Source organism: Micromonospora sp. A200 (assembly GCF_029893845.1).
Taxonomy (GTDB): Bacteria; Actinomycetota; Actinomycetes; order Mycobacteriales; family Micromonosporaceae; genus Micromonospora; species Micromonospora purpureochromogenes.
Genome location: NZ_JARXXY010000023.1, coordinates 1 through 113,590, shown reverse-complemented (window position 1 = coordinate 113,590; position 113,590 = coordinate 1). Strand labels below are relative to the sequence as shown.

The window sequence follows — 113,590 nt, the reverse complement described above, 5'->3', positions numbered from 1 at the left end:
GGGGCCGCAGACGCCGGGGCGCCCCCCGGGCCCCCCGGGGCGGGGGGGGGGGCGGGGGGGGGGCGCGGCCCCGCCCCCCCCCCCCCCACGCCGCAACCGGGGTGGATCATCCGGGGCGGCGGTCGCGGTCACTCGAAGAGGCGGCGGATGACCGCGCGGGCGGTCTGCTCGGGGTCCCGGCCGACCTCGGGCGGCAGGGCGCCGGCCAGCCAGAGGGTGGCGAACCCGTGCACGATCGACCAGGCGGCCAGGGCGTCCCGGTCGGGCTCGGCGGCGGGCAGGGCGGCCAGTCCGCCGCGCAGCACCGCGCGGGCCCGGTCCCGGGCGGCCCGCACCTCGGCGTCGTCGCCCCGGTAGAGGTCCGGCTGGAACATCACCTCGAAGTGGGCCCGATGCTCGACGGCGAACCGGACGTACGCCACGCCGACCTCCAGCAGGTCGTCGCCGGCCCCGCGCAGCTCGTCGGCGAGGCGGTCGTACCCCTCGACGGCGAGCGCGGTGAGCAGACCGGCCTTGTCGCCGAAGTGGTGGGCCGGGGCGGCGTGCGACACGCCGGCGCGGCGGGCCAGGTCACGCAGGCTCAGCGCGGCCGGCCCGGACTCCTCGATCGCCTGGACCGCCACGTCGAGCAGGGCCCGCCGCAGGTCGCCGTGGTGGTAGCCGCGCGTAGTCACGTCGGGCAGCATAACTTGCCAACGACAAGATGCACTGTCGGATATTAGTTTGGCCCCTGACGATCCGGGGGCTAACGTCAGCGCCGTGCACATGGAACCCCTGGCCCGATTCCCGGACGCGCTGCGGAGCGTGCCGATGGGGCGGCTGGTCTCGGTCGCCGGCCACCTGGTCAACCAGCGCTGGGGTCGCTACCTGTCCGAACACCACGGCCTCACGACCGCCGGGATGCGGGTGTTGTTCACCCTGTCCCACACCGGCGAGACCACCCACCGGGACGTCGCCGAGCGCTGCTTCGTCCGGCCCGCCACCCTCACCGGGATCGTCGACACCCTGGAGCGCGACGGCTTCGTCGAGCGGCACCGGGCGGTTGCCGACCGCCGTACGGTGCAGCTCGCCCTGACCGACAAGGGACGCGAGCACGTGCAGGCCCTCTTCGACCTGATCCACAGCGACACCCCGCTGACCTCCGTCGACGCCGACCCGGCGAAGAAGGCGGTGATTCGCGAGTTCCTGACGGAGTTGATTGTGACCATGTCCGACGGGGAGGACACCAGGTTGAACCCGGCAGACCAGGAACCCGACGAGGCGAGACCGGGAGGCCGCCCGTGCTGATCCGCCTACTGCGCGATCACCTTCGCCCGTACCGCCGGCCGCTGGCCGGGGTGGTGCTGCTCCAGTTCGTCGGCACGATGGCCTCGCTCTACCTACCGAGCCTCAACGCCGACATCATCGACCGGGGCGTGGCCCGGGGCGACACCGACTACATCATGCGTACCGGCGGCTGGATGCTGCTGGTCAGCCTGGTCCAGATCGCCTGCTCGGTGGTCGCCGTCTACCTCGGCGCGCGGACCGCGATGGCCTTCGGCCGGGACGCCCGGGCCGCCGTCTTCACGCAGGTCAACCGATTCTCCGCCCGGGAGGTCGCCCGGTTCGGCGCACCCTCGCTGATCACCCGCAACACCAACGACGTGCAGCAGGTGCAGATGCTCGTGCTGATGAGCTGCACCATGCTGGTCGCCGCGCCGATCATGTGCGTCGGCGGGGTGGTGATGGCGCTGCGGGAGGACCTCGCGCTCTCCCGGCTGATGCTGGTCTGCGTGCCGGTGCTGGCGATCGCGCTGGGCCTGGTCGTCCGGCGGATGGTGCCGGGATTCCGGGAGATGCAGACCCGGATCGACACGGTCAACCGGGTGCTGCGCGAGCAGATCACCGGCATCCGGGTGATCCGGGCGTTCGTCCGCGAGCCGTACGAGACGGACCGGTTCGGCGTCGCCAACGCCGACCTCACCGCGACGTCGCTGCGGGTCGGCCGGCTGATGGCCCTGATCTTCCCGGTGATCATGCTGGTGCTCAACGTCTCCAGCGTCGCGGTGCTCTGGTTCGGCGCGCAGCGGGTCGACGCCGACCAGATGCAGATCGGCGCGCTGACCGCGTTCCTGCAGTACCTGATGCAGATCCTGATGGCCGTCATGATGGCCACCTTCATGCTGATGATGGTGCCGCGCGCGGCGGTCTGCGCCGAGCGGATCGTCGAGGTGCTGGACACCGAGTCGTCGGTGGTGCCGCCGGCCGATCCGCTGATCGCGATGACCAGGCCCGCCGAGCTGGAGCTTCGCCGCGTCGCCTTCCAGTACCCCGGGGCGAGTGCTCCGGTGCTGCACGACATCTCGTTCCGGTCCGGGCCGGGCCGGACCACCGCCATCATCGGATCCACCGGCGCCGGCAAGACCACCCTGCTCACACTGATCCCCCGGCTGGTCGACCCGACCGCCGGCGCGGTGCTGGTCGACGGGGTGGACGTGCGGCTGCTGGACCCGAACGAGGTGTGGCGCCGGATCGGGCTGGTGCCGCAGCGGCCGTACCTGTTCAGCGGAACGGTCGCCAGCAACCTCCGGTACGGCAACCCGGACGCCACCGACGAGGAGCTGTGGCGGGCGCTGGAGATCGCCCAGGCGCGGGACTTCGTGGCCGAGATGCCGGGCGGGCTGGACGCCCCGATCGCCCAGGGCGGCACGAACGTCTCCGGCGGTCAGCGGCAGCGGCTGGCGATCGCCCGGGCGCTGGTCCGTCAGCCGGAGATCTACCTCTTCGACGACTCGTTCTCGGCGCTGGACCTCGGCACCGACGCCCGGCTGCGGGCGGCGCTGCGGCCGGTCACCGCGGACTCGGCCGTGGTGATCGTGGCCCAGCGGGTCTCCACGATCGTCGACGCCGACCAGATCATCGTGCTCGAGGACGGTGGCGTCGTCGGCAGGGGACGACACGAGGAACTGCTGGAGAGCTGCCCGACGTACGCCGAGATCGTCGCGTCCCAGCAGACGGCGGAGGTGCCGGCGTGAGCAGGCCCGACGAGCGGACCCCGCGGGCCGGTGACGGACGGGCGCCCGTACCCGAGCAGAAGGTCCCGGAGGCACGGACGCCGAAGCGGCTGCCCCCCGGCGGCCAGCGCGGCGGCCCGCCCTGGATGGGCGCCGCGATGCCGGCCGAGAAGTCGATGAACTTCGGTCCGTCGGCCCGGCGCCTGCTCGGCCGGCTGCGGCCGCACCGGCTCCAGCTGGCCGCGGTGATCACGCTCGCCGTGGCGAGCATCGGGCTCAGCGTCATCGGGCCGAAGCTCCTCGGCCACGCCACCGACCTGATCTTCAGCGGGGTGATCGGTCGGCAACTGCCCGCCGGGACCACCACGGAGCAGGCCGCGGCGGCGGCCCGGGCCGCCGGCAACGACAACTTCGCCGACATGCTCGCCCGGATGGACGTGGTGCCGGGCGCCGGGATCGACTTCACCGCCCTCGGCCGGGTGCTCGTCCTGGCCCTGGCGCTCTACCTGGCGGCCAGTGTGCTGATCTGGTGGCAGGGATGGCTGCTCAACGGGGTGGTGCAGCGGACCGTGCTGCGGCTGCGCGCCGAGGTGGAGGAGAAGCTCCACCGGCTGCCCCTGCCCTACTTCGATCGGCAACCCCGGGGCGAACTGCTCAGCCGGGTCACCAACGACATCGACAACATCTCGCAGACCCTGTCACAGACGCTCAGCCAGGTGCTCACCTCGCTGCTGACCGTGATCGGCGTGCTGGCGATGATGGTCTGGATCTCGCCGCTGCTCGCGCTGGTCGCCCTGGTCGCGGTGCCGGTGTCGGTGATCGTCACCCAGCGGATCGCCAAGCGGTCGCAGCGCAGGTTCATCGCCCAGTGGAGACACACCGGTGAGCTGAACGGCCAGATCGAGGAGGCGTACACCGGTCACGAGCTGGTCAAGGTCTTCGGTCGGCAGCGCGAGGTGGAAGCCGCCTTCCACGCGAAGAACGAGGAGCTGTTCCGAGCCAGCTTCGGGGCTCAGTTCATCTCCGGGATCATCATGCCGGCGATGATGTTCGTCGGGAACCTCAGCTACGTCGCGATCGCCGTGGTCGGCGGGCTGCGGGTGGCCTCCGGGACGATGAGCCTCGGCGACGTGCAGGCGTTCATCCAGTACTCGCGGCAGTTCACCCAGCCGCTCACCCAGATCGCCTCGATGGCGAACCTGCTCCAGTCCGGGGTGGCCTCCGCCGAGCGGGTCTTCGCGGTGCTCGACGCCCAGGAGCAGAGCCAGGACAGGGTTGCACCGTCCCGGGTCACCGGCCGGGTCGAGTTCGCACACGTCTCCTTCCGGTACGACCCGGAAAAGCCGCTGATCGACGACCTGTCGCTGGTCGCCGAGCCGGGTCACACCGTGGCGATCGTCGGCCCGACCGGCGCCGGCAAGACCACCCTGGTCAATCTGATCATGCGCTTCTACGAGCTGGACGCGGGCTGGATCACCCTCGACCGGGTGGACATCACCAGCATGCCGCGGGACGAGCTGCGCAGCCGGATCGGCATGGTGCTCCAGGACACCTGGCTCTTCGGCGGCACCATCCGGGACAACATCGCCTACGGCCGGCCGGACGCGACCGAGGAGGAGATCCTGGCCGCCGCCCGGGCGACCTTCGTGGACCGCTTCGTGCACAGCCTCCCGGACGGGTACGACACCGTCATCGACGAGGAGGGCAGCAACGTCAGCGCCGGCGAGAAGCAGCTCATCACGATCGCCCGGGCGTTCCTGGCCGAGCCGTCGCTGCTGATCCTCGACGAGGCCACCAGTTCGGTGGACACCCGCACGGAGGTGCTGCTCCAGCGGGCGATGGCGGCGCTGCGCTCGGACCGGACCAGCTTCGTCATCGCGCACCGGCTCTCCACCGTCCGCGACGCCGACCTGATCCTGATGATGGAGCACGGCCGGATCGTCGAGCAGGGCACCCACGAGCAGTTGCTCGCCGCGAAGGGGGCGTACCACCGGCTGTACCGGTCGCAGTTCGCCGGCGCGCTGGTGGACGACGAGGACGACGGGGTGGGCCCCCGGACCCCGTCGGTCCAGGGGGCGCTCTCCTCATGACCGGCTCAGGCGGCGGCCGGCAGCAGATCGGTCGAGCGGGCGGCGACCACCGCCCCGACCAGCCCCAGCGCGTCCGCGACGGGCATCGGGGCCAACCCCCGGCCGTCGCGCAGGCGCAGCGAGACCGACCCGTCGGCCGCCTCCCGGGCGCCCACCACCCCGACGTACGGCACCCGGCGGTGGGCGGCGTCGCGGATCCGGGCGCCCAGCGAACCGCCGGCGTCGACCTCGGCCCGCAGCCCGGCGGCGACCGCCCGGCGGGCGAGTTCGGCCGCCGCCCCCGCCTGCCCGGCGTCGACCGGCAGCAGCACCAGCTGCACCGGGGCGTACCAGGGCGGGAAGGCGCCCTGGTGCACCTCGATCAGGTAGGCGAAGAGCCGTTCCATGCTGCCGACCAGGCTGCGGTGCACCATCACCGGCCGCCGCCGGGCACCGGACGCGTCGGCGTACGACAGGTCGAACCGCTCCGGCTTGTCGAAGTCGAGCTGGACGGTGGAGAGGGTGGACTCCCGGCCGGCGGCGTCGACGATCTGAATGTCGATCTTCGGGCCGTAGAAGGCGGCCTCGCCCGGGGCCTCGGTGAAGTCGACCCCGTCGAGCGCCGCGCGCAGCAGTTCCTCGGCCCGCGCCCACTGGGCGTCGTCGCCGACGTACTTCTCCCCCGGCCCGCGCAGCGACAGCCGGAACCCGGCCGGGCGGACGCCGAGCGCGGCGTGCGCCTCGCGGATCAGCCGCAGGATCTCCCGCACCTCCTCGCCGACCTGGTCCAGGGCGCAGAAGTTGTGCGCGTCGTTGAGCGAGATGGCGCGGACCCGGGACAGGCCGCCCAGCACGCCCGACCGCTCCGCCCGGTACATCCCGCCCAGCTCGGCGATGCGCAGCGGCAACTCCCGGTAGGAGCGGCCGCGCGCCCGGTAGACCAGCGCGTGGTGCGGGCAGAGCGCCGGCCGCAGCACGAACTCGTCGTCGGCGCTGAGCCGCAGCGGCGGGAACATGTCGTCGGCGAAGTAGCCGAGGTGCCCGGAGCGCGCGAAGAGCTCCCGTTTGCCCAGCGGCGGCGAGTAGACGTGCTGGTAGCCGGCCCGTCGTTCCAGGTCGCGGACGTACTCCTCGACCGCGTGCCGGGCGGCGGCGCCGGCCGGCAGCCAGATCGGCAGTCCGGCGCCGGCGAGCGGGTCGGAGACGAACAGGTCCAGCTCCCGGCCGAGCCTGCGGTGGTCGATCATGTCGCTCTCCCTGCGGGTCATGACCCGGGAGCGACCTCGCCACGGACGCCGCGAAGCCCCGGGGCGGATCGCCCCGGGGCCTCGTCGACGTCGAACGTCAGTGCGGCGCGCCGGGGTTTCCCGGCGTCGTGGTCACCACCGCGCTGCGCATGCCCCGACGGTACGGTCCCGGCGCGCGGCGGTGCCAGCGAATTTCCGGCGCGCGCCGCCGGCCGCCCGGATGGGCGTCGGGGTGAACTGAGAAAAGGGGCGGGCCGCCGGCACGGGACCTGCCGGCGACCCGCGGCGGCCGGCTCGTCAGGAACGGGGGGCCCGACGCGCGTGCGGCCGCGCGCCGACAACGGTACGCCGAGGAGCGTGGATCCGCCGTCCGCATCCCGCCCGGATTCGACCCGTTCCGCCCGTCACCCCCGACCGAACTGCGTCGTTGCACCCAAGTGGCCCTGTCGTGTCCACCGTCACCACCGGCCGGGCCTGTCCCCGGTGACGGCGGACACGCCGTCAGGCTCGGGGGATCTGATCGGCCTTGACCGGCGAGGTGGCAGTCGTGCTCGAACTTCTCACTGACGTCGCCTCGCCGACGTGGGCGTACGTCGCACTGCTCGGCCTGCTGATCGCCGACGCGTTCGTGCCGGTCATCCCGACCCAGGTCGTGATGATCACCAGCGGCGCGCTGACCGTCTACGGCGGGCTCAGCCTGCCGGTGACCATCGGCGTCGGGGCGCTCGGCGTCTTCGCCGGCGACCTGGCCTGCTACCTGCTGGGCCGCAGCGCCCCCGACCGGCACGCGCCCCGGCACGCCGAGCCGAGCCGGGCCCGCCGGATGGCCGGCCGGGTGACCCGCGGGCTGCGCCAGCCGGGTCCGCTGGTCATCCTGCTCTGCCGGTTCGTGCCCGGCGGCCGGATGGCGGCCTGCTTCTCCGCCGGCCGCAGCAGGTACCCCTACCGGCTCTTCCTCTTCTACGAGGGTGCCGCGGCGACCGGTTGGGCGGCCTACGGCGGGCTGGTCGGCCACCTCGGCGGCACGGCGCTGACCGAGTCGGCCTGGCGGCTGGCGCTGATCGCTGCCGCGGCGGCGGCCGGGTTCGCGGCGGCGGGTTGGGCGATGACGCTGGTCGGTTCCCGCACCCACGGCGAGGTACCCGTCGACTGACGCCCGCCCCGCTCCGCCCCGACCCGGGGATCGCGCGGCGTGAGTCGTTGGTGTCATCAGGTCTGCAGCGTCCAGCGGCAGGGTGGCCCTCCCCACCGGCGGACCGTCGCCCACCGGCACTAAGGGTGGACCCCGGCCGCGATCTCGGTGGGCGTCCCCGATCCGCTTCGGGTCGTTCCGGCGACAGGCTGGCGGCATGCCCACGACCCGGAACCATGGCCTGGTGGCCCTCGGCGCGATCGCCCTGGCGGCGTTGCTCACCGTGATCGGCCACCTGGAGGTGAACGACGACCTGAACCCCTGGTCGCTGACCGTCAGCGACTTCGCCGTGTCCGACCGGGGCGGCGTCATCGACGTGGCGATGGTCGCGCTCGCGGTCGCCGCCGCCGTGCTGGTCCCCGCCCTGCGCCGCGTCCGCCGGTCCCGGACCGTGGGCGAGCTGCCGCTCGTCGCCGCGGCCGGCGGGTTGCTGCTGGCCGCGGTGGTGCCCACGAACGAGCCCGGCCTGCCCATGGACGCCGCCGCGTACCTGCACCGGTACGCGTCCGTGGTGACGTTCGTGGCGCTGCCGGTGGGTGGCTGGCTGCTCGCCCGGCGGGACGCGCTGCCCGGGACCGCGCCCTGGCTACGCGCCCTGGCGCTGGTCAGCCTCGCGCTCGCCGGGGCCATGATCTGGTCGGCCTACCCGGGCGACCGGCTGCTGATCGGGCTCGCCGAGCGGCTGCTGATCCTGGTCGAGGTGGGGCTGCTCGCGGTCGTCGCCACCGCACTGGTCCGCCCGGGTGGCCGGGGACGGGGCAGCGCCGGGCCGGCGGGCCGGCCCGGCGCCGCGGGGCTCACTCCAGCTCGTGGAGCATGAGCTGGCGGGCGGCCTCGGTGATCGACCCGGACAGCGACGGGTAGATCGTGATGGTCTGGGCCAGCTCGTTGACGGTGAGGTTGTTCTCCACCGCCATGGTGATCGGCAGGATCAGCTCGCTCGCCTTGGGCGCCACCACCACGCCGCCGACCACCTGGCCGCTGGCCGGGCGGCAGAACAGCTTCACGAAGCCGTCGGCCAGGTCGTCCATCTTCGCCCGGGCGTTGCCCGACAGCGGCAGCATCACCTGGCGGGCAGGCACCTTGCCGGCGTCCACCTCGTCCTGGGAGACGCCGACCGTGGCCAGCTCCGGGTCGGTGAAGACGTTCGCCGCCACGGTACGCAGCCGCAGCGGCCGGACCGCCTCGCCGAGCGCGTGCCACATCGCGATCCGGCCCTGCATCGCGGCGACGCTGGCCAGCGGCAGCACGCCGGTGCAGTCGCCGGCCGCGTAGATGCCGGGGACGTTGGTCCGCGAGACCCGGTCGACGGTGACGTAACCGCCCCGGGCCAGCTCGACGCCGTACTCCGCCAGCCCCAGGTCGGCGGTGTTGGGGATCGAGCCGACGGCGATCAGCGCGTGCGAGCCGGACACGAGCCGGCCGTCGGAGAGCTGGACCTCGACGCCGTCGTCGGTGCGGCGGACCGCGTCCGCCCGGGAGTTGTTGAGGATGGTCATGCCCCGGTTGCGGAACACCCGCTCGATGGCCATCGCCGCGTCGGCATCCTCGTGCGGCATGACCCGGTCCCGGCTGGAGACGAGGGTGACCTGGACGCCCATCGCGAGGTAGGCGCTGGCGAACTCGGCGCCGGTGACGCCGGAGCCGACCACGATCAGGTGCTCGGGCAGCTCGGGCAGGTCGTACACCTGCCGCCAGGTCAGGATCCGCTCGCCGTCGGGCACGGCGGTGGGCAGCTGGCGCGGGGTGGCGCCGGTGGCGACCAGGACGGTCGACGCGGCGATCGACTGCTCGGCGCCACCGTCGGCCGGGGTGACGATCACCCGGTGGGTGTGACCGAGCGTGTCCTCGCCCAGCCGGGCGGTCCCGGCCACGAAGGTCACCCCGGCCTTGACCAGCTTGGTGTGGATGTCGTCGGACTGGGCCAGGGCGAGCCGCTTCACCCGCTCGTGGACCGCGCGGGCGTCGACGGTGACCGCCTCCAGCCCGTCGGAGTGCACCCCGAACTCCTCGGTGTCCCGGTAGCCGGTGACCACCTGCGAGCTGGCGATGAACGTCTTCGACGGCACACAGTCGGAGAGCACGCAGGCGCCGCCGGCCCCCTCGGCCTCCACCACGGTGACGTCGGCGTCCAGCTGCGCGGCGACCAGCGCCGCCTCGTAGCCGGCCGGTCCCCCGCCGATGATCACGATCCGGCTCACAGCGCACGCCCCTCGTCGATGTTCACAGTGACTTTCTTCTCCCGAACGTGTCCGACACGCACCGTCGTATTCTCCCCCACCCGCCCGCCGGGCTATCGTCATCGCCGTGCGTCACTACGCCGCCTACGGCTCAAACCTCGACCCCGCCCGGATGCGCGCCTACTGTCCGCATTCGCCGATGGTGGGCACCGGCTGGCTGGAGGGCTGGCGGCTGACCTTCGCGGGCGAGGACGTGATCGGCTGGGAGGGCTCCGTCAGCACCGTCGTCGAGTCCCCGGGCGACCGGGTCTTCGTGGCGCTGTACGACATCCACCCGTACGACGCCGCGCAGCTCGACGAGATCGAGGGCGTGACCGCCGGCACGTACCGCAAGCTGCACGTCCGCGTCTCGACCCTGGACGGCGACGTCACCGCGTGGGTCTACGTCTTCGACGGGTACGAGGGCGGCCTGCCGACCTCCTGGTACCTGTCGGAGATCGCGAACGCGGCCGAGAAGGCGGGCGCGCCGGACGACTACGTCACCGAGCTGCGGTCCCGCCCCACCGGCACCGCGTCGGCGTAGCGCGTATCGCACGCCTCCAGTCTGCTCCCGACGCCACGGACCGTCACCGCCGGCCCCGGGCGGCGTCGCCCATCACACACCGGCGGCGGGGACGATCCGCTCGTACATGTCGGTCCAGCGCACCTCGTCCAGCCCCACCGAGCGGTAGAGAGTCACCGGGGCGGTCGGGTTGGTCAGATCCACGCCGAGCCCGGCGGCGGCGCGGCCCTTGGTGGCGTACACGGTGAAGGCCCGCCACAGCAGTGCCGCGCCCACCCCGCGCCGCCGGTCCGCGGGCAGCACCGACAGCGTGCGGACCCAGCCCATGTCCTGATCCAGCGCCTGGTCGGAGGATTGCAGCCCGCCGGCCGGCTCGCCGTCGACCTCGGCCACGAACCACTCGTCCCAGACCTTGCCGGACGCCGGGATCTGCTCCCGCCAGCGGTCGAAGCCGACCGGCTCGTAGTCCGGGGTGTCCCGGAAGGCCGTGTCGAAGATTCGGTGGAACAGGCGCAGGTCCGCCTCGTCGTCGGCGCGCAGCGGGCGGACGGTCACCCCCGGCGGGGGCGGCGGCTCGGCGGGGAGGCCGGCCAGCGAGCGGGTCATCCGCACGTACCGCTTGATCCGGGTGAACCCGGCGTCGGCCAGCTCCGCCGCCCAGCGGGTCTCCGCCGGAAAGACGGTGGACCGGACGGTCAGCGCGGGCAGGTCCCGCTCGGCGGCCCGCTCGGCGACCCGGTCGAGCATCCGGGCCAGCAGCGGGGCGCGCAGGTCCACGCCGCGCTCCGGGTCGACGTAGACCTCGACGAAGTCGCGGCCCACCCCGGTCGGGTTGTCCACCGCCGTCCAGGCGACGGCCGTCCCGTCGGGGTCGGTGACCAGCCAGGAGTCGCGGGCGGGGTCGAAGAAGGGGGCGGTCAGCGCGGCCCGGACGTCCTCGGCGTCGAAGTCCGGGTAACCGACGGCGAAGGTGTCGGCGGCGTGCACCACGGCGAGGATGGCGGGAACGTCGTCGAGGGTGGGGCGGCGGGCGGTCCGACCGGCGGGAAGCGTCACGGCGCGATCCTGGCAGGGCGGGCGGGTCCCGCGCCGCCGGTTTTTCCGCCGCGGGGTCGACCGCCCGCCTGAGGCCCGGACACCGGCGGCGGTCAGCGGGCGGAGGCCCCGGCCAGCAGGGCCCGGGTGGCGGTGAGCAGCTCCACCAGCTCCGCGCCCTCCCCGGGGCGCAAGGTGCGGAAGGCGGTGGAGGTCAACCGGTCGGTCATCGCCTCGGCCCAGAGCCGCCGCCGCACCAGCGGGCCGACCGGCGGGTACGGCGGCGACCAGCCGCAGGCCGACGCGCCGGCCTCCCCCTCCGGCCCGGCGAGCACCGCCTCCAGCGGGGTCATCCCGGCCGCCCGGACCGCCAGCAGGTACGCCCCGGTGAAGTGCTCGCGGAGCAGCAGCAGCGCCACGGCGGCGCGGGCACCGGCGGCGTGCTGCGGCACCGGCATCGCCCGCCAGGCGGCGAAGAGCGGCATCCCGGTGGCGTCCGCCGCGGCGACCACCCGCTCCAGCAGCACGGCCAGCCGGGGCATCCCGGGCAGGTCGTCCAGGTGCTGGGCACCCCAGCGGCAGCACTCGGCGAGGTTGGCGCTGGCCACCTCCAGCGGACGGACCACCCGGGCGGCGGCGTCCCAGCCGTCGGCGACCGCGTCCGGGGCGATGAAGCCGACCGCGGCGGCGACGGTCTCCGCGCGGACGTCGCCGAGCGCGCCGGCCCGCCCGGTGATGTAGAAGGCCCAGCCGGAGATGCCCAACAGCCGTGCCCGGCGCAGCGTCCCCGGGCAGCGGCTGAACAACTCGCCCAGTTCGAGCACGGCGGGCTTGCTGGCGGCTGCCACCTGTTCCGGCGTCATCCCGACCGCCCGCTGCACGCATCCATCGCGCTCAGTGTGCCTCGCCGTCGCCGGTGGCGACATCCTCCTCTTCGGCGTCCAGCGCCTCGATCGCCGCCTCCACCTCGCCGGTGCGGCGGCGCGCGGCGGTGAGCGACCGTTCGGCGGCCCGGCGGGCCAGTTTGGACCGGCTCAGCTCCTGCTCGGCGGCGGCCCGGCGACGCTCCAGTTCGGCCAGTTCGGCCTCGATCTCCTCGAGCGCGGCACCGCCGTCCCGCTCGGCCGCCGCCGCGCCGTCGAGGTCCTTCTCCGCCCGCCCCTGCTCGGTACGCGCCGCCGCCAGCTCCCGTTCCAGCGCCCGGCGCCGTTTCGCGCGCTCGGCCCGGGCGGCCCGCTCCGCCGCCCGCTCGTCGCGCGCCCGGCGCTCCCCGGCCCGCTCCGCCGCCCGGTCCGGTGCCCGGGGCGGCTCCTCCGCCCCGCCAGTGACCAGCCGCAGCTGCGGCCGGGGCACCTCGCCGAAGCCGGCGTAGTGGACGGCCCGCAGCAGGGTGCCGGCGCGGACCTGCTCGGCCACCTCGGCGTCGGCGAGCGCCGCGTTGAGGGTGGCCTCCACCTCGCCCAGCGGCAACTTCCCGGCGGACGGGGCATCCGGGTTCCGGGCCGCGATCCGGCGTACCTCGGCGACCAGGGCGGCGACGACCGCGCGCCGCTGGGCGGAGAGCTCGCGCAGCTTCGGCCCCTTCAGGTCGCGCTGGGCGGTGCGCAGCGCGTCGGCGAGCTGGGCCAGGTCGGCGACCAGTTCGGGGCGTTCGAGGGCGAGCAGGTTGACCAGCCAGGCCGCCACGGTGGGGCGCTTGAGCCGGGCGATCTGGCGGGCGCCGGCGGCGTCACCGGCCCGCCGGGCCTCGGCGACGGCGGCGTCCCGGGCGGCGACGAACCGGTCCGGGGGCGTGCGGTACAGCCGCTGGACCAGGTCGGAGGGGGGCGCGGGCACGGCTTCAGGCGTCGATCCGGCTGCCCGGTTCCAGCCGCTGGTAGTCCGTCCCGGACAGGGCCGTGTACTGCCGGTCGACCACGGCGAGCCCGTTGTCGTTGAGGTAACCGTCGTGCAGGGCGTACGCGCGGCGCGGCGCGACCGCCCGGATGAAGTCGAGCACCTCGGAGAACTTCGACCAGGGCGCGTGGATCGGCGCGAAGAGGGTGTCGACCTGGACGTCGTCCGGCACGAACAGCGCGTCTCCCGGGTGGTAGACGACGTCGTTGAACAGGTATCCGATGTTCTCCACGACCGGGATGTCGGGGTGGATGACGGCGTGCCGGCCACCGTGGGCGCGGACCGGCACGCCGGCGGCGGTGAAGGACTCCCCGGGGGTGACCACGGTCAGCACCTCAGCGGCGTCACCCAGGACGCCGGCGAGCGAGGCCGGGCCGTGGACGGTGAACGGGCGGCGGTCCAGCGCCCGGGTCAGCGCCTCCACGTTCACGTGGTCCGGGTGCTCGTGGGTGATCAGCACCGCGTCCACCCCGTCCAACGCCGCCGGCTCGCTGACCACGCCGGGGTCGACGACGAGCACCCCGCCGTCGTGCTGCAGCCGTAGGCAGGAGTGGGAGTACTTGGTGAGCTGCATATGTGACTCCTCGATTATCGAATCGTGACGTCCTCAGCGCAGTCTGCCGGAACCGGCGCGGTGTCGCGTCGCGTCCGAGCTATCGCCCCGGGACCGGGGTAGTCAGAGGACGGAGCGGGGATGGACAGACAGACGACACGACGCCGGGGCAGGGCCCTGGCGGCGCTGGGGCTGGCGGCGTTGCTGCTGGCCGGTTGCGGAGCGGCGGACCGCTCGACCTCGACGGGCGACTCGGCGGCCGAGGCCCCGGCCGGCGGCGCGCCGGCGGGTGGGGCGGCCGAGCCGGGCAAGGCCGGCGCGGGCGCGCCGGACCTGCGGGTGGACCAGCGATCGATCATCTACACCGGAACGATGCGGGTGCAGGTGGACGACGTCGAGGGCGCCGCCCGTCGGGCGGTCGCCGCGGTGGTCGCGGCCGGCGGGTTCGTCGGCGGCGACAACCGGCGCAGTGTGGCCGCCGACGCCGAGGCGGAGCTGGAGCTGCGGGTGCCGGCGGCGAAGTTCACCGCCCTCATCGACGAGCTGGCGACGTACGGCAGGCAGCAGCGTCGGGAGGTGAAGACGCAGGACGTCACCGAGGAGACGGTCGACCTGGACGCCCGGATCGCGACCCAGCGGGCCCGGGTGGACAGTGCCCGCAAGCTGCTGTCCCGGGCCACCTCGATCCCGGAGCTGGTGTCGCTGGAGGACGAGGTGTCCCGGCGGGAGGCCGACCTCGCCTCGCTGGAGGCGAAGAAGCGTCGGCTGGCCGACCTGACCGCGCTCTCCACGATCACGGTGACGTTCGTCGGGATGGACGCCTCGACGGCCGAGGAGGAGACCGAGACGGGCTTCATGGTCGGGCTGCGCGGCGGCTGGAAGGTCTTCGTGGCTTCGATGACCATCCTGCTGACCGTGCTCGGGGCGGTGCTGCCCTGGCTGCTGGCGTTCGGCGTACCCCTGGTGGTGTTCCTGGCGGTGCTGCGCCGGCGGCGTCGGGGGCGGCCCGCGCCACCGGCACCGCCCACCACGCCGGTCGGCGCACCGCGTCCGCCGATGCCTACCGCACCGCCGCCAGTGCCCGCAGCGCGGTCTGGACCATGAGGCGCACCCCGGCGGGGATGGCCCGCTCGTCGACGTCGAACGACGCCCGGTGCAGGTCCACGTTGGGCCCGGACCGGCCGACGCCGAGGCGGGCCAGCGCGCCGGGGACGTACTCCAGGTACCAGGAGAAGTCCTCGCCGCCCATGCTCTGCGGCGTCTCGGCGATCCCCTCGGGGCCGAGCGCCGCGGCGGTGGCGGCGGTGAGGACCCCGATGGCGCGGGCGTCGTTGCTCACCGGCGGACGGCCGCGCAGGTATTCCAGGTCGACCGTGGCGCCGGTGGGCGCGATGACGTCCCGGACCACCTGAGCGACGATCTTGGGAGCCAGCTCCCAGGTGTCGCGGTCCATCACCCGCAGGGTGCCCGAGGCGCACGCCTCGGACGGGATGACGTTGTACCGGGTGCCGGCCGAGGCGTGGCCGAACACCAGCAGCAGCCCGCTGTTGGCCGGCACCCGCCGACTGACCAGCGCCGGCACCTCGGTGACCAGCCGGCCGAGCGCGTCGACCAGGTCGACCGTCAGGTGCGGCCGGGCGGTGTGCCCGCCCGGGCCGGTGAGCCGGACGGTGACGTTGTCGGCGGCGGCGGTGATCGGGCCGACCCGCAGGCCGACCTTGCCCACCGGCAGGTTGGGGTCACAGTGCACGGCGAAGATCTGGACCACGTCCTCCAGGCCGCCGGCCTCGATGACCTCCAGCGAACCGCAGGGCAGGATCTCCTCGGCCGGCTGGAAGATCAGCCGCACCCGGCCGTCGAGCTGGCCGGCGTCGGCGAGCTGGGCCAGCAGCATGCCGACGCCGAGCATCACCGTGGTGTGCACGTCGTGTCCGCAGGCGTGGCAGACGCCCTCCACCGTGGACCTGTACGACACGTCCTTGACGTCGGTCAGCGGCAGCGCGTCGATGTCGGCGCGCAGCGCGATGACCGGCCCGTCCGGGCGGCCGTCGATGTCGCAGATGACCCCGTTGCCCTTGGGCAGCAGCCGCGGGTGCAGGCCGGCCAGGGAGAGCTCCCGCGCGATCAGCGCCGCCGTCTCGAACTCCTCGCCGGAGAGCTCCGGGTGGGAGTGGATGTGGCGACGGGTGGCGATGAGGCCGGGTACCCGCAGGGCGAGCAGATGGTCGAGCTCGTAGGGCAGGGGCTGGGACCCGGATGGCGCCTCCGGCCAGGACGACGCCAGCTGGCTGCCGTTCGGCAGTGTCAACGCACTCGTCACGTCGAATTCTCGATCACTAGGAATGGACGGATCGTCGGGGAGGACAGCAGACAGCCTAGACCTCCGACGGTGACGCTGGGCAACCTCGTTACGGTAGTGATCGGACCGCACAGCGTCACGTAAGCCCTGGTGAGAGGGCTCGAATATCTGCGGGACAGCAGGTAGATCGCGTTCGAACGCCGTCATCTGCCCCACACCTCCTACAACGCGTAACCGATTGGGCGGTCGCGAAATCGGCGTCGATCCGGGGCCGTCGTTCCGAATTGTCGCATTAGTCGCCGCAATTAACTGCCGCTCGGACAATTAACCGACGACAGCCGGCGACCAGGCGACTCCCGACGGTGACACGGTCGTCCCGCGCGCGGCCGGACACGCTGTCCGTCCCGTTCACCCGTCCGGGTTACCCAGGAACCCACGCGGCACACGCCCCGCCCGGAAGGCCACGCTGCCCGGGCGCCCACGGGAGCCCTCGAGGAGCTCCGTGCCGCACCGGGTACCTGCACCGACGGTAGCTCCGGCGAGGCACCCCTGACGACCCCTGTCGACCCCGACCGCAGACGACGGCGGCCCCCGCCGGCACCCGGGGGCACCGGCGGAGGCCGCCGTTCACGCGCTGGTCAGAAGCGGTCGCTGGGCTGGTATCTCCCCCAGACCTGGCGCAGCGTCCCGCAGACCTCGCCGACCGTGGCCCGGGCCCGCAGCGCGTCCTTCATCGGGTAGAGCACGTTCTCGGTGCCCTCGGCCGCGGCGCGCAGCTCCGCCAGGGCCCGCTCCACCGCGCCGTTGTCCCGCTCGGCGCGCAGCTTCGCCAGCCGAGACGCCTGGGCCGCCTCGATCGCCGGGTCCACCCGCAGCGGCTCGTACGGCTCCTCCTCGTCGACGGTGAACCGGTTGAGGCCGACGACCACCCGCTCGCCCGAGTCGATCTCCTGGGCGATCCGGTACGCGGACTGCTCGATCTCGCGCTTCTGGAAACCCGCCTCGATGGCGTCCACCGCCGAGCCGTGGTCGGCCACCCGGTCCATCAGCTCCACCGCCGCCGCCTCGATCTCGGCGGTCATCGCCTCCACCACGTACGACCCGGCGAACGGGTCCACGGTGGCGGTCAGGTCCGTCTCGTACGCCAGCACCTGCTGGGTCCGCAGCGCCAGCCGGGCCGCCTTCTCGGTGGGCAGCGCGATCGCCTCGTCGAAGCTGTTGGTGTGCAGCGACTGGGTGCCGCCGAGCACCGCGCCCAGCCCCTGCACCGCGACCCGGACCAGGTTGACCTCCGGCTGCTGGGCGGTGAGCTGCACGCCGGCGGTCTGGGTGTGGAAGCGCAGCATCATCGACTTCGGGTCCTTGGCGCCGAAGTCGTCGCGCATCAGCCGGGCCCAGATCCGCCGGGCGGCGCGGAACTTCGCCACCTCCTCCAGCAGCGTCGTGCGGGCGACGAAGAAGAACGACAGCCGGGGCGCGAAGTCGTCCACGGCCAGCCCGGCCGCCAGCGCGGCGCGGACGTACTCGACGCCGTTGGCCAGGGTGAATGCGATCTCCTGCGCGGGCGTCGCGCCGGCCTCGGCCATGTGGTAGCCGGAGATGGAGATGGTGTTCCACTTCGGCACCTCCTTGCGGCAGTAGCCGAACGTGTCGGCCACCAGCCGCAGCGAGGGCTTCGGCGGGAAGATGTACGTCCCCCGGGCGATGTACTCCTTGAGGATGTCGTTCTGGATGGTGCCGTTGAGCGCGGAGCCGGCGACCCCGGCCTCCTCGGCGACAAGCTGGTAGAGCAGCAGCAGCACCGAGCCCGGCGCGTTGATGGTCATCGAGGTGGAGACCTTGTCCAGCGGGATGCCGTCGAAGAGCATCCGCATGTCCTCGATCGAGTCGATGGCCACCCCGACCTTGCCCACCTCGCCGTGCGCGATCGGGTCGTCGGAGTCGTAGCCCATCTGGGTCGGCAGGTCGAAGGCGACCGACAGCCCCATCGTGCCGGCCCGCAGCAGCTGGTGGTAGCGGGCGTTGGACTCGGTGGCGGTGCCGAAGCCGGCGTACTGCCGCATGGTCCACGGGCGGGACGTGTACATGGTGGGGTAGACCCCACGGGTGTACGGATACTCCCCCGGGCCGCCCAGCCGGGTCTCCAGCTCCTCGGGGAGGTCGGCCGCCGTGTAGACGCCCTTGATCGGGAAACCGGACTCGCTGGACCGCCGTTCGCTCATCACCGGATGGTAGGACGCGCGAGCGTGTCGATGGGTGAGGGATAGCGCACACCCCGGTCGACGGCAGGTGAGCGCGCGGGCACATACGGTCCGGTAGGCAAAGGAGCGCCGCGTCGGGTTTCGCATCGGGCGTCGGAACCAGCAAGATAGGGGGGTTGTGTCCCAGCCCCCTCGATATCCCCCGGTGGCTTTTCTGTGACTCAGATCCCGACGTGGAGCGGCGGACCGGTCAGTCCTCCCAACGGACGCGCGGCACCCGGCACGATCATCGGTGGCCGCTACTCGCTGCGGTCCGCGGTGGGCAACGGCGGCATGGGCACGGTCTGGCGTGCCACCGACACGCTGCTGCGGCGCGACGTGGCGGTCAAGGAGGTCGTCCTGCCCCCGGGGCTGGCCCCCAGCGACCGTGACTCGATGTACGAGCGCACCCTGCGCGAGGCCCGCGCCGCCGCGGCCATCCAGCACCCGGCCGTGGTCCAGGTGTACGACGTGGTCACCGAGGGTGGCCGGCCGTGGATCGTGATGGAGCTGCTGGACGCGCGCAGCCTCGCCGACATGGTGATCGAGGACGGGCCGGTCGCGCCCCGCGCCGTCGCCAAGATCGGCATCGCGCTGCTCGGCGCGCTGGAGGTGGCGCACGCCAACGGTGTGCTGCACCGCGACGTGAAGCCGGCCAACGTGCTGATCTGCACCGACGGCCGCTGCGTGCTGACCGACTTCGGGGTGGCCCGGATGCCCACCGACGTCCAGCTCACCACCCCCGGGATGGTGCTCGGCTCGCCGCACTTCATCTCCCCCGAGCGGGCCATGGGCCAGGAGTTCGGCCCGCCGAGCGACCTGTTCTCCCTCGGCGTGACGCTCTACACCGCCGTGGAGGGCCGGCCGCCGTTCGACAAGGGCGACCCGATCGAGACCATGCACTCCGTGGTCGAGGACCCGCCGGCCACGCCGCAGCGCAGCGGGCCGCTGACCCGGGTCCTGATGGGCCTGCTGGAGAAGGACCCGGGCCGCCGCCTCGACGTGCACACCGCCCGGGCGATGCTCCGCGAGCTGCTCGCCGGGCCGCTGACCAGCACCGCCACCGCGGTCAACTCGGTCACCGACCCGTACGCGGTGGTCCCGGTGCAGCGCCCGTCGACGCCACCCCCGGCGGCCGAGCCGGAGCCGAAGCCCAGCGGGCAGATCGGCGGCCGGGCCATGCTGGCTCCCGACGAGTCGCTGACCGACCGGCTGGCCGCGCTGCGCCGGGGCGAGCGGCCGAGCCCGGCCGCGTCCGCCGCCGGGCTCGACGACACCAGCGCTGACGCGCTGGCCGGCCCGCTGCACACCCCGACCGGCGCGATGCCGTCGGCGGGCCGCCCGCCGGGCACCACGTACGGCGGGGCGCCGGAGGCCACCCAGCGGTTCAGCACCGGGCATCCGGACACCACCCAGCGCATCGGCGGCCACCCGGACGCGACCCAGCGCATCGGCGGTGGGCGCTCCGACGCCACCCAGCGGATCGGCGGCCACCCCGACGCGACGCAGCCGGTCTACGGCGGGGGCCAGTGGTCGGTGCCGGGCACCGGCCAGTCGTGGACCTCACCGACGACCGCGCCGGCCGGGGCCACCGGCGGTGGCGCGCTCGACAAGGTCCGGGGCACCGGCGGCAAGCTGGTCGCCACGGTGCAGGGCTGGCCCCGCAAGCTCCAGCTCGCGGCGGCCGGCGGCCTGGCGGTGGTGCTGCTGATCGGCATGATCGCGATGTTCGGCGGCGGCGACGAGGAGCCCGGTACGCCGGCGCAGGTCCAGCCCAGCGCGCCCGCGGCCGGCGGCGAGCTGCCCGAGATGCAGGAGCACAACGCCAGGGGCGTGCGGGTGATGGTGCCCAAGGGCTGGAAGAAGGCGACCGGCGGCTCCTACGTCGACTACGTGGACCCGCAGGACGACGGCCGCAAGGTCCGCATCCTGGTCGAGAAGGGCGGCAGCAGCTCGATGCGCTGGGCCGAGGTGGCCGAGGACGGGTTGAAGAACCGGTTCAAGTCCTGCCCCAAGCCCTACAGCCAGATCGGGATGACCGAGCAGGAGCTGGCCGGCGAGCCGGCGGCGGAGCTGGAGTACACCTGCGGCGAGGGCGGCGACAAGCGGCACGGCGTGTGGCGGGGCGTGGTCCACGAGGGGAAGATCTTCTCGTTCTACCTCTCGACCACCGATGCCACGTTCGCCGAGAGCAAGCCGATCTTCGACGAGATGGTGAAGTCGTTCCAGCTCACGGCGGCCAGCTGAGTCGAGGCCACCGGGGCGTGGTGATCCGCCGCCGTGCTATCCATAGGCAATGGCGGCGGAAACCACTGACCTCGACGACATTCGCGACCGGGCCCGGCGTTGGCTCGACGACGATCCCGACCCGGCCAGCCGGGACGAGCTCCGCGCGGTGCTCGACCGGCTGCCGGCGAGCGCGCCGGAGCTGGCCGACCGGTTCGCCGGGCCGCTGACCTTCGGCACCGCCGGGCTGCGCGGCCCGCTGCGCGCCGGCCCCAACGGCATGAACCTCGCCGTGGTCACCCAGGCCGCGGCCGGGCTGGTCGGCTGGCTCGCCGCCCAGGGCGGCGAGGGTCCGCTGGTGATCGGGTACGACGCCCGGCACGGTTCGCGGGAGTTCGCCGAGCGCACCGCCCAGGTGGCCACCGGCGCGGGCCGGCCGGCGCTGCTGCTGCCCCGGCCGCTGCCCACCCCGGTGCTGGCGTACGCGGTCCGGCACCTCGACGCGGTCGCCGGGGTGATGGTCACCGCCAGCCACAACCCGCCGCAGGACAACGGCTACAAGGTCTACCTGGGCGCCCAGCTCGGTGGGGCGCTCGGCGCGGGAGCGCAGATCGTGCCGCCGGCCGACGCGGGGATCGAGTCGGCCATCCGGGCGGTCGGCCCGCTGGCGGACGTGCCGCTCGGCCCGCACGGTCAGGTGCTCGGCGACGACCTGGTGGCGTCCTACGTCCAGCGGGCCGCCGAGGTCGTCTCGCCGGACGGCCCGCGCGACCTGGCCGTGGCGTACACGCCGCTGCACGGGGTCGGCGCGGCGGTGCTGACCGCCGCCTTCGCCCGCGCCGGCTTCCCGGTGCCCGGAGTGGTGCCGGAGCAGGCCGAGCCGGATCCGGCCTTCCCGACCGTGCACTTCCCCAACCCGGAGGAGCCGGGCGCGGTGGACCGGCTGGTCGCGCTCGCCGACTCGACCGGCGCCGACATCGCGATCGCCAACGACCCGGACGCGGACCGGTGCGCGGTGGTCGTCCGTGACGGTGGGACGGGCTGGCGGATGCTGCGCGGCGACGAGGTGGGCGCCCTGCTCGCCGACCACCTGATGCGGCGCGGCGTCACCGGCCTGTACGCCACCACGATCGTCTCGTCGTCGCTGCTTCGGGCGATGTGCGCGGCGCGGGGCCTGCCGTACGACGAGACGCTGACCGGCTTCAAGTGGATCGTCCGGGCCGGTGCCGGGGCGCACCCGCTGGTCTTCGGGTACGAGGAGGCGCTGGGCTACTGCGTCGCCCCGGAGCACGTCCGTGACAAGGACGGCATCACCGCCGCGCTGACCGTCGCCGAGCTGGCCGCCGGCCTCAAGGCACAGGGCCGGACGCTGACCGACCGGCTGGACGAGCTGGCCGCCGAGTTCGGCGTGCACCACACCGACCAGCTCTCGGTACGGGTCGACGACCTGCGCGAGATCGCCACCGCGATGGCCCGGATCCGGGCGGCCACCCCGACCACCCTGCTCGGGCAGCCGGTCAGCGAGGCGGAGGACCTGCTCCCCGCCTCCGACGTGGTGATCCTGCGGACCGACGCCGCCCGAGTCGTGATCCGCCCCTCGGGCACCGAGCCCAAGCTCAAGGCGTACCTCGAGGTGGTCGAGGCCGTCGTCGACGGCGACGTCCCCGCGGCCCGCACCCGCGCCCAGTCCGCCGTCACCACCCTCCGCACCGAGATCGCAACGGCCCTCAACCTCTAACCGCCCGCTGACCGAGTTGATCAAGAGGTTTGCGTCCGGAAAGCGCTTGCGGGTGACGCAAACCTCTTGATCAACGAGGCGGGCGGGGCGGGGGTCAGGGGCGTTTGCCGAGGGCCTGGTCTACGGCCTGGGCTAGGGCGGCGACGACCAGGCCGACGGAGGGGCGGACGACCGAGTCGTCGAGGCTGACGTTGCCGGAGAAGCCCGCGCCGCCGGCGATCTCCTCCAGGCGGCGGCGGGCGTCGGTGGCGGCGTCGCCGGCCAGGCCGAGCGCCGGCTCCATCCGCAGCACCGCGACCAGGGTGGCCAGCGCGGCAGTCCGCTCGTCGCACACCTGATCGCCGGCCAGCGCCTCGGCCAGCCGCCGCCGGGCGTCGTCCTCCGCCGAGGCGTCCGCCACCGGGTAGCGGTGCACCACGATGAAGCCCAGCTCGGTCTCCTCGACGTCCCGGACCACGCCCCGGGCGACCAGGTCACCGAGGATCCGGTCGCGCAGGCCGTGCCGCAGCCGCTGCACCCAGGAGGACGGGCTGTGCGGGGTGTCGGCCGCCATCCGGCCGAGCACCCCGTCGATGATCGGCTCGCCGACCGGCGTCGGGTCGGTCACCGTCAGGGACCCGTCGGCGTACGCGATCCGCCCGGCCAGGGCCAGCTCGACCAGGACGGCGGCGGCCATTCCCAGGTCGAGGCTGATCCGGGGCATGGTCGCCCGGCCGGTCTCGTCGTCGTACGCCAGCAGCAGCAGCTCTTCGGCGAGCGCAACACCAGTCATGGCCCGAGACGGTAGCGGTTGCGCGCTCACCCGCGCGCCGACCCGCCGAGATCCGTCCCGGGACCGTGACCACTCAGAACCGGGGCATGCCGCCGAACTGCCGGTCGCCGGCGTCGCCGAGGCCCGGCACGATGAACATGTTGTCGTTGAGCCCCTCGTCGATCGACGCGGTCACCAGGCGCAACGGCAGGCCGGACTGCTCCAGCCGGGCGATGCCGACCGGCGCGGCGAGCACGCAGAGCACGGTGATGTCGGTGCAGCCCCGGTCGGCCAGCAGCCGGCAGGAGTGCTCCAGCGAACCACCGGTGGCCAGCATCGGGTCGAGCACCAGCACCGGCTGGCCGGCCAGATCCCGGGGCAGCGACTCCATGTACGCGCGCGGCTCGTACGTCTCCTCGTCCCGGGCCAGGCCGACGAAGCCCATCGAGGACTCGGGCAGCAGGCCGAGCGCGGCGTCCGCCATGCCCAGGCCGGCCCGCAGCACCGGCACCAGCAGCGGCGGGTTGGCCAGCCGGGTGCCGACGGTGCCGGTGACCGGGGTCTGCACCGGGTACTTCTCGACCGGGAAGGTGCGCGCGGCCTCGTACACCAGCATGGTGGTGAGTTCGTGCAGCGCGGCCCGGAACGACGACGAGTCGGTGCGGGCGTCCCGCATGGCGGTCAGCCGGGACTGGGCGAGCGGGTGGTCAATGACGTGTACGTCCACGATCGCTCAACCTACCGGTCCGCCCGCGCCCGCAGTGCGGGTGCGGGGTGACCAGCGACCCGGCTCACGTGCGGAGGCGCCGGCAGAGCCGGCGTGACCATGATCACTGCCAGCCAGGATGCGTAGTATTCGGGGCATGACGGCGACAGCGACGTCGGCCCGGTCGGACCTCTCCGAGCTGGGACGATCCGAGACCGCTCTGCGGACCTTCCTGCACGGCCTGCCCGGCGTGGACCAGGTCGGCGCGGAGCAGCGGGCGGCACAGCTCGGCACCCGCTCCATCAAGACCACCGCCAAGGCCCAGGCGATCGACCTGGCCATCCGGATGGTCGACCTGACCACCCTGGAAGGCGCGGACACCCCCGGCAAGGTGCGGGCGCTCGCGGCCAAGGCACTGCGCCCCGACCCGGCCGACCCGACCTGCCCGCACGTCGGCGCGGTCTGCGTCTACCCGGCGATGGTCCCGTACGTGGCCGAGGTGCTCCGCGGCAGCGCCGTGCACCTGGCCAGCGTGGCGACGGCCTTCCCCTCGGGTCAGGCGCCGCTGGAGATCAAACTGGCCGACACCCGGGCGGCCGTCGCGGCCGGCGCCGACGAGATCGACATGGTGATCAACCGGGGCGCGTTCCTGGCCGGGCGCTACAAGGAGGTCTACGACGAGATCGTGGCCACCAAGGAAGCCTGCGGGGACGCCCACCTCAAGGTCATCCTGGAGACCGGCGAGCTGGCCACCTACGACAACGTGCGGCGGGCCTCCTGGCTGGCCATGCTGGGCGGCGGCGACTTCATCAAGACCTCCACCGGCAAGGTCCCGATCGCGGCCACCCTTCCGGTGACGCTGGTGATGCTGGAGGCGGTCCGCGACTTCCGCGCCGCCACCGGGCGGCAGGTCGGCGTGAAGCCGGCGGGCGGCATCAAGACCACCAAGGACGCCATCAAGTACCTGGTCATGGTCAACGAGACCGTCGGCGCGGACTGGCTGGACCCGGACTGGTTCCGCTTCGGCGCCTCCAGCCTGCTGAACGACCTGCTCATGCAGCGCACCAAGCTGACGACCGGCGTCTACTCCGGTCCCGACTACTTCACCCTGGACTGAGAGTGATGTTCGAATACGCTCCCGCCCCCGAGTCCCGCTCGGTGGTGGACCTGAAAGCCTCCTACGGGCTCTTCGTCGACGGCGAGTTCGTCGACCCGACCGACGGCGGCACCTTCAAGTCGATCAACCCGGCCTCGGAGGAGGTCCTGGCCGAGGTCGCCGAGGCCGGCGCGCAGGACGTCGACCGTGCGGTCCGCGCCGCCCGGGCCGCGTACGAGAAGGTCTGGGGCCCGATGCCGGGCCGGGACCGGGCCAAGTACCTGTACCGGATCGCCCGGATCATCCAGGAGCGCTCCCGCGAGCTGGCCGTGCTGGAGTCGCTGGACAACGGCAAGCCGATCAAGGAGTCCCGCGACGTCGACCTGCCCCTGGTCGCCGCGCACTTCTTCTACTACGCCGGCTGGGCCGACAAGCTCCCGTACGCCGGCTTCGGGCCGGACCCGAAGCCGGTCGGCGTCGCCGCGCAGGTCATCCCGTGGAACTTCCCGCTGCTGATGCTGGCCTGGAAGATCGCGCCGGCGCTGGCCGCCGGCAACACGGTGGTGCTCAAGCCGGCCGAGACCACCCCGCTGACCGCGCTGCTCTTCGCCGAGATCTGCCAGCAGGCCGAGCTGCCGGCCGGCGTGGTCAACATCGTCACCGGCGCCGGCGAGACCGGCCGGGCGCTGGTCGAGCACGCCGGCGTGGACAAGGTGGCCTTCACCGGCTCGACCGAGGTCGGCCGGGCGATCGCCCGCTCGGTCGCCGGCACCCGCAAGAAGCTCACCCTGGAGCTGGGCGGCAAGGCCGCCAACATCGTCTTCGACGACGCCCCGGTCGACCAGGCGGTCGAGGGGATCGTCAACGGCATCTTCTTCAACCAGGGGCACGTCTGCTGCGCCGGCTCCCGGCTGCTGATCCAGGAGAACGTCGCCGACCGGGTGCTGGAGTCGCTCAAGCGCCGGATGGCGCAGCTGCGCGTCGGCGACCCGCTGGACAAGAACACCGACATCGGCGCGATCAACTCCGCCGCCCAGCTGGAGCGGATCCGCGAGCTCTCCGACGCCGGGTCGGCCGAGGGCGCCGAGCGCTGGTCGCCGCCGTGCGAGCTGCCCGAGCGGGGCTTCTGGTTCGCGCCGACCATCTTCACCGGGGTCACCCAGGCGCACCGGATCGCCCGCGAGGAGATCTTCGGGCCGGTGCTGTCCGTGCTGACCTTCCGCACCCCGGCCGAGGCCGTCGAGAAGGCCAACAACACGCCGTACGGGCTGTCGGCCGGGATCTGGACCGACAAGGGTTCCCGGATCCTCTGGACGGCCGACCGGCTCCGCGCCGGCGTGGTCTGGGCCAACACGTTCAACAAGTTCGACCCCACCTCGCCGTTCGGCGGCTACAAGGAGTCGGGCTACGGTCGCGAGGGCGGCCGGCACGGGCTGGAGGGCTACCTCAATGTCTGAGCGGGTCGCGGTACGCAAGACGTACAAGCTCTTCATCGGCGGGAAGTTCCCACGCAGCGAGTCGGGGCGGTCGTATCTCGTGCAGGACGCGAACGTGTCATTGGCGTCTCGGAAGGACGCCCGGGACGCGGTGCTCGCCGCCCGCGCCGCCGTGAAGGGCTGGGCCGGGGCGACCGCGTACAACCGGGGTCAGATCCTCTACCGGGTCGCCGAGATGCTGGAGGGCCGGCGCGAGCAGTTCGTCGCGCTGGGCGTGCCGGGCGACGAGGTGGACGCGGCGGTCGACCGCTGGGTCTGGTACGCCGGCTGGTCCGACAAGCTCCCCCAGGTGTACGGCGGGGCCAACCCGGTCGCCGGCCCGTACTTCAACCTGTCCGCGCCCGAGCCGACCGGCGTGGTGGCCGTGGTGGCCCCCGAGTCGCCGGCGCTGCTCGGCCTGGTCAGCGTGATCGCCCCGGCGATCGTCACCGGCAACACGGTGGTGGTGGCAACCTCGCCGACGCAGCCCCTCGCGGCGGTGACCCTGGCCGAGGTGCTGGCCACGTCCGACCTGCCCGGCGGGGTGGTCAACCTGCTCACCGGAAAGATCACCGAGACGGTGCCGACGCTGGCCGGGCACATGGACGTCAACGCCCTCGACCTGAGCGGCGTGACCGACGCCGAGCTGGCGACGGAGCTGGAGGTCAAGGCGGCGCAGAACCTCAAGCGGGTGCTGCGTCCCGCCCCGGCGGACCACGACTGGACCGCCGACCCGGGCATCACCCGGATGACCACGCTGCTGGAGACGAAGACGGTCTGGCACCCCAAGGGGGTGTGATCGCGGGTCCGGGTGGGGTTTTCGGGGGAGCCCCACCCGCTCCGGGCGGTCAGGCTTGATCCCTGCGCGGGTGGGGCTCCCCCGAAAACCTCGGCCTGCCGGGCCCGCGGGGAATGGTCAGCTCGCGACTCCTGCCCTGGGAAGGTTCTACTACGGGGGGTAGGATTGCGGGGTGACTCGGCTGGGTGATCTCGAACGTGCGGTGATGGACGTGCTGTGGGACTCGGTCCCCGCCACGTCGGACGGAGTGACCGTGCGCGAGGTCGCCGACGCTCTCGACGGCCGTGAGCTGGCGTACACCACGGTGATGACCGTCCTGGACCGGCTGGCCGGCAAGGGCATGGTGCAGCGCGAGCGGGAGGGGCGGGCCTGGCGGTACCGGGCCGCGGCCAGCCGCGAGGCGTACATCGCCCAGCTCATGCTCGACGCGCTGGACCTCGGCGGCAGCCGGGACGCGGCGCTGGTCCGCTTCGCGCGCTCGGTCACCGGGACGGAGGCGGACGTGCTCCGCGCGGCGCTGGGCGCCGAGGCCGGGCTGACCGACCGGGTCGAGGACCCGCGGGCCGGCCGGGCCAGGCTGGCCGACGAGGCCACGGACAGGTAGGGGCGGCAGCCGTGGCCTTCGCCGTGCACTTCGCCGTGTCGATGCTGGCCTGCTACCTGACCGCGCAGGTCCTCGCCGGGTCCACCTGGACGTGGCGCGCCCCCCGGGTGGCGATCGTCTGCTGGCAGGCGGTCGGGCTGGCGCTCGGCCTCTCCGCGATGGGCCTGCCGATGGCGCTCGGCCTGGCCCCGTACGACCGGCCGACCGGCAGCGCCCTGCTCGCCCTGGGCGCCGACCTGAGCCACGGCACGCTCCCGGCCGGGCTGGGCGCCGTGCACCTCGGGCTGGTCGGCGTCGGTTTCGGCATCGGCGCCGTCCTGCTCACCACGACCGTCCGCAGCATCCACGCCAGCGTCCGCGCGCAGCGCCGCCACCGGGACCTGCTCACCCTGGTCGCCCGCCGGGATCCCACCGTGCCCGGCGCGCTGGTGCTGGACCACCCGAGCGCGGCGGCGTACTGCCTGCCCGGGGTGAAGCCCCGCGTGGTGGTCAGCGCCGGCACGTTGAGCCTGCTCGACCGGGCCGAGCTGGCGGCGGTGCTCACCCACGAGCGGGCGCACGCGCAGGAGCGGCACGACCTGGTGCTGCTGCCGTTCACCGCGCTCTGCCGCGCGCTGCCCTGGTTCCGCTGGGTACGCGACGCGCACGAGCGGGTCGCCCTGCTGGTCGAGATGCGGGCCGACGACAAGGCCCGCGAACTGCACGCCGAGGCCCCGCTGGCGGGCGCGCTGCGCCGCTTCGCGGCCTGCGGCGACCGGATCACCCCGGCCGGGGCGCTGGGCATGGGCGACCGCGACCTGGACGCCCGGGTGCAGCGGCTGATGGTGGCCGACCGCCCGCCCCGCCTGATCGGGGCCGCCGCGCTGGCGGTGGCGACCACCCTGGTCGCGCTGCCGGTCTCCCTCTTCCTCAGCTGACCCGGGCTGCCCTCCCCCGGCCGAGCCGGACGTTCAACCGCCGGCAGAGCCGGATCTTCGCGCGCCCACCGACCGTGATGGCGATCGAGCCACATCTTCGGGGCCAGCTCGGCAGCACATCTACTACGCACTGTCGTAGCAGACGCTACGACAGTGCGTAGTAGATATGCGTAGAGAAACTACGTGTAGGATCGCTACGACAAGCGAGCCAACCCCTGGAGAGCGGTCATGGACACCCTGCTCCTCGCGCGCCTGCAGTTCGCCACCACCACCTCGATCCACTTCCTCTTCGTGGTGGTCACCCTCGGCCTGGTCACGCTGCTGGTGGGCTTGCAGACGGCCTGGCTCCTCACCGGCAACCCGGCCTGGGAGCGCCTGACCCGCTTCTGGGGCCAGCTCTACGTGATCAACTACGTGCTCGGCATCGCCACCGGCATCGTGATGGAGTTCCAGTTCGGGCTGAACTGGAGCGGCCTGTCGCGCTACGTCGGCAACGTCTTCGGGGCGCCACTGGCGATCGAGACGCTGGTGGCGTTCTTCCTGGAGTCCACGTTCCTCGGCATGTGGATCTTCGGTTGGCACCGGCTGCGCCGCGGGGTGCACCTCGCGTTGCTCTGGGGCGTCGCGCTGACCGCGTACGCCTCCGCCTTCTGGATCATGGTGGCCAACTCGTGGTTGCAGAACCCGGTCGGCTACGAACTGCGCGACGGCGTCGCCCACCTCACCGACTTCACCGCACTGCTGACCAACCCGTCCCTCGGCATGGCGTTCGGGCACGTGGTCGCCGCCGCGCTGCTCACCGGCGGGGTGCTGATGGCCGCCGTCAGCGCCTGGCACCTGATCCGCCGGACGCCGGACTTCGCGCTGTTCCGCACCTCGCTGCGGATCGGGCTGGTCACCGCCGCCGTCGCGGTGACCCTGGTGCAGGGCTTCGGCTTCGCCCAGTTCGGCCCGGTCGCGCAGGTGCAGCCCACCAAGTTCGGCGGCGGACCGGAGGCGGACGCCCTGGTCGCCGAGTGGACCGCGCGGTTCGGCCCCGGCGACTACAGCCCGCCGGTGCTCTCCAACGTGGGCCTCGGCTTCATGATCCTGATCGGCTTCACCCTGGGTTGCGTCTGGCTGCTGCTCCCGCTGCTCTGGCGGGACTGGGTCATCCGGCTACGCTTCCCGCTCTGGCTGATCCTGTTCGCCCTGCCGCTGCCCTTCGTCGCGGTGATCCTGGGCTGGATCGCCCGCGAGGTCGGCCGCCAGCCCTGGGTGGCGTACGGGCTGCTCCCCACCGGGCAGGCCGTCTCCGGGGTGGACGCCGGGATGATGCTCGCCTCCCTGATCGGCTTCAGCCTGTTGCTCGGCGCCCTCGCCGTCACCAACTGGACGCTGCTCGCCCGGCACGCCGCCCGGGGCGCCGCCGACCCCGCGCTCGGCCGCCCGCCCGGCGGCCGCGACGACGACGCCCGCCCCGAACCCGCCTTCGCCTGAGGAGACGACCGTGGAACTCGCCTGGTACGCCCTGCTCGGGCTCTTCTTCGCCACGTACCTGGTCCTCGGCGGCTACGACTACGGCGTCGGTCTGCTGCTGGCCCGGGGCACCGACCCCGCCCGCCGACGCGCGGCACTCACCGCGCTCGGCCCGTTCTTCCTCGGCAACGAGGTGTGGCTGGTCGCCGCCGTCGGCATCCTCTTCGGCGCCTTCCCCACGCTGGAGGGCGAGCTGCTCTCCGGCTTCTACCCGGCCGTGGTCGGGGCGCTGGTCGGGGTGATCCTGGTGACCGCCGGGGTGCAGCTGCGCAGCCGACCGACGGCCGCGGCGACCCGCGCCCGCTGGGACCGGGTGGTGGTCGCCGGGAGCGCGCTCGCCGCGCTGGGCTGGGGCGCGCTGCTCGGCGGGCTGCTCCAGGGCGTACCCCGGCACGCCGACGGTCACGTCGCCGGGGTGACCCACCTGGCCACCCCGTTCGCCGCCGCCGCCGCGCTCGCGACGCTCGCCCTGGTCGCCGTGCACGGTGCGAGCTTCCTCACCCTCCGGCTGCCGGCCGCCGACGCCGCGGCGGTCGGCCGGCTGGCCCGCCGGCTGATCCCGGTGGCGCTCGCCGCGGTCGCCACGGCCACCGTCCTGGGCCTGCTCTCCGACCGGGTACGCGCCGCCGCGGCGCGCCCGCTGTTCGCCGTACTCCTGCCGTTGTCGCTGGTCGCGGCGCTGCTGGTGGCGCGGGCGGCGCTGGGCCGGGGGCGGCCCGGCGTGGCCTTCGCCGCCACCGGCGTGGCGCTGGCGCTGCCGGTGGCGCTGGTCGGGGCGGCCCTGTGGCCCTCGGTGCTGGTCTCCACCGTCGACCCGGCCGCCTCGCTCGGCGTCGCCGACGCGGCGGCCAGCGGCCCGACGTTGCGGCTGCTGGGCTGGCTGGCGCTGCCGCTCCTGCCGGCCCTACTAGGCTTTCAGGCGATGTGCTGGTGGGTTTTCCGGGGACGGACCGACGGCAGGGCACCGGTGTACTGGTGAACCGCCGTCCCTTCGACCCGCGTCTGCTGCGTCGGGTCCCCGCGGCCCGGCGCGACCTCGCCGTGCTCGCGGTTCTCGGCGGGCTGACGGCGCTGCTGGTCGTGGCCCAGGCCACCGCGCTGGCCGCGTTGCTGGCCACCGCGATCGACGGCCGGCTCGACACGGTGGCGCTGGCCGGTTTCGTCACCGCCGTCGGCGCACGCGCACTGGTCGCCTGGGCGCAGGGCACCGTCGCGGCGCGGGCAGCGGCCACCGTGAAGGCGACGCTCCGCGCCGACCTGCTCGCCGCCGTCGGCCGGCACGGGCCGGGCTGGGTCGCCGGGCAGCGCGCCGGTCAGCTCGCCACCCTCACCGGCCGGGGCCTGGATGCGCTGGACGCCTACTTCACCGGCTACCTCCCGCAGCTCGTGCTCAGCGTGACCGTGCCGCTGGCCGTGCTGGCCCGGCTGGTCCTGGCCGACTGGGGCTCGGCGCTGATCATCGCGCTGACCATCCCGCTGATCCCGGTCTTCGGCGCGCTGCTCGGCTGGCAGGCACAGGCCGCCACCGAACGCCAGTGGCGACGGCTGTCGCTGCTCGGCGGGCACTTCCTCGACATGGTCGCCGGGCTCCCCACGCTGCGCGCCTTCGGCCGGGCCCGGGCCCAGACCGACGTGGTGCGCCGAATGGCCGACGGGCACCGGGTCGCCACCATGAAGACCCTGCGGATCGCCTTCCTCTCCGCGCTGGTGCTGGAGCTGGTCGCCACCCTGTCGGTGGCGCTGGTCGCGGTGCCGGTCGGCATCCGGCTGCTCAGCGGCGGGATCACCCTCTCCACCGCGCTGCTGGTGCTGCTGCTCACCCCGGAGGCGTACCTGCCGCTGCGGGCCGCCGGCAGCAAGTTCCACGCCAGCATGGAGGGGCTCACCGCGCTGGACGAGGCGCTGACCGTCTCCGCCGCTTCGGCCGCCGGCGCGCCGGCCGGCGCGCCGGCCCCGGCGCCGGCCGGCCACGGCGAGATCCGCTTCACCGACGTGACCGTGGCGTACGAGCGGACCACCGCGCTGCGCGAGGTCAACCTGACCATCCGGCCCGGCGAGCGGATCGCGGTCATCGGGCCGAGCGGCGCCGGCAAGAGCACCCTGCTCGGCCTGCTGCTCGGCTTCGTCACCCCCACCTCCGGCCGGGTCACCGTCGACGGCGTCGACCTGGCCGAGGTCGACCGGGACGCCTGGCGCCGGCAGGTCGCCTGGGTGCCGCAGCGGGCGCACCTCTTCGCCGCCTCGCTCGCCGACAACATCCGCCTCGGCGCTCCCGACACCCCGGACGCGGCGCTCGCCAGGGCGGTCGCCGACGCCGCGCTCCAGGACGTGGTCGCGGACCTGCCCGACGGGCTCGCCACCACGCTCGGCGAGCGCGGGCACGGCCTGTCCAGCGGGCAGCGGCAGCGGGTCGCGCTGGCCCGGGCCTTCCTCCGGGACGCCCCGCTGGTGCTCCTCGACGAGCCGACCGCCCGACTCGACAGCGCCAGCGAGGCGGTGGTGCTGGCCGCCACCCGGCGACTCGTCGCGGGGCGTACCGCGCTGCTGGTCGCGCACCGGCCCGCACTGCTGGCGGACGCCGACCGGATCCTCCGGATCGAGGACGGCCGGGTCACCGAGCTGACCCCGATCCCCGCCGGGGAGGCCACCCGATGACCACCGGATCCATCCGCCCGGAGGGCCGCGACACCGGCGGCCCGACCCCGGCGGAGGTGCCGCCACCACCGGCCGGCGCCGGCACCGTGCGTACCGGCGCGGAGCGGACCGTGCTGCGGCTGGCCCGGCCGTACCTCGGCCGGCTGGTCGGCGCGGGGCTGCTCGCCGCGGCGACGGAGTTCGCCGGACTGGCCCTGATGGCCACCGCCACCTGGCTGCTGATGAGCGCCGCCGGCCGGCCGCCGCTGGACCGGCTCACCGTCGCCATCGTCGCCGTCCGGGCGCTCGCCATCAGCCGGGGCGTGTTCCGCTACACCGAACGACTCGCCGGCCACGACGCCGTGCTGCGCATGATCACCGACGTGCGGGCCCGGGTCTTCGCCACCCTCGCCGCCCGTCGGGGGCCCGCCGAACAGCGGTCCGGGGACGCGCTGAGCCGGCTCGTCTCCGACGTGGAGGCCGTCCAGGACCTGCTGCTGCGGGTGCTCGTCCCCGGGGCCGCCGCCGCGCTGGTGAGCCTGCTCGCTGTCGGCGGGGCCGCGCTGGTCTCGCTGCCCGCGGCCGGGGTGCTCGCGGTGGGCCTGCTGGTCGCCGGGGTCGCGCTGCCCGTACTGGCCACCGCGCTGACCCGGCGGGCCGCCGACGAGGTCGCGCCGCTGCGCGGGGCGCTCGCCACCGACGCCGTCGACCTCACCCACGGCGCCGCCGACCTGGCCGCCTTCGGCGCCACCGGGTACGCGCTGCGGGCCGCCACCGACCGCGCCGACCGGCTGGCCCGGCTGGAACGCCGGCTCGCCCGGACCGGGTTCGCCATCGACGCGGCCGGGGTGCTGGTCGCCGGGCTGACCGCCGCCGGCGTGGTGCTCGCCGCGCTGCGCGCCGGAGTCGACGGGGTGCTGGTCGGCGTGCTGGCCGTCGGCACCCTGGCCGCGGTGGAGATCGCGCTGGCCCTGGTCGGCGCGGCCCGGCAGCGCACCCAGCTGCGCGCCGGCCTCGACCGGGTCGCCACGCTGCTCGACACCGCGCCGGCCCCGACCGCTCCCGACGGCGGGGCGACGGTGGCCTCCCGGGCCGGGCACGACGTGCGGTTCGACGGGGTGACCGTGCGGTACCGGGAGGGTGCCGCCCCGGCCCTGGACGGCGTCGACCTGGATCTTCCGGCCGGCCGCCGGGTCGCCGTGGTCGGCCCGAGCGGCGCGGGCAAGAGCACCCTGGCGGCCGTGCTCACCGGCGCGGTGCACCCCGACGCCGGCCGGGTCACCCTGGACGGGGTGGACCTGTCGGCGTACCCGGCCGAGGAACTGCCCCGCGCCATCGGCGGGCTGCTCGCCGAGGCGTACGTCTTCCACGCCTCCGTCCGGGACAACCTGCTGCTGGGCCGGCCCGCCGCCGGCGAGGAGGAGCTGGCCGCCGCCACCCGGGCCGCCGGCCTGCTCGACTGGGTACGCGAGCAACCGGACGGCTGGGACACGGTGGTCGGCGAGGAGGGCGGCCAGCTCTCCGGCGGGCAGCGGCAGCGGCTCGCCCTGGCCCGGGCGCTGCTCGCCGCCCCGGGCGTGCTGGTGCTGGACGAGCCCACCGAAGGGCTCGACCCGGCCGCCGCCGACGCGGTGCTCGCCTCCACGCTGGCCGCCACCCCGGCCGGGCACACGGTGCTGCTGATCAGCCACCGGCTCAGCGGCCTCGACGGGCTGGACGAGATCGTGGTGCTCGACGCCGGGCGGGTGGTCCAGCGCGGCCGGCACGCCGAGCTGATGGCCACCCCGGGCTGGTACCGCGACCAGTGGCTGCTCCAGGCGGCGGCCGAGCGGGGGTACCTCGCCCTGGCCCCCTGAGCCTGGTTCCGGGAATCTCCCCGACGCGGCCGCCCCGTCCACGTGACAGGGTGGCTCCATGCGGGGCTGCGAAGACGTACGGGTGGCGGACCGGCTGCGCGAGCTGGACGACCGGCTGCGCGGGCCGGCCCGGCTCAAGGCGGAGCTGATGGTCGAGCTGCGGGACGCGCTGGACGACGCCGCCGAGGCGTACCGGGAGGGTGGGCTGTCGGCGGCGGAGGCGGAGCGACGGGCGGTGGCCGAGTTCGGCGCGCCGGCCCAGCTGGCGCCGGCCTACCAGGCGGAACTCGCGGCGGCAGCGCTGCGGGGGCTGTCGGTACGGGCGTTCGCGGTGGCCCTGGTCCTGCTGGTCGCCGGCGACCTCACCTGGCGGGGTTCCAGCTGGAGCGGCGGCCCGCCACCGCCCGCCGGCTACCAACTGCTCTCCGCCTCGGTGAACTGGGTGTGGCTGGGCGTGGCCGGCTTCGCCCTGGCCGCGCTGGTGCTCGGGGCGGGCGCGGCGCGGCGCGGTCGGGCCGGTGTGCCGGTGGCCGGCCGGCTGGTGGGGCTGGGCCTGACCGGCGCGCTGGCGCTCGGCGCGGTCGTCGGGGTCGCCCTGTTCGCCTGGTCGGTGCAGCTCTGGGACGCCGCCCTGAGCTGGCCCCCGATGATCATCGGCGCGGTGCTGGTCGGCGCCGGCTACTTCTCCCTCGCCCGGGCCGCCCGCTGCTGGCTGCGCGCCGCCCACTGACCCGCCGCCTCGACGCGCGCCCTGCCCAGCCTGGCGCGACGCTGCGGCCGCCTGGCCCGGCACGGCACCGAACCGGCACGGCGTGAGCCTCGCCGCCTTCTGGGCGCCGATCGAGGAGCCGGTCCATGATCGTCTGCAGTTTTCCGACGGGCCAGCCGGCGTGTCGAGCCGGAGAACTGCAGACGATCATGACGGACGAAGGCTGCGGGAGCGGCGCGGGTGGGCGGCGGGTCGGCGAGCCGGGCGGTGCGGTCAGGCGGGGGCGGTGGGGGACGTGTCGGGGCCGAGGAAGCGGCCGACCGTCGCGCTGAACTCGCGCCAGCCGGCCCGCTCGCCGGCCAGCGCCCGGCGGCCGGAGTCGGTCAGCTCGTACGTGCGCCGCTCCCGGCCGCTGACGGTGCTCCACGAGCTGGCCACGTGCCCGGCCCGCTCCAGCCGGCGCAGCGCCGGGTAGATGGTGCCGGTGGGCAGATCGAGGTTGCCGTCGCTGCGGGCCCGCAGCGCCTCGATGATGGCGTAGCCGTGCAGTGCGCCCTGCTCCAGCACCGCGAGCAGCAGCGCGTCGAGGTGTCCGTGCAGCGCCTGAGCCCTCATACGTAGTAACGCTACTTGTCAGGCGTGCGGATCGCCAGCGGGGTGCGGGGTCCGGTCCCCCCGGGCTGACCACTAGGGTATGTGCCCAGAGTCACTAGCCGACCGGAAGTGTCGGCGAGTGGGCAACCCGACGCACCCGGAGGTCAGTGTGGCCCGCCAGTCGCCCCAACGGCCCGACGCCGACGAGCCCGAGCTCGACGCCACCGACGGGCCGGTCGAGCCCGAGGTGGAGCGCGGCTCGGCCGACCGTTCCCTCTGGGACGAGCTGCGGATCGACCCGGTGGAGATCGCCCTCCCCGCCGGCACCGGTTTCACGCTGCGCGCGTACCGGCCGGCCCGGGAGCTGACCCCGACCGACGTCGCCGAGCGCGACGAGGACGACCCGTTCCTCGCCCGCCGCCAGGTCGTGGAGGCCGAGGACGCCGAGGACGAGGAGGTGGTGATCCTCGACGAGGAGTTCGCCGCGCTCTCCGCCGAGGAGGACGAGGAGGCCGGCCGGCCCGCGGGTCGCAAGCGCAAGGCCGACGCCGAGGACGAGGAGTCCGAGGCGGAGGAGGAGGACGAGCAGGACGCGGCGGCCGACGAGGAGGTGCCGGTCTTCCTCACCCACAAGGGGCGGCTGCTGCTGTTCAAGACCCCCGAGGCGCTGGTCAGTTTCATCCGTTCCGGCGCGCCCAACGACATGTCCCAACTGGACAGCTGGAATGAACTGTCCGAACGGGTGGAACCGGCCGACATCGCGCCGCTCGACGAGGACATGTACGAGCTGGACCTGGTAGTGGAGAACCTGCGCGGCGGGCACGACACGTGGGACCCGACGCTGCTGATCGAGGCCGGTGAGGTGGCCCGTGACCTGTCGTACGCGCTGCGGCTACCCGCGGTGCTCGACATGCTCTCCGCCGGCTCCAGCTTGGACGACCTGGACGAGGCGCTGAGGGCATGTGTCAACGGCGGAATCGGTGGTTTCCTCGGCCGGCGGCGGCTCAAGAAAATCGGGGCACAAACCGCAAGCTTGGGTTGGCGCACCATTGTCGGCAAGATCTCTGCTGTCGTGGACTGGCGCGACTGACCCCGAGCGGGGAGCATCAGTCTCTGGCAGAGAAAAGACCTGTGTCCCGGGAGGAGGACGACGCCGTGGCGCTCGTGCGCGTGTACTGCGGTCTGGCCTCGGCGGATCCGGCCGACCGACCGGCATCGGCCGGATCGTCGCTGACGTCCGCTGTGGTCGACGACGCAGGCCGGCTGCTGCATGTCTGCGAGATCGGTGACGACCCGGCGGGCTACGCCCAGCTGGTCGCGCTGCTCGTGGAGCGATCGGGCGGACCGAGTGGCGCGGCGATCGCGGCCGACAGCGACGACCACACGATCACCTCGCTGCTGAGCGCCGCCGGGCGTCCACTCGCGATCGCCGACGACGACTCGGTCGACGACTTCGCCGAGCGCTTCGCCGACGACGACTCGCTGGAGGAGATGCAGTCGCCGCCGGCCGAGCGGCGGGCGGTGGGTCTGGCCCGCGCCCTGCAGGCCGGGGCGCTCTCCGCGGTCACCCTGCCGGCACCCCGGGACCTGGCCGGCTTCAAGCAGGTCCTGGCGGCGCACGCCGCTCTGTCAACCGGTCGCCACTCGGCCGCCGTGGCGCTGCGCGAGGTGCTGCGTGAGCTCTACCCGGCCGCCCTCCGGGCGTACCCGGACCCGGCCGAGCCGGTGTCGCTCGCGGTGCTCGACGCCCTCCCCGAGCCCGGCATGCTCGGCGGCACGACCGCCCAGGGCCGCGACGTCTCGGTCGCCGCCGAGGCGGTGGCCGCGCACCTGGCCGCCGACGGCGTGGCCGATCCCGACGAGATCGACGCCGCGGTCACCGCCCTGCGGGTGGCCATCTCCGAGACCCCCCGCCGGGCCACCGTCAACCGGGCGCTCACCTCCGCCGTCGCGGAGACCGTCCGTCAGGCGGTCGCCGCGGTACGGGCCTGCGACGCCGGTTGCGAGGCCCTGGTGGGCGCGCTCAGCGCCCGCGTCACCACGCCTGTTCCGGCACCCGGCCGGCGGGCCGCCGCCCGGCGCGGCGAGCCGGTCGGCGAGCTGTCCGCCCTCGGGGGCGGCACGACGGGGCTGCGTACCGTCCGGCCGGCCGAGCCCGAACGTCCCACCCCCACCGGCCGGCGCAGCCGGCCCGAGCCGGTCTCCGGCGGGTCACTGCCGACCACCCCCCGGCCGCTCGGTCCGCCGCCGGTCGCACCGGCCCCGGTCGCACCGCCACCGGTCGCACCCGCGCCGGTCACCCCCGCCGCCGCCGCGGCCACCCCGACCTCGGCGCCGCCGTCGCGCACCGACCCGGGCATGCCCGCGGTCCGCCGCAGCACCGACCCGGGCATGCCGCTGGTCCGCCGGGGCACCGACCCGAGCATGCCCGCCGTGCGCCGCGGCACAGACCCGAGCATGCCCGCCGTGCGCCGCAGCACCGACCCGGGCATGCCGCTGGTCCGCCGGGGCACCGACCCGGGCATGCCCGCCGTGCGTCGGGGCACCGATCCCGCCATGCCGGTGGTGCGTCGGGACCCCCCGACCAACCGTCCGGTCTCCGCGCCGCCCCCGCCGCCGCCCGGCATCACGCCGATCGCCCCGGCGCAGCGCGGCAACGTGCCCCCCGCCGAGGCGGGCGAGCCGTTCCGGCCGACCCTGACCACGGCGGCGATCAACAGCGCCCGCGCCGAGCGGCAGCGCACGGTCATCCCGCCCCGCCCGAAGACCAACGGCGCGTTGTCGGCGCCCACCGGCGGCTTCAGCGCCACCGACCTGAGCATTCCGGTGCCGACCCCGCGCCCCGAGGCGGAGTCCGCTCCGCCCGGTTCCCGGGCGAACTGGCCGCTGGTCAACAACCCGGAGGACCCGGCCGACAGCTCCGCCAACAACCCGGTCGTGCCGTCGTACGGCGAGCGCGCGGGCCGGCAGGTGGACGCGCCGACCGACCCCGGCTCGGAGCGTCGGGTCACCCCGCCGTGGCTCGCCGACGACCTGCCGCCGGAGCCGCCGATGCTGCGGCTGGTCGAGCCGCCGCCGTTGGCGGACCGAGCCCTGCGCGACGGTCCGGCCCCGGGCGGCGACCCGCGCCTGGAGACGCCCCCGCTGCGGCTGGTCGACCGCGAGGAGGCGAGCCGTTCCGGGCGTGCCTCCCGGGCGGACCGGCCGGCCCCGGAGCGCCGGCCCGAGCCGGCGGAGCGCCGCCCCGCGCCGATGGAGCACCGGCCCCCGCCGATCTCCGACGAGGGCGACGGCGACCTGCTGATCTTCGCGCAGGCCAGGTCCGCCTGGTTCGTCGGCCACAGCGAGGAGGAGTCCGAGCTGGACTGGTCGACCACCGCCGACACGGGTTGGCAGGCCGCCGAGCAGGCGGCTCGCCCGGCGGTCGGCGCGGAGACCACCGCCGGCCTGCCCAAGCGGGTCCCGCAGGCCAACCTGGTGCCCGGTTCGCCGCTGCGCGAGGAGCGTCCGCTGCGGATCGTCCGCGACGCGGCGAGCCTCGCCGAGAACACCACCGGCTACTTCCGCGGCTGGCGTCGCGGCCAGGAGATCGGCGGGTTCGCGGTCGGCGGGCGACCGGGTCGTGAGTCGGCCGGCGGCTGGGACTTCAGCCGCGACCCGGCCGAGCGCGACGACGACCGCGAGTACGAGTTCCGGTCGGCCGGTTACCGTTCCTGAACCCGGGTAAAGCGCCTTCCACCTGCCTGTTCCTGCCCACATCCGGATAATTTGACGCCGGGTCGGGGCGGCCGGAGCTGCTGATCGGGGTCAGCCTTGAGCTCACCGGCCGGGGCGCCACCCTCGGCGTCCTTCAGGAGCGTGCCCTGCGGATCACGCTGGAGGACCTGAACGTCGACTGGGTGCAGGCGGGCAACCAGCGCCGAAGCGTACGGGTGCTGGTGCGGGACAACCGCAGCGAGCCGCGGCTGGCCGCGCAGCAGGCCACCGACCTGATCCGCAAGGACCGGGTGCACGCCCTGCTCGGCACCACGCTACGCGAGCTGGTGTTCCGCTACATCCACGCGTACGGCGGGTTCAGCGGCTTCGCCCCGTACGCCTCCGACGACCTCCAGCTCGTCGCCAACGCGGCCCGGCTGGCCAGCAGCGTCGACCGTGGACGACGGCGGGCGTACCTGCAGACGCAGGTGACCGAGGGCATGGCCGGGTGGTACGCCGTCGCGCCGATCCGGCACGGCGGGATGGAGCGCGACTCGCTGGGCGTCTACCAGCTCACCCGGGGCAGCTGGGCCCGGGTCTCCTGACCCTCGGCCAAGCCCTCTCTCCCGGCCCTCTTCCCATCCGCAGCCCCGGGCACCGGCACCGCCGGCGCGCGGGGCTGCGGCGCGCGCGGGGCTACGGTGCTCCCGGCTGTCGGTGCGTCCACTCAGGACCGGGACAGCCAGGCAGCGGAGCGCCGCCACATCGAGTTCCGGCCGGCCCGGGACGCGCAGACGCGCCCGGCGTCGGCCGAAGCCGCCACCGGGCGCGTCGAGGCCGGTCAGGCCGGGGCGACCGCGCGCGAGCGGCGCATGGTCAGCACGTACTCGACCAGCGAGATCAGCACGTGCTTGGTCGACTCCCGGTTCCGGGCGTCGCAGGCCACCACCGGCACGTCCGTCGAGATCGCCAGCGCGTCCCGGACGTCCTGCGGGTCGTGGTACTGCATCCCGTCGAAGCAGTTGATGGCCACCAGGTACGGCAGCCGCCGGTGCTCGAAGAAGTCGATCGCCGCGAAGCAGTCGGCCAGCCGGCGGGTGTCGACCAGGACGACGGCGCCGATCGCGCCGCGTACCAGCTCGTCCCACATGAACCAGAACCGCGTCTGGCCCGGCGTACCGAACAGGTACAGGATCAGGTCCCGGTCGATCGAGATCCGGCCGAAGTCCATCGCCACCGTGGTCGTCGTCTTGCCCGGCACCTGCCGGGTGTCGTCGACGCCCACGCCCGCGCTGGTCATGATGGCCTCGGTGGTCAACGGCGTGATCTCCGAGACCGAGCCGACCAAGGTCGTCTTGCCGACGCCGAATCCACCGGCGATAACGATCTTCGCCGACGTCACGCGCCCGCTCGGGGCCGGCGGCCGGTGCGACATGTCAGAGCCTGCGAAGTCCACTCAGCACCCTCTCCAGCAGTTCAGTGCCCACCGCGTCGTCGGAGTCGTCCAGGATGGTCGGCTCGTGGACCGCGACCAGGCCATCCGTCGCCATGTCGGCGATGAGCACCCGGGCCACACCCAACGGAAGCTGCATTCGCGCCGCGATCTCGGCCAACGACTGCACGCGTCCGTCACACAGCGCGGCGATGTACTGGTGTTCGCGGCCCTGGCCGCCGTTGCCACTGGCAGCGGCGCGACCGCGCACCGTCGTCTCGACGAGCGCCTCCATGGCGATGTCGAGCCGGGGACGGGTACGACCACGGGTCACGGCGTATGGACGGACCAACGCTCCGGTTGGCTCGTCACGATCGGCCATGTCGCCGCTCACCTCCTTCGTACCCGGCACCGGCTCTCGCCCGGTGGAACCCGTCGTTGTTGTCGTGTCGTTGCTGCCGTGCCGACCCGGTGGTCAGCTCGGTCAGCCCATCATCCCGACGGCCGTGCGGGGCTGCGGGGTCAGCGCGTCGCCCACCCGGTCGACCAGCAGGGCCATCTCGTAGCCGACCTGGCCCACGTCACAGCTGCGGGCGGCCAGCACCGCGAAGGAGGAACCGTCGGAGATGGACATCAGGAACAGGAAGCCGTTGTCCATCTCGACGACGGTCTGCAACACCGCGCCGCCCTCGAAGCAGCGGGCCGCGCCCTGGGTGAGGCTGACCAGACCGGAGGAGATGGCGGCCAACTGGTCGGCCCGGTCGCGCGGCAGGTCCCGTGACGACGCGAGGAGCAGGCCGTCCGCGGAGACGGCGACCGCGTGCGCGACACCGGGCACCCGGTCGGCGAAGTTGGCGAGGAGCCAACCGAGATCCTGCGTAGTTGTCATCCTTCTTGCTCCTTCTGCCCGCTACCGGCCGCCGGGCCGGAGCCAGACTGCGAGGATTGCTGCCCTCCCGGAGTCGCCTCCGAGCTGGTGGGGTTGCTGTCCGAGGGGTTGCTGCGCCCGCGCTGCACGCCGCGGTGGTAGGCCGACAGCAGACCGCGCACCGCCTCGGGCGTACGCCGCTGCGCCGAGATGGTCGGCTTCTCCACCGCGCCCGGGACGAGCTGGGCCATCGGCGTCCGCTTCGGCAGACCGGTCTCGGTGGTGGCCGCCACCGGCACCTCGGAGGCCGCCACGGCGGCACGCCAGCCGTCGTCGGCCGCGGTCTGCCAGCCGGCCGACTGCGGGGCGGTGGGCCGGCGGGTGGGCAGACCCTCGGCCTGACCGGGGCGGCCGCCGCCGTTGGTCGCCGAGCCGTTGTCGCGCGGCGTCCCTCCGGCCATCGGAGTGTTTGCCATCGGTGCGTTACCTGTCGTCCGTGGTGCGGTGTTCGGGACGGAGCGACCGGGGGCGTCGACGGCGGGCATCTGCTGGGTCGCGGTGCCATTGGCCGCCGGCTTGGCGGCCGCGGCGGCAGCGGCCGCCTCCTCCGGACCCGGCTTGCGGGAGGTACGGAACCAGGCCGACTCGAGCTCCCGGAAGATCGGCAGCTCCATCGTCTCATCCGCGTACCGCTGCCGGTTCGCCGTCTCCTGCGGAGTCGGCGGCCGGTTCACCGGGGCCGGCTGCGCCGCGCGGACCTGCGGCGCGGCGGGCTGCCGCATGGCCGGCGGGGTGGCCGGCGCGGACGGCTGAGCGGTCTGCTGGGTCGGCTCGGGGCGCGCCACCCGGGGCAGCTCCGTGGTCATGTCCAGCGCGGCGGCGAGCCGCTCGGGCACCGGCGGGGCGGCCTGCTCCTGGTTCGGCACCGGCGGCCAGGCCGGCGGGGCGGCCGGGCTCGGCGGGCTCTGCCGGGGCGGCGCGGACGCCGGCTGGGCGGAGACCGGGGCGGCCGACACGGGCTGACCCGAGTACGGCTGGGCGGAGACCGGGTGCCCCGAGTACGGCGAGGCCGGCGGTGCGGAGTACGGCGAGGCCGGCGGAGCGGAGTACGGCGAGGCCGGCGGAGCGGAGTACGGCGAGGCCGGCGGAGCCGAGTACGGCGAGGCCGACACCGGCGGGCCCGAGTACGGCGAGGCCGAGACCGGGTAACCCGAGACCGGGGCGCCGGAGACCGGCGGAAGCGGCGGCGCGGACACCGGCGGGACCGGCGGCGCGCTGTAGGGGCGGGCCTCCGGGCTGCTCGGCAACTGCCGCGGGATCGCCGGCTGCTGGCCGGTGACCGGGTCGGTGTCGCCGGACCGCCGCTGCGGCAGCGGGTCGATCTGCTGGCCGTTGGAGGAGCGGGGCGCGAAGCCGTCGTTGCCGTTGAGCGCGCTGGCGCCGGTCAGGTCCGACCAGGCCGGCATGGAGCGCCCCCCGCCAGCGTTGGCCGGCGAGCCGTGCTGCGGGGCCGGGTCGAACGACCGCCCGCCGAGGGTGACCTGGTTGCCGGACTCGCCGGTACGCGGGGTCGGCGTCGGGCCGTTGCCCAGCGCGGGCAGCGCGCCGAAGGCCGGGGCCGCGCCGAAGGTCGGGGCCGCACCGAACTGCTGCGGGCCGGGCGTGGCCGCGGGCAGCGCCGGGACGGGCTGGCCGCGACCGGTGAGCGCCCGGGGAACCAGCACGGAGGTGGGCATGGTGACCTCGGCCACCGTGCCCCGGTCGGAGCCGGGACGCAGCTCGACCTTGACGCCGTGCCGCGAGGCCAGCCGGGCGACCACGACCAGGCCCATCATCCGGGAGACGGCGACGTCGACCTGGGGCGGCGTGGCGAGCCGCTCGTTGAGGTCGCCCAGCTGCTCCGCGCTGATGCCGATACCGTGGTCCTCGACGTAGAGGGTGGCCCGGTCGCCGATGCGGCGCGCCTCGACCATGACCTGCGAGTCCGGCGGCGAGAACGCGGTCGCGTTGTCGAACAGCTCGGCGACGAGGTGCACCATGTCGTTCACCGCGTGCGCGGCGACCTCGATGTCCCGGTCGATGATCCCGAACTCGATCCGGGTGTAGTGCTCGACCTCGGACTGCGCGGCGCGCAGCACGTCGATCAGGGCGGCCGGCTCACGCTGCACCCGGGTGGAGTCGGCACCGGCGAGGACCAGCAGGTTCTCGTCGTTGCGGCGCATCCGGGTAGCCAGGTGGTCGAGCTGGAACAGCTCGGCCAGGCGGTCCGGGTCCTCCTCGCCGCGCTCCAGCCGGTCGAGGTGACCGATCAGCCGGTCGACCAGGATCTGCGAACGGCGGGCGAGGTTGACGAACATCGTCGCGACGGAGGAGCGCAGCGCGGCCTGCTCGGCGGCGGTGCGGACCGCCTCCAGGTGGACCGCGTTGAACGCCTCGGTCACCTGGCCGAACTCGTCCTTGCTGCGCACCGGCAGCGGCTCGGCGATCTGGTTGGCCAGTTGTGTCGGGGAGAGCTGGCCGCTGACCTGCGGGTCGCGCAGCCGGGCCACCGCCTGCGGCAGGCCGTACTGGGCGATGGACAGGGCGCCCTGGCGCAGGTCGCGCAGGGAGCGGGCCATCGACCGGGCGACCAGGTACGCGAAGAGGATCGCCAGCAGCAGCATGCTCAGCAGCAGGCCGGTCTCCAGGAAGACCTGGCGCTGCACGTCGGAGCGGAGTTCGTCAGCCTGCCGGACCACCCTGCCGTCGAGCTTGACCTCGACGGCACGGATCAGCGCGGCGTTGGCGACCATGGCCGCGTCCCACTGGTCCGTGCCGAACTCGACCCCGGCGATGCTCTCGCTGTCGCGAGACTTGATGAAGCCGCTGTAGGCCTGCGCCTGACGCAGGTCGGAGCCGGCGACGGTCTGCTGGTACAGCTCGCGCTCGAACTGGTTGGCGACCGACTGGAACGTCTGTGTCGCCAGTTCCCCGCCCTGCTGGCTGCGAATGAAGTCGTCGCGCAGCGGAGCGATGTACGCCTTCTGCAGGAGCACCCGGTGCACCGCCACCCGGCGCAGCGACAGGAACTCCTTTTCCCGCGCGACGGCCGCGGCGGCCCGCATCCGGTCGCTCAGGTCGTTGTCGCCAGCGAGCTGGGTGGTCGAGTCGCGGACGCTGATCAGCTGGTCGATCAGGCCCTGGTACGACCCGATCGCGTTGCTGAGGCTGAGCTTGCCGTTGTAGACCTGGCTCCGGGTGCCGGGCAGGTCGCTCAGATTCTGGTCGATCCGGTCCAGCAGCGTCTCGAGGCTGGCCGGGAGATCATCGATCTCCAGCCGTTGCTGCGAGTACGGCGCCTTAACCTGTTCGACCCGCTGGTTGACCCGGTTGTACGCCTCCTGGTACTGGTCCCGGGGCTGGCCCTTGGGCGCGCCCAGCAGCAGGACGGCGGCGGTGCGCTCGTCCTGGAGGCTGTTGACCAGGTCACCCGAGTACCCGACCAGGTTGGCCAGTTCGCCCGCCCGGTTGGCATTGTTGAGCGTCTGCAGGTGGTCCACCAGACCACTGGTGCCCACGACGACCGTGGCGATGGTCGGCACGATCATGATGAGACCGAGCTTGGACCAGATCGGCATGTCGCGGAGCCGGCCAGCCGGCCGGCGTAGCCGCGACAGGAAGGAGCCCGCCGTCTTCGGCCGTTTGCTCACGTCACCGCCCTCGCGATTGCAGCGTCCCCGCGTTGCCCCGGGCAACGCCCAGCGACCGACCCGGCGGGTCGGACCCCCGAGATTCCATCACGCCGCCCCTGAAAGAGAAAGCCCAGGTTGGCGGTCGCCGAAGGTGTGATGAGATGTTGATGCAATTTGATAGCAATCCGTCTGGCCGGAGTTACCGAACGTAATGGAATACCGTCACCGCGTTGTCCTGCTCGCTGGCCCCTCCGGCTCCGGAAAGTCGTATATAGCCCATCGAACCGGACTTCCGGTGCTCTGCCTGGACGACTTCTACAAGGACGGCGATGACCCTACGTTGCCGCGCCAGAACGGACAGGTGGACTGGGACTCGCCCGACTCGTGGGATGCCGGGACGGCCGTGGACACAATTGCCCGACTGGCCCAGGAGGGCAAGGCCGAAGTGCCGGTTTATGCGATCGGTGCCGACCGACGGGTGGCCACCCGGCCATTCGAGGTGGCCGGATCGCCACTTTTCGTCGCCGAAGGGATCTTCGCCGCCGAGATCGTCGAGGAGTGCCGCCGCCGGGGGCTGCTGGCCGGGGCGTACGCGCTGCGGCGCCCGCGCGGCACGACCTTCGTCCGCCGGCTGACCCGCGACCTCGCCGAGCAGCGCAAGGCGCCGAAGGTCCTGCTGCGGCGCGGGGTGGCGCTGCTGCGCGCCGAGCCGGCGGTGCTGCGCCGGCAGACCGGGCTGGGCGCCGAGGCCGCCCGCGCCCGCGACGTGCTGCGGCGGGTGGCCGGCCTGATCGCCAGCCACCCGCACCACTGATCAGGCCAGCAGCTTCCCGTACGCCGGCTTGATCACCTCGTCGATGATCCGCAGCCGCTCGTCGAACGGGATGAAGGCGCTCTTCATGGCGTTGATGGTGAACCACTGGAGCTCCTTCCAGCCGTAGCCGAAGGCGTCCACCAGCAGCGCCATCTCCCGGGACATCGAGGTGCCGCTCATCAGCCGGTTGTCGGTGTTGACCGTGACCCGGAACCGCAGGTCGCGCAGCAGCCCGATCGGGTGGTCGGCGATCGACGCGGCGGCACCCGTCTGCACGTTCGACGACGGGCACAGCTCCAGCGGGATGCGCTTGTCCCGCACGTACGCGGCCAGCCGGCCGAGCACCGGCGGCGGCCCGGGGGTGATGTCGTCGACGATCCGTACCCCGTGCCCGAGCCGGTCCGCGCCGCACCACTGGATGGCCTGCCAGATCGAGGGCAGCCCGAACGCCTCGCCGGCGTGGATGGTGAAGTGGAAGTTCTCCCGCTGCAGGTACTCGAAGGCGTCCAGGTGTCGGGTGGGTGGGAAGCCCGCCTCGGCGCCGGCGATGTCGAAGCCGACCACCCCGGTGTCCCGGTGCCGCACCGCCAGCTCGGCGATCTCCTGCGAGCGCGCGGCGTGCCGCATCGCGGTCAGCAGGGTGCCGATCCGGATGGGCGTGCCGGCCGCGGCGGCCTGCTCGCTGCCCTCGACGAAGCCGGCCACCACCGCCTCGACCACCTCGTCCAGGGTGAGGTGCTGCTCCAGGTGCTGCTCCGGGGCGAACCGCACCTCGGCGTAGACCACCCCGTCGGCGGCCAGGTCGAGCGCGCACTCCCGGGCCACCCGGCGCAGCGCCGGCGCGGTCTGCATGACGGCGACGGTGTGCGCGAAGGTCTCCAGGTAGCGCTCCAGCGAACCCGAGTTCGCCGCCTCCACGAACCAGCGGCCGAGCGCCTCCGGGTCGGCGGTGGGCAGCTCGTGACCGACCTCGGCGGCGAGTTCGACGACCGTCGCCGGCCGCAGGCCGCCATCGAGATGATCGTGCAGCAGCGCCTTGGGGACCTTGACGATGTCCTCGTATCGGATTGCGACCATGCTCAGACCCTAGTCAGCCCCCGACCGGCCGAGGGACGGGACCGCCGGGCCGGCGCGTCGCCGTGAACCGCACCAACCCGTACGGACATGACAGGGGCAGGGAGGGCGCGATATGACTGACGACCGAGAGCTCTGGGCCCGGAGCCTCGACGGTGACACCACGGCCTTCGGCACGCTCTTCGAGCGGCACGCGGACGCGGTGTTCGGCTACTGCCTGCGGCGTACGGGGGCGTGGTCGGCCGCGGAGGACCTGGTCTCGGTGGTGTTCCTGGAGGCCTGGCGGCGAAGACGGGCGATGGTGCCGTACGGCGCGAGCGTCCTGCCCTGGCTCTACGGCATCGCCCTGGGCGTCAGCCGCAACCACCACCGGTCGCTGCGGCGGCACCGGGCCGCGCTGGACCGGGTGCCGCCGCCCGAACCCGCCGCCGACCACGCCGACGCGGTCGTCGAGCGGGTGGACGCCGAGCGGCGGGTCGTCGCCGTACACCGCCACCTCGCCGGGCTCGCCCGCCGGGACCGGGAGGTGGTGGAGGCCTGCGTCTGGCTCGGACAGACCCAGGCCGAGGCCGCGCTCACGCTCGGCATCCCGCTGGGCACCGTCAAGTCCCGCCTGGCCCGGGCACACCGTCAGCTGCGCACCGGCGTGCTCGCCGATCTCGCGATGGAGGACCGCCCCGATGGATCACAGTCCACTCCGCCCGGACCTGCCGCACCTGCCCGCCGAGCGGGCCCGCGTACGCCGTGACGCGCTGCTCCGCGAGATCGCCCCGGCGCGGCGGCGACCGGTGACCGCCGCGCGGCGGCGACTAGCCGTCGTCACCGTCGGGCTCGCGACGCTGGCCGCGGCCGGCACGGCGGCGGTGGTCGCCGGCCGCCCGCAGGCACCCGCGGGGACGGCGACGACGCCGTCGACGAGCGCGTCGGCCTCCGACGGCACCGTCACGGTGACCGTGGCCGACGCCGCCGACCCGGCCCGGATCAACGAGGAGCTGCGCCGGACCGGGGTCCGGGCGACGCTGGTCAAGACCCGACCGGAGGCCGCCTGCCCGCCCGGGGACCGGGGCGCCGAGGTACGACCGGATATTGCCGTCGGGCTCGGGCCGGACGCCGCCGTCACCCTCCCCAAGCCGGAGACTGGGCTGCTGGTGATCCATCCGGACCGGATCCCGGCGGGGCTGATGCTCGCGGTGCATCTGCGCCAGCAGGAGGCGAACGGCAGCTACCTCTCGGGTTGGGGGTTCTACCGGCTGCCCGGGCCGGGCTGCGTGGTCGCCGGAGCGCACCGGTCGTTCGACGAGCCGGCCCCGAGCGGGAGCGGCCCCCGCTGACCGAGCCGGTCGACCGGGTCCAGGGACGCGACCCGGGGCGCGATCGTGGGCCGGCTCAGGGTCGCCAGCCGTAGACCCGCTCGACGGCTAGTCGGATCACCAGGCGACCGTCGGCGACCATCGCCGCCCGGTACTCCGCCCAGTCGGGGTGCTCGCCCCGGATCCGGCGGTAGACCTCCACCAACTCCTCGACGGTGGCGTCGTCCTCGGTCGCGGCGGACGGGGTGAGAGTGACGATCCCCTCGGCGACGGCGTACGCGCCGCCGTCGGGGGTGGTGACGTGGAAGCTGGCCCGGGGGTCGCGGCGCAGGTTGCGCGCCTTGGCCCGGTCGCCGACGGTCGAGCAGCGGATCAGGCCCGGCTCGGCGAGGTAGTCGAGGTTGGACAGCTGGGGCCGGCCGTCGCGGCGCAGCGTCACCAGGACGCCGCGACCCCGCGCACCGAAGAGCTCCCACAGCCGGGCGGTCACGCCGTCACCCGCACCGGGGCGAGGGCGGCGGCCAGCCGGGCCACCTCGTCCAGCATCAACTCGGCTGCGGCCTCCCGGTCCGGGTCCGGGACGAGCCGACCGTCCTCGTCGAGCGCGCGGCGCAGGAAGATCGGCACCGAGTCGTTGACCGGCATCATGTTCAGTGTGGTCACCACCTGCTTGATCATCTGCACCGCGCGCAGGCCACCGGAGGTCATGCCGTAGCTGACGAAGCCGACCGGCTTGTACCGCCACTCGTGGTAGAGGAAGTCGATCGCGTTCTTCAGCGGGGCGTTGAAGCCGTAGTTGTACTCCGGCATGACGAAGACGAAGGCGTCGGCCGCGGCGGTGAGACTGCTCCACTCCCGGGTGTGCGGGTGCACGTAGCGCCCCTCGGAGGGGTGGTGCGGCTCGTCGTGGAACGGCAGCCCGACCTCGGCGAGGTCGACCAGACGTACGTCGTCGAAGGCGCCGTGTCGGACGGCGGCCGTGACGAACCAGTCGCCGATTCGGCGGCCGACCCGGCCGGGTCGGGTGCTCGCGACGATGACGTTCAGGCGGGGCATGGGGAGTCACTCCTGTCGGGCGATCCGGCCGGGGCCGGGAGGGCGAATCTCGGGATGAGGTGGTGGACGATCGGCCCGATGCCGACCGCGTAGAGCAGGGTTCCGGGGCCGACCGCGCCACCGAGGAGCCAGCCGACGGCGAGCACCGCGAGCTCGATCAGGGTGCGCACCCGACGGATCGGCAGGCCCCGGGCGGCGAGACCGGTCATCAGGCCGTCCCGTGGGCCGGGCCCGAGGCGGGCGCCCAGGTAGAGCGCGGTGGCCACCCCGTTGAGCACGATCCCGGCGACGAGCAGCGCGATCCGCAGGGTCAGCGAGCCGACCTGCGGCAGCACGGCGAGGGCGGCGTCGACGGCCAGGCCGACCACGACCGCGTTGCCGACGGTGCCGACACCGGGGCGTTGCCGCAGCGGAATCCAGAGCAGCAGCACGGCCACCGCCACGGCGTTCACCACCAGGCCGAGCGGCAACCCGGTCCACTCGGCCAGCCCCTGGTGCAGCACGTCCCAGGAGGCCAGGCCGAGGTCGGCGCGGACCAGCATCGCCACGCTGACGCCGAAGAGAACCAGGCCGGACAGCAGCAGGGCGAACCGCGCCGGCAAATTCGTTGACATGTCATCAACCTAGCGATGAGTTGGGTGACATGTCAACAATCGGCTAGGCTGACCGCCATGGATGCACCCCGCTGGCTGGACGACCGGGAGGACCGCGCCTGGCGCGGCTACCGCCGGATGCGTCGGCTGCTCGACCTCGAGCTGGCCCGCGACCTGATGCGCGACGCCGGGCTCTCCGAGCCCGACTACGACGTGCTCTCGGACCTCTCCGAGGCGCCGGACGGGCGGCTGCGGTTGGGCGAGCTGGCCGACCGGATGCTCTGGTCGCGCAGCCGCCTCTCCCACCACCTGAGCCGGATGCAGCAGCGCGGGCTGGTCATTCGCGAGGAGTGCGCCACGGACGGCCGTGGCTCGGTGGTGGTGCTCACCGCCGAGGGCCGACGGGCGATCGAGGCCGCCGCCCCCGGCCACGTCGCCGCCGTCCGCCGGCACCTGATCGACCTGCTGGAGCCGGACGAGCTGGCCGCGCTCGACCGGCTCACCCACCGGGTCGTCGACCGGCTGGCCGGGACCGGCGACGCCGGGCGCGCGTCCGGCCGGGGCGCCGAGCCGCTCACGTAGGCTCACCGGGTGACCGCGCCGCACCCGCCCGAGCAGCCCAGGGCCGGGATGCCCCCGGCCGTGCTGGCCCGGCTGCGCTGCCCGGTCTGCGCCGAACCACTGGCCACGGCCCCCGACACCCGCGCGCTGCGCTGCCCGCGCCGGCACAGCTTCGACGTCGCCCGGCAGGGGTACGTCAACCTGCTCACCGGCCGCGCCCCGCACGTCGGCGACACCGCCGACATGGTCGCCGCCCGGACGGACTTCCTGGCCGCCGGGCACTACGACGTCATCTCCGCCGCGCTGGCCGAGACGGCCACCCGGGTCGTCGGCCCGACAGGCGCCGGCCGGCGGTCGGACGGCGAGCCGGGCGTCGGGGCGTACCCGCTGGTGGTGGACGCCGGGGCGGGGACCGGCCGGCACCTCGCCGCGGTGCTGGCGGCGCTGCCCGACGCGGTGGGCCTGGCCCTGGACGTCGCCAAGCCGGCGCTGCGCCGCGCAGCGCGGGCCCACCCGAGGGCCGCGGCGGCGCTGGCCGACACCTGGCAGCGGCTGCCGCTCGCCGACGCCTCGACCGCCGTGCTGCTGAACGTCTTCGCCCCGCGCAACGGCGCGGAGTTCCACCGGGTCCTCGACCCGGCCGGGGCGCTGCTGGTGGTCACCCCGACCGACGCGCACCTCGCCGAGCTGGTCGACGCGCTCGACCTGCTGCGGGTGGACCCGGCCAAGGCGGACCGGGTCGCCGACAGCCTGGCCGGTCACTTCACCGAAAAGCGCGGCGCCGCGCACACCGCCCGGCTACGGCTGAGCCGGGCCGAGGTGGCGACCCTGGTCGGGATGGGTCCCAGCGCCTGGCACACCGACCCGCAGCGGCTCGCCACCCGGATCGCCGCGCTGCCCGAGCCGGTCGCGGTCACCGCCGCCGTCCGGCTCACCGTCTGGCGCCCGCGCTGACCCCGGCTCAGGTGGAGAGGTCGACCTCTTCCCAGCCCGGCGGCTCGTCGTGGTACGGCCCGCGCAGCATCACCGCCCACTCCAGCGCCCAGCGCCGCTGGCCGATCGCGTTGGCGTCGACCAGCCCCGGCAGCGGCTGACCGCGCTTCTCCGCCTCCAGGTACGCCCAGTCCAGGCAGTAGTGCAGATCGAGCAGGGCGGCGGCGTCGGCCGGGTGCTGCGGCGCGGCCAGGATCCGGGCCCGCCACTGGCTGAACGTCTCCCCGCCGGCGAGGTGCGGCATCCGCTCCACCAACCGCTCGTCGACCGGGATGGTCGGGTCGAGCTGCTTGCTCAGGCCGAGCACCCAGGCCAGCGAGAAGAGCGCGTCATGGTGCAGCACGAACGAGCGGTGGTCGCCCTTGCCGCCCATCACGAACTGCCACTCCGGCGGCGTGACCATCTCGACCAGGTGCGAGTCGAGCAGCCAGCTCATCGCCGCCTGCGGCGGCATCCCGAAGCAGCGGGCCAGGATCAGGTGCAGGACCGCGATCCGCGCCTCGATCTCCCCGGTGGGACGCAACTCGATCTCGTCGCCCGGCTCCCACACCAGCGGAAACTGGGGGGGCGGCAACGGCAGGCGCAGCCGGGACAGCTCGTCCAGGCTCGCCTCACGGACTTCCCGGGGATCGGGGGCGGGTACCAACACGGTCGAAGTCCCTGTCTGCTCGCGCCGGCGTCACCGCCGGCCTCTCCCCCTGGGCTGGGAGAATAGCGCCCGTGACGGGTCGGCACCATGCCGAGGTTCCCCCACCGGCCGACCGGTCGCGGGCGGTCGGCCGTTCAGCCGATCCGCTCGATGACCAGCGACGACGGGGTCGGCGCGGTGGGCGCCAGGTGGACCGCCAGCTCGACCTCGGCCCGCGCCGCCGAGATCCGGGTGGCCTGGTCGGCGCGGAGCTCGTAGAGCGGGTCGCCGGCCCGGACCGGGTCGCCGGGCCGCTTGTGCAGCACCACGCCCGCGGCGGCGCTGACCGGGTCCTCCTTGCGGGCACGCCCGGCGCCGAGCCGCCACGCGGCCACCCCGATCGCGTACGCGTCGACGGAGTCGACGAAGCCGTCGGCCTGGGCGCGGACCACCTCGACCTCGTTGGCGGTCGGCATCGGCGCGTCCGGGTCGCCGCCCTGGGCGCGGATCATCCTGCGCCAGGCGTCCATCGCCCGCCCGTCGCGCAGCGCGGCGGCCGGGTCGGCGTCCGGCAGGCCGGCCGCGTCCAGCATCTCCCGGGCCAGCGCCAGGGTCAGCTCCACCACGTCGGCCGGGCCGCCCCCGGCCAGCACCTCCACCGACTCGGTCACCTCGACCGCGTTGCCGACGGTCAGGCCGAGCGGGGTGGACATGTCGGTGAGCAGGGCGACCGTCCGCACGCCGTGCGCGCCGCCCAGCTCGACCATCGTCCGGGCCAGTTCCCGCGCGTCGTCGACGGACTTCATGAACGCGCCGGAACCGACCTTGACGTCGAGCACCAGCGCACCGGTTCCCTCAGCGATCTTCTTGCTCATGATCGAACTGGCGATCAGCGGGATCGCCTCGACGGTGCCGGTGACATCGCGCAGCGCGTACAGCTTGCGGTCGGCCGGGGCCAGCCCCTCGCCGGCCGCGCAGATCACCGCGCCGACCTCGCGCAGCTGGGAGATGAACTCGTCGTTGCTCAGCCCCGCCCGCCAGCCGGGGATCGACTCCAGCTTGTCCAGCGTGCCGCCGGTGTGCCCCAGGCCGCGCCCGGACAGCTGCGGCACCGCGCCGCCGCAGGCCGCGACCAGCGGGGTGAGCGGCAAAGTGATCTTGTCACCGACGCCGCCGGTGGAGTGCTTGTCCACGGTCGGCCGGGAGACCGGCGAGAGGTCCAGCCGCTCGCCGCTGGCGATCATCGCGGCGGTCCACCGGGCGATCTCCGGCGGGGTCATCCCGCGCAGCAGGATCGCCATGGCCAGCGCCGCCATCTGCTCGTCCGCGACCAGCCCCCGGGTGTACGCGTCGACCACCCAGTCGATCTGGGCGTCGCTCAGCACTCCCCCGTCCCGCTTGGTACGGATGACGTCGACCGCCGTGAACGTACTCATCGTCGAGTTCCTCTGCTTGTTGGTTCTGCTGATCGGCGGTACGCCGCGCAGGGGTTCAGCCCGCGGGCCAGCGGGTGGGGATCTCCATCGGCGGTTCGCCCTCGCCGGCCCAGAAGATGGTGCCGCTCGCGTCGACCACCACCACCCGGGGCGTCCGGGCGTGCCCCCAGGTGATCGCCTCGGCGGGCTCGTCCCAGCTCGGGGCCTCCTCCAGCACCCCGGTCTCGGCGCCCTCGGCGTCCCCCGCCGACCGCTCCCAGTACGCCGTCCAGACCTGCTGCCCGGCGGACATGTCGGGGTGCACGAAGACGGTGCCCCGCCCCCGCCAGGCGGCCAGCCGCTCCGGCACCACCGGAACCGGCTGCTCCCCGGTCACCGCCTCGATGTCGGCCACGTCGAAGGCGTGCGGCAGCAGCTCCGCCATGCGCAGCGGCCGGCCCTTGGACTCGACCAGGCACTCCGGCCCGCCGTTCTCCCAGAGCAGCTGCCGGCAGCGCCCGCACGGCATCAGCGGCTCGCCGGTGGCGTCGACGCAGGACATCGCGACGAGCCGGCCACCGCCGCTGGCGTGCAGGGCGGAGACCACCCCGCACTCGGCGCAGAGCGTGACGCCGTACGCGGCGTTCTCCACGTTGCAGCCGGTCACCACCCGGCCGTCGTCGACCAGGGCGGCCGCCCCGACCGGGAACTTCGAGTACGGCACGTACGCGTGCCGCATCACCTCGGTGGCGGCGGCCCGCAGTCGCTCCCAGTCGATCTCGGTCATCCCACCATTCTGCCCAAGTCACCCCGGTCGGGCGCGGGAAGGGGTACTCCTGGTGGCCGCCGACACCCGCCCGCACCCGCCCCGGCCCGGAGACGACCGTGCCCGGCGGGGGCATCCCCCACCGGGCACGGATCTGGCTTCTGCCGAAGGCTCAGCCCTTGATGTACGGCTTGCCGTCCGCTGCGGGAGCGCGCACCCGGCCGACCAGCCCGGCCACCGCCAGAATCGTCGCCAGGTACGGCAGCATCGCCAGGAACTGGCTCGGGATGCTGCTGCCGATCGCGCCCAGGTAGGTGGCGAGCTGGTCGGCGAAGCCGAAGAAGAGCGCCGCGAGCAGGGCCCCGGTCGGGCTCCACCGGCCGAAGATCAGCGCGGCCAGGGCGATGAAGCCCTTACCGCCGATCATGTTCTTGGTGAAGCTGTAGAGCGCCAGCGTGTAGGAGGCGCCGCCGATGCCGGCGACCACGCCCGCCAGCAGCACGTTGCGGTAGCGCAGCCCCAGCACCTTGACGCCGAGGGTGTCCGCCGCGGTCGGGTGCTCGCCCACCGAGCGGGTCCGCAGGCCCCACCGCGTGCGGAACAGCGCGATGTGGATGACCAGCACCAGCAGCAGGCCCAGGTAGAGGAAGATGTTGCCGCGGAACAGCGCCGGCCCGATCAGCGGGATGTCCTTGAGCAGCGGGATCTCCCAGTTGGTGAAGCGGGGAGCGCTGTTGTACTTCTGCGCGTTGGTCTGCATCAGCCGCTCGTAGAGGAAGCCGGTGATGCCGACCGCCAGCAGGTTCAGCACGACACCCATGACCACCTGGTCGACCAGGTAGCGGATCGCGAAGACCGCCAGCAGCAGCGAGATGAACGCGCCGCCGATCGCCGCCGCGACCAGGCCGACCCAGACGCTGTTGAACATGCTGCCGAAGAGTGCGCCGCTGAAGGCGCCCATGAGCAGCTGTCCCTCGATCGCCACGTTGACCACGCCGGAGCGCTCGCAGAGCACGCCGGCCAGCGCGCCGAAGATCAGCGGCAGGGCCAGGATGAAGGTGCCCCGGACGATGTTGACCAGCGGCATGAAGTTGCGGCCCTCGGGGGCGGCCGACACCTGCCAGCAGAGGAAGCTCAGCACGAAGGCGACCAGCCCGACGCCGAGCGCCAGGGTGAACCAACGCTTCGGGATCCCGGCCAGCAGGGCGGCGCCGGCCACGGCGGCGATGATCCCGAAGAGGATCGCGCCGACCGTGCCGTTGATCTCCAGTGCCGCGCCACCCTCGGTCTCGCTGAGGGTGAAGCGCGCCTGCCGGTCGGTGGCGAGCGCCCCGAAGAGCGCGGCGGCGAGCAGGCCCAGCGCCAGCAGGACCGCGCCGATCTTGCGGTTGCGGGTCCAGAACCCCTCGTCGACCGTGGCGACGGCGACGTCGGGGACAGCCATGGTGGACATGCCTTACCAGCCCTTCGCCAGGCTCGTCTGCAACCGGGCGGCGCGGGCGGCCCGGAGCTGGAAGATCGCCTTCACCAGGGCCGGTGCGGCGATGAAGATGACGATCAGCGCCTGGAGCACGGTGACCAGCTCCAGCGAGATCCCCGAGTACGACTGCATCCGGTTGCCGCCGGCCTGGAGCGCGCCGAAGAGCAGCGCCGCCAGCAGCACGCCCCACGGCTTCACCCGGCCGAGCAGGGCCACCAGGATGCCGTCGAAGCCGATCTGCGCGATCACCAGCGGGGTCAGCGCGTTCGCCGTCGAGCCGAGCACCATCTGGCTGCCGCCGAGGCCGGCGAGCAGGCCGGAGATCACCATGATCAGGACGTACGTACGGGTGACGCTGATGCCGGCGGTGCGGGCGGCGTCCGGGTTGGCGCCGACGGCGCGCAGCTCGAAGCCGAGCGTGGAGCGGTTGAGCAGCCAGGCGACGAACCAGGTGACCAGCACCGCGAGCAGGATGCCGGTGTGCACCCGCAGGTCGTCGCCGAGCAGTCGGGGCAGCTGGGCCGAGGAGTCGACCGGCTTGCTGATCGCGTCCGAGCGGTCCGGGTTCTGCACCCCGTTCTGGATGATGACCCAGGAGAGGAAGTAGACCGCGACGTAGTTGAGCATGATCGTATTGATCACCTCGTGCGCGCCGGTCCGGGCCTTGAGGATGCCGGGGATGAAGCCCCAGACCGCACCGCCCACGGCGCCGGCGATCAACGCGACGAGCAGGTGCACCACCGGCGGCAGCGGCAGGGCGAACCCGGCCACCGCGGCGAGGATGACACCCATGGTCGCCTGGCCCTGGGCGCCGATGTTGAACAGGCCGCCCCGGAAGGCGAGCGCGACCGACAGACCGGTGAAGACCAGCGGCGCGGTGTAGGTGAGCGTCTCGGAGATCGGGCTCAGCACCGCCTGGAAGCCGGACGCCTCGGGGTCGAAGACGGCGCCCTTGAACAGGTTCGCGTACGCCTCGCTGACCACCGTCCAGCTGGAGCTGATCGCGTCGCCGGGCCGGGCCGTGATGTAGCTGTAGGTGGCCAGCACCTCCGGGTCGGACACGATGATCAGGACCGCCCCGAACAGCATCGCCAGCACCAGGGCGAGCACCGTCACGGTGAAGGTATTGGCGGCCCAGAGGTTGTCCAGGAAGAGCCGGCCCAGGGTGGGCCGGGGCTGCTCCGTGGGCTGCTTCGGGGCGGTCATGGTCGCGCCGCGGTCGGTGTTGCCGGCCTCGTCCTGCGCCGCCTGCGCCTCGGTCGCCGGCTCCTTGTCCGGGGAGCCCGACACCGGGTTTGGGTCAGTCATGCCTCGTCCTCGTTACCAGGGCCTTCGGGGGCGGGGGCCACGGCACCGCCGGGCTCGCCGACGGCGTCCGGGGTGATGCCGGCCATCAGCAGGCCGATCTCCTCGCGCGGGGTGTCCGGGCTGACGATGCCGATGATCCGGCCGCGGTACATCACCGCGATCCGGTCGGCCAGGCCGATCACCTCGTCCAGCTCGCTGGAGACCACCATGACGGCGGTGCCCACGTCCCGCTCGCGGATCACCTGGCTGTGGATGAACTCGATCGAGCCGACGTCCACGCCCCGGGTCGGCTGGGCGGCGATGAAGAGCTTCAGCGGCCGGGACAGCTCCCGGGCCACGATCACCTTCTGCTGGTTGCCGCCGGAGAGGGTGCCCACCGAGGCGTCGGCCGAGGAGGTACGGACGTCGAACTGCGCGATCCGCTCCTTGGCCGACTTCGCGATGGCGTCCGGCTTGAGGGCCAGGCCCTTGCCGAAGGGCGGCCGGTCGTAGATGTCCAGGACCAGGTTCTCCGCGACGGAGAACTCCTTGACCAGGCCGTCGACGCTGCGGTCCTCGGGGACGTAGCCGACGCCGGCGCGCAGCACCTTCTTGGTGGACCAGCCGTGCATCGGCTCGCCGTCGAGGGTGACCGTGCCGGCGAGCGCCGGGCGCAGGCCCATGATCGCCTCGATCAGCTCGGTCTGGCCGTTGCCCTGCACGCCCGCGACGCCGAGCACCTCGCCGGCGTGCACGGTCAGGTCGACGCCGTCGACCGCGCGGATCCGCCGGTCGTCGTCGACCACCAGGCCGGAGACCTGGAGCATCGGCTTGCCGGGGGTGGCCGGCTGCTTGTCCACGGTGAGCCGGACGCTGCGCCCCACCATCAGCGCGGCCAGCTCGTCCCGGCTCGCCTCCGGGGAGGCCGTGCCGACGGTCTTCCCGCGCCGGATCACGGTGATCCGGTCGGCGATGGCCTTGACCTCGCCGAGCTTGTGGGTGATGAAGACGATCGACTTGCCGGCGGCCTTCAGCGACCGCATGACCGTGAGCAGTTCCTCGGTCTCCTGCGGGGTGAGCACCGCCGTCGGCTCGTCCAGGATGAGCAGGTCGACGTCGCGGGTGAGCGCCTTGACGATCTCGACCCGCTGCTGGATGCCGACCGGCAGGTCCTCGATCACCGCGTCCGGGTCGACCCGCAGGTTGTACCGCTCGGAGACCTCGGCCACCTCGCGGCGGGCCCGCCGGCGGTCCAGGAAGCCGGCGATGCCGCCCCTGACCTGCTCGGCGCCGAGCATGATGTTCTCGGCGACCGTGAAGACCGGCACCAGCATGAAGTGCTGGTGCACCATGCCGATCCCGGCCGCGATCGCGTCGGAGGGGCCCTTCAGCTTCAGCGGCTGGCCGTCGACCAGGATCTCGCCCTCGTCGGGCTGGTAGAGCCCGTAGAGCACGTTCATCAGGGTCGACTTGCCGGCGCCGTTCTCGCCGAGCAGGGCGTGGATCTCTCCAGGCTCCACCGTCAGGTCGATGTGGTCGTTGGCGACCAGATCACCGAACCGCTTGGTGATGCCGCGCAGTTCGAGTCTCAGCGCAACCTCCTGGAGTGCGAGCGATGGTGCAGCCTAGCTGCCGGTCGGCCGGCCGACGGGGCCGGCCGCGCGGGTGGAGCGGATCGGCCGCCCCGGCGCACGCGGGGTGTCCCACGTACGCCGGGGCGGCCGATCGTCATGCCTGGTGCCCGCCGGCCTCCGCTGCCGATGATCCCATCGCGGCGGCCGGGGAGGCGGTCACTTGGTCGGCTGGGCCTTCGAGGTGACCGTGATGGTGCCGGCGGCGATGTCCGCCTTGATCTTGTCGACCTCGGCCTTGAGCTCGGCCGGGACCTTGCTCTCGAAGTCGTGGTACGGGGCGATCGAGACGCCGTTGTTGGCCAGGTTGCCGACGAAGCCCGGCTTGGACTGGAGCTTCTCGCCACCGGCGGCCTTGAGCACGGCCTCCTTGACGGCGTCCGGGATGTTCTTGACGACGGTGGTCACCAGCGCCGGGCAGTTCGGGGTGCTCTCGCAGCCGTCGACGTCCACCCAGATGACCGAGTACTTGCCGCCCGAGGCCTGGGCCGCGGCGGTGGTGCCGAGACCGGCGCCGCCGGCGACCGGCATGATGATGTCCGCGCCCTGGGCGACCAGCGCGTCGGAGACCTTCTTGCCCTCGTCCTGCTTGACGAAGTCGTTGGTGAAGAGACCCTTCTGGGTCGCCTTGTCCCAGCCCAGCACCTGGACGTTCTTGCCCTTGGCCTTGTTGTAGTGCGCCACGCCGTCGGCGAAGCCGTCCATGAAGATGGTCACCGGCGGGATCGGCAGACCACCGTAGGTGCCGACCTTGCCGGCCTTGCTCATCCCGGCGGCCAGGTAACCGGCCTGGAAGGCGGCCTGGGCGGTGTCGAACTGCATCGGGTAGATGTTGTCCACGCCCGGGTTCGCGTCCACGATGCCGAACTGCTGGTTCGGGTTCGAGGTGGCGGCCTTCTTGGTGGCGTCCGACATCAGGCCACCGACGGCCAGGATGAAGTCGCACTTCTGGTTGACGTACCCGGTCAGGTTGACCTCGTAGTCCGCCTCGGCCTTCGACGCGACGTACTTGATGTCGATGTTGTCGTTCGCCTTCTTGGCCTCCTGGAGACCCTTCCAGGCGGAGGTGTTGAACGACTTGTCGTCGATGCCACCGACGTCGGTCACCATGCAAGCGCTGTACTTCTTGGCGCCGTTGCCGGCGTTGTTGTCGTCCTCGGGGGCCTCACCACACGCGGCGGCGGCCAGCACGAGCCCACCCGCCACGATCGCGGAGGCGATCCGCATCCCACGCACAGAGCGCAAGACGTCTCCTTCCCATTGCACACCGCGCCTCGTGCGGTGGCAGCCCTTGAACCGACCAGCGCTGCGCTGCCGGCATCCCACGTTACGGACGGGAGCGTACGCCCGCGCCCACCCACCGGCCGCCAATCGTGCACGACTGTTGAACGCCTGTTATCCCGGCGTAACCCTGGCGTGGGGCAGATCACTCAGAGTGCTGGTACGTGACCGGCCCGCTGTCCCGAAAGTCCCTTTCCCCGGGCCCACGAGCGGGTCCGGACGGCTACCTCCAGAACACCGCGACAGCGGCGTTGAGCAGCGTCAACCCGCCGATAGCGAGGAAGTGCCCGCGGTTGACCTGATCCCGCTTCCGGGAGAAGAAGACCATGACGAAGATCAGCAGAGCCAGCACCAACTTGGTAACAAGCTTCGCGGGTGCCGGCTCGTCGCCCTCACGCAGCGGGGCGGCGAGGCCGATGCCGGTGAGCAGACCGATCACCGAGCCCCAGAGCATGGCCGCGTTGATCCGCAGCCGGCCGCTGACGTACTGGGCGATCGCGCCGCCGAGCAGCAGCGCGAACCCGATCAGATGGACGTAGAGAAGTACCAGCCGAAGAGCTTCCACGCCGGCCATCCTCCCCCATCAACGACAGTTTGTAGTAGCCGCCCCGCCGGGCTGATCTCATACCGTGATCTCGGCGGCGGCCGGCCGGGGCGAGCCGCGCCGGCCGAGCAGCACCAGGCCGATCCCGAGCACCGCGTAGCCGGCCAGCACGGCGACGGAGCGACCCGCGCCCGCGCCGTCGAAGAAGGCGGCCGAGCGCAGCAGCGTTCCGCCGGCCCCGACCGGCAGGAACTGCCCGACGGTGCCCCAGGGCTGCGGCAGCAGCTCCGGCGCGGCGCTGACCGCGGAGAGCGGGTTGCCGACCAGGAAGACCAGCAGCGCGCCGAGGGCGAGCCCGGGGCCGCCGAGCAGCGCGCCCAGCCCGGCGACGGCACCGGCGGCGGCGAGCGCGAAGAGCCCGATCGCCGCGGCCTCGGCCACCGGATCGCCCCCGATCACCCCGAGCCAGCCGTGCAGCACGGCGGTGCCGACCAGCGCGGCGAGCAGGGCGTAGCCGACCAGCCCGACCAGCCGGGCGCGCCGGCCGGTGACCAGGACGGTGAGCAGGACGCCGACGAGCATGCTGGTCAGCGCCAACGGCAGGAAACCGGCGGCGAAGCCGGCCCCGCGCGGGTCGTCCGGGTCGGCCGGCACCACCGCCGTGACCGGCACCGGCCGTCCGCCGGAGAGCCCGGCCGCGGCCTCGGTGAGCAGGGCGGCGACGGTGGGGCTCGCACCTGGGGCGGTGTGCAGCCCGACGCCGTCGGGGCCGACGACGAAGGCGGCGTACACCTCGCGGTCACGCAGCGCCCGGTCGGCCGCGGCGGCGTCCGGCAGTTCGGTGACGGTGAAGGCACCGGGACGGGCCGCCGCCAGCCGGCCGGCCAGTTCCGCGGTGGCCGGCGCCGGCCCGGCGACGGCGACCGGCAGGTCGCGCGGTGCCAGGTTCGCGGCGGGCCCCGCGAACAGGGGTACGAGCAGCGCCTGCGCCGCCACCGCGAGGGCGGCGGCCAGCACGGCGAGCAGCATCGGGGACCGGGGTGACCGGGACATGCCCACTCCTTAAAACGAACGCTCGTTCTCTTTGAAGCCAGCGTGCGCTCCGGAGGTGTCAGGAGTCAAGAACGAGCGTTCGTTTTATACTGTGGGTCATGCCACGCGTATCGGACGCCCACCTCGCGGCCCGCCGTCAGCAGATCCTCGACGCGGCCCGGCGCTGCTTCCTGCGCGACGGCTTCCACAACACCTCCATGCAGGACGTGATCGCCGAGGCGGGGCTGTCGGTCGGCGCGGTCTACCGCTACTTCCCGAGCAAGAACGACCTGATCACCTCGATCGCAAAGTCGGTGATCGGCGGGGCGGACGCGGTCTTCGCCGAGCTGGCCGCCGCCGAGCCGCCGCTGCCCCTGGTCGAGGCGCTGGACCGGGCGCTGACCTACGTCGACGCGCAGGCCGGCGAGGACGGCATCCTGCCGCTGGCGATCCAGGTGTGGAGCGAGTCACTGCGCGACCCGGCGCTGGCGGCCTTCGTGAAGGCGACGTACAGCGGCTTCCGGGACCGCTTCACGCTGCTGGCCCGGCGGGCCCGGGAGGCGGGCGAGCTGCCCCCCGAAGCCGACCCCGAGGCCGTCGGCACCGCGCTGTTCGGCCTGGTCCCGGGCTACCTGATGCAGAAGGTGCTCACCGGCCGGCCGGACCGCCGCAGCTACCTCGCCGGCGTGCGCACCCTGCTCGGCCAGCCGGCCGCCTGAGCCCGCGCCGGGCGGGCCCGGGTCAGGACAGCCGCCAGACCTGGAACGTGGGGCCGTCCGCGGGGAGGGTGACCACGCCGTCGGCGTCCGGGCGCAGCGCCGGAGCGCCGCCGTACGCGTTCTCCCCCGCCCCGAGGCCGGTCAGCCGGACGGGCCGGCCCGCGGCCCGGCGGGCGAGCACCAGCACCGCCCCGGTCGGGGCCTCGCGCAGGAAGACCAGGGTGTCGGCGTCGGCGTGCACCCGACGCAGGCCGCCGTGGCGCAGCGCGGGCTCGTCGCGGCGCAGCGCCAGCAGCCCCCGGTACGCGGCGAAGGTGGCCCGGTCCCAGCTCCCCGGCCGGTGCCACGGCATCGGGGTCCGCGAACCCTCGCCGTTGGTGCCGGTCAGCCCCAGCTCGTCCCCGGCGAAGACCACCGGGGTGCCCGGCATGGTGGCGAGCAGGCCGGCGGCCACCTCCTGCCGGGCGGCGTCGCCGACCACGGTGCGGATCCGGGCCGAGTCGTGCGAGCCGAGCAGCTGCCACGAGTGGGTGTACGCGCGCCAGGAGATCAGCGACCGGTAGGTGTCCATCGTCGCGAGCACGGCCTCGGCGTCCCGCCGCCGCACCCCGCCCGGGGTGCCGAGGAAGTTCGGCACCGGCTCGTCGCCGTGCCGCAGCCAGGACCAGACCGGGTCGGTGAAGCCGACGTAGTTCATCGTCCCGTGCCAGCCGTCGGAGTCCAGGTCGCCGGTGTGGTCGTGGCCGTGCTCGGCGAGCAGCAGGCCGTCGGGGCGGGTGTCGGCGACCACCTCGCGCAGCAGCCGCGCCACCTCGTGGGTGTACGCGTCCGCGCCGCGCCGGCCGGTCATGTTGGCCACGTCGACCCGCCAGCCGTCCAGCCCGTACGGCGGGCGCAGCCAGCGCCGCAGCAGCGAGTCGTCGGCGGTGGCGAAGCGCCGGCGCAGCTCGGCGCTGCCCCAGTTCAGCTTCGGCAGCGACTTGACGCCGTTCCAGGACTCGTAGTCCCCGGTGGCCTCGTCGAAGTAGTACAGCTCCCGCTCGGTGGCCCGCACGTCCGAGGCGGCGGCGGTGAACCACTCGTGCGCGTCGCCGGTGTGGTTGCTGGTGATGTCGCCGAGCAGCCGCCAGCCCCGGGCCCGCACGGCATCGGCGAGCCGGGCCAGCGCGGCGTCCCCGCCGAGCAGCGGGTCGACGGTGTCGAAGCTGGCCGCGTCGTACCGGTGGTTGGAGCGGGCCGGGAAGATCGGGGTGAGGTAGAGGGTGTTCACGCCGAGCCGGGCCAGGTGGTCCAGGCGCTCGGTGACACCGTCCAGGTCGCCACCGTAGAACTGGTACGGCGTCTCCGGGCCGCGACCGATCACCGGGGTGTCCCAGTCGCACGGGATCGCCCAGTCCGGCGGCGTACGGCCGGCGGCGGCCGCGGAGCGGGCGAACCGGTCCGGGAAGACCTGGTAGATCACCGCGTCCCGCGCCCAGGCCGGCGGCGGGGCGTAGCTGACCAGCTTGAAGTCGCCGTTGTCCGGCACGTCGTGAGAGATCACGCCGGCGGCGTTCAGCCAGCGGTAGCCGGTGGTCCCGGAGAGCATGAAGCGGTAGTTGCTGACCGGGTTGCGGACCTCGACGTCGGCCCGCCACCAGACCTCGCCGCCGTCGGTGCGGTCGACCACCGCCTCGGCGAACCGGGGCTCGCCGTCGCCGGTGGTCCGTACGTGCACGGTGCGCACGTCGGCGCTCGCCGGGACCCGGACGAAGACCGGCACGGTCTGACCGAGCGCCGGCTCCTGCTCGGGTACGTACAGGGCGGATCCGTCGTGGTGCGGCAACAGGGACATGAGAGAACCCCTTCGGGTCGGTCGGACGGGGAGAGAAAGGGGCCACCGCCGCGGCCGGTGTCCCGGCCGCGGCGGCCAACCCGTGACTGCTCCGGTGCACGTCGTCCCGACGCCCTTGCCGCAGCGTGCTAACTACCGTCGATTTATCCTTTTACGGCTCCGGCGGTCAGGCCGGAGACGATGTAGCGCTGAAGGAACTGGAACACCAGCACCGTCGGGACGGCGGTGAGCAGGGTGCCCGCCGCGAAGATCCCGAAGTTGTTGTTGCGCTCGCCCGCCACCAGACCGAACATGCCGACCGCGAGGGTCTTGGACTCGGGGTTGGTGAGGAACACGTTGGCGATCAGGAACTCGTTGATCGTGCCGATGAAGGCGAGCAGCCCGGTCACCGCCAGGATCGGCGCCACCAGCGGCAGCATGATCCGGAAGAAGACCTGGGCGTGCGACGCGCCGTCCATGGTCGCCGACTCGTCCAGTTCCCGCGGCAGCGTGTCGAAGAAGCCCTTCATCAGCCAGGTGTTCACGCCCAGCGCCCCACCCAGGTAGAGCAGCAGCAGGCCCCACGGCGTGTTGAAGCCGATCGCCGGCCACAGGTCGGTGACCGTGGTGAAGATCAGGAAGATCGCCACGATGGCCAGGAACTGCGGGAACATCTGGATCAGCAGCAGCGAGAGCAGCCCGACCCGACGGCCGGCGAAGCGCATCCGGGAGAAGGAGTACGCCGCCAGCGACGAGAGGAAGATCGAGGCGAAGCTCGCCACCCCGGCGACGACCAGCGAGTTGAGGAACCACCACCCGAACGAGGTGCGGTCGAAGAGGTTGGTGAAGTTCTCGAACGACACGCCGCTGGTGGGCACCAGGTCCGTGGAGGAGAGGGTGCCGAGCGGGTTGAGCGCCGCGGAGAGCACGAACAGGATCGGGAAGAGGCTGAACGCCACCGCCGCCACCCCGACCACGTGCCGCCAGCCGACCTGGGCGAACCAGCGGTTCTTCCGCCTGCCGGCCGTGCTGCTCCGGGCGACCGGGGCGTTCGCGTGGGTGCTCACGAGTACACCTCCTCCTGCTTGCGGGTCCGCGAGAAGCTGACCGCGGAGACCACCGCGACGATCGTGAAGATGAAGATCGAGACCGCCGCCGCCAGGCCGAACTGGGCCCCCTGGGCACCGAAGGCCAGCCGGTAGGTGTACGTGATCAGCAGGTCCGTCGCGCCGGAGGTCGGGTTGTCCGCCGGGAACGGTCCACCCTCGGTGGTCAGGTAGATCGCGTTGAAGTTGTTGAAGTTGTACGCGAACGACGAGATCAGCAGCGGAGAGAGTGCCACCAGCAACAGCGGCAGGGTGACCGCGCGGAACGACTGCCAGGGCGACGCGCCGTCGACCGAGGTGGCCTCGGTGAGCTCGCGCGGGATCGCCTGGAGCGCACCGGTGGCGACCAGGAACATGTACGGGTAGCCCAGCCAGAGCTGCACCAGGATCACCGCGATTCGGGCGGACCACTCCTGCCCGAACCAGTCGACGCCGAGCCCGAACAGGTTGTTGATCAGACCGAAGTCGGTGTTGAACATGTCCCGCCAGACCAGCAGCATCGCGAACGACGGCATGGCGTACGGCAGGATCAGCAGGATCCGGTAGAGGTTGGTGCCGCGCATCCGCGGCGAGTGCAGCGCCAGCGCGATGGCCAGGCCGAGCAGGAAGGTGAAGCCGGTCGAGCCGAGCGCGAAGGCGAAGTTCCAGACCAGGGTGCCGAAGAACGGACCGGAGATGGCCGGGTCGGTGAGCACCCGGTCGAAGTTCTTGAGTCCGACGTTGACCTTCCAGCCCTGGGCCAACTGCTCGCCGTCGGCGGCGACGAACGCGCCGATCTCCTCGTCGGCCGTCCAGGTCTTGCCGGTCTCGGTGTCCTTGACGCAGTCGCACCCGGCGTCGTAGGCCCGGATCGCCCTGCCCTCGTACGCGCGGGAGAGACCGGAGGAGCGCAGCGCGCCGCCGGAGGTCGGGACCACCAGGTCGGTGATCTCCTTGCTGCGGGCGCTGGCCTGCCCGAAGTTGAGCACCTGGTAGCCCTCGGCGGCGGTTACCTTGCCGCCCGGCGCGACGGTGACCTCGGCGGCGTCGAGCGGGGTCAGGCCGCCGGCGTCGCCGGCGGAGACGGTGCCGCTCTTCGGGTCGGTCACCAGGAAGACCAGCGGCCCGGTGGCCGGGTCGCCCTTGGTGGCGACGGAGAGGAGGTACTGGGTGGAGCCGGGGACCTGCTTCACCGACGAGCTCTGGATGGCGACGATCGCGTCGGACTTCTCGCCGCGGTGACCGTCGCCGAAGTTCGTGAAGGCGGTGCTGGCGGTGTAGAGCACCGGGAAGATCTGGAAGGCAATCAGGAAGATCGTGCCGGGGACCAGGTACTTCGCCGGGATGTGTCGGCGGGTGAGGTACAGGTAGAACAGGCCGGCGGTGGTGGCCGACAGGATGGCCAGCCCGACCCACTTCTCGGCCTCGATGAGCGGGAAGGCCGCCCAGATCGCGATCCCGGCCACCAGGCCGAGCAGGACCACCTTGACGAGGAGGCCGGTCAGGGTGATCGGCGCGTGGTGCCGCGCGTCACGGGACTTGCGCGGGAGCCCGGAGCGGACGGGCCCCCGGCCCGGGGTCTGCGTGGCAGACCCCGGGCCGGACAGCGACGCGCTCATTACTTGATCTGACCGGAGATCGTCTTGCCGGCGGCGGTGACGGTCTTGGTCGGGTCGGCGCCACCGATGACGGCGGCCTCGGCCTTGCCGAACGGGTCCCAGATCGCGGCCATGGCCGGGATCGCCGGGAGCACCTGGCCGTTCTTGCCGGCCTCGGAGAACTTGGCCAGGTCCGGGTCGGTGCCCTTGACCTGGTCGAAGGCGGCGGTCAGCGCCGGCGGACGCGGCTCGGCGTTGTACAGCGCCACGGCCAGGTCGGGCTTGGTCACGTAGTTGGTGACGAACTCCTGGGCCAGGGCCTTGTTCTTGCCCTTGGCGGCGACGTAGAACGACTGGACGCCCACGAACGGCTGGGCCTCCTTGCCACCGGCGAAGCCGGGGACCGGGGAGATGTCGTACTTGATGCCGGCCTTCTTGGCGTCGGCGATCGCCCACGGGCCGGAGACCAGGTAGGCGCACTTCTTGCCGGTGAAGGTGGCGATCGAGTTCTCGCCGGTGATGGAGCGCTTCAACGCACCCTCACCCTTCTCACCGAGCTTGGCGATCTTCTGGAACGCCGCGATCGACTCCGGCTTGCCCACGCCCAGGTCCTTCGGGTCGTAGTCGCCGTTGGCGGCGGTGCCGAAGAGGTAGCCGCCGGCCGAGGTGTACAGCGGGTAGATGTGGTACGCGTCGCCGTTCTGTCCGGACTGGAGGCAGAGGATCTCGCTGGCCTTCTTCTCGGCCTTGAGCTTCTTGCCGGAGGCGACCAGGTCCTCGATCGTCTTCGGCGCCTCGGGGGCCAGCTCGGTGTTGCGGATCAGCGCGATGTTCTCGGTCGCGTACGGCACGCCGTAGACCTGACCGTTGAAGGTCACGGCCTTGACGGCGGTCTCGTTGAAGGAGCTCTTCTGCTCGGCGGCGAGCTGCACCGGGTCGATGGCGCCGTTCTGCACCAGGTTGCCGATCCAGTCGTGTGCGCCGACCACGACGTCCGGGCCGCTGCCCTGCTGGGAGGCGGTGACGAAGTTGGTCTGCAGGTCCTTGGAGACGGCCTGCACCTCGACGGTGACGCCGTTCTCCTGGCCGAACTTCTCACCGAACGGCTTGAGGGCCGCCGCCCGCTTGTCGTCGGCCCAGATGACGAGCTTGCCGCTCGCGGCCTTGGGGGAATCCTTGGCGGCCGGCTCGTCCTTGCTGTTGTCGCCGCAGCCGGACGCCGCGAGCGCCAGACCGAGAACGGCGACCACACCCGCGGTACGGATGCGCATCGGTACTCCTGTCGTTGTGGCGACCGCCGGGGGAAGGGCGGCCCGCCAGTGGGAACGTCTGTAAGTTCTTGCCAACCGGCGCTGCGGTGCCGCGCCGCTGCTCTCGCATGTTGCGGGGACGTTAGCAAGAGGTTGCAGGGAATGGAAGGGCTTGCAGGAGTGCCCGCAAGAACTTGCCCGTGAGCTAAAGTTCCGCCATGCGCGCTCGACTGTCCGACATCGCCCAGCAGGCCGAAGTCAGCGAGGCCACGGTGTCGCGGGTGCTCAACGACCGCCCCGGCGTGGCCCCCGAGACCCGGCAGGCCGTCCTGACCGCCCTCGACGTGCTCGGTTACGAGCGCCCCGCCCGGCTGCGCAAGCGCAGCGCCGGGCTCGTCGGGCTGGTCGTCCCGGAGCTGGACAACCCCATCTTCCCGATGTTCGCCCAGGTCATCGAGTCGACCCTGGCCCAGAGCGGGTTCACCCCGGTGCTGTGCACCCAGACCCCCGGCGGGGTCACCGAGGACGAGTACGTCGAGATGCTGCTGGACCGGCAGGTCTCCGGGATCGCCTTCGTCTCCGGCCTGCACGCCGACACCGCCGCCAATCACGACCGGTACCGCGCGCTGATCGCCCGCCCGCTGCCCGTCGTGATGATCAACGGGTACGTCCCGAACGTCGCCGCCCCCTTCGTCTCCTGCGACGACGGTGAGGCCGCCGAGCTGGCCGTCGCACACCTGGTCGCGCTCGGCCACCGCCGGATCGGCCTGATCACCGGCCCGGACCGGTTCGTGCCGGTGCAGCGCAAGGTGGCCGGCTGGCGTACCGCGATGACCCGGCTCGCCGGCGCCGGCGAGCAGGACCTGGCCGAGCTGGCCGAGCTCTCGCTCTTCGGCGTGGAGGGCGGCGAGGCGGCCGCCGGCCGGCTCATCGAGCGCGGGGTCACCGGCGTCGTCTGCGGCTCCGACCTGATGGCGCTCGGCGCGATCCGGGCCGCCCGGCAGCGCGGCATGTCGGTCCCGCAAGACCTTTCCGTCGTGGGCTACGACGACTCCCCGCTGATGGCCTTCACCGATCCGCCGCTGACCACCATGCGCCAGCCGGTCGCCGCGATGGCGGTCGCCGCGGTGCGGGCCCTGGTCGACGAGATCAACGGCCACGGCGCGCCGCACTCGGAGTACCTGTTCCGCCCGGAGCTGGTGGTCCGCGGCTCCACCGCGGTCGTCCGCCCGGCCGGCGCCAACCCGGTCCAGGGCGGCACCCGGCACCGGCCGGCGCCGCCCGCCCTCGCCGTCCCGGCCTGACCCGAGCGCCCCGGACGGCCGCCACGACGGCGGCCGTCCCCCGTGCCGTCCCGCGTGCTGGGACGGCCGCACCGGGCCGCCAGGCCCGGCGGAGGGTGCGGGCCATCATTTCTTGCGCAAGGAATGCTTGACTCTTGCAGCAACCGGCCGGCATTCTGCACTGACATCCGCGCCCACCACCCACCCGTGCGCGGGTGCTCGCCGTCCCGCGCCAAAGAACGGGGATCGTCACCGATGACCGACGCCACCAACCCGGCACCGCCGGCCGCCGACGCCGACTGGTGGCGGTCCGCGGTCGTCTACCAGGTCTACGTCCGCAGCTTCGCCGACGCCGACGGCGACGGCGTCGGTGACCTCCGGGGCATCCGGGAGCGGCTGCCGTACCTGCGCGACCTCGGGGTCGACGCGCTCTGGCTGACCCCCTTCTACACCTCGCCGCAGGTCGACGCCGGCTACGACGTCGCCGACTACCGCGACGTCGACCCGCTGTTCGGCACGCTCACCGACTTCGACGCGATGATCACCGACGCGCACGCCCTCGGGCTGCGGATCATCGTCGACCTGGTGCCCAACCACACCTCCAGCGCGCACCCCTGGTTCCAGGCCGCGCTGGCCGCCGCCCCGGGCTCGCCGGAGCGGGAGCTCTACCTCTTCGCCGACGGCAGGGGCGAGCAGAGCGAGCTGCCCCCGAACGACTGGGAGAGCATCTTCGGCGGCCCGGCCTGGACCCGGTTGCCGGACGGCCAGTGGTACCTGCACCTGTTCGACCCGGCCCAGCCCGACCTGAACTGGCGGCACCCGCGGGTGCGCGCGGAGTTCGAGGACGTGCTCCGCTTCTGGCTGGACCGCGGCGTCGACGGGTTCCGGATCGACGTGGCGCACGGGATGATCAAGGCCGAGGGGCTGCCCGACGTCGGCTTCAGCTCGATGACCACCGGCCAGCGCCAGTCCGAACTGCTCGGCAAGGGCCGCCTGCCCTACTTCGACCAGGACGAGGTGCACGAGATCTACCGCGCCTGGCGGCCGATCCTGGACAGCTACCCGGGCGGCCGGATAGCGGTGGCCGAGGCGTGGGCGGAGACCCCGCAGCGGCTGGCCCGCTACATCGGCCCGGACGAGCTGCACCAGGCGTTCAGCTTCGACTTCCTCGACGCCACCTGGTCGGCCGACTCGTTCCGCAAGGTCATCGACACCGCGCTGGCCGAGTCCACCATCGTCGGCGCCCCGACCACCTGGGTGCTGTCCAACCACGACCGGCAGCGGCACGTCACCCGGTACGGCGACGGCGAGGTCGGCCTGCGCCGGGCCCGGGCCGCCGCCCTGCTGATGCTGGCCCTGCCCGGCTGCGCCTACGTCTACCAGGGCGAGGAACTGGGCCTGCCGGAGGTGCTGGACCTCCCCGACGAGCTGCGCCAGGATCCGGCGTTCCTGCGTACCGGAGAGAGCCGCGACGGTTGCCGGGTGCCGATCCCGTGGAGCGGCGAGCTGGCCCCGTACGGCTTCGGCCCGGCGGGCAGCGAGCTGAGCTGGCTGCCGGCCCCGGCGACCTGGCGTGCCCTCTCGGTGGCCGCCCAGACCGGCGTCGCCGGCTCCACCCTGGAGCTGTACCGCGCCGCGCTGCGGATCCGGCACGAGCACCCGGCGCTGGCCGGCACGACCGGCGGGGTGACCTGGCTGGAGGGCGGGCCCGGCATGCTCGCCTTCAGCCGCACCGGCGGCGGGACCACGCTGACCTGCGTGGTCAACATCAGCGGCGCGCCGGCCCCCGTCGAGGGGTACGGCCGGCCGCTCGTCGCCAGCGAGGACCGCACCGAGCAGGGATCGGGGCATCTCCTGCCGGTGGACGCAGCTGCGTGGTTCGAACGGCGCTGAGCCGGGTAACCCGCCATTGACCTGGTCGTCCGTTGTGCCCCGCGCCGACGGGCGACTGGGCCTGCCGACCCCTTGTGGTGGGGGGTGAGGTGGCACCGGCGCCTCGGGGAGTTCCCCGGGGCGCCGGCGTCCTCCTCGACCCGGCCCCGCGCCACGTGTCGGTCCCGCGCGCAGCGGGTACCGGGTGGGAAACCGCCCGCCCCGCTGACGGGTCAGCGGCCCTTGCGCCGCAGCAGCTCCGAGATCCGCTCGAAACCGGCCCGCAGCTCGTCCTCGCTGGGGGCCGGCTGCGGCGCGACCGGGTGCTCCGCCCGCGCGGCCGCCTGCTCCAACTCCTCGTCGATCACGTCCTCGAAGTCCCCGTAGAGGTCGGACTCGTCGATCCGGGCCGCCTCGTCCTCGGCGGCGATCTGCGCGGCGGCGATCTCGCCGCGCACCTCCTCGGCCGACAACGCCGGCACCAGCGGCTCGACCACCGCCATCAGCTGCTCCTCGGCCACCACCGCCTCGGCCAGGGCCAGGGCGTGCGGGCGCTCGTACGGGCCGCAGACCACCGGCTCCCACTCGGCGGGGTCGCCGAGCGGGCCGAACGTGATGATCCACGGCAGGCCGAGCATCGGCGAGTCGTCCGGCAGGTCCAACGTCACGAGTGCGCCCACGCGCTCATCATGGCCGGTCACGACGCAAAGGTGAGTGGCATTTGCGGCAACTGCCGGTTCGCGCATCGGTCGGTTTCCTGACCTGTTCGTCCGTCGACTCAGCCCGGGCGGGCGGCGTCGAGAGCGGCGCGGACCAGGGCGAGTGCCCGATCCGGCGGCACGCCCAGCCGCACCGCCTCGTCGGCGTACCGGGCCGCCGCCCGCTGCAACCGGTCGGTCGCGTCGTCGCGGCCCGGCGCGACGTACGTCCCGTGCCGCCCCCGGGTCTCCAGCAGCCCGGCCGCCTCCAGCTCCCGGTACGCCCGCGCCACGGTGTTCGCCGCCAGCCCCAGCTCGGCGGCGAACTGGCGCACCGGGGGCAGCCGGGTGCCCACCGGCAGCCGCCCGTCGCCGACCATCGCGGCCAACTGCCCGCGCACCTGCTCGTACGGGGGCACCGCCGAGCCCGGGTCGATCTCGATCAGCACGTCAGCCCGCCCCTCCCGGGGTCCCCGGACCGGTGTCCGGGTCCGTCTCGACGTCCAGGTCCGCCGGGACGGGCCCGTCGGAGAGGTCGACCACCCGCCCGTGCCGGCTGGTCGCGGCGAGCGCCGCGCCGAAGAGCACCAGCTGGTTGAGCAGGTACAGGTAGAGCAGCAGCCCGACCGCACCGGCCACCACCGTGTACGCCGGGTTCCGCTCGGTGCGCACCACGTAGTAGCGCCCGACGGTGTTGAGCAGCGTGATGCCCACCGCGACGATCAGCACCACCGGCCGCAGCCGCCGGCGACTCATCCGCAGCCGGGGCACCGCCACCAGCAGCGCCGTCGCCAGCACCGCGTTGACCACCACGCTGAGCGCCGCGCTGACCGTGGTCAGCCCGACCGAGCCGGTGGCCCGCAGCAGGAAGCGCAGCAGCGACTCCAGGGCGTCGACGGCCGCCACCGAGACGCCGAGCATCACGAAGACCAGCACCAGCACGCCCAGGTCGACCAGGCGGCGCACCACCAGGTTGCCGGGCTGCTGGTTGAAGCCGTACATCAGCCGCTGCGAGGAGCGGATCGCCTCCACCCAGCCGATCCCGGTGAAGACCAGGATGACCAGGCCGATCACGCCGACGGTGTTGCTGCTCTCGGCGATCTGCCCGGGGTCGAGGAACGGCAGGTTCTCCCGCAGGAAGTCGGCGGCGGCGTCGCTGACCTCGTCGTTGTCCTCCAGGATCGCCCCGAAGATCGAGTACGCCACCAGGGCGAGCGCGAAGACGGCGAAGAACCCGTAGTAGGCGATCGCCGCGGCCAGCCGCCCGCCCAGCACGTTCGTGTAGAGGTCGACGGCCCGCCAGAGGTGGTCGAAGCGGGGCCACCGGTGCCGGGCCGTGGTGAACCGGCGGTCGATCCCGCCGGTCAGCCGGCCCCACGCGTCCACCACGTCATCCTCGCCGATCTCCCGCCGCGGGGCGGGCCTGTGGCCACCGGCCCGGTCAGCCGCCGAGCCGGAAGTCCCGGCGGGGTTGCCACCGGGTCGCACCGCTGTGCGAGAAGAGCGTGAACGAGTCCACCTCGAACATGGCCGAGAAGTCGGCCAGGTCCTCGTACGCCCGGTCCAGCGCCTCGGGGGCGACGTCCTGCGCGACGGTGACGTGCGGGTGGTACGGGAAGCGGGCCTCCCGGTGCAGCTCGGGTGCGGCGTTGATGGCGGCGGCGAGCAGCTCGCACTCGCTGATCCCGGCGGCCACCGTCACGAACACCACCTGGGTCACCGGCCGGAACGTGCCCGTGCCCCGCAGGTGCAGGGTGAACGGCAGGTGCCGGGCGGCCACCCGGCTCAGGTGCTCCTCGACCGCCGGCAGCGCCGCCACCGGGATCTCGGTGGGCCCGAGCAGCGTCACGTGCGCCGGGACCACCTGCGGGTCGCCGGACTCGGCCCGGCGCCGGGTGAGCATGCCACCCCACGGCTCCGGGACGTCCACCGCGATCCCGATCTGGATGGTGCCGCCGTCCACCGGCGCCCCGTCCCTGTGATCCACGCTCCGCGCCACCCCTCCACCCGTACCCGTCGGCCTGGAGCCGCTACTCGAAGCGGACCGGGGGGAAGAACCCGATCCGGTCGTACGCGGCGCGCAGCGTCGGCGCGGCGACCGCGCGGGCCTTCTCGGCGCCGGCGGCGAGCAGCTTGTCCAGCTGCGCCGGGTCGTCGAGGTGGGCGCGGGTGCGCTCCTGGATCGGGGTGACGAACTCCCGGACCACCTCGCCGAGGTCCTTCTTGAGGTCGCCGTAGCCCTTGCCGGCGTACGCGGCGACCAGGTCGTCGATGCTCCGGCCGGACAGCGCCGAGTAGATGGTCAGCAGGTTGGAGATGCCCGGCTTGGTCCCGGTGTCGAAGACGATCTCGCGGCCGGTGTCGGTGACCGCAGAGCGGATCTTCTTGGCCGAGCGGGCCGGCTCCTCGAGCAGGTCGATGATGCCGGCCGGCGAGGACGACGACTTCGACATCTTCGCCGTCGGGTCCTGCAGGTCGGTGATCTTCGCGGTGTCCTTGACGATGTGCGGGGCGGGCACCGTGAAGGTCGGGCCGAACAGCGAGTTGAACCGCTGCGCCAGGTCGCGGGAGAGCTCCAGGTGCTGGCGCTGGTCCTCGCCGACGGGCACCGCGTTGGCCTGGTAGAGCAGGATGTCGGCGGCCTGCAGGATCGGGTACGTGAAGAGGCCGACGCTGGCCCGCTCGCTGCCCTGCTTCTGCGACTTGTCCTTGAACTGCGTCATCCGGCTGGCCTCGCCAAAACCGGTGATGCAGCCGAGCACCCAGGCCAGCTGCGAGTGCTCGGGCACCTGCGACTGGACGAACAGGGTGCTGCGCTCCGGGTCGATCCCGACCGCGAAGAGCTGCGCGGCGGCCACCCGGGAGCGCTGCTTCAGCACGGCCGGGTCGTGCCCCGCGGTGATCGCGTGCAGGTCGACCACGCAGTAGAACGCGTCGTGGGTCTCCTGCAGCGCCACCCAGTGCCGCACCGCGCCGAGATAGTTGCCGAGGTGGAACGAGTCGGCCGTCGGCTGGATGCCGGAGAAGACGCGCGGGCGGGCGGGAACGTCGGACATGACGGCAATTCTGTCAGCAACGCCCGGCGTACGTCATGACGGGCCGGCGGGTCGGCTCGCCGCCGGCCCGGCGGGGGTGGTGACCTCGCGCCGCTGCTCGGGCAGGCGCGCCGCGGTGACCGCGACCCGGGACACCCGGCGCCCCTCCAGGGCCAGCACCCGCAGCAGCCAGCCGTCGACCGGCTCGTCCGGCGCCTCGGCGTCGACCGGGGACACCGGCACCTCGTCGCCGGCCACCGGCAGCCGCCCGAGCGCCGCCATCAGGTAGCCGCCGACCGTCTCGTACGGCCCGACGGGCAGCGGCACCCCGGTGCGCTCGGCGAAGTCGGCGAGGTTGAGCCGGCCGTCCACCACGGCGGGCAGGCCCGCGTGCGCGGGCTCGGGGTCGCCGTCGTACTCGTCGTGGATCTCCCCGACCAGCTCCTCGATCAGGTCCTCACACGTGACGATGCCGGCGGTGCCGCCGTACTCGTCGACCACCACCGCCAGGTGGTGTCCCTCCTTGCGCATCTCGGTCAGCGCGGCGAGCACCCGCTTGCTGCCGGGCAGCTGTTTGACCTCGCGGGTCAGCTCGCCGACGGTGGTGCACGGGTCGAGGTCGGGGCGGAGCAGCACGTCCCGCAGGTGCACGAAGCCGACCACGTCGTCCTGGGTGCCGTCGACCACCGGGTAGCGGGTGTGCGTCTCGGCCCGGACCACCCGCTCGGCCTCGGCGATGTTCAGCCCGGCGGAGAGGAAGACGACCTCGGTGCGGGGCATCATCACCTCGCGGACCAGGCTCGCGCCGGCCACCAGCACCTCGTCGATGATCCGCCGCTCGTCCGGGTGGAGCCGGGTGTTGGCCGCGACCAGGTCGCGCAGCTCGTCCTCGCTGATCCGCTCCCGACCGGCCGCCGGGCTGGCGCCGAGCAGGTCGGTGACGAGGCGGGTGGCGCCGTCGGCGGCCCGGACGACGAGCCGGGCCACCGTCCGGGCGATCGGCCCGGGCCGGCGTCGGGGCCGCCCCGACGCGCGTCGACGCAGCCCGGGACCGCCCGCTTCCCGCATGGAAAAGATGGTAAGGCTGCGCGTCACCGCCGACCGGCGATGTTCGGATCTGTTCAGTCGTGAAGGTTTATGATGGAATGAGGCGGGCCGCGACGCTGAGCGCGGGCACAGCGTGCGGGCCGTAGGGTGATCACGAACGGCCGCGACGGGACGCGGCCAGGCAGGAGGACCCGACGTGAAACTGCTCGTCACCGGCGGCGCCGGCTTCATCGGCAGCGTGGTGACCCGGATGCTGCTCGACAACGGCCACGACGTGACGGTCCTCGACGACCTGCGCACCGGCCACCGGGCCGCGCTCGCGCCGGACGCCACCCACGTCGAACTGCCCGTCCACGAGGCCGCCCGGGTGCTCACCCCGGAGGCCGGCTTCGACGGGGTGCTGCACTTCGCCGCGCTGATCGCCGCCGGCGAGTCGATGGTCCGCCCGGAGCTGTACTGGCACGCCAACACGGTCAGCTCGATCGCCCTGATCGACGCCGTCCGCGCCGCCCGGGTACCCCGGCTGGTCTTCTCCTCCACCGCCGCCGTCTACGGCAACCCGACCGAGCTGCCCATCCCGGAGACCGCGGTCAAGGCCCCCACCAACACGTACGGGGCCACCAAGCTCGCCGTCGACATGGCGCTCACCTCCGAGGCGATCGCCCACGACCTGGCCGCCGTCTCGCTGCGCTACTTCAACGTCGCCGGGGCGTACCTCCGCGACGACCTGGCGATCGGCGAACGGCACGACCCGGAGACCCACCTGATCCCGATCGCGCTGGACGTCGCCGCCGGCCGGCGGGAGAAGCTCCAACTCTTCGGCGACGACTACCCCACCGTGGACGGCACCTGCGTGCGCGACTACATCCACGTGGCGGACCTGGCCCGGGCCCACCTGCTGGCGCTCAGCGCCGCCGTACCCGGCCGGCACCGGATCTACAACCTGGGCAACGGCAACGGCTTCACCAACCGCCAGGTGGTCGACGTGGTCCGCGAGGTCACCGGCCACCCGCTGCCGGTGGAGATCGCGCCGCGCCGGGAGGGCGACCCGGCCGAGCTGGTCGCTTCTTCGGCGCTGGCCCGCGAGGAGTTGGGCTGGACGCCGGAGAAGCCGACCCTGCACGACATGGTCGAGGACGCCTGGGCCTTCTACCGGGCGCACGTGCTGGGGCAGCGATGAGCGGGCCGGCCGCGCAGACCGCGCCACCCGGTGTCGCGGCGGGCGACGTCGCGGCCCGCGCCGCCGCCGGCTTCCACGCCGCGTACGGCGAGCCGCCCGCCGGCCGCTGGGCGGCTCCCGGCCGGGCCAACCTGATCGGCGAGCACACCGACTACAACGACGGTTTCGTGCTCCCGTTCGCGCTGACCCTGCGGACCGTGGTCGCCGCCGCCCCGCAACGCGGTGAGCGGTGGACGGTCCGGTCGGAGCTCTCCGCCGAGGCGGTGGAGTTCGGCGCCGCCGAGGTCGACGAGCCGGGCCGGGTCACCGGCTGGGCGGCGTACGTGGCCGGGGTCGTCTGGGCGCTGCGGGAGGCCGGGTACGACGTGCCCGGTGCCCGGCTGGCGATCGCCTCCGACGTACCGGTGGGCTCCGGCCTCTCCTCCTCGGCGGCCATCGAGGCGGCGGTGCTCGCCGCCCTGGTCGACCTGGGCGGGCTGGACCTGCCCGCCGAGAAGCAGCCGCGGCTGGCCCAGCGGGCCGAGAACGCCTACGTCGGCGCACCGACCGGCATCATGGACCAGTCCGCGGTGATCCGCTGCCGGGAGGGGCACGCCCTCTTCCTGGACTGCCGCACCGAGGCCGTCGAACACATCCCGTTCGACCTCGACGCCGCCGGGCTGGCCGTGCTCGTCATCGACAGCCGCGCGCCGCACCGGCACGCCGACGGCGAGTACGCCTCCCGCCGCGCCGCCTGCGAACGGGCCGCCGCGCTGCTCGGGGTGCCGGCGCTGCGGGACGTGCCGGTCGCCGACCTCGACGCCGCGCTGGCCCGGCTCGACGACGACGAGATCCGCCGCCGGGTCCGGCACGTGGTGACCGAGGACCAGCGGGTGCTGGACACCGTCGACCTGCTCCGCGCCGGCCGGGTACGCGAGATCGGCCCGCTGCTCACCGCCTCGCACGCCTCGATGCGGGACGACTTCGAGATCACCGTCCCGGAGATCGACACCGCGGTCGAGGCGGCCCTGGCGGCCGGCGCGCTCGGCGCCCGGATGACCGGCGGCGGCTTCGGCGGCTGCGTCCTCGCCCTGGTCGACGCCAACCAGGCCGACGCCGTGGCCCGCACCGTCACGACCGCCTACGCCAACCGCGGCTTCCCCACCCCCGCCCCCGTCACGGTCCTCCCCGCCCCTGGCGCCACCCGCCTCGACTGACCCCCACCCCGCCCCGCCCCGCCCCGTCGACCTCGGGGGCCTCTTACAGAGAAAGAGTGGCTATCCACGTCGGAATAGCCACTCTTTCTCTGCAAGTGCGTCCGGCCAACCCGGTGGGTCAGGCGGTGTCGACGATCATGCCGGCGGCGACGGTGCGGTTGGTGGTCTCGTCGATGATGACGAAGCCGCCGGTGGTGCGGTTGCGGCGGTACTCGTCGGCGAGCAGCGGCACGGTGGTGCGCAGCCGTACCCGGCCGATCTCGTTGAGCTTCAGCTCGCCGGCCGCCTCGTCCCGGTGCAGGGTGTTGATGTCCAGCCGGTAGTGCAGCCCGCGCACGATGGCCCGGGCCGACCGGGTGGTGTGCTTGATCGCGTACTTGCCGCCGACCTGGAGCGGGCGGGTCTCGTCCATCCAGCAGACCATCGCCTCGATGTCCTGCGACACCGCCGGCGAGTTGTTCGGCCGGCAGATCATGTCGCCCCGCGAGATGTCGATCTCGTCTTGCAGCCGGACGGTCACCGACATCGGCGGGAACGCCTCGGCCACCGGGCCGTCCGCCGTCTCCACCGAGGAGATCCGGCTGGTGAAGCCGGAGGGCAGCACCATCACCTCGTCCCCCGGCTTGAGCACGCCCGAGGCCACCTGCCCGGCGTAGCCGCGGTAGTCGGTGACGGTGGTGGACTGCGGACGGATCACGTACTGCACGGGGAACCGCACGTCGACCAGGTTGCGGTCGGAGGCGATGTGCACCCGCTCCAGGTGGTGCAGCAGCGACGGGCCCTCGTACCAGGGCATGTTCTCCGAGCGGGTGACGATGTTGTCGCCCTTGAGCGCGGAGATCGGCACCACGGTCAGGTCCGGCACGTCGAGCTTCGCGGCGAACGCGGTGAACTCGTCGGCGATCCGCTCGAAGACCTCCTGCGAGTAGTCGACCAGGTCCATCTTGTTCACGCAGAGGACCAGGTGCGGCACCCGCAGCAGCGAGCAGAGGAAGGCGTGCCGGCGGGACTGCTCGACCAGGCCCTTGCGGGCGTCCACCAGGATCAGCGCCAGGTCGGCGGTGGAGGCGCCGGTGACCATGTTCCGGGTGTACTGGATGTGCCCCGGGGTGTCGGCGATGATGAACTTCCGCCGGGGGGTGGCGAAGTAGCGGTACGCCACGTCGATGGTGATGCCCTGCTCCCGCTCGGCGCGCAGGCCGTCGGTGAGCAGCGCCAGGTTGGTGTACTCGTCGCCCCGGGCCGCGCTGACCGCCTCGACGGCGGCGAGCTGGTCGGTGAAGAGCGACTTGGTGTCGTACAGCAGGCGGCCGATCAGGGTGGACTTGCCGTCGTCCACGCTGCCGGCGGTGGCGAAGCGCAGCAGGTCCATCGGCCGGACCTCCGGCCCGGCGCCGGTGGCGGCGCGGCTGTCCGCCGCGCCTCCGGCGATGGTCTCGGTGCTCATCAGAAGTAGCCCTCCCGCTTGCGGTCCTCCATGGCGGCCTCGCTGACCCGGTCGTCGCCGCGGGTCGCGCCGCGCTCGGTGATCCGGGTGGCGGCCACCTCCTCGATCACCTTCTCCACCGTGTCGGCGTCCGAGCGGACGGCCGCGGTGCAGGAGGCGTCGCCCACGGTGCGGTAGCGCACCCGGGCCTTGAACCGCTCCTCCCCCGCGCGGGGGCGGAAGAACTCGTTCACCGCGTAGAGCATGCCGTCGCGCTCGACCACCTCGCGCTCGTGCGCGTAGTAGATCGAGGGCAGCGGGATGCGCTCGCGGGCGATGTAGTGCCAGACGTCCAGCTCGGTCCAGTTGGAGAGCGGGAAGACCCGGATCGACTCGCCCGGGTGGTGCCGGCCGTTGTAGAGCGACCACAGCTCGGGGCGCTGGTTCTTCGGATCCCACTGGCCGAACTCGTCGCGGAAGCTGAACACCCGTTCCTTGGCGCGGGCCTTCTCCTCGTCCCGCCGGGCGCCGCCGAAGAGCGCGTCGAAGCGGTGCTTCTCCACCGCGTCCAGCAGCACCGGGGTCTGGATCCGGTTGCGCATGCCGTCGCCGGACTCGCGGACCATGCCGCTGGCCAGGGCCTCCGGCACGCTGGCCACGATCAGGTGCAGGCCCAGCTCGGCGACCCGCTGGTCGCGGTACTCCAGGACCTCGGGGAAGTTGTGCCCGGTGTCCACGTGCATGACCGGGAAGGGGATGTTGGCCGGGGCGAACGCCTTCTGGGCCAACCGGAGCATGACGATGGAGTCCTTGCCGCCGGAGAAGAGCAGCACCGGGCGCTCCATCTCCGCGACCACCTCGCGCATCACGAAGATGCTCTCCGCCTCGAGCGCGTCGAGGTGGGAGACCTGGTAGAAGCGGGCGGGGGCGGTCATGACACGGTCTCGATCGGCGCGGATCCGCTCATGGATTCCAGACCTTTCCGGTCGGATACATCAAGAACAAGCGCTCAGGCTACCCGGAATGTCTCTGCAGCGCTGCAAGCAACCGAGTGGCGAGATCCTTGCGGCAGACCAACAGGTCCGGCAGCCGCGGATCCGCCTCGTTGTATTTCAGCGCAGAACCGTCGATCCGGGAAGCGTGCAGGCCGGTGGCCGTCGCCACAGCGACCGGGGCGGCCGAGTCCCACTCGTACTGGCCGCCGGCGTGGATGTAGGCGTCCACCTCACCGGTCACCACCGCGGCGATCTTCGCACCGGCCGAGCCCATCGGCACCAGGTGCGCGCCCACGTCCTCCGCCAGGTCACTCAGGAAGACCGGCGGCCGGCTCCGGCTCGCCGCCAGGCGCAGCGTCCGCCCGCCACCCGCGGTCGCCGCCTCCAACGTCAACGGCGGGTACGCCGGCGGGTAGTCGGTGCCGAGCACCCGGTGCTGCGCCGGCAGCCCCACCGCCCCGGCCACCAGCCCGTGCGACGTCGGCGCGTTGCGCGCCCAGAGCGCCACGTGCACCGCCCAGTCCGAGCGCCCCTCCTCGGCGAACTCCCGGGTGCCGTCCAGCGGGTCGACGATCCACACCCGGTCGGCGGTCAGCCGGGACACCGCCGCCGGGTTCACCTCCGCCGCCCAGGCCAGCCGCGAGCCCTCGTCCTCCTCCGACAGGACCGCGTCACCGGGTCGCCACCGGGCGAGCTCGGTACGGATCAGGTCGTGCGAGACCTTGTCCCCGGCCGACTTCAGGGCGCCCGGGTCGGCGAACCCCATCTCGGCACGCAAGCCCAGCAACGCCTGCCCGGCCCGCGCCGCCAGCCACCGGGCGAACGCGCCGTCGATCATCGGAGGACTGCCCACGTACCACTCCCGTCGCCTCGCCGCGATCCGGGTCGCGGGTCGCGGCACGCCAGAAGGCGCAGACTACCGGCCGGGGCGACCCGTTCCGGGTACGCCCCGCCCTCAGGCCCCGTGGTACGCGTTCTGCGTCGGCTCCACGCCCTTGGTGACCACCGACTCCACCACGTCCGCCGCCCGGTCGACCAGGAACTCCAGCTCCTTGCGCTCCGCAGCGCCGAAATCCGACAGTACGTAGTCAGCCGGGTCCTGCCGCCCCGGCGGCCGGCCGATGCCGAACCGCACCCGGACGTACTCCTTCGTCCCCAGCGACTTCGACATCGAGCGCAGGCCGTTGTGCCCGCCCTCGCCGCCGCCGATCTTGATGCGCAGCTGGCCGTACGGGATGTCCAGCTCGTCGTGCACCGCGATCACCCGCTCGGCGGGGATCTTGTGGAACTGGGCCAGCGCCGCCACCGGACCGCCCGAGAGGTTCATGTACGTCAGCGGCTTGACCAGCACCAGCTTCGGCCCGCCGAACCCGAGCCGCCCCTCGGCGACCTCCGCCACCGCCCGCTTGTGCCGGCCGAACTTCGCTCCCACCCGACCCGCCAGCAGGTCGGCGACCAGGAAACCGACGTTGTGCCGGTTACCGGCGTACTCCCGACCGGGGTTGCCCAGGCCGACCACCAGCCACGGCCCCGCCTCGTCCGTCACGTCCCGTCCCTCCCGCTGGGCACAACACCGCACGTGTCCCGATACGCCGGCAGGCGCCCCCCGCTGTCCGCCGGGAGCGCCTGCCGTAAACGATGCGGACCGATCAGGCCCCGGTCTCGGCGCTCTCCTCGCCACCGGCGGCGGCCGGCTCGCCGGCCTCGGCGCCCTCGGACGCCTCGGCGGTCTCCTCGCCGACCCCGGCCTCGACCTCCGCGTCGGCCACCTCGACCTCGGGCAGGGTCGCCTCGAGCTGCTCGGCGGTCGGGGCGGCGGTCACCGAGGCGACCAGCAGCTCCGCGTCGGCAGCCAGCTCGACGCCGGCCGGCAGCTGCACGTCGGCGGCGGTCACCTGGGTGCCGGCCACCAGGCCCTCGATCGAGGCCTCCAGGTGGTCCGGCACCTTGGTGGCGTCGGCGGTCACCGACAGGGTGTCGTGGTCGTGCACGATCAGGGTGTCCCTGGCGGCCTCGCCGGTCAGCTGGACCGCGACCTCGACGGTGACCTTCTCGCCCCGGCGGACCAGCAGCAGGTCGACGTGCTCGAAGCTGTCCTTGATCGGGTCACGCTGGATCGCCTTCGGCAGCGCCAGCACCTGGGTGCCGTCGCTGACCTCGATCGCGAAGAGCTGGTTCGCGCCGCCCTTGCGGATCGCGGCCGCGAACTCGCGGGCCGGAAGCGCGATGTGCTTGGGCTTCTCGCCGTGGCCGTACAGCACGGCGGGCACCTTGCCGGCCCGGCGGGTACGACGGGCACCACCCTTGCCGAACTCGGTACGGGGCTCGGCGCTGATCTTTACCTCGGACACGGGGAAACTCCTGATGCTTTCGCTACGGCGGCTTGTCGTCTTGCGGTGCTGGGGCGAGGGGCTCGCTGGGGCTCATGCGTCATGAACGACTGCCCGGAGCACCGCGTCGATGACGGTGCCTCCGTGCGGTGCTTTTCAGCGACCCGCCGGGCACCCTCGCCGTGGCAACCGCACCAGTCTACCCGAGCTGATTCCGAGGTTTCCGGCAGTCCCCTCATCACCGTCCCCGCCGGCGCGTCGGCCGGCGGGAACGGTGCCGCGCCGCGGTCACCGCCGCGGCGCCGCGCTCAGCTCAGGCCGCCGAAGAGGGTGGTCACCGACCCGTCGTCGAAGACCTCGCGGATCGCCCGGGCCAGCAGCGGCGCGATCGACAGCACGGTGAGCTTGTCGAGCTGCTTCTCCGGCGGGAGCGGCAGCGTGTTGGTCACCACGATCTCGCTGATCGGGCTGTTCTTCAGCCGCTCGGTCGCCGGGTCCGACAGCAGAGCGTGGGTGGAGGCGACGACGATCTCCGCCGCGCCGGACTCCTTGAGGATGTCGGCGGCCTTGCTGATCGTGCCACCCGTGTCGATCATGTCGTCGACGATCAGGCAGACCCGACCCTCGACCTCGCCGACCACCCGGTTCGCCACCACCTGGTTCGGCTTCAGCGGGTCCCGGGTCTTGTGGATGAACGCCAGCGGGCAGCCGCCCAGCCGGTCGGTCCACCGCTCGGCCACCCGCACCCGGCCGGAGTCCGGCGCGACCACGGTCATCGGCCGGCCGGCGTACTTGTGCTCCACGTACTCGGCCAGCACGTCCATCGCGAAGAGGTGGTCCACCGGGCCGTCGAAGAAGCCCTGGATCTGCGCGGTGTGCAGGTCGACCGTGAGGATCCGGTTCGCGCCGGCGGTCTTCAGCAGGTCGGCCACCAGCCGGGCCGAGATCGGCTCCCGACCCCGGTGCTTCTTGTCCTGCCGGGCGTACGGGTAGAACGGCAGCACCACGGTGATCCGCTTGGCCGAACCGCGCTTCAGTGCGTCGATCATGATCAGGGTCTCCATGACCCAGGTGTTCACCCCGTGCGTGACGGACTGCACCACGAAGGCGTCCGAACCGCGCACCGAGTCCTTGAAGCGTACGAAGATCTCGCCGTTGGCGAACTCGTACGCGTCGGAAGGCGTCGGCGCGACGCCGAGCACCTCACCGATCTCCTTGGCCAGCTCCGGAAAGCCACGTCCGGAGAAGAGCATCAGGCTCTTGCGGTTTTCGGCGACGATGCTGCCCATGGGCCCGTCTGCTCCCGTTGGTCGGTGGTTCCCGGCGGCGAAAGCCGGGGACTATTCGGTTGCAGTATCCCCCGCAGCCGACGGCCGTCCCACGGTCTCGGCGTCCCCGTGGATTGCCTCACCTTCCCTTGCGACCGGGCCACCGCCCGACGCACCCTCCGCCAGCGCCCGCTCCGCCGCCGCGGCCGACACCGTGCCGGCCCGCTTGCGGGCCACCCAGCCCTCGATGCTGCGCTGCGGGGCCCGGGTCACCCCGAGCGCGCCCGGCGGCACGTCCTGCGAGATCGCGCTGCCCGCCGCCACGTACGCCCCCGCGCCCACCTCGACCGGCGCGATCAGGCTGGTGTCGCAGCCGATGAAGGCCGCCTCGCCCACCACGGTGCGGTGCTTGTTCACCCCGTCGTAGTTCACGAAGATCGTCGCCGCGCCGATGTTGGCCTTCGCCCCGATCGTCGCGTCACCCACGTACGACAGGTGCGGCACCTTGGCGCCCGGGCCGACCTCGGAGTTCTTCACCTCGACGAACGTGCCGACCTTCGACTTCTCGGCCAGCCGGGCGGCCGGGCGCAGGTACGCGTACGGCCCCACGCTGGCCCCCGGACCCACCTCGGCGCCCACCGCGTGGCTGCGCAGCACGGTCGCCGCCGCCCCCACCACGGTGTCGATCAGCGTCACGTCCGGCCCGACGACGGCCTGCGCGCCGACCACCGTCGTGCCCCGCAGCTGGGTGTTCTGGTCGATCACCGCGTCCCGCTCCACGGCGGCGGTGACGTCGATCCAGGTGGTCTCCGGGTCGAGGATGCTCACCCCGGTCCGCATCCACGCCTCGTTGACCCGGTCGCGCAGCAGCCGGCGCAGCCCCGCCAGCTCCACCCGGTCGTTGCAGCCCAGCGTCTCGACGTGGTCCGCGGCGACGTGCACGCCCACCGGCTCCCCGGCCGAGACGAGCAGGCCGAAGACGTCGGTGAGGTACTCCTCGCCCTGGTCGTTGTCGGTGGAGAGCTTGCCCAGCGCGTCCCGCAGCCGCACCGCGTCGAACGCGTAGATGCCGGCGTTGATCTCCCGCAGCGCGCGCTGCGCCGGGGTCGCGTCCCGCTCCTCGACGATCTGCTCCAGCCGCCCCGCGGCGTCGCGCACGATCCGGCCCAGGCCGGTCGGGTCGGGCACCTCGGCGGCGAGCACGGTCGCCGCCGCGCCCTCGCCCTCGTGCGCCGCCACCAGCGCGGCCACCGTCTCGGCGCGCAGCAGCGGGACGTCCCCGTTGATCACGACCACCGTGCCGGAGGCCTCCGGCACCGCCTCCAGCGCGATCCGCACGGCGTGCCCGGTGCCGAGCTGCTGCGCCTGGAGGACCGGGGTGGCGCCCGGGGCGATCTCGGTCAGGTGCGCCCGGACCTGCTCGGCGCCGTGGCCGACCACCACCACGGTGCGGTCGGCGGCCAGCGGCGCGGCCGCGGTCAGCACGTGACCGAGCAGCGTACGACCGAGCAGTGGGTGCAGCACCTTGGGCAGCGCCGACTTCATCCGCTTGCCCTCACCGGCGGCGAGCACGACGACGGTACGGAGGTGGGGCTGGGGCACGACGTGGCTCCCGTCGGGAAGGCGACAGTCTCGCGGCCATGCTAACCAGACTGCGGGGCGCTTAGTCCCATACCCCACGTGCGGCGCGATATCGGAGAAGGCTCGGCCGCCAGGGTTCGAACCTGAAACACGGGTACCAAAGACCCGGGTGTTGCCAATTACACCACGGCCGACTGTGACGCAAGACAGCTTAGCGCCTCCCTCTCAGCGGCCCCACCCCTACGTGATCGCTGCACCGAGCCCTGCGACGAGACCCTCAATTCTCCAGTACAGCTCTCGACTCCGCGGCACATCGATGACCAGGCAGCCGTGGTACTCCTCCTGCGTGTTGTAACGGATCGTCGGCCGATGCCGCTTCAGCGTTGCCCGCTGAAATCGGGTGGCCGATAGCTCGAGTGTGTGGACCCACCACTGCTCGGCAGCGGCGACATCGGCGGACTCGTGAATGCTCACCCGGTAGGTCGGCACGTTTCGGTCGACTCCGCACGTTTCAAGGAAGCGGAGGAACAGCCGGGGCAGGCGGGCATCACTGTTGACGAACTGAACGTGGTCCTGACGTCGCCACGGCTTCGACTTGGATCCCTCGCACCAGTAGATCGCCGCGCCCAGGAGCAGCAGATCCCGTTCCGCCAGCGCACCCACCACGCCGGCCGCCGCCCGATGCGCGGCAGCCTGCGCCTCGTCCCGCGCCGCGCGGTGGGCGGCCCACCGGGCGTCCGTCATCACCTTCGAGTGCGCCCGGCGTCGTGCCGCCGCCTCGTCGCTCCCGTCGAGCGGCAGATGCCGCACCCAGAGGTACGCGGTCGACTTGGCCACCCCGAGCCGCTGGGCGATGTCGTTCACCGAGCAGCCCTGACCACGCAGCTGCACCGCCTCCGCCCGCAACCCGTCCTTGGCGTTGGGCCGCCGGGTCCACTCCGGCGGCGGCACCCCGCGCAGCAGCTCGTGCACCCGGTTGCGGCCGAGACCGGTCCGGGCCCGGATCTGGCGGACGGACAGCTTCTCCTCGGCACGCAGCCGGCGCACCTCGTCGGCGGTCGGATCGCTCACGGCAGGAAACTTAGAACTGCCGTACGACAGGCCCTTCATTCATGTCCGCAACTGTTCACTCCACCGGGGCGGAGCCCTAAGTTACGGTGACGTAGGCGTATATCTCCGCTGGGAGGTGCCATGTCGACCGTGACGGACGAGAGTGCCACCGGGCCGAAGCCACTCACCCAGGGCCCGCAGTCCACGGGCATCCTGATCGCGCTGTGGGCCTTCGTGGTCGTACCCTTCCTGGCCCTGCTCGCCGCCGTCCCGGTCGCCTGGGGCGGCTGGCTGGGCGGCCCGGACCTGGCCATCGCGGCCTTCTGGTACCTCCTCTCCGGGCTGGGCATCACCATCGGCTACCACCGGTACTTCACCCACGGCTCGTTCAAGGCCCCGCGCCCGGTGCGGGTGGCGTTGGCGGTGGCGGGCTCGTTCGCCGTGCAGGGCGAGATCATCCAGTGGGTCGCCGACCACCGCCGGCACCACGCGTTCTCCGACGCCGAGGGTGACCCGCACTCGCCGTGGCGCTACGGCGAGAGCGTCCGCGGGCTGGCCCGGGGCCTGTTCCACGCCCACGTGGGCTGGCTGTTCGGCCGGGAGTTGTCCAACCGGGCCCGCTTCGCCCCGGACCTGCTGGCCGACCGGGACACCCGGCGGGTGGACCGGCTCTTCCCGCTGCTGGTGGTGGTCTCAGTGCTGGGGCCGGCCGTGATGGGCGGCCTGGCGACCTGGTCCTGGTCCGGGGCGTGGACGGCGCTCTTCTGGGGCGGTCTGGTCCGCATCGCGTTGCTGCACCACGTGACCTGGTCGATCAACTCGGTCTGCCACGTCTACGGCGAGCGGCCGTTCGCCGTGCGGCAGGGCGACCGGGCGTCGAACTTCTGGCCGCTGGCGCTCCTGTCGTTCGGCGAGAGCTGGCACAACCTGCACCACGCCGACCCGACGAGCGCGCGGCACGGCGTGCTGCGCGGCCAGGTGGACATCTCCGCCCGGGTGATCTGGCTGCTGGAGAAGGCCGGCGCGGCCCGGGACGTCCGCTGGCCGAAACCGGAGCGGATCGCCGCCAAGCTGGTGAAGCCGGCCGCACGGCGCTGAAACCGGGCGATGCCCGCGGAGGTTACCTGGCAGTATGGCCGGGTGACCGAGGTAGACGGGCACGGCGGCAGGAACATCCCACGACAGGGCGTCACCGAGCGCCGGCGAGGTGACGAGATGGCGGACGAGGCCACCGACGGACGGCGGCGGGCGGCGAGCCCGCCGGCCGCGAAGCCCACCTCCCGGGTACGCATGTCCGCGGCGCAGCGGCGGGAGCAACTGATCTCGATCGGCCGGCAGATCTTCGCCGAGCGCGGGTTCGACGCCACCTCCATCGAGGAGGTGGCGTCGCGGGCCAAGGTGTCCAAGCCGGTGATCTACGAGCACTTCGGCGGCAAGGAGGGCCTCTACGCGGTGGTGGTCGACCGCGAGGTGCGCGCCCTGCTGGACCGGATCGCCACGGCGTTGACCGCCGGGCACCCGCGCGAGCTGCTGGAGCAGGCGGCGCTGGCGCTGCTCACCTACATCGAGGAGGAGACCAGCGGGTTCCGGGTGCTGGTCCGGGAGTCGCCGCTGATGGCGGCGACGGGGAACTTCAGCAGCGTGATGAACGACGTCGGGCACCAGGTGGAGCACATCCTGGCGGCCGAGTTCTCCACCCGGGGGTACGACCCCAAGCTGGCCGAGCTCTACTCGCAGGCCCTGGTCGGGATGGTGGCGTTGACGGGCCGCTGGTGGCTGGAGGTGCGCAAGCCGCGCAAGGAGACGGTGGCGGCGCACCTGGTGAACCTGTCCTGGAACGGGCTGTCCCACCTGGAGGCGAAGCCGGGTCTGATCACCCGCAAGCGGGCCTGACCGCCGGCCGGTTCAGCGGGTGCCGGCCTCCGCGATCGGGTGTTCCCGGCGGCGGCGCTCCTCTTCGGCGTGCTCGTCCGTGCCGACCTTGTCGTAGAGGCCGGTGGCGAGCAGCAGCAGGCCGAAGAGCATCGACACGATCACCGTGGACATGGAGAAGTTCAGGAAGTTCGCGGTGGTCTGCAGGACGGCCATCATGGCGATGCTGGTGACCAGGAAGACCGCCCCGGCGGCCAGGTTCATGTGATGCCCGAGGTTGCTGCGTCGGGACGCCCCGATCATCAGCACGATCCCGAAGACCACGGAGACCAGCGAGAACGCCAGGTTGGTGCGGAGCCCGAGCGCCCAGTTGGGGCCCCGGCCGAAGAGCGGCTGCCCCCAGGTCTCGAAGACACCCCAGACGCCGAAGACCAGGATGTAGAGCCCGACCAGCCCGGAGAAGACCCGGTACAGCGGGCGCGCCGGATGGTTCACCGGAAAGTGCGCCATTGACCCCTCCGTCCGAGAAGACCTCTTTCCGGAGGATTCTCCCCCCAGACCGGACCCGCCGTCCGGCGAATAGCCGGGCAGCCGGGCAGCCCCGCCGAACGAAAGATCCCGCCCCGCCCGGAAGCAAGCCACGGACGAAGCGGGACCACGGCCGGTTTCGCCGGAGCCCGACCCGCGCAGGGATCAAGCCTGACCGCGCGGAGCGGGTCGGGCTCCGGCGAAAACCCGAAGCGCGACCGAGAAGAGGATCAGAGGACGAGCCGGGCCTTCTCCCAGGCGTCCTTCTCCTCGTCGGTGCCGACCTTGCCGTACATGCCGGCCATCAGCAGGACCATGCTGAGCGTCAGCACCACGATCACGGTGAGGATGCTGAAGTTGCCGATGTTGGCGTCGGTCTGCAGGAACGCCAGCTCGGCCAGGCCGAGCACCATCAGGCCGTAGGCCAGGAACTGGTTGATCGCCACGTCGAGGTTGCGGCCGATCACGGTGCCGGCCAGCACGAGGATGCCGAGCAGGATGCTCAGCAGCGAGAATCCGAGGTTCGTCCCCTGACCCAGGACCTTGGTGTCATCCTGGGCGAAGAGGTCGTTGCCCGCGCTCGCGATGACGCCGAGCACACCGAAGACCACCAGGTACAGACCAACGAGCCCGCCGATCGCCCGGTAGATCGGCCGCGCGGGGTGGTTGACGGGGGTATGGGCCATGTCTGAGTCTCCAACGCCGTGGGGATGAGAGAGGTCGACGACGATTGTCCCGCACGCCGGGATGTGACGCCGCACACGGCCCCCGTCTCGTGCCGGGACGCGGGCGCGGCGGCGGTCAGACCGGCGGGACCTCGTCGGCCAGGGTGAGCCAGGTCTCCTCGGTCCGCTCCCGCTCGGCGCGGATCTCCTTGAGCTGCGCGTCGAGTTCGGCGACCCTGGCGTAGTCGGTGGCGTGCGCGGCGAGCTGGTCGAGCAGCCCGGTCTCCTTCTGATCCAGCTTGGCGATCTGCCGTTCCAGCCGGCTCAGCTCCTTGCGGGCCTGCCGGGCCTCAGCGGCGGACATGCCGGTCGGTGCCGCGGCGCCCGGGGCGGCCGTGGGAGCCGCCGGGATCCGCGCCGGCTCCGCACCGCCGGCCCGCGACAGGTACTCGTCGACCCCGCCGGGCAGGTGCACCAGCCGGCCGTCGCCGAACATCCCGTACGCGACGTCGGTGACCCGCTCGATCAGGTAACGGTCGTGGCTGGCCACGATGATCGTCCCGGGCCAGGAGTCGAGCAGGTCCTCCAGCGAGGCCAGGGTGTCGGTGTCCAGGTCGTTGGTGGGCTCGTCGAACAGCAGCACGTTGGGCTCGCCGGCGAGCAGTCGGAGCATCTGCAACCGGCGGCGCTCCCCACCGGAGAGGTCGCTGACCGGCGTCCAGAGCCGCCGGTCGTCGAAGCCGAAGATCTCGGCGAGCTGGGCGGCGGAGATCTCCCGGTCGCCGAGCTGCACCCGGCGGGCGATCTCCTCGACGGCTTCCAGGACCCGCAGGTGACCCGGGAGTTCGGCGAGTTCCTGCGACAGGAACGCGGGCCGGACGGTGGAGCCGGTGTGGAACCGGCCGCCGTCGGGGCGGGTGATGCCGGCGAGCATCCGCAGCAGGGTGGTCTTGCCGGCGCCGTTGCGGCCGAGGATGGCGATCCGGTCACCGGGGCCGACCTGCCAGGTGGCGTCGTGCAGGATCTCCTTGGGGCCGGCGTTCAGGCGGACGTGCTCCAGGTCGTACACCTGCTTGCCGAGCCGGGCGGTGGCGAGCCGTTGCAGCGACATGGTGTCGCGCGGCGGCGGGACGTCGGCGATGAGCGCGTTGGCCGCGTCGATCCGGAACCGCGGCTTGGAGGTACGGGCGGGCGGGCCGCGGCGCAGCCAGGCGATCTCCTTGCGGAGCAGGTTCTGCCGGCGCGCCTCGGTGGCCGCGGCGACCCGCTCCCGCTCGACGCGGGCGAGGGTCCAGGCGGCGAAGCCGCCCTCGTAGGCGCGGACGGCCTGGTCGGCGACCTCCCAGGTGGAGCTGCAGACCGCGTCCAGGAACCACCGGTCGTGGGTGACCACGACCAGCGCGCCCTTGCGGCCGACCAGGTACGTCGCCAACCAGTCGACCCCGCCGACGTCGAGGTGGTTGGTGGGCTCGTCGAGGATCAGCAGGTCCGACTCGCGGACCAGCAGCGCGGCCAGCGCGACCCGGCGCCGCTCGCCGCCGGACATCGGGCCGACCGGCTGGTCGAGGCCGAGGTGCGGCATGCCGAGGCCGTCGAGGATGGCCCGGACGCCGGCGTCGCCGGCCCACTCGTGCTCGGCGCCCATGCTCTGGCCGAGCCAGGCGGTGCCGAGCACCACGTCCCGGACGGTGGCCTCGGGAGCGAGGGTGAGGCTCTGCGGCAGCCAGAGGACCCGCAGGTCGCGGCGGTGGGTGACCCGGCCGTCGTCCGGTTCCTCCTGCTTGGTGAGCAGCCGCAGCAGGGTGGACTTGCCGGCGCCGTTGAGGCCGACCACGCCGATCCGGTCGGCGTCGTCGAGGCCGAGCGAGACGTCGGTGAGCAGCGGACCGGCAGCGCCGTACCCCTTGGACACCCGGTCCAGGTTGACGATGTTGGCCACGACCTCACCTCCCATGATCAAGGCGTCCCGGTGCCGGCTGGCACCTGGGGACGCCTGACCTCCAAGGGTACGCGGACCGCCTGGCCGCCCGCGCCGCGCGGCTCCGGCCGGCAGGCTGCCCTGCACGGGGGTCGCCCGGCCGCCCCGGCCCGGCGCGCACGATCAACTCCGGGTCGCCGGAACGGGGGTGTCCCCGCCACCCGGACACCCATGTCGCCGACCTGGAGTCGATCTTGCCGGCGCGACGCGCCGTGGCGCTCGCCGGGCGAGGCCGGCGCCCGAGGTGTCGGGGGCGCGGGGCGCGCCGGTCAGGTGATGCGGGCTCCGGCGACCGGCCCGTGGGCGAGCCGGGCCTCCCGGCACACCTCGGCCGCCTCCAGCTCGCCGGCGATCCGCGCGGCGTGGGCGGCGTCGGTGGCGAGGAAGACGCAGGTGGGGCCGGAGCCGGAGACGATGCCGGCCAGCGCCCCGGCCGCCTCGCCGGCCTTGAGGGTGTCGGCCAGCGACGGGCGCATGGCCAGCGCGGCGTCCTGGAGGTCGTTGCCGAGGGTGGCGGCGAGCACCCGGGGGTCGCGCTGGCGCAGCGCGGCGAGCAGCGCGTCGGTGCTGCCCAGCGGCTCACCGGCGCTGCCGGCGTCGCGGAGCCGGTCCAGCTCCCGGTAGGCCGCCGGGGTGGACAGGCCGCCGTCGGCGACGGCGACCACCCAGTGCCAGGAGGTGGGGCGGGCCAGCACCGGGCTGACCGCCTCGCCCCGGCCGGTGCCCAGGGCGGTGCCGCCGTGGATCAGGAAGGGCACGTCCGAACCGAGGTCGGCGGCGATGCCGGCCAGCTCGTCGCGGGACAGCCCGGTGCCCCAGAGCGCGTCGCAGGCGACCAGCGCCGCGGCCGCGTCGGCGCTGCCGCCGGCCAGGCCACCGGCGAGCGGGATCTGCTTGCGCAGGTGCAGCCGGGCGTGCGGCAGCACCCCGGCGTACCCGGCGAGGGCGTGGGCGGCCCGGATCACCAGATTGGTGTCGTCCAGGGCCAGCTCGCCGGCGCCCTCGCCCTCCATGGTCAGGGTGAGCGTGTCGCCCCGGCGGGCGGTGAGCTCGTCGTGGATGGAGATGGCGTGGTAGACGGTGTTCAGCTCGTGGTAGCCGTCGCGGCGCAACGGCCCCACCCCGAGGTGCAGGTTGACCTTCGCCGGCACCCGGACGCGGACCGGTCCGCTGGCGCCGCGCCGCTGCTGCTCGTCGTCGTCCGGTCGCCAGGCCTCGGTCACGGGGCGAGGTCCCGCCGGCGCGGGCGGATGTCGAACGGCTTCTCCACGATCAGCTCCTCGGCGGAGTCGGCGGCCGGCTCGCGGCGGCCGTCAACCAGGTCGTACGCGTACACGTGCGGCGTGCCCCCGGCGGACACGGCGCCAGCCTACTGCGCGGCGGGCGCGGCGGCCGGAGCCGACGCGGCGATGGCGGCGAACTGCTCCACGGTGAGTGACTCCCCGCGCGCGCCGGGGTCGACGCCGGCCGCCGTGAGCGTCGCGGCGGCCCGGTCGGCGCCGCCGGCCCAGCCGGCCAGCGCGGCGCGCAGAGTCTTGCGGCGCTGCGCGAACGCGGCGTCCACCACGGCGAAGACGCGTTCCCGGGGGACGTCGGCGCGGGGCGGTTCGCGGCGGGTGAAGGCGACCAGGCCGGAGTCGACGTTGGGCACCGGCCAGAACACGTTCGGTGGCACCTTGCCGGCGGCGCGGGCCCGGGAGTACCAGGCCAGCTTCACCGACGGGACGCCGTACACCTTGGAGCCGGGACCGGCGACGAGCCGGTCGGCGACCTCCTTCTGCACCATCACCAGGCCCTGTCGCAGGGTGGGCAGCTCGGCCAGCAGATGCAGCACCACCGGCACCGCGACGTTGTAGGGCAGGTTCGCCACCAGCGCGGTCGGGGCCGGCTCGGCCAGGTCGGCGGCGCGGACCCGCAGCGCGTCGGCGTGGTGCACGGTGAGCCGGGCGGCGTCCGGGCCGGCGTGCCGGGCGGCGGTCTCCGGCAGCGCGCCGGCCAGCGTCCGGTCGATCTCCACGGCGTGCACGTGGGCGGCGACCGGCAGCAGGGCCAGGGTGAGCGAGCCGAGCCCCGGCCCGACCTCCAGCGCCACGTCGTCCGGGGCCAGCCCGGCGGCGGTGACGATCCGGCGGACCGTGTTCGGGTCGTGCACGAAGTTCTGGCCGAGCTTCTTGGTGGGGGCGACGCCCAGCCGGGCGGCCAGTTCCCGGATCTCCGCCGGGCCGAGGAGTCCGGTCACGCCCCGTAGCGTATCGGCGGGACCGGGCCCGCTCACCACGGGCCGAAGACCCGGTCGCCGGTGGCGGAGATGGCGGCGCAGAGTTCGTCGAGGTCCGCGCCGGTGGTGCCGGCCAGGAACCGCACCGTCAGCGGAATCAGGTACGACGCGTTCGGCCGCCCCCGGTGCGGCATCGGGGTCAGGTACGGCGCGTCGGTCTCCACCAGGAGCTGGTCGAGCGGGGTGAGCGCGGCGGCCTCGCGCAGCGCACCGGCGCTGCCGAAGGTGACGGTGCCGGCGAAGCTGAGCAGGTAGCCCCGGCGGACGCACTCGGCGGCGAACTCGGCGTCGCCGGAGAAGCAGTGCAGCACCACGGCGTCCGGCGCGCCCTCGTCGTCGAGGACGCGCAGCACGTCGGCGTGCGCGTCCCGGTCGTGGATCACCAGGGCCTTGCCGTACCGCTTGGCGATGGCGATGTGCGCCCGGAAGCTCTCCTCCTGCGCGGCCCGCCCCTCGTCGCCGGTACGGAAGAAGTCCATCCCGGTCTCGCCGACGCCCCGGACCCGGTCCCGGGCGGCGAGCGCCTCGATCTCGCGCAGCGCCTCGTCGAGGTCGGTCAGTCGGGGCGCCTCGTTCGGGTGCAGCGCGACGGTGGCGAGCACCGCCCGGTACTTCTCGGCGACGTCGGCGCCCCAGCTAGAGGAGCCCACGTCGACGCCGACCTGGACCAGCCGGTCCACGCCGACGGCGGCGGCCACCTCGATCGCGGCGGCGACCGGGTCGGCGGCGGGACCGCCGCCGGGCACCCCCGCCTCGCTGACCGTGATGTCCAGGTGGGTGTGGCTGTCGAGCACGGGGCGGGGCAACGCCTCCGGCGCGGGCGGGAACTCCCCGGCCCGGCGGGCGGCCCGCTGCTTGCGGGTTTCGGTCGGCTCACTCATCGCGGCCAGCATCACACACCGCCACCGGGCCATGTCTCCGGGACGCCATCGACTGTTCACCGGCCTGGCATCAACCGTGATTACCGTCTGCAGGATGACCGTCACCCGTCAGGCCAGCGACACCGGGTTGCGCGTCGTCCACGAAGGCACGACGTACCCGGCGGAGGAGATCGCCCGGGGCGCGGCGTACGAGTTGTTCCGCGCTGACGAGGCACCCGGTTTCGAGTGGGCGCCCCGGCCCGGCTCGGCGCTGCCGTGGCGCAGGTTCGTCCACGTGACCGAGGTCGGCGCGGTGCAGGGGGCGACGGAGCCGGCCGAGGAGCCGGAGGCGCCGCTGCTGGTGCCGCTGCACCGGGAGCGCGGCTGGGCGTACGTGCACCAGCTCAGCCAGCAGCCGACGGCGGCCGGGGACCCGACACTCACCACCGTCCGCGCCTCGGCGGTGGTGCGGCGCGGCACCCGGATGGTCAAGGTGCTCTCCGCCCAGCAGCTCGCCGGCTACGTGCGGGGTTGGCTGCCGCACGGCTTCTGCTACCGGGAGCACGACGTGGCGCACCTGCGTACGCCGGCGGCGCTGGCGGTGCTGCGCGGCGACGGCGCGGGCGGCGGCGACGACGTGGCGTACGTGCTGCGCTGGCGGGCGGCCGACCCGGTCGACTACGACGTGCCGGTCGGCCCGGCGCACCGGGGGCTGCTGGCGCTGCCGCCCCGGGACCGGCTCGGCCCGCCGGTGCTGGGCACCGGCTTCGTGCCGAGCAACGCGCAGCTGATCCCGGAGTTCGTCACCCGGGACTGCGCCGACCTGCCGCTGCCGGCGAACGCCACCCTGCTCGCGTACACCGCGGAGGGGGTGGAGGTGGTGCTCTACAGCTACCAGGCGGAGCAGCGCGGCTGGCTGCGGATGGTCGGCCCGCAGTGGCGGCACCTGCTCGCGGCGGTGCCGGAGCTCCCCCCCGACCAGGAGTACCTGCCCACCGGCGACGCGCCCCGCTCCACGCAACTGGTCGGCGGCCACGGCGGCACCGAGTACGAGGCGGTGGCCGACCTGCCCGGCGGCTTCCGGGTGCTGGCGATGACCCGGGCCGCCCGCTACCCGGTGGAGTGGGTGGCCCGGCGACTGCGGTACGCGCGGTGGCGGGACGTGCCGTGCCTGGTGTTGCGGGAGGAAGCGGGGTGGCTGCGGTTGCGGCTGTGCCGACCGGACCCGGACTCGGTGGTCGACACCGGGTCGCAGTGCCACGAACGGGGCGTCTACGAGACGTGGGCGCCGGGGGCTGAGGTCACCGACGACCAGGTGGTGGACCAGCCGTACCCGCAGTAGCGCGGGTGCGCATAACGGGCAGCGGGTCGGGAAAGCGCGGGGCGTCCGACCTTCACGGATCAGGAGACCCGCATGCCTTTCATCACCGTCGGGGCGGAGTTCTCCGCCCCCATCGACCTGTACTACGAGGATCACGGCTCCGGCCAGCCGGTGGTGCTGATCCACGGGTTCCCGTTCAACGGCGCGAGCTGGGAGAAGGTCTCCATTCCGCTGCTGAACGCCGGCTACCGGGTGATCACGTACGACCGGCGGGGCTTCGGGGCGTCCGGCCAGCCGGCGACGGGGTACGACTACGACACCTTCAGCGCGGACCTCGACGTGCTGATGACCCAGCTGGACCTGCGGGACGTGCTGCTCGTGGGGCACTCGATGGGCACCGGTGAGGTGACCCGCTACCTGGGCACGTACGGGTCGAGCCGGGTGAGCAAGGCGGTGCTGCTGGCGCCGCTGGCGCCGTTCCTGCTGAAGACGGCCGACAACCCGGAGGGCGTCGACAAGCAGCTCTTCGACGGCTTCCAGCAGGCCATCCTGGCCGACCGGTTCGCCTTCCTGACGTCCTTCTGCGACGCCTTCTTCAACTACTCGGAGAACAAGGGCGGGTGGGTCAGCGAGGAGGCGTACCGGGCGCACTGGAACATCGGCACGATGGCCTCGGCGAAGGGCACCCACGACAGCGTGGACGCCTGGCAGACCGACTTCCGGGGCGACCTGCCCAGGATCAACGTGCCGGTGCTGATCGTGCAGGGCGACAAGGACAACGTGCTGCCGTACCCGGCGACCGGGCAGCGGCTCCAGCCGATGCTGCCGGGCAGCCAGTTGATCACGTTGAAGGGCGCCCCGCACGGCACACCCTGGACGCACGCCGACGAGGTCACCAAGGCGATCCTGGACTTCGTCAGCCAGGCCAGCATGGCCCGCGCCTGACGGCGGAGGCGGAAAGATCGGCGGCGCGGCTCCGGGGGAAACCCGTGGGCCGCGCCGCCACGTGCGGCTCAGCCGGCCAGGCGGGCCAGCTCCTCCTCGACGATGGAGGGGTCGAGCTTGCGGAAGACCGGCTTCGGCGCCGCCAGCGGCCGGCCGGCCTGCACCGGTACGGACTCCCAGCGCGCCCCGACCGTGTAGTCCCCGGTCAGCACCGGGTACGCCGGGCCGCCGTCGAGGTCGTCGACCTCCTCGATGACCGGCATCGGCGCGTGCACGCCGGTGCCGCCGAGCAGCTCGTGGATCTTCTGGGCCGAGTGCGGCAGGAACGGGGTGAGCAGCGTGTTGGCGTCGCTGACCACCTGGAGGGCGACGTGCAGGATGGTGCCCATCCGCGGCTTGTCCGCCTCGTCCTTGAGCTTCCACGGGGCCTGCTCGGAGAGGTACCTGTTGGCCTCGGCGACCACCTTCATCGCCTCGCCGATGGCCTGCTTCTGCCGGTGCCTGGCGATCAGGTCACCGACGACGGTGAAGCCGGCCCGGGCGGTGGCGAGCAGCGCCTCGTCGGCCTCGGTGAGCCCGGCCGGGTCGACCGGCGGGATGGTACCGAAGTTCTTCGCCGCCATCGAGACGGACCGGTTGACCAGGTTGCCCCAGCCGGCGACCAGCTCGTCGTTGTTGCGGCGGAGGAACTCCGCCCAGGTGAAGTCGGTGTCGTTGCTCTCCGGGCCGGCGACGGCGATGAAGTACCGCAGCGCGTCGGCGTCGTAGCGCTCCAGGAAGTCCCGGACGTAGATGACCACCTTGCGGGACGAGGAGAACTTGCGCCCCTCCATGGTCAGGTACTCGCTGGAGACCACCTCGGTGGGGAGGTTGAGCCGGCCCAGCTCGCCCGGCTCGCCGTCGTTGGTGCCCTCGCCGGAGTAGCCGGAGAGCAGCGCCGGCCAGATCACCGAGTGGAAGACGATGTTGTCCTTGCCCATGAAGTAGTAGCCGCGGGCGTCCTTCCCCTCGCCGTCGGCCGCCCACCACTTCCGCCAGGCCTCCGGGTCGCCGGTGCGGCGGGCCCACTCGATGGAGGCCGACAGGTAGCCGATCACCGCGTCGAACCAGACGTAGATCCGCTTGTCGCCGCGGTCGCGCCAGCCGTCGAGCGGGATCGGCACGCCCCACTCCAGGTCCCGGGTGATGGCCCGGGGCTGGAGGTCGTCGAGCAGGTTCTTCGAGAAGCGCAGCACGTTGGGCCGCCAGCCCTCCCGGGTGTCCAGCCACTGCCGCAGCACGTCGGCGAGGGCGGGCAGGTCCAGGAAGAAGTGCTCGGTCTCGACGAACTTCGGCGTCTCGCCGTTGATCTTCGACTTGGGGTCGATCAGGTCGACCGGGTCGAGCTGGTTGCCGCAGTTGTCGCACTGGTCGCCGCGGGCGCTGTCGTAGCCGCAGATCGGGCAGGTGCCCTCGATGTAGCGGTCCGGCAGGGTCCGGCCGGTGGACGGGGAGATCGCACCGGTGGTGACCTTGGGCACGATGTACCCGTTGCGGTGCAGCCCCTGGAACAGCTCCTGCACCACCGCGTAGTGGTTGCGGGTGGTGGTGCGGGTGAACAGGTCGTAGGAGAGTCCCAGTGCCCGCAGGTCCTCGGCGATCACCCGGTTGTACCGGTCGGCCAGCTCGCGGGGGGTGACCCCCTCGGCGTCGGCCTGCACCTGGATCGGGGTGCCGTGCTCGTCGGTGCCGGAGACCATGAGCACGTCGTGGCCGGCCATCCGCATGTACCGGGCGAAGACGTCGGAGGGAACGCCGAAACCGGAGACGTGGCCGATGTGGCGCGGGCCGTTGGCGTACGGCCAGGCGACCGCCGCGAGAACGTGACTCATGACCAGCAAGCCTAGTGACCGCGCCCCGGTGGCCGCGAACCAATAGGCCTCCCCGTGTCGGGGCCGACACCGCCGACGGTCGATCCACCCCCGGCCGTTCGTCCGATTTGTCGCCGACACGCGGCCTGAGCTGCCCGGCCCCTTCCCCGACGCGGTGTCCAATGAACGCCGTGACTGGCAGACGAGCGGCACCCGGGCGCGGCGAGAAGTCCCCGGGCACCAGGACGGACCCGCCGGCCGCACCGGCGCGGGGCGGCGGCGTCGCGCCCCAGCCGCGGGTGGTGCCGGGACCGGACGAGACGCCGGTCGAGGTCGAGCCGACCACCGGCGCGCCGGTCGACGCGGTGCCGCGCCGGGTCCCGGTCCGTCAGCCGGCGCGCGGCCCACGCGCCGATCGCGCCACCGACCCGGGCACGGCGGAGGGGGGCGCCGCCTTCTGGGCGCCGATCGAGGAGGTGCACTGGGACGGTACGCCGCTGCGCGAGGAGCCGAAGCGCGGTGAGCGCCCGCCCGCCGGACCCGCCCGCCCGCGCCCGTCGCGCGCCGCGCACCCGCCCGACCCGGTGCGGGGGCTGGCGGTGCTGGTGACGCTGAGCCTGGTCGCCGCCTTCTTCGCCTGGGTGAGCGCCGGGCCGTTCTGGCTCGCGGTCGGGCACGCCAGCACCGGCACGGTCGTGATCACGGACTGCACCGGGAACGGGCTGACCCAGCGCTGCCGGGGTGTCTTCTTCGCCGACCGGGGCCGGTTCCTGGCCCACGGGGTCCGGGTCAGCGGGGTGCCGGGCGAGCGCCGGGCCACCGGTACGGCGCTGTCCGCGCGGATGACCGGGGCGGGCGACGACACCGCGTACGTCGGCACCGGTTTCGGCCGGCACCTGAGCTGGCTGCTCGGGCTGCTGGTGGTTGCCGGCTGCGGGGCCGGCATCGCCCGCGGGACCGGGGCGGCCCGGCTGGCCGACGCGCGGCAGCGCCGCTGGGCCACGGCCGGCGCCTACGGCGGGCCCGTGCTGATCACCCTGGGCATGCTGATCGCCGCCTGGTGAGCCGATCGCGCGTCAGGCGTGCACCACGGTGTAGACGTCGCGGCGGCGCAGCCCGTACCCGGCGGCGACCTCGCTGATCGCGTCGCGCCGGGACAGCCCGGCGGCCTCCCGTTCGGCCACCGCGGCGCGCAGCACGTCGTCGTCGGGGCGTTCCGCCGGCCGCTCCGGAGCCCCGGCGACCACCAGGGTGATCTCCCCGCGCGGCTCACCCTCGGCGGCCCAGTCCGCCAGCTCGCCGAGCGGCCGGCGGACGATCTCCTCGTACGTCTTGGTCAGCTCGCGGCAGAGCGCGGCCGGGCGGTCGGCGCCGAAGGTGGCGGCCAGGTCGGCCAGCGCGCCGGCGATCCGGTGCGGGGCCTCGAAGAAGACCAGGGTCCGTTCCTCGGCCGCCAGGGCGCGCAGCCGGGACCGTCGGCCGCCGGGCGAGCGGGGCAGGAAGCCCTCGAAGCAGAACCGGTCGCAGGGCAGGCCGGACAGCGCCAGGGCGGTGGTCACCGCGCTCGGGCCGGGGGCGGCGGTGACCGGCACGCCGGCGTCCAGCGCGCCCCGGACCAGCCGGTAGCCCGGGTCCGAGACGCTCGGCATGCCGCCGTCGGTGACCAGCGCGACCAGGTATCCGGCGGTCAGCACCTCGACCAGTTCCGGGGTACGCCGCTCCTCGTTGCCCTCGAAGTAGGAGACGATCCGGCCGCCCACGGTGACGTCGAGGTCCCGGGCCAGCCGGGTGAGGCGGCGGGTGTCCTCGGCGGCCACCACGTCGGCGGTGGCGAGCACCTCGCGGAACCGCGCGGAGGCGTCGGCCGGGTTGCCCAGCGGTGCGCCGAGCAGGACCAGGCGCCCGGGCTCGGACATTTCACCCACGAGTAGCGCTCCTTCATCGATCGGCGTGCCGATGTCGGGGACGATGGGCGCCACCGGGCACCTCCAGAGCCTACGATCGCCGGGTGACGAGTGCGTCGACAGCGCAGAGCGCGAACGCGACCGGACCCGACCAGGGCATTCCGCCCACCGATGGTGGCGGCGTCCCGGCCGTCGTGCGTCGCCGGCTCGCCACCGTCGAAGCCCGGCTGGACGTGAACTCCTGGATCGCCACCGCCGTGGTGGTGGTGATCGCCGCGATCCTGCGCCTGCTCGGCCTGAGCAGCCCCAAGGGCAAGATCTTCGACGAGATCTACTACGCCCGGGACGGCTACGGCCTGATCGACAAGGGCGTCGAGTGGAACTACAAGGACAACGGCCCGTCGTACGTGGTGCACCCGCCACTGGGCAAGTGGCTGATCGGGTTCGGCGAGTGGGCCTTCGGCTACGCCGACCAGGAGCACAACATCTCGGTGCCGGGGCACCTGTTCACCACCGCCCCGGAGTTCGGCTGGCGGTTCTCGGCGGCGCTGGCCGGCATCCTGTCGGTGCTGATGCTGACCCGGATCGCCCGCCGGCTGTTCCGCTCCACCACGCTCGGCTGTGCGGCCGGCCTGCTGCTCGCGCTGGACGGCTTCCACCTGGTGCTCTCCCGCACCGCGCTGCTCGACATCTTCCTGCTGCTGTTCGTGCTGGCCGCGTTCGGCGCCCTGGTGCTCGACCGGGACGCCCGGCGGCGACGCTGGTCCCGGGCGTTGGACGACGGGCTCGACCCGGCCGCGCCGGGGCGGGCCGGGCGGCCGGCCGGCGGTTGGCGCACCTGGCCGTGGTGGCGGCTGGCCGCCGGGGTGCTGCTCGGCTGCGCCTGCGCGGTGAAGTGGAGCGCGCTGTACTTCGTGCCGGTGTTCGCGCTGCTGGCGCTGTTGTGGGAGGTCGGCGTCCGGCGCTCCGCCGGGGTACGCCGCCCGTGGCGCGACGCGCTCCTCGACGAGTTGCCCTGGATGGTGCTCGCCGGGCTGCTGCTGGTCGTGACCTACGTGGCCACCTGGTCGGGCTGGCTGCTCGGCGACGACGGCTACTACCGGCTGGCCGCCCGCTACCCCAACACCCCCGGCCTGAGCGACACCCCGATCCTCGGTGCGCTGAACAACCTGTACCAGTACCACCGGGCGGCGTTCGAGTTCCACACCGGCCTGGAGACCCCGCACAAGTACCAGTCGTGGCCGTGGCAGTGGCTGCTGCTCGGCCGGCCGGTGGCCTTCTACTGGTCGGGTGACGGGGCGTGCGGCGCGCCGAGCTGCGCCTCGGAGATCCTGCTGCTCGGCACGCCGCTGCTCTGGTGGTCGTTCCTGCCGGCGCTGGCCGCGACCGCCTGGCTGGGCCTGGCCCGGCGGGACTGGCGCGCCGGAGCGATCCTGCTCAGCCTCGCCGGCGGCCTGCTGCCCTGGTTCTGGTTCGCCCTCGACGGCCGGACGATGTTCTCCTTCTACGCCGCTCCGGCGCTGCCGTTCCTGGTCCTCGCCGTGGTCTACGTGCTCGGCGCGATCGTCACCCCGACCGGTCCCGAGGGTGGCGCGGCGACCGACGCCGACCTGGCGCGCGGCGACGACCGACGGCTGATCGGCGGGGTGATCGTCGGCGCGTACGTGCTGCTGGTGGCGCTCTGCTTCGCGTACTTCTACCCGATCTTCGTGGGCAACCTGCTGCCGTACGACGACTGGTCGGCGCGGATGTGGCTGGACGGCCGCTGGATCTGACCCCGCAGGGGGGCGGCGCGGCGGGCCGGGCGAGAGACGCCGGTGGCACGGGGCGGCGCGCACACAATAAAGCGCGCCCCGATCGCCTGCCACGGGGGAAGCGGGCGATTGGGGCGCGCAAGACAAAGCTTAACCACCCTTCGGCACCGGCACAACGGGGCGACTCGGGTCAGATTTCCGACCGTTGTCAAGGTGGGTGAGAGGTTTACCTCCGGCAATTGACGGATGGTCATCATCCTGTCGACGGTCTGCCGTAAAGCCCGTGTAGGTCCGTACCGTTTCCTGCCCGAACACGAGGATCAGCGCCGGACGGACGGTGGAGGGTCCGGCACCGGGACGGCGCACGAGAAGCACACGGACGACTCACCCGATCCACCCGGACGTGACGGGTAGCCCCGCCGAAGTCGCGCGCCGGACACCCGGGGCGGAAGGCGACAGGAAGGGCGGCCAGCCGCCCCAAATGATCATCCAGAGTGGACGCCACTACACTCCGCCCGGTGATCAACAAGAGACGACCGACGGCCGTCCTCATCGGACTGCTGACGGCCACCGTGCTGACCGGTCCGGCGCCGGCCCTCGCGGACGAGGAGCCCCCGGCCGAGCCACCGAAGGTCGAGCTGGTGCTCGACGTCAGCGGCTCGATGCGGGCCCGGGACATCGACGGCCGCAGCCGGATCTCCGTCGCCCAGCAGGCGTTCAACGAGGTGGTCGACGCGCTGCCCGAGGAGACCCAGCTCGGCATCCGGGTGCTCGGCGCCACCTACCGGGGCAAGGACAAGAAGCAGGGCTGCCTGGACACCCAACAGATCGTGCCGGTCGGTCCGGTCGACCGGGTGCAGGCGAAGGCGGCGGTGGCCACCCTGCGGCCGACCGGCTTCACCCCGGTCGGGCTGGCCCTGCGCTCCGCCGCCCAGGACCTCGGCACCGGCGCCACCGCCCGGCGGATCGTGCTGATCACCGACGGCGAGGACACCTGCGCCCCGCCGGACCCCTGCGAGGTGGCCCGTGAGCTGGCCGCCCAGGGCACGAAGCTGGTGGTCGACACCCTCGGCCTGGCCCCGGACGAGAAGGTACGCCGGCAGTTGCTCTGCATCGCCGGCGCGACCGGCGGCACGTACACGGCGGCGCAGAGCGCCGACGAGCTGAGCGGCCGGATCAAGCAGTTGGTGGACCGGGCGAACGAGACGTACACCGCCGCGCCCACCGTGGTCGACGGCACGGCGGAGTGCGCGAACGCGCCGCTGCTCGCCCCGGGCGTCTACAGCGACCGGGAGGCGTTCTCCGAGCACCGCTGGTACCGGGTGCCGGTGCGGGCGGGGCAGGAGCTGCGCGCCTCGGTCAGCCTGGCGCTGGACCGACCGGTGAACCCGGACCAGGGGGTGCTGCTGCGGGCCACCGCCGCCGACGGCCGGGAACTGGTACGCGGGGTGGACGCCGGCAGTGGACGTACCGACGTGGTCTCGGCGGGCCTGCGCTGGTCGGGGACGGAGGACGGCGGCACGCCGACGCCCGGTGCCACGCCCGTCCCCGCCACGACGGTCTGCCTGGTGGTGAGCAACTCCTTCGCGCCCCGGCCGGGCACCCGGGCCACGCCGGGGATGCCGGTCGAGCTGACCGTCGACGTGGTCGCCTCGTCCCCCGCCCCGGCCGCGCCCGACCTGGGCCGGGGCTGGGTGCTGCTCGCCCTGCTCACCCTGGCCGGCCTGCTCACCGGCCTGGTCGCCGGGCTCCTCACCCGCTGGTGGGTCGCCACCTGGAGGGAGAACTGAGATGCGTACCCCGATGATGCTGGCGGGGGCGGCGCTCGCCGCCGGGCTGGCCCTGCCGGCCGTGCCCGCCGCGGCGGCCGCCCCCACTCCCTCGCCCGGCGCCACCCCGGTCACCCGGGCCGGCACGTCCTTCCTCACCGCCACCGGCATCGCCGCCGGCCAGCCGGTACGGGTGGGCGCCTCCACCGGCGACCATCTCTACTGGTCGTTCCCGGCCTCGGCGGGGCAGCGGCACGAGATCACCGCGACGGTGTCGCTGCCGAAGGCCCGCACCGGGGCGTCCACCTGGACCGTCGAGGTCTTCGACGGGCTGCGCCGCCGGCAGTCCTGCACGGCCGGGGCGCAGACCCCGACGGTCGACGCCGCGACCGGCAGCGTGTCGCTCGGCTGCACCCTGCGCGAGGTGCGCTCGTGGGCCGAGCCCTGGTCGGCGGACCCGCTGCCCGGCACCTACTACCTCCGGCTGTCGGTGACCGAGCTGCCCGAGGCCGACCTCGGGCTTCCGGTCGACGTCGACCTGCTGGTCAGCGCGGACGGCGACGGCTCGCGCGACGACGGCGAGCTGAAGGCGCCCCTGGTGCCGAACACCAAGGCGGGCACGGTGCTGACCGCGGAACCGACGGCAACCCCAGCCGGGCAGGCGGACGGCGGGTTCGGCGACCTGCTGCCCGACCTCGGCTCCCGGTGGATCTGGAGCACGTTCGGCGGGGTCCTGGCCGCGGTGGCCGGCGTGGTCGGCTTCGCGCTGACCCGCCGTCCCCGCCGGCCCTGACCGGAGGCGGTGGCCGCCCGACCGGGGGCGGCCACCGCCGCTCAGGTCGCGAGCGGCCCCCGGGGGACCCAACCGATGAACCGGTCCTGAAGGGACGTCATCGGCGCGGCACGCAGGTCGGCGGTGGCGGCCGCCAGACAGGAGCCCAGGTAGACGCTGAGCGAGGCGCGGTCCACCTGGTACTCGCTGAGCAGCCGGGCGCGTTTGGTCGGACACGGCCACTCCTCGCCGCAGGAGTCGCAGGTCCACGCCGGTGTCACCGGAACGTGCTGGTCGGGGTGGGAACCCGAGGGTGCCGGGGCACCGGTCATCGTCACTTCCTCTCGGATGGTCGTACCTGGCACCGGCCCGCCGCGTCGACGACGCGCGGACGCCGGAAGATCACCCCCGCGACGCCCTAACAGCGCTACGGGACGCTCCGGCGTTACACGGTTGCGGTACGTTCACCGTCGATGGCCGCCAGGAACCTCTCCGCCGAGCAAGGTCATGCTCTGGCCCGGGTCGCCGCCCGTGCCGGCCGACCGGCTCGAAGCCGAGCGGGTCAGACTGTCGTCGTACCTGAAGGGGGTGGGTGATGCGTGACCTGCTGCCGCCGACCGTCTCGGTCGTGGTGGCCGGGCCGACGGACTGGGCGGGCGAGCTGCTTCCCGCCGAGCAGAGCGGTCTCGGGGTGCGCGCGGTGGAGAGCCGGCGGCGAGACTACACCGCCGGCCGGGTCTGCGCCCGGCGGGCGATGGCCGAGCTGGGGCTGCCCGAGCTGCCGGTCCCGGCGGCGGCCGACCGCTCCCCCGCCTGGCCGGCCGGGCTGGTCGGCACCATCACCCACACCCGCGGCTACTGCGCCGCCGCGGTCGCCCGGGCGGCCGACATCCGGTCCGTCGGGATGGACGCCGAGCGGCACCGCGAGCTCAACGAGGGGGTACGCCGGCTGATCTGCCGCCCCGAGGAGGAGGAGCGCTGCGCCCGGTTGCCGGCCGGCACGTCCTGGCCGTTGGTGCTGTTCAGCGCGAAGGAGACCGTCTACAAGGTCTGGCACCCGGTGGTCGGGTCCTGGTTGGACTTCCAGGACGCCACGGTCGAGCTGGACCCGGACGCCGGCACGTTCACCGCGCGGATCGACCCGGTGCGGGTGGCGGCGGCGACCGTGGCCGACCCGCCGTCGGTCGTCATCGGACGCTTCGTGGTCGAGGGCGACCTCGTGCGCACCGCGGCCGTGCTGACGCATTGACCGTTCGGCCCGGTCCGGATCGACGAACGGCGGGTCGGACCCGAGACAATTCCGCGTTGCCCGCACCGACTAGCGTCGAAGAGTTCCCGATGCAGCCGAAGTGCCGAGGAGTACGGTGAGCCAGCCCCAGCCCCCTTACGGGCCGCAGGACCCCAACCAGCCGCCCGTCGATCCGTTCCCCACGGCACCGGTGCCGCACCAGCAGTACCCCGCGGACCCGACCGCGCCGCTGCCGCCGGTCTCCGGTGCGCCGCAGTACCCGACCGCCCCCCAGCCCCCGTACGCGCCGATGGACCCGACCGCCGTGCAGCCGCCAACCTCCGGCGCGCCGTACCCGCCGGTGTCGGGTGCCCCGCAGCCGCCCGTCTCCGGCAGCCCGTACCCGCAGTACGACCCGAACGCGTCGATGCCGCCGGTCTCCGGCGCGCCGTACCCGCCGGTCTCCGGCGGCGGCTACCCGCCGGTGTCCGGTCCCGGCTACCCGCCGGCGCCGGGCCAGCCGCTCGGCCCGCCCATGCAGTCCGGCGCGAAGAAGAAGCCGTGGGTCATCATCGGCATCATCGTCGCCGTGCTGTTCCTGCTCTGCTGCGGCGGAGGCATCGCCGCCCTGGTCGCCGGCGGCAAGAAGGCCGCCGACAAGGCGGAGGAGATCGAGCGCTCCCTGCCCACCCCGCGCACCACCGCCGCGCCGGCCTTCCCCGGCACGAAGCCCTCCGCGTCCGCCTCGGCCGACGGCGAGACCTTCAACATGGAGCCCGGCGACACCCTGGTGATCGAGGACGACGAGGGCACCATCGAGATCACCATCCGGAAGTTCTCCACCTCCACCAAGGGTTGCCGCTCCTACGCCCCCGCCCCGGACAAGGGCCTCTACCTGATCGCCGACGTCACCGCGACGGTGACCAAGGGCAAGGCGTCGATCAACCCGTTCTACTTCCAGTGGGTGGCCGAGGACGGCACCACCGTCAACGGGCTGGCCGGCGCGCTCTCCGGCTGCGGCGGCGACATGCTCGACTCCGGCAGCGGCATCCGCGCCGGCAGCAAGCGTTCGGGCGCGGTGGTCTTCGACGTCAAGGACAAGAAGGGCGTCGTGGAGTACCAGCACAAGTTCGAGGCCGCCGGCTCCTGGAAGCCGTGACCTCCCCGGTTCCCTGGCGGGCCGGCTCCCCATCGTGGGGCCGGCCCGCCCCCTTTTCCGGGTCGACCAGGTCGTCGGCAGCCTTCTCGGCGGTCGCCGGGGGTTTCCCGCCACGGCGGGCGGGGACGCGGGGCGGGAGGCGCGGACAGCGCGACTGGTCCACGAACCGACGAGGGGGCGGCATGAGTTCCACCGAACGGGCGAAGGACAGCGTCGAGCAGGTGGCCGGCCCTGCCCGGGCCCAGCTGGGCGACATGAACCAGGACGAGCGGTCGCAGGCGGAACGGGTGGCCAAGCGCGACGAGATCCGGGGCCGGGAACCCGGCGAACACGTCCAGGAGGACGCTCGGGACGTCAGGGGCGATTTCACCAGCTGACGACTCCGGTTGAGGAGAGCTGACCATGCGAATCCCTCACCTGTTGGCCGAGCGGTGGGTGAACTCGCCGCCGCTGGCTCCCGACGCGCTGCACGGTCAGGTGGTCCTGCTCGACATCTGGGAGTACACCTGCATCAACTGGATCCGTACGTCGCCCTACGTCAAGGCGTGGCACCGCGACTACGCCGACCTGGGCCTGGTCGTCATCGGCGTACACGCGCCCGAGTTCGAGTTCGGCAGGCACGCCGAGAACATCGACCGGGGGATCCGCGACCACGGGCTCACCTATCCCATCGCGATCGACAACGACTTCAAGGTCTGGCGGGCCCTCGGCAACAACGCCTGGCCGGCGAAGTACCTCTTCGACGCCGACGGACTACTGGTCGACCAGTGGGTCGGCGAGGGCAGCTACGAGCGCGTGGAGTCGGAGATCCGACGGCTGATCGAGGTCAGAGCGCCCGGCACCAAACTGCCGCCGGTCAGCCCCGAGGCGATGGCGTTCGCGACGACCGGGGAGCCCTCATACATCGGGGTCACGCCCGAGACGTACGTCGGCGCGCACCGCGCCGAGCCGGGCACCTTCGCCCTCACCGGCGACTGGGAGACCAGCGGCGAGTACGTCGAACTCGCCGGCGGCACCGGCGAGCTCGCCCTGCCCTTCAACGCCGGCGAGGTGAACCTCGTCGTGGACCCCGGTCCGTCCGGACAGGCGGCGATCGACGTGCTGCTCGACGGGAACCCGATCGGCGACGAGCGCGGCGGGGACGTCGACCCGGACGCGGTGGCGCGCGTCGACCGGGCGGGGATGATCCGGCTCGTCGCCGGCGCGTCGCGGGACGACCACCTGCTGACGCTCGGCACCAGCCAACCCGGCCTCCGCGCGTTCGTGTTCACCTTCGGCCTGTGAGCGTGGGTGTGCGGCTGCTGCTTACCTGGGCGGTTCCGCGCCCGACTGCTCGCTCACCATGTACTCCGCGTACCAGTCGGGCCAGTCCGGGTCCACCTTGCCGATGCGCTTCTCGTACTCGCCGTGGGCGGCGGCCGCCCGGCGGAGCGCGCCAGCCAGGTCGCTCACGGAGGTGAATGACGTCGCGGCAGCCTCGACCCGCCCGGGCAGCCGGGCCGTGACCTCCTGAACCAGCCAGTTGTTGCCGTCCGGATCGCTGAACGAGATGCGCGAGTAGTAGCTGCGACGCTCGGGATCCACACCCTTCACCGGCCCCTCGGGGCCGGGGTGGTAGACCTCGCCCGCCTCGACGCCGGCGGCGACCAGCGCGTTCCGGGCCGCCTCGACGTCGGAGACGACCAGGTACGCCTGGGCCGAACCGGGGGCGGCCGACATGAGGTTCGGCCCGAACTGAACGGAGCAGTCGGAGCCCTGCGGCGTGAACTGGACGATGCCGGGCGGGGTCTTGTCGAGCCGCCACCCGAGGCGCCCATAGAACTCCTTCGCGCGGTCGACATCCGAGACCGGGATGACGACGACCTCGAGCTTCAGGTCGACGTCCCGGATGTTCGGTGTCCCGCTGGCGTCGGTTCTCGGGCTCATCGCGGCCTCCCTGGGCTGAGTCAGGACGTCAGGCGTCTTCCCGGCGGCGTCGCGCGACCTCCCGGATCGGTTTCCTGGCTGCGTGCTGCGCCAATGACCGGGCGCGCCGTCAGCCGGGCTGTCGCATCCGCGGAGGCCGCCGGTGAGGCAGGGGTCTCGATTACGACGCTACTGCTTCGGCACGTGCGGGGTGTCTGGTTCGCGGCATCGCGTCCTCTGCCGGCCGAGCAGTTCGTTTGCGCCGCGGTTCAAGATCGATTGGTGATACCTCGCCACGTTGCTGTTGTGGGTTTCGCTGCGTTCTTGCTGCCTGGGCTGCCCTCCGTCGGCCTCGGCAGGCCGCCAGGCCGGCGCGTCAGATCGCGACCGGATGGCGTGGTTCGTAGAGACCGAGTTCGCCGCCGCCGGGCAGGCGCAGCGCGGTGCGCAGCCCCCACCGCTCCTCGGTGACCGGGATCGTGAACTCGACGCCCTTCGCGGCCAGGTCGGCCATGGTCGCCGCGACGTCGTCGCACATGAGGAAGAGTTCGTGGGCCGGTTCGCCCTCGCTCGGGTGCATGGCGAGCTCGGCTGGTGGGAGCTTGAAGATGAGCCAGCCATGGCCGGCGTCGACGTGGTAGTAGCCGAGCGTGTCCCGGAAGAAGGCGCGGTCCGCCTCTGGGTCGCGGCTGTAGATGATCACGTGAGCACCATTGATCACTCACCGACCATAATGCCGAGGTCCGACGTGGCAACGCCAATCTCGCCAGAAGATGCGAGTTACCGCCTGACTCCCGAGGTCAACTGACCTGACCCAACCAGGGCTGGCCTGGGTTCCTCCGACAGGCCGCGTGACCGGGCGGGAGGCTGCCGAGTTGAGCCACGGATGACCCCTGGTCAACCCACGGACGGTGAGGTGCATGGACGACGGAGAACGCGAGCAGGCGCTGCTCACCGCCCTGACCACCGAGCATTTCGTGCTTCAGACCTCGCGCAGCGCAACCGTCACCGAGTCGGTGGGTCGGGCGACCGTCTTCCTGTCCATGCTCTCTGCCGCGCTGATCGGGCTCGGTTTCGTCGCCAGCAACGCCGCGCTCGTCCGGCCGTACCTCGGGGCGGTGCTGCCGACGCTGGTGATCACCGGACTGCTCACATTCCTGCGGCTGGTGCAGAACATGGTGGAGAACGAGTTGGATCTCGCGCGGATCCAGCGCATCCGGGCGTACTACCATCGCCGGCTGGCCGGCGAGCACGACTTCTTCGCCGACGCGGTGCAGGGCGAGGGCATCATGCGGGCGACCTGGGCGGCGGTCGGTAACGCGCCCCGGCGAGCGCAGCTGTTGCTGACCACGGCGGCGATGGTGGGCGCGGTGAACGCGCTGCTGGTGGGGCTCGCGGCCACGCTGCTGACCGGGCTCGCGGGGCTGTCGCCCGGGTTCGCGATCGGCGTCGGCACGGTGTTGGCTCTGCTGGCCTTCGCCGCCCAGGTCGCCTACATCAACCGCGAGTCGATCTCCCAGCCCGGGTAGCGGATCAACCCTCGGCGCCCGGACGAGCACGCACTGCCCCTCCTTTGATCAGGGCGAATACGACGAGACCGAGGCCGAGAAGGGCGACGACGGCCACCCATTGCAGGCGCAGACCCAGCATCAGCGGCACGAGCCCAAGCATCGACGGGATCGCCAGCAGGCACGCGATCCGCATCAGCGGACTCAACGCCATCAGTCCCACCTTTTCGCCCTGGACCGACCACCAACCGTCCGCAGTACCGCGCTTGAGCCGCGCAGCCTCGAACAGCATGGGTAGAGCGGAGGCGGCAAACATCCCCAGGAGCAGGGTCTGCAACCAGCCGCGGTGGCCCCAGGCCTCGGTTTCGACCCGCTCGCCGGCCGGCAGTTCGATCGCCACGGGGGTGCCCTCCCACAGCAACGCCTCTGCCGCTGCCTCATCCCTGAGCCTGCGGCTGCCCGAGGTCGGGACGTCGGTCTCGGCAAACAGCACGTACTCAGCGTCCTGCTCCACCATCAGGTGCCAGTCACTGCCGGGGCCACGACTGTGCCAGGGGCCGGACAAGGTGACCGGGACCCGCTCGAGACAGCCCTTCGGCGGATCGACATCCGGCTCTACCCGCATGGTCCCCGCGGGGCACTCCACGGCTCGCCGCATCGCGACCGCGTCGCGGATGCCGTCCGGGACGTCGACCAGTGCCAACAGTCCGAGCACGCCCGCCAGCAAGCCGTAGAGCACGAGGAGCGCCGGCCGCGTCCAGAACGCTCGGCGCCAGAACTGCCAGCCCCGAGGAGGTTCCTTCTTACGCCTGGACACAGCAACCACCTCCCTCCCGATTGTGGCGTGCCGTTGCCCAGAATCGAGGGCGTCCCTCGACCTGGTCTGACTGTGAGGCTGGCGGGGTCGGTCCGTAGATGTTGGGCTGATGGTCGGCGGCAGCGGACGTGACTCTTGTTCTGACTGGCTTCGTGCCTTTGGCTGGACTTGTCCGTCCGTTGCTGCCGGCGCCGGCCCGGCGGGAGACGTTTGGCCTGATCAGGAGCTTGACCGCCAGTTAGCGGCTGGCGTGTCTCATCACAGTCCTGCCATCTCCGCACCGGACCGGACCTTGCGTCCTGACGGTGAGGAGAGAACGCATGTCCATGCTGGCAGATCTGGTGGAGGTCGTCATCGGCGTCGACACCCACAAGGACACTCACACCGCCGCGCTGCTCGACACCCGCACCGGCGGGGTGCTGGCACGGGCCACGGTGAGCACCGACCCGGACGGCTTTGCCGAACTAGTGGCCCTGGCCGAGCAACACTCGGGGCTGCGGGCCTGGGCGTTGGAGGGTTCCGGCGGCTACGGCGCCGGCCTGGCCCGGCATCTGGCCGACGCTGGTGAACTGGTCGTCGAGCTGGATCGGCCGCTGCGCCCGACCCGCCGCGCCGGGGCGAAGTCCGATCCGATCGACGCAGAACGCGCCGCCCGTGACGCTCTGGCGCGTACCCGCCTGGCCCAGCCGAAGACCGGTGGCGAGCGGGCTGCACTGCAGGCACGGCTGACCGCTCGTCGGGCAGCCGTGGAAGCCGGCGCGGACGCCCAGCGGCAGTTGCACGCCCTGGTGATCACTGCTCCCGAGGCGGTGCGGGCCCGGTTCCGCGGCCGGGGCACCCGAGCCATGCTCACCACCGCCATCCGCCTGCGCCCCGCTACCAGCGCAGACATCGAGGTGTTCACCTGCCTGGCCGTGTTGCGGGACCTCGCCCGTCGTGTCCGCTTCCTCGAGGCCGAAGCCGCCGCACACGAGAAAGCGATCCGCGTGATCGTTCGCGCTTGGCGACCGGACCTGCTGCAGCTGACCGG

At 73.2% G+C, this 113,590-nt stretch carries 106 protein-coding genes and 1 tRNA gene; 46 read left to right on the top strand and 61 right to left on the bottom strand.

Features of this window, described 5'->3' with window-relative positions:
• Positions 1-128: 128 nt before the first annotated feature.
• Positions 129-674 (bottom strand): TetR/AcrR family transcriptional regulator, encoded by a 546-nt coding sequence (locus tag M2302_RS22250; protein WP_280839781.1) that lies wholly within the window; start codon positions 672-674, stop codon positions 129-131.
• Between the two features lie 91 nt (positions 675-765).
• On the opposite strand from M2302_RS22250, the gene M2302_RS22245 reads away from it, so the two are divergent.
• The 3 genes from M2302_RS22245 (at position 766) to M2302_RS22235 (ending at position 5,083) form a co-directional block, all read left to right on the top strand.
• On the top strand, positions 766-1,287 hold the full coding sequence (locus M2302_RS22245; RefSeq protein ID WP_280839789.1) for a MarR family winged helix-turn-helix transcriptional regulator: 522 nt from the start codon (positions 766-768) through the stop codon (positions 1,285-1,287).
• A complete protein-coding gene (locus M2302_RS22240; RefSeq protein ID WP_280839780.1) occupies positions 1,281-3,014 on the top strand; it encodes an ABC transporter ATP-binding protein in 1,734 nt (577 codons plus the stop codon). The genes M2302_RS22245 and M2302_RS22240 overlap by 7 nt, the downstream gene beginning before the upstream one ends.
• Before the next feature lie 137 nt (positions 3,015-3,151).
• Complete coding sequence (locus M2302_RS22235) at positions 3,152-5,083, top strand: ABC transporter ATP-binding protein (protein WP_280839788.1); 1,932 nt, start codon at positions 3,152-3,154, stop codon at positions 5,081-5,083.
• A gap of 5 nt (positions 5,084-5,088) precedes the next feature.
• Here the strand turns inward: M2302_RS22235 and thrS are convergent, their stop codons facing one another.
• Positions 5,089-6,330 (bottom strand): threonine--tRNA ligase, encoded by a 1,242-nt coding sequence (thrS, locus tag M2302_RS22230; protein ID WP_348529440.1) that lies wholly within the window; start codon positions 6,328-6,330, stop codon positions 5,089-5,091.
• A 526-nt stretch (positions 6,331-6,856) separates the two neighbouring features.
• On the opposite strand from thrS, the gene M2302_RS22225 reads away from it, so the two are divergent.
• Together M2302_RS22225 and M2302_RS22220 are read left to right on the top strand one after the other, a co-directional pair.
• Entirely contained in the window at positions 6,857-7,462 is a 606-nt protein-coding gene (locus M2302_RS22225; RefSeq protein ID WP_280839778.1) for a DedA family protein, read from the top strand.
• Positions 7,463-7,658: 196 nt separating this feature from the next.
• Positions 7,659-8,321 (top strand): DUF998 domain-containing protein, encoded by a 663-nt coding sequence (locus M2302_RS22220; protein WP_280839777.1) that lies wholly within the window; start codon positions 7,659-7,661, stop codon positions 8,319-8,321.
• Here M2302_RS22220 and M2302_RS22215 read toward each other — a convergent pair.
• Complete coding sequence (locus tag M2302_RS22215) at positions 8,299-9,702, bottom strand: NAD(P)H-quinone dehydrogenase (RefSeq protein WP_280839776.1); 1,404 nt, start codon at positions 9,700-9,702, stop codon at positions 8,299-8,301. The genes M2302_RS22220 and M2302_RS22215 overlap by 23 nt on opposite strands.
• Before the next feature lie 106 nt (positions 9,703-9,808).
• On the opposite strand from M2302_RS22215, the gene M2302_RS22210 reads away from it, so the two are divergent.
• A complete protein-coding gene (locus M2302_RS22210) occupies positions 9,809-10,264 on the top strand; it encodes a gamma-glutamylcyclotransferase (RefSeq protein WP_154939618.1) in 456 nt (151 codons plus the stop codon).
• A 72-nt stretch (positions 10,265-10,336) separates the two neighbouring features.
• Here M2302_RS22210 and M2302_RS22205 read toward each other — a convergent pair whose 3' ends face one another.
• From M2302_RS22205 to M2302_RS22190, 4 genes are all read right to left on the bottom strand, one after another.
• Positions 10,337-11,299 carry a GNAT family N-acetyltransferase gene (locus M2302_RS22205; RefSeq protein WP_280839775.1) on the bottom strand — a complete coding sequence of 321 codons (963 nt, stop codon included), beginning with the start codon at positions 11,297-11,299 and terminating at the stop codon, positions 10,337-10,339.
• A 92-nt stretch (positions 11,300-11,391) separates the two neighbouring features.
• Positions 11,392-12,141, bottom strand: a complete 750-nt coding sequence (locus M2302_RS22200) for a hypothetical protein (RefSeq protein ID WP_280839774.1) — start codon at positions 12,139-12,141, stop codon at positions 11,392-11,394.
• 31 nt (positions 12,142-12,172) lie between these two features.
• Positions 12,173-13,114, bottom strand: a complete 942-nt coding sequence (locus tag M2302_RS22195; protein WP_280839773.1) for a hypothetical protein — start codon at positions 13,112-13,114, stop codon at positions 12,173-12,175.
• 4 nt (positions 13,115-13,118) lie between these two features.
• Positions 13,119-13,748 (bottom strand): MBL fold metallo-hydrolase, encoded by a 630-nt coding sequence (locus M2302_RS22190; protein WP_280839772.1) that lies wholly within the window; start codon positions 13,746-13,748, stop codon positions 13,119-13,121.
• A gap of 120 nt (positions 13,749-13,868) precedes the next feature.
• On the opposite strand from M2302_RS22190, the gene M2302_RS22185 reads away from it, so the two are divergent.
• The gene (locus M2302_RS22185; RefSeq protein ID WP_280839771.1) at positions 13,869-14,831 is read left to right on the top strand and encodes a DUF4349 domain-containing protein; all 963 of its coding nucleotides are present in this window, start codon (positions 13,869-13,871) and stop codon (positions 14,829-14,831) included.
• Here the strand turns inward: M2302_RS22185 and M2302_RS22180 are convergent.
• On the bottom strand, positions 14,788-16,047 hold the full coding sequence (locus tag M2302_RS22180; protein ID WP_088964009.1) for an amidohydrolase: 1,260 nt from the start codon (positions 16,045-16,047) through the stop codon (positions 14,788-14,790). The two genes, M2302_RS22185 and M2302_RS22180, sit on opposite strands and share 44 nt — an antisense overlap.
• A gap of 617 nt (positions 16,048-16,664) precedes the next feature.
• On the bottom strand, positions 16,665-18,248 hold the full coding sequence (locus tag M2302_RS22175) for a methylmalonyl-CoA mutase family protein (protein ID WP_280839770.1): 1,584 nt from the start codon (positions 18,246-18,248) through the stop codon (positions 16,665-16,667).
• 195 nt (positions 18,249-18,443) lie between these two features.
• On the opposite strand from M2302_RS22175, the gene M2302_RS22170 reads away from it, so the two are divergent.
• Both M2302_RS22170 and M2302_RS22165 read left to right on the top strand, forming a co-directional pair.
• The gene (locus tag M2302_RS22170) at positions 18,444-20,513 is read left to right on the top strand and encodes a serine/threonine-protein kinase (protein ID WP_280839769.1); all 2,070 of its coding nucleotides are present in this window, start codon (positions 18,444-18,446) and stop codon (positions 20,511-20,513) included.
• 49 nt (positions 20,514-20,562) lie between these two features.
• The gene (locus M2302_RS22165) at positions 20,563-22,230 is read left to right on the top strand and encodes a phospho-sugar mutase (RefSeq protein WP_280839768.1); all 1,668 of its coding nucleotides are present in this window, start codon (positions 20,563-20,565) and stop codon (positions 22,228-22,230) included.
• A 94-nt stretch (positions 22,231-22,324) separates the two neighbouring features.
• Here M2302_RS22165 and M2302_RS22160 read toward each other — a convergent pair whose 3' ends face one another.
• Together M2302_RS22160 and upp are read right to left on the bottom strand one after the other, a co-directional pair.
• Positions 22,325-23,002: a GPP34 family phosphoprotein gene (locus tag M2302_RS22160; RefSeq protein ID WP_280839767.1), complete on the bottom strand. Its 678-nt coding sequence runs from the start codon at positions 23,000-23,002 to the stop codon at positions 22,325-22,327.
• Positions 23,003-23,075: 73 nt separating this feature from the next.
• Complete coding sequence (gene upp / locus M2302_RS22155) at positions 23,076-23,708, bottom strand: uracil phosphoribosyltransferase (RefSeq protein ID WP_280839766.1); 633 nt, start codon at positions 23,706-23,708, stop codon at positions 23,076-23,078.
• A gap of 136 nt (positions 23,709-23,844) precedes the next feature.
• Between upp and deoC the strand changes: the two genes are divergently transcribed.
• From deoC to M2302_RS22105, 10 genes are all read left to right on the top strand, one after another.
• A complete protein-coding gene (gene deoC, locus M2302_RS22150; protein ID WP_280839765.1) occupies positions 23,845-24,804 on the top strand; it encodes a deoxyribose-phosphate aldolase in 960 nt (319 codons plus the stop codon).
• Between the two features lie 5 nt (positions 24,805-24,809).
• A complete protein-coding gene (locus M2302_RS22145; protein WP_280839764.1) occupies positions 24,810-26,240 on the top strand; it encodes an aldehyde dehydrogenase family protein in 1,431 nt (476 codons plus the stop codon).
• A complete protein-coding gene (locus M2302_RS22140) occupies positions 26,233-27,057 on the top strand; it encodes an aldehyde dehydrogenase family protein (RefSeq protein ID WP_280839763.1) in 825 nt (274 codons plus the stop codon). The genes M2302_RS22145 and M2302_RS22140 overlap by 8 nt, the downstream gene beginning before the upstream one ends.
• 172 nt (positions 27,058-27,229) lie before the next feature.
• Positions 27,230-27,661, top strand: coding sequence for a BlaI/MecI/CopY family transcriptional regulator (locus M2302_RS22135; protein WP_280839762.1), 432 nt, complete (start codon positions 27,230-27,232; stop codon positions 27,659-27,661).
• 11 nt (positions 27,662-27,672) lie between these two features.
• Entirely contained in the window at positions 27,673-28,578 is a 906-nt protein-coding gene (locus M2302_RS22130; protein ID WP_280839761.1) for a M56 family metallopeptidase, read from the top strand.
• Between the two features lie 228 nt (positions 28,579-28,806).
• Complete coding sequence (locus M2302_RS22125; protein WP_280839760.1) at positions 28,807-30,057, top strand: cytochrome ubiquinol oxidase subunit I; 1,251 nt, start codon at positions 28,807-28,809, stop codon at positions 30,055-30,057.
• Positions 30,058-30,067: 10 nt separating this feature from the next.
• Entirely contained in the window at positions 30,068-31,075 is a 1,008-nt protein-coding gene (locus tag M2302_RS22120; RefSeq protein ID WP_280839759.1) for a cytochrome d ubiquinol oxidase subunit II, read from the top strand.
• Positions 31,072-32,751, top strand: a complete 1,680-nt coding sequence (gene cydD / locus M2302_RS22115; protein WP_280839758.1) for a thiol reductant ABC exporter subunit CydD — start codon at positions 31,072-31,074, stop codon at positions 32,749-32,751. The genes M2302_RS22120 and cydD overlap by 4 nt, the downstream gene beginning before the upstream one ends.
• Positions 32,748-34,586 (top strand): thiol reductant ABC exporter subunit CydC, encoded by a 1,839-nt coding sequence (gene cydC, locus M2302_RS22110; protein ID WP_280839757.1) that lies wholly within the window; start codon positions 32,748-32,750, stop codon positions 34,584-34,586. Before cydD ends, cydC begins: the two co-directional genes overlap by 4 nt.
• Before the next feature lie 58 nt (positions 34,587-34,644).
• Entirely contained in the window at positions 34,645-35,316 is a 672-nt protein-coding gene (locus M2302_RS22105) for a permease prefix domain 1-containing protein (protein WP_280839756.1), read from the top strand.
• Between the two features lie 252 nt (positions 35,317-35,568).
• On the opposite strand, the gene M2302_RS22100 is transcribed toward M2302_RS22105, so the two are convergent.
• Positions 35,569-35,910: a helix-turn-helix transcriptional regulator gene (locus M2302_RS22100; protein ID WP_280839755.1), complete on the bottom strand. Its 342-nt coding sequence runs from the start codon at positions 35,908-35,910 to the stop codon at positions 35,569-35,571.
• 118 nt (positions 35,911-36,028) lie between these two features.
• Between M2302_RS22100 and M2302_RS22095 the strand changes: the two genes are divergently transcribed.
• The 3 genes from M2302_RS22095 to M2302_RS22085 all read left to right on the top strand — a co-directional run bounded on the left by M2302_RS22095 (position 36,029) and on the right by M2302_RS22085 (position 40,190).
• Complete coding sequence (locus tag M2302_RS22095; protein WP_280839754.1) at positions 36,029-36,979, top strand: DNA primase; 951 nt, start codon at positions 36,029-36,031, stop codon at positions 36,977-36,979.
• Positions 36,980-37,020: 41 nt separating this feature from the next.
• Positions 37,021-39,606 carry a transposase gene (locus M2302_RS22090; protein WP_280839753.1) on the top strand — a complete coding sequence of 862 codons (2,586 nt, stop codon included), beginning with the start codon at positions 37,021-37,023 and terminating at the stop codon, positions 39,604-39,606.
• Between the two features lie 182 nt (positions 39,607-39,788).
• Positions 39,789-40,190 (top strand): hypothetical protein, encoded by a 402-nt coding sequence (locus tag M2302_RS22085; RefSeq protein WP_280839752.1) that lies wholly within the window; start codon positions 39,789-39,791, stop codon positions 40,188-40,190.
• A gap of 236 nt (positions 40,191-40,426) precedes the next feature.
• Here the strand turns inward: M2302_RS22085 and M2302_RS22080 are convergent, their stop codons facing one another.
• The 4 genes from M2302_RS22080 to M2302_RS22065 all read right to left on the bottom strand — a co-directional run bounded on the left by M2302_RS22080 (position 40,427) and on the right by M2302_RS22065 (position 45,574).
• On the bottom strand, positions 40,427-41,020 hold the full coding sequence (locus M2302_RS22080; RefSeq protein ID WP_088964027.1) for an ATP/GTP-binding protein: 594 nt from the start codon (positions 41,018-41,020) through the stop codon (positions 40,427-40,429).
• A gap of 1 nt (position 41,021) precedes the next feature.
• Entirely contained in the window at positions 41,022-41,399 is a 378-nt protein-coding gene (locus M2302_RS22075) for a DUF742 domain-containing protein (RefSeq protein ID WP_088964879.1), read from the bottom strand.
• A gap of 102 nt (positions 41,400-41,501) precedes the next feature.
• Positions 41,502-41,906 carry a roadblock/LC7 domain-containing protein gene (locus M2302_RS22070; RefSeq protein WP_089011242.1) on the bottom strand — a complete coding sequence of 135 codons (405 nt, stop codon included), beginning with the start codon at positions 41,904-41,906 and terminating at the stop codon, positions 41,502-41,504.
• Positions 41,903-45,574: a sensor histidine kinase gene (locus tag M2302_RS22065; RefSeq protein WP_280839751.1), complete on the bottom strand. Its 3,672-nt coding sequence runs from the start codon at positions 45,572-45,574 to the stop codon at positions 41,903-41,905. The genes M2302_RS22070 and M2302_RS22065 overlap by 4 nt, the downstream gene beginning before the upstream one ends.
• 277 nt (positions 45,575-45,851) lie before the next feature.
• On the opposite strand from M2302_RS22065, the gene M2302_RS22060 reads away from it, so the two are divergent.
• Positions 45,852-46,370: an ATP-binding protein gene (locus M2302_RS22060; RefSeq protein WP_280839750.1), complete on the top strand. Its 519-nt coding sequence runs from the start codon at positions 45,852-45,854 to the stop codon at positions 46,368-46,370.
• Here the strand turns inward: M2302_RS22060 and M2302_RS22055 are convergent, their stop codons facing one another.
• Positions 46,371-47,447, bottom strand: coding sequence for an adenosine deaminase (locus M2302_RS22055; RefSeq protein ID WP_280839749.1), 1,077 nt, complete (start codon positions 47,445-47,447; stop codon positions 46,371-46,373).
• Positions 47,448-47,559: 112 nt separating this feature from the next.
• On the opposite strand from M2302_RS22055, the gene M2302_RS22050 reads away from it, so the two are divergent.
• Together M2302_RS22050 and M2302_RS22045 are read left to right on the top strand one after the other, a co-directional pair.
• Entirely contained in the window at positions 47,560-48,192 is a 633-nt protein-coding gene (locus tag M2302_RS22050) for an RNA polymerase sigma factor (RefSeq protein ID WP_280839748.1), read from the top strand.
• On the top strand, positions 48,125-48,775 hold the full coding sequence (locus M2302_RS22045) for a hypothetical protein (protein ID WP_280839747.1): 651 nt from the start codon (positions 48,125-48,127) through the stop codon (positions 48,773-48,775). The genes M2302_RS22050 and M2302_RS22045 overlap by 68 nt, the downstream gene beginning before the upstream one ends.
• A 55-nt stretch (positions 48,776-48,830) precedes the next feature.
• Here the strand turns inward: M2302_RS22045 and M2302_RS22040 are convergent, their stop codons facing one another.
• The 3 genes from M2302_RS22040 to M2302_RS22030 are packed head-to-tail and all read right to left on the bottom strand — an operon-like array spanning position 48,831 to position 50,424.
• Complete coding sequence (locus M2302_RS22040; RefSeq protein WP_280839746.1) at positions 48,831-49,244, bottom strand: PPOX class F420-dependent oxidoreductase; 414 nt, start codon at positions 49,242-49,244, stop codon at positions 48,831-48,833.
• Positions 49,241-49,810: an NAD(P)H-dependent oxidoreductase gene (locus M2302_RS22035; protein ID WP_280839745.1), complete on the bottom strand. Its 570-nt coding sequence runs from the start codon at positions 49,808-49,810 to the stop codon at positions 49,241-49,243. Before M2302_RS22035 ends, M2302_RS22040 begins: the two co-directional genes overlap by 4 nt.
• Positions 49,798-50,424: a hypothetical protein gene (locus M2302_RS22030; RefSeq protein WP_280839744.1), complete on the bottom strand. Its 627-nt coding sequence runs from the start codon at positions 50,422-50,424 to the stop codon at positions 49,798-49,800. Before M2302_RS22030 ends, M2302_RS22035 begins: the two co-directional genes overlap by 13 nt.
• A gap of 57 nt (positions 50,425-50,481) precedes the next feature.
• Between M2302_RS22030 and M2302_RS22025 the strand changes: the two genes are divergently transcribed.
• Both M2302_RS22025 and M2302_RS22020 read left to right on the top strand, forming a co-directional pair.
• Complete coding sequence (locus M2302_RS22025) at positions 50,482-50,985, top strand: MarR family transcriptional regulator (RefSeq protein WP_280839743.1); 504 nt, start codon at positions 50,482-50,484, stop codon at positions 50,983-50,985.
• Positions 50,986-51,033: 48 nt separating this feature from the next.
• A complete protein-coding gene (locus M2302_RS22020) occupies positions 51,034-51,918 on the top strand; it encodes a putative RNA methyltransferase (protein ID WP_280839787.1) in 885 nt (294 codons plus the stop codon).
• A gap of 7 nt (positions 51,919-51,925) precedes the next feature.
• On the opposite strand, the gene M2302_RS22015 is transcribed toward M2302_RS22020, so the two are convergent.
• From M2302_RS22015 to M2302_RS21975, 9 genes are all read right to left on the bottom strand, one after another.
• The gene (locus tag M2302_RS22015; protein WP_280839742.1) at positions 51,926-52,606 is read right to left on the bottom strand and encodes a DUF4272 domain-containing protein; all 681 of its coding nucleotides are present in this window, start codon (positions 52,604-52,606) and stop codon (positions 51,926-51,928) included.
• Positions 52,607-52,740: 134 nt separating this feature from the next.
• Positions 52,741-54,021, bottom strand: coding sequence for a thymidine phosphorylase (locus M2302_RS22010; RefSeq protein ID WP_280839741.1), 1,281 nt, complete (start codon positions 54,019-54,021; stop codon positions 52,741-52,743).
• A 55-nt stretch (positions 54,022-54,076) separates the two neighbouring features.
• Entirely contained in the window at positions 54,077-54,787 is a 711-nt protein-coding gene (locus M2302_RS22005; RefSeq protein WP_238450002.1) for a cytidine deaminase, read from the bottom strand.
• A 151-nt stretch (positions 54,788-54,938) separates the two neighbouring features.
• Positions 54,939-56,219 carry an ABC transporter permease gene (locus M2302_RS22000; RefSeq protein ID WP_280839740.1) on the bottom strand — a complete coding sequence of 427 codons (1,281 nt, stop codon included), beginning with the start codon at positions 56,217-56,219 and terminating at the stop codon, positions 54,939-54,941.
• A 3-nt stretch (positions 56,220-56,222) separates the two neighbouring features.
• A complete protein-coding gene (locus M2302_RS21995; protein WP_280839739.1) occupies positions 56,223-57,554 on the bottom strand; it encodes an ABC transporter permease in 1,332 nt (443 codons plus the stop codon).
• The gene (locus M2302_RS21990) at positions 57,551-59,065 is read right to left on the bottom strand and encodes an ABC transporter ATP-binding protein (protein WP_348529441.1); all 1,515 of its coding nucleotides are present in this window, start codon (positions 59,063-59,065) and stop codon (positions 57,551-57,553) included. Before M2302_RS21990 ends, M2302_RS21995 begins: the two co-directional genes overlap by 4 nt.
• Positions 59,066-59,323: 258 nt before the next feature.
• Positions 59,324-60,391: a BMP family ABC transporter substrate-binding protein gene (locus M2302_RS21985; RefSeq protein WP_210775121.1), complete on the bottom strand. Its 1,068-nt coding sequence runs from the start codon at positions 60,389-60,391 to the stop codon at positions 59,324-59,326.
• Between the two features lie 277 nt (positions 60,392-60,668).
• On the bottom strand, positions 60,669-61,010 hold the full coding sequence (locus M2302_RS21980; protein ID WP_280839738.1) for a hypothetical protein: 342 nt from the start codon (positions 61,008-61,010) through the stop codon (positions 60,669-60,671).
• 57 nt (positions 61,011-61,067) lie between these two features.
• Positions 61,068-62,042: a hypothetical protein gene (locus tag M2302_RS21975; protein WP_280839737.1), complete on the bottom strand. Its 975-nt coding sequence runs from the start codon at positions 62,040-62,042 to the stop codon at positions 61,068-61,070.
• 98 nt (positions 62,043-62,140) lie between these two features.
• On the opposite strand from M2302_RS21975, the gene M2302_RS21970 reads away from it, so the two are divergent.
• Positions 62,141-62,740, top strand: a complete 600-nt coding sequence (locus M2302_RS21970) for a TetR/AcrR family transcriptional regulator (RefSeq protein WP_280839736.1) — start codon at positions 62,141-62,143, stop codon at positions 62,738-62,740.
• Positions 62,741-62,762: 22 nt separating this feature from the next.
• Here the strand turns inward: M2302_RS21970 and M2302_RS21965 are convergent, their stop codons facing one another.
• The 4 genes from M2302_RS21965 to M2302_RS21950 all read right to left on the bottom strand — a co-directional run bounded on the left by M2302_RS21965 (position 62,763) and on the right by M2302_RS21950 (position 68,507).
• A complete protein-coding gene (locus tag M2302_RS21965) occupies positions 62,763-64,574 on the bottom strand; it encodes a glycoside hydrolase family 13 protein (RefSeq protein WP_280839735.1) in 1,812 nt (603 codons plus the stop codon).
• Between the two features lie 143 nt (positions 64,575-64,717).
• Positions 64,718-65,620, bottom strand: coding sequence for a sugar ABC transporter permease (locus tag M2302_RS21960; RefSeq protein WP_280839734.1), 903 nt, complete (start codon positions 65,618-65,620; stop codon positions 64,718-64,720).
• Positions 65,617-67,257 carry an ABC transporter permease subunit gene (locus M2302_RS21955; RefSeq protein ID WP_280839733.1) on the bottom strand — a complete coding sequence of 547 codons (1,641 nt, stop codon included), beginning with the start codon at positions 67,255-67,257 and terminating at the stop codon, positions 65,617-65,619. The genes M2302_RS21960 and M2302_RS21955 overlap by 4 nt, the downstream gene beginning before the upstream one ends.
• Positions 67,257-68,507: a maltose ABC transporter substrate-binding protein gene (locus tag M2302_RS21950; protein ID WP_280839732.1), complete on the bottom strand. Its 1,251-nt coding sequence runs from the start codon at positions 68,505-68,507 to the stop codon at positions 67,257-67,259. Before M2302_RS21950 ends, M2302_RS21955 begins: the two co-directional genes overlap by 1 nt.
• Before the next feature lie 197 nt (positions 68,508-68,704).
• Here M2302_RS21950 and M2302_RS21945 point away from each other — a divergent pair, with 197 nt between their 5' ends.
• Together M2302_RS21945 and M2302_RS21940 are read left to right on the top strand one after the other, a co-directional pair.
• Positions 68,705-69,790, top strand: coding sequence for a LacI family DNA-binding transcriptional regulator (locus M2302_RS21945; RefSeq protein ID WP_280839731.1), 1,086 nt, complete (start codon positions 68,705-68,707; stop codon positions 69,788-69,790).
• Between the two features lie 234 nt (positions 69,791-70,024).
• Positions 70,025-71,662 (top strand): glycoside hydrolase family 13 protein, encoded by a 1,638-nt coding sequence (locus tag M2302_RS21940; RefSeq protein ID WP_280839730.1) that lies wholly within the window; start codon positions 70,025-70,027, stop codon positions 71,660-71,662.
• Between the two features lie 212 nt (positions 71,663-71,874).
• Here M2302_RS21940 and M2302_RS21935 read toward each other — a convergent pair whose 3' ends face one another.
• From M2302_RS21935 to M2302_RS21910, 6 genes are all read right to left on the bottom strand, one after another.
• Positions 71,875-72,321, bottom strand: coding sequence for a hypothetical protein (locus M2302_RS21935; protein ID WP_210775092.1), 447 nt, complete (start codon positions 72,319-72,321; stop codon positions 71,875-71,877).
• A 98-nt stretch (positions 72,322-72,419) separates the two neighbouring features.
• Complete coding sequence (locus M2302_RS21930) at positions 72,420-72,788, bottom strand: GntR family transcriptional regulator (protein WP_154939716.1); 369 nt, start codon at positions 72,786-72,788, stop codon at positions 72,420-72,422.
• A 1-nt stretch (position 72,789) separates the two neighbouring features.
• Positions 72,790-73,707, bottom strand: a complete 918-nt coding sequence (locus tag M2302_RS21925) for a YihY/virulence factor BrkB family protein (protein WP_280839785.1) — start codon at positions 73,705-73,707, stop codon at positions 72,790-72,792.
• A gap of 73 nt (positions 73,708-73,780) precedes the next feature.
• Positions 73,781-74,326 (bottom strand): 2'-5' RNA ligase family protein, encoded by a 546-nt coding sequence (locus M2302_RS21920; RefSeq protein ID WP_280839729.1) that lies wholly within the window; start codon positions 74,324-74,326, stop codon positions 73,781-73,783.
• Positions 74,327-74,369: 43 nt separating this feature from the next.
• Positions 74,370-75,395 (bottom strand): tryptophan--tRNA ligase, encoded by a 1,026-nt coding sequence (gene trpS, locus M2302_RS21915; RefSeq protein WP_280839728.1) that lies wholly within the window; start codon positions 75,393-75,395, stop codon positions 74,370-74,372.
• Positions 75,396-75,428: 33 nt separating this feature from the next.
• Positions 75,429-76,442 (bottom strand): hemolysin family protein, encoded by a 1,014-nt coding sequence (locus tag M2302_RS21910; RefSeq protein ID WP_280839727.1) that lies wholly within the window; start codon positions 76,440-76,442, stop codon positions 75,429-75,431.
• 175 nt (positions 76,443-76,617) lie between these two features.
• Here M2302_RS21910 and galE point away from each other — a divergent pair, with 175 nt between their 5' ends.
• Together galE and galK are read left to right on the top strand one after the other, a co-directional pair.
• Positions 76,618-77,601 (top strand): UDP-glucose 4-epimerase GalE, encoded by a 984-nt coding sequence (galE, locus tag M2302_RS21905; RefSeq protein WP_280839726.1) that lies wholly within the window; start codon positions 76,618-76,620, stop codon positions 77,599-77,601.
• Entirely contained in the window at positions 77,598-78,797 is a 1,200-nt protein-coding gene (galK, locus tag M2302_RS21900) for a galactokinase (protein WP_280839725.1), read from the top strand. Before galE ends, galK begins: the two co-directional genes overlap by 4 nt.
• A 118-nt stretch (positions 78,798-78,915) precedes the next feature.
• Here the strand turns inward: galK and cysN are convergent, their stop codons facing one another.
• The 9 genes from cysN to M2302_RS21855 all read right to left on the bottom strand — a co-directional run bounded on the left by cysN (position 78,916) and on the right by M2302_RS21855 (position 87,507).
• Entirely contained in the window at positions 78,916-80,244 is a 1,329-nt protein-coding gene (gene cysN, locus M2302_RS21895) for a sulfate adenylyltransferase subunit CysN (RefSeq protein ID WP_280839724.1), read from the bottom strand.
• Positions 80,244-81,158, bottom strand: coding sequence for a sulfate adenylyltransferase subunit CysD (gene cysD / locus M2302_RS21890; RefSeq protein ID WP_154939732.1), 915 nt, complete (start codon positions 81,156-81,158; stop codon positions 80,244-80,246). The genes cysN and cysD overlap by 1 nt, the downstream gene beginning before the upstream one ends.
• Before the next feature lie 79 nt (positions 81,159-81,237).
• Complete coding sequence (locus tag M2302_RS21885) at positions 81,238-82,056, bottom strand: inositol monophosphatase family protein (protein WP_280839784.1); 819 nt, start codon at positions 82,054-82,056, stop codon at positions 81,238-81,240.
• Positions 82,057-82,173: 117 nt separating this feature from the next.
• Entirely contained in the window at positions 82,174-82,764 is a 591-nt protein-coding gene (gene pth / locus M2302_RS21880) for an aminoacyl-tRNA hydrolase (protein ID WP_280839723.1), read from the bottom strand.
• 103 nt (positions 82,765-82,867) lie between these two features.
• A complete protein-coding gene (locus M2302_RS21875) occupies positions 82,868-83,569 on the bottom strand; it encodes a 50S ribosomal protein L25/general stress protein Ctc (RefSeq protein ID WP_280839722.1) in 702 nt (233 codons plus the stop codon).
• 287 nt (positions 83,570-83,856) lie between these two features.
• On the bottom strand, positions 83,857-84,837 hold the full coding sequence (locus M2302_RS21870; RefSeq protein WP_238449438.1) for a ribose-phosphate diphosphokinase: 981 nt from the start codon (positions 84,835-84,837) through the stop codon (positions 83,857-83,859).
• A 51-nt stretch (positions 84,838-84,888) separates the two neighbouring features.
• Positions 84,889-86,418, bottom strand: a complete 1,530-nt coding sequence (gene glmU, locus M2302_RS21865) for a bifunctional UDP-N-acetylglucosamine diphosphorylase/glucosamine-1-phosphate N-acetyltransferase GlmU (protein ID WP_348529439.1) — start codon at positions 86,416-86,418, stop codon at positions 84,889-84,891.
• A gap of 101 nt (positions 86,419-86,519) precedes the next feature.
• Positions 86,520-86,591 (bottom strand) — tRNA-Gln (locus tag M2302_RS21860).
• Positions 86,592-86,637: 46 nt separating this feature from the next.
• On the bottom strand, positions 86,638-87,507 hold the full coding sequence (locus tag M2302_RS21855) for a helix-turn-helix domain-containing protein (protein ID WP_280839721.1): 870 nt from the start codon (positions 87,505-87,507) through the stop codon (positions 86,638-86,640).
• A gap of 81 nt (positions 87,508-87,588) precedes the next feature.
• Here M2302_RS21855 and M2302_RS21850 point away from each other — a divergent pair, with 81 nt between their 5' ends.
• Positions 87,589-88,545 carry an acyl-CoA desaturase gene (locus tag M2302_RS21850; protein ID WP_280839720.1) on the top strand — a complete coding sequence of 319 codons (957 nt, stop codon included), beginning with the start codon at positions 87,589-87,591 and terminating at the stop codon, positions 88,543-88,545.
• A gap of 117 nt (positions 88,546-88,662) precedes the next feature.
• Complete coding sequence (locus tag M2302_RS21845) at positions 88,663-89,340, top strand: TetR/AcrR family transcriptional regulator (protein ID WP_280839782.1); 678 nt, start codon at positions 88,663-88,665, stop codon at positions 89,338-89,340.
• Positions 89,341-89,352: 12 nt separating this feature from the next.
• Here M2302_RS21845 and M2302_RS21840 read toward each other — a convergent pair whose 3' ends face one another.
• The 7 genes from M2302_RS21840 to M2302_RS21810 form a co-directional block, all read right to left on the bottom strand.
• The gene (locus M2302_RS21840; protein WP_280839719.1) at positions 89,353-89,829 is read right to left on the bottom strand and encodes a DUF4383 domain-containing protein; all 477 of its coding nucleotides are present in this window, start codon (positions 89,827-89,829) and stop codon (positions 89,353-89,355) included.
• 248 nt (positions 89,830-90,077) lie between these two features.
• Entirely contained in the window at positions 90,078-90,533 is a 456-nt protein-coding gene (locus M2302_RS21835) for a DUF4383 domain-containing protein (protein ID WP_280839718.1), read from the bottom strand.
• 115 nt (positions 90,534-90,648) lie between these two features.
• Positions 90,649-92,451, bottom strand: coding sequence for an ABC-F family ATP-binding cassette domain-containing protein (locus M2302_RS21830; RefSeq protein WP_280839717.1), 1,803 nt, complete (start codon positions 92,449-92,451; stop codon positions 90,649-90,651).
• Between the two features lie 308 nt (positions 92,452-92,759).
• Positions 92,760-93,713, bottom strand: coding sequence for a 4-(cytidine 5'-diphospho)-2-C-methyl-D-erythritol kinase (locus M2302_RS21825; RefSeq protein WP_280839716.1), 954 nt, complete (start codon positions 93,711-93,713; stop codon positions 92,760-92,762).
• Positions 93,710-93,850 (bottom strand): hypothetical protein, encoded by a 141-nt coding sequence (locus M2302_RS21820; protein ID WP_210775075.1) that lies wholly within the window; start codon positions 93,848-93,850, stop codon positions 93,710-93,712. Before M2302_RS21820 ends, M2302_RS21825 begins: the two co-directional genes overlap by 4 nt.
• 9 nt (positions 93,851-93,859) lie before the next feature.
• Positions 93,860-94,729 carry a 16S rRNA (adenine(1518)-N(6)/adenine(1519)-N(6))-dimethyltransferase RsmA gene (gene rsmA, locus M2302_RS21815; RefSeq protein WP_280839715.1) on the bottom strand — a complete coding sequence of 290 codons (870 nt, stop codon included), beginning with the start codon at positions 94,727-94,729 and terminating at the stop codon, positions 93,860-93,862.
• 32 nt (positions 94,730-94,761) lie between these two features.
• Positions 94,762-95,661: a TatD family hydrolase gene (locus M2302_RS21810; protein ID WP_280839713.1), complete on the bottom strand. Its 900-nt coding sequence runs from the start codon at positions 95,659-95,661 to the stop codon at positions 94,762-94,764.
• Between the two features lie 82 nt (positions 95,662-95,743).
• On the opposite strand from M2302_RS21810, the gene M2302_RS21805 reads away from it, so the two are divergent.
• Positions 95,744-96,970, top strand: a complete 1,227-nt coding sequence (locus M2302_RS21805) for a hypothetical protein (RefSeq protein WP_280839712.1) — start codon at positions 95,744-95,746, stop codon at positions 96,968-96,970.
• A 72-nt stretch (positions 96,971-97,042) separates the two neighbouring features.
• Positions 97,043-97,894: an alpha/beta hydrolase gene (locus M2302_RS21800; protein WP_280839711.1), complete on the top strand. Its 852-nt coding sequence runs from the start codon at positions 97,043-97,045 to the stop codon at positions 97,892-97,894.
• 68 nt (positions 97,895-97,962) lie between these two features.
• On the opposite strand, the gene metG is transcribed toward M2302_RS21800, so the two are convergent.
• Positions 97,963-99,765, bottom strand: a complete 1,803-nt coding sequence (metG, locus tag M2302_RS21795; RefSeq protein ID WP_280839710.1) for a methionine--tRNA ligase — start codon at positions 99,763-99,765, stop codon at positions 97,963-97,965.
• A gap of 161 nt (positions 99,766-99,926) precedes the next feature.
• On the opposite strand from metG, the gene M2302_RS21790 reads away from it, so the two are divergent.
• Positions 99,927-100,808 (top strand): hypothetical protein, encoded by an 882-nt coding sequence (locus M2302_RS21790; protein ID WP_280839709.1) that lies wholly within the window; start codon positions 99,927-99,929, stop codon positions 100,806-100,808.
• A 12-nt stretch (positions 100,809-100,820) separates the two neighbouring features.
• Here the strand turns inward: M2302_RS21790 and rsmI are convergent, their stop codons facing one another.
• Positions 100,821-101,669, bottom strand: a complete 849-nt coding sequence (rsmI, locus tag M2302_RS21785; protein ID WP_210775069.1) for a 16S rRNA (cytidine(1402)-2'-O)-methyltransferase — start codon at positions 101,667-101,669, stop codon at positions 100,821-100,823.
• An 83-nt stretch (positions 101,670-101,752) separates the two neighbouring features.
• On the opposite strand from rsmI, the gene M2302_RS21780 reads away from it, so the two are divergent.
• The 3 genes from M2302_RS21780 to M2302_RS21770 all read left to right on the top strand — a co-directional run bounded on the left by M2302_RS21780 (position 101,753) and on the right by M2302_RS21770 (position 105,964).
• Positions 101,753-103,423 (top strand): phospholipid carrier-dependent glycosyltransferase, encoded by a 1,671-nt coding sequence (locus tag M2302_RS21780; protein WP_280839708.1) that lies wholly within the window; start codon positions 101,753-101,755, stop codon positions 103,421-103,423.
• 497 nt (positions 103,424-103,920) lie between these two features.
• A complete protein-coding gene (locus M2302_RS21775; protein WP_280839707.1) occupies positions 103,921-105,192 on the top strand; it encodes a VWA domain-containing protein in 1,272 nt (423 codons plus the stop codon).
• 1 nt (position 105,193) lies between these two features.
• Positions 105,194-105,964 (top strand): peptidase, encoded by a 771-nt coding sequence (locus M2302_RS21770; protein ID WP_280839706.1) that lies wholly within the window; start codon positions 105,194-105,196, stop codon positions 105,962-105,964.
• A gap of 41 nt (positions 105,965-106,005) precedes the next feature.
• Here the strand turns inward: M2302_RS21770 and M2302_RS21765 are convergent, their stop codons facing one another.
• On the bottom strand, positions 106,006-106,275 hold the full coding sequence (locus M2302_RS21765) for a hypothetical protein (RefSeq protein ID WP_280839705.1): 270 nt from the start codon (positions 106,273-106,275) through the stop codon (positions 106,006-106,008).
• Positions 106,276-106,538: 263 nt separating this feature from the next.
• On the opposite strand from M2302_RS21765, the gene M2302_RS21760 reads away from it, so the two are divergent.
• The 4 genes from M2302_RS21760 to M2302_RS21745 all read left to right on the top strand — a co-directional run bounded on the left by M2302_RS21760 (position 106,539) and on the right by M2302_RS21745 (position 109,614).
• Positions 106,539-107,192, top strand: a complete 654-nt coding sequence (locus M2302_RS21760) for a 4'-phosphopantetheinyl transferase superfamily protein (RefSeq protein ID WP_280839704.1) — start codon at positions 106,539-106,541, stop codon at positions 107,190-107,192.
• Positions 107,193-107,307: 115 nt separating this feature from the next.
• Positions 107,308-108,330, top strand: coding sequence for a DUF4352 domain-containing protein (locus M2302_RS21755; RefSeq protein ID WP_280839703.1), 1,023 nt, complete (start codon positions 107,308-107,310; stop codon positions 108,328-108,330).
• A 182-nt stretch (positions 108,331-108,512) separates the two neighbouring features.
• Entirely contained in the window at positions 108,513-108,707 is a 195-nt protein-coding gene (locus tag M2302_RS21750) for a general stress protein CsbD (RefSeq protein WP_210775062.1), read from the top strand.
• Between the two features lie 25 nt (positions 108,708-108,732).
• Positions 108,733-109,614, top strand: coding sequence for a redoxin domain-containing protein (locus M2302_RS21745; protein ID WP_280839702.1), 882 nt, complete (start codon positions 108,733-108,735; stop codon positions 109,612-109,614).
• 21 nt (positions 109,615-109,635) lie between these two features.
• On the opposite strand, the gene M2302_RS21740 is transcribed toward M2302_RS21745, so the two are convergent.
• Together M2302_RS21740 and M2302_RS21735 are read right to left on the bottom strand one after the other, a co-directional pair.
• Complete coding sequence (locus M2302_RS21740; protein ID WP_280839701.1) at positions 109,636-110,256, bottom strand: VOC family protein; 621 nt, start codon at positions 110,254-110,256, stop codon at positions 109,636-109,638.
• A gap of 355 nt (positions 110,257-110,611) precedes the next feature.
• Entirely contained in the window at positions 110,612-110,956 is a 345-nt protein-coding gene (locus M2302_RS21735; protein ID WP_280839700.1) for a VOC family protein, read from the bottom strand.
• Between the two features lie 199 nt (positions 110,957-111,155).
• Here M2302_RS21735 and M2302_RS21730 point away from each other — a divergent pair, with 199 nt between their 5' ends.
• Entirely contained in the window at positions 111,156-111,764 is a 609-nt protein-coding gene (locus tag M2302_RS21730) for a hypothetical protein (RefSeq protein WP_280839699.1), read from the top strand.
• A gap of 4 nt (positions 111,765-111,768) precedes the next feature.
• Here the strand turns inward: M2302_RS21730 and M2302_RS21725 are convergent, their stop codons facing one another.
• A complete protein-coding gene (locus tag M2302_RS21725; protein WP_280839698.1) occupies positions 111,769-112,560 on the bottom strand; it encodes a hypothetical protein in 792 nt (263 codons plus the stop codon).
• Between the two features lie 320 nt (positions 112,561-112,880).
• On the opposite strand from M2302_RS21725, the gene M2302_RS21720 reads away from it, so the two are divergent.
• Positions 112,881-113,590 (top strand): transposase (locus tag M2302_RS21720; protein WP_280839697.1); only part of this gene is annotated, 710 nt, incomplete at its 3' end.

Excerpts from the sequence above, each read along its gene's own strand:
- M2302_RS21750 (WP_210775062.1), top strand. The coding sequence starts at position 108,513 with ATGAGTTCCACCGAACGGGCGAAGGACAGCGTCGAGCAGGTGGCCGGC.
- M2302_RS22235 (WP_280839788.1), top strand. The coding sequence starts at position 3,152 with ATGCCGGCCGAGAAGTCGATGAACTTCGGTCCGTCGGCCCGGCGCCTG.
- M2302_RS21835 (WP_280839718.1), bottom strand. The coding sequence starts at position 90,533 with ATGGCCCATACCCCCGTCAACCACCCCGCGCGGCCGATCTACCGGGCG.
- M2302_RS21950 (WP_280839732.1), bottom strand. The coding sequence starts at position 68,507 with ATGCGCATCCGTACCGCGGGTGTGGTCGCCGTTCTCGGTCTGGCGCTC.
- M2302_RS21765 (WP_280839705.1), bottom strand. The coding sequence starts at position 106,275 with ATGACCGGTGCCCCGGCACCCTCGGGTTCCCACCCCGACCAGCACGTT.
- M2302_RS21940 (WP_280839730.1), top strand. The coding sequence starts at position 70,025 with ATGACCGACGCCACCAACCCGGCACCGCCGGCCGCCGACGCCGACTGG.
- M2302_RS22160 (WP_280839767.1), bottom strand. The coding sequence starts at position 23,002 with ATGACTGGTGTTGCGCTCGCCGAAGAGCTGCTGCTGCTGGCGTACGAC.
- M2302_RS21975 (WP_280839737.1), bottom strand. The coding sequence starts at position 62,042 with ATGTCCCGGTCACCCCGGTCCCCGATGCTGCTCGCCGTGCTGGCCGCC.
- M2302_RS22105 (WP_280839756.1), top strand. The coding sequence starts at position 34,645 with ATGCGGGGCTGCGAAGACGTACGGGTGGCGGACCGGCTGCGCGAGCTG.
- M2302_RS22125 (WP_280839760.1), top strand. The coding sequence starts at position 28,807 with ATGGACACCCTGCTCCTCGCGCGCCTGCAGTTCGCCACCACCACCTCG.
- M2302_RS22070 (WP_089011242.1), bottom strand. The coding sequence starts at position 41,906 with ATGACAACTACGCAGGATCTCGGTTGGCTCCTCGCCAACTTCGCCGAC.
- M2302_RS22245 (WP_280839789.1), top strand. The coding sequence starts at position 766 with ATGGAACCCCTGGCCCGATTCCCGGACGCGCTGCGGAGCGTGCCGATG.
- M2302_RS22140 (WP_280839763.1), top strand. The coding sequence starts at position 26,233 with ATGTCTGAGCGGGTCGCGGTACGCAAGACGTACAAGCTCTTCATCGGC.
- M2302_RS21730 (WP_280839699.1), top strand. The coding sequence starts at position 111,156 with ATGGACGACGGAGAACGCGAGCAGGCGCTGCTCACCGCCCTGACCACC.
- M2302_RS21870 (WP_238449438.1), bottom strand. The coding sequence starts at position 84,837 with ATGGGCAGCATCGTCGCCGAAAACCGCAAGAGCCTGATGCTCTTCTCC.
- M2302_RS22190 (WP_280839772.1), bottom strand. The coding sequence starts at position 13,748 with ATGCAGCTCACCAAGTACTCCCACTCCTGCCTACGGCTGCAGCACGAC.
- M2302_RS21840 (WP_280839719.1), bottom strand. The coding sequence starts at position 89,829 with ATGGCGCACTTTCCGGTGAACCATCCGGCGCGCCCGCTGTACCGGGTC.
- M2302_RS21760 (WP_280839704.1), top strand. The coding sequence starts at position 106,539 with ATGCGTGACCTGCTGCCGCCGACCGTCTCGGTCGTGGTGGCCGGGCCG.
- M2302_RS22220 (WP_280839777.1), top strand. The coding sequence starts at position 7,659 with ATGCCCACGACCCGGAACCATGGCCTGGTGGCCCTCGGCGCGATCGCC.
- galK (WP_280839725.1), top strand. The coding sequence starts at position 77,598 with ATGAGCGGGCCGGCCGCGCAGACCGCGCCACCCGGTGTCGCGGCGGGC.
- M2302_RS22100 (WP_280839755.1), bottom strand. The coding sequence starts at position 35,910 with ATGAGGGCTCAGGCGCTGCACGGACACCTCGACGCGCTGCTGCTCGCG.
- M2302_RS22165 (WP_280839768.1), top strand. The coding sequence starts at position 20,563 with ATGGCGGCGGAAACCACTGACCTCGACGACATTCGCGACCGGGCCCGG.
- deoC (WP_280839765.1), top strand. The coding sequence starts at position 23,845 with ATGACGGCGACAGCGACGTCGGCCCGGTCGGACCTCTCCGAGCTGGGA.
- M2302_RS21790 (WP_280839709.1), top strand. The coding sequence starts at position 99,927 with ATGAACGCCGTGACTGGCAGACGAGCGGCACCCGGGCGCGGCGAGAAG.
- M2302_RS21850 (WP_280839720.1), top strand. The coding sequence starts at position 87,589 with ATGTCGACCGTGACGGACGAGAGTGCCACCGGGCCGAAGCCACTCACC.
- cysD (WP_154939732.1), bottom strand. The coding sequence starts at position 81,158 with ATGACCGCCCCCGCCCGCTTCTACCAGGTCTCCCACCTCGACGCGCTC.
- M2302_RS21740 (WP_280839701.1), bottom strand. The coding sequence starts at position 110,256 with ATGAGCCCGAGAACCGACGCCAGCGGGACACCGAACATCCGGGACGTC.
- M2302_RS22175 (WP_280839770.1), bottom strand. The coding sequence starts at position 18,248 with ATGAGCGAACGGCGGTCCAGCGAGTCCGGTTTCCCGATCAAGGGCGTC.
- M2302_RS21985 (WP_210775121.1), bottom strand. The coding sequence starts at position 60,391 with ATGCGGATCGCCTCCGCGATCGTGGCGGGTGGGCTCGTGCTGGCCGCC.
- M2302_RS21970 (WP_280839736.1), top strand. The coding sequence starts at position 62,141 with ATGCCACGCGTATCGGACGCCCACCTCGCGGCCCGCCGTCAGCAGATC.
- M2302_RS21770 (WP_280839706.1), top strand. The coding sequence starts at position 105,194 with ATGCGTACCCCGATGATGCTGGCGGGGGCGGCGCTCGCCGCCGGGCTG.
- cydC (WP_280839757.1), top strand. The coding sequence starts at position 32,748 with ATGACCACCGGATCCATCCGCCCGGAGGGCCGCGACACCGGCGGCCCG.
- M2302_RS22030 (WP_280839744.1), bottom strand. The coding sequence starts at position 50,424 with ATGTCAACGAATTTGCCGGCGCGGTTCGCCCTGCTGCTGTCCGGCCTG.
- M2302_RS22045 (WP_280839747.1), top strand. The coding sequence starts at position 48,125 with ATGGATCACAGTCCACTCCGCCCGGACCTGCCGCACCTGCCCGCCGAG.
- M2302_RS22025 (WP_280839743.1), top strand. The coding sequence starts at position 50,482 with ATGGATGCACCCCGCTGGCTGGACGACCGGGAGGACCGCGCCTGGCGC.
- M2302_RS21810 (WP_280839713.1), bottom strand. The coding sequence starts at position 95,661 with ATGCTGGCCGCGATGAGTGAGCCGACCGAAACCCGCAAGCAGCGGGCC.
- thrS (WP_348529440.1), bottom strand. The coding sequence starts at position 6,330 with ATGACCCGCAGGGAGAGCGACATGATCGACCACCGCAGGCTCGGCCGG.
- M2302_RS21745 (WP_280839702.1), top strand. The coding sequence starts at position 108,733 with ATGCGAATCCCTCACCTGTTGGCCGAGCGGTGGGTGAACTCGCCGCCG.
- metG (WP_280839710.1), bottom strand. The coding sequence starts at position 99,765 with ATGAGTCACGTTCTCGCGGCGGTCGCCTGGCCGTACGCCAACGGCCCG.
- M2302_RS22020 (WP_280839787.1), top strand. The coding sequence starts at position 51,034 with ATGCCCCCGGCCGTGCTGGCCCGGCTGCGCTGCCCGGTCTGCGCCGAA.
- M2302_RS21965 (WP_280839735.1), bottom strand. The coding sequence starts at position 64,574 with ATGTCCCTGTTGCCGCACCACGACGGATCCGCCCTGTACGTACCCGAG.
- M2302_RS22005 (WP_238450002.1), bottom strand. The coding sequence starts at position 54,787 with ATGACCGAGATCGACTGGGAGCGACTGCGGGCCGCCGCCACCGAGGTG.
- M2302_RS22010 (WP_280839741.1), bottom strand. The coding sequence starts at position 54,021 with ATGAGTACGTTCACGGCGGTCGACGTCATCCGTACCAAGCGGGACGGG.
- M2302_RS21845 (WP_280839782.1), top strand. The coding sequence starts at position 88,663 with ATGGCGGACGAGGCCACCGACGGACGGCGGCGGGCGGCGAGCCCGCCG.
- M2302_RS22080 (WP_088964027.1), bottom strand. The coding sequence starts at position 41,020 with ATGTCGCACCGGCCGCCGGCCCCGAGCGGGCGCGTGACGTCGGCGAAG.
- M2302_RS22185 (WP_280839771.1), top strand. The coding sequence starts at position 13,869 with ATGGACAGACAGACGACACGACGCCGGGGCAGGGCCCTGGCGGCGCTG.
- M2302_RS21800 (WP_280839711.1), top strand. The coding sequence starts at position 97,043 with ATGCCTTTCATCACCGTCGGGGCGGAGTTCTCCGCCCCCATCGACCTG.
- M2302_RS21945 (WP_280839731.1), top strand. The coding sequence starts at position 68,705 with ATGCGCGCTCGACTGTCCGACATCGCCCAGCAGGCCGAAGTCAGCGAG.
- M2302_RS21955 (WP_280839733.1), bottom strand. The coding sequence starts at position 67,257 with ATGAGCGCGTCGCTGTCCGGCCCGGGGTCTGCCACGCAGACCCCGGGC.
- M2302_RS22145 (WP_280839764.1), top strand. The coding sequence starts at position 24,810 with ATGTTCGAATACGCTCCCGCCCCCGAGTCCCGCTCGGTGGTGGACCTG.
- M2302_RS21885 (WP_280839784.1), bottom strand. The coding sequence starts at position 82,056 with ATGATCGACGGCGCGTTCGCCCGGTGGCTGGCGGCGCGGGCCGGGCAG.
- M2302_RS22035 (WP_280839745.1), bottom strand. The coding sequence starts at position 49,810 with ATGCCCCGCCTGAACGTCATCGTCGCGAGCACCCGACCCGGCCGGGTC.
- M2302_RS22000 (WP_280839740.1), bottom strand. The coding sequence starts at position 56,219 with ATGTCCACCATGGCTGTCCCCGACGTCGCCGTCGCCACGGTCGACGAG.
- M2302_RS22075 (WP_088964879.1), bottom strand. The coding sequence starts at position 41,399 with ATGGCCGATCGTGACGAGCCAACCGGAGCGTTGGTCCGTCCATACGCC.
- M2302_RS21855 (WP_280839721.1), bottom strand. The coding sequence starts at position 87,507 with ATGAAGGGCCTGTCGTACGGCAGTTCTAAGTTTCCTGCCGTGAGCGAT.
- trpS (WP_280839728.1), bottom strand. The coding sequence starts at position 75,395 with ATGTCCGACGTTCCCGCCCGCCCGCGCGTCTTCTCCGGCATCCAGCCG.
- M2302_RS22050 (WP_280839748.1), top strand. The coding sequence starts at position 47,560 with ATGACTGACGACCGAGAGCTCTGGGCCCGGAGCCTCGACGGTGACACC.
- cysN (WP_280839724.1), bottom strand. The coding sequence starts at position 80,244 with ATGAGCACCGAGACCATCGCCGGAGGCGCGGCGGACAGCCGCGCCGCC.
- M2302_RS22055 (WP_280839749.1), bottom strand. The coding sequence starts at position 47,447 with ATGGTCGCAATCCGATACGAGGACATCGTCAAGGTCCCCAAGGCGCTG.
- M2302_RS21995 (WP_280839739.1), bottom strand. The coding sequence starts at position 57,554 with ATGACTGACCCAAACCCGGTGTCGGGCTCCCCGGACAAGGAGCCGGCG.
- M2302_RS21805 (WP_280839712.1), top strand. The coding sequence starts at position 95,744 with ATGACCGTCACCCGTCAGGCCAGCGACACCGGGTTGCGCGTCGTCCAC.
- M2302_RS21910 (WP_280839727.1), bottom strand. The coding sequence starts at position 76,442 with ATGCGGGAAGCGGGCGGTCCCGGGCTGCGTCGACGCGCGTCGGGGCGG.
- M2302_RS22200 (WP_280839774.1), bottom strand. The coding sequence starts at position 12,141 with ATGACGCCGGAACAGGTGGCAGCCGCCAGCAAGCCCGCCGTGCTCGAA.